This is a genomic window from Symbiopectobacterium sp. RP (assembly GCF_050472005.1).
Taxonomy (GTDB): domain Bacteria; phylum Pseudomonadota; class Gammaproteobacteria; order Enterobacterales; family Enterobacteriaceae; genus Symbiopectobacterium.
The window spans coordinates 1-110805 of the sequence record NZ_JBGOGS010000002.1; the positions used below are offsets into that span (position 1 = coordinate 1).

Genomic DNA, 110805 nt, shown 5'->3' on the forward strand with positions numbered 1-110805 from the left:
AGTACCGACAGGAAGGGCGGAAAATCCTCGCCAACATCAACACACTGAAACTGCGTTACCTCTTCCGCAACGACGATGAATCAACGTGGGATCCGGCACTGGTGGCGCTGGCAGAAGCGTTTATGGCAGCAAAGATAGCCTATGCGGTAACAGCATCCGCCAGCCTGCGCGATGCGCTTACGCAGGAAGCCGCCTATCTGCTGCGTCAGGCCAAGGCCATTGACGGACAGGAAGACCCACCAGAAGCGCTTGGCGGTTATCCGTTGCTCACGTCGAGGTTTTAACCATGCGCGCCAACCTGATAAAAACCAATTTTACCGCCGGTGAAATTTCCCCGCGCTTGATGGGGCGCGTGGATATTGTGCGTTATGCCAATGGCGCAAAACAGGTAGAGAATGCCGTGTGCGTGGTTCACGGTGGCGTTAAGCGTCGCCCCGGTACGCGTTTTATTGCGGCCACGAAATACGCCGATAAAAAATCCCGCCTGATCCCTTTCGTGTTTAACCGCGCTCAGGCGTACGAACTGGAATTTGGCGACGGCTACGTGCGCTTTTTCCAGAACGGTGCGCAGGTGGTTAATGATGATTTAACCCCTTACGAAATCAAAAGCCCGTTCACCGAAAGCATGCTGTCCGAAGTGAAATTCGTGCAGAGCGCCGACACCATGTTTTTGGTTCACCAGGACATCCCGCCGCAACGGTTACAGCGACAGGCGCAAACCGATTGGACGCTGGCTGCTGCTGAATTTGTGGTGATGCCATTTGATGAAATCCGCGACACACCGGAAAAATGGTGCAAGCCCTCGGTAAAAGAGTTTGTCGGCACGTCGATAACGCTCACGCTATACGATACCGAAAGCGCCACGTCCTTTACCGGCAGTGGCTGGGTGGCGGCTGATGTCGGGTCGTATGTGCGTATCAATCGCGGGCTGGTGCTAATCCAATCGGTAAACAGTGCGCAGGTGGCCGCCGGTGTTATCCGTGCTGACCTGTCGGCAACACAGTCCGCCTCACCGGGAGCATGGACGCGTGAAGATAGTGTGTGGTCAGAAGCGTTGGGCTATCCGGGTGCCGTGACGTTCTACCAGCAACGGCTGGTGCTGGCGGGATCTCCTGAGTACCCACAAACGGTGTGGTTCAGTGAAACCGGCGCTTACCTGTCTTTCGAGCTGGGCGATGACGACGACGATGCCATGTCGTTTACGGTTTCCTCTGACCAGCTAAACCCTATCGTGCATTTAGCGCAGATGAACACGCTTATTGCGCTGACCTACGGTGGCGAGTTTACGTTAACCGGCGGCTCGGATGCCGCCATCACACCGACCAATATATCCGTAAAAAATCCCAGCCCCTACGGTTGCAATACTATTCGCCCGGTGCGCGTTGGTACCGAAATCCTTTTTATCCAGCGCGCAGGGCGCAAACTGTTTGCGGTCGCTTATGACCCCGACAGCTACGTCGCCTATTCCGTTAATGATCTCTCTGTATTGTCTGAGCACATCACCGGATCGGGCATTGTGGATATGGCCTACCAGCAGCAGCCGGATTCTATCGTCTGGCTGATACGCGCAGACGGAACCCTGTGCTCTATGGTGCTCGATCGTTCGCAGGATGTGATCGCCTGGTCGCGGCATGTCACCGAGGGTGCCTTTGAGTCGGTATCTTCTATCCCCACCGATTCAGGCGATGCGGTATATACCATCGTCAAACGTGAAATTAACGGCGAGACGGTGCGCTACGTTGAATTGCTGGGAGATGAATTGCGCAGCGATGCGACGGTTACCGGCACCCGTGAGGCAGGGGCAAAAGCGTGGGGAGGCTTACATCACCTCGAAGGAAAAACCGTTGATATCGTGGCAGACGGCAACGTCATGCCCGCACAGGTAGTCACCGATGGCGCTGTCACGTTGACCCGTACCGCGAAAAGCGTCGCCATTGGACTGCATTTCAACACCACCATTGAAACACTGACGCAGGAAATTTCTACCAGCGAAGGCACCGTACAGAACGCCAAGAAACGCACCAGCGAAGTCACCATGCGTTTTCTCGACACCACCGGCGCCACCTGCAACGGGCAAACCCTCCCTTTTCGTCGCTTTGGCCCGAAAATTCTCAACCAGCCGGCACCGCTTTTCACGGGCGATCACTCGTGGGGAAAACTCGGTTGGGAGAAAGGCGAAGACACATTACGCATTCAGCAATTGCAGCCGCTGCCGTTCCATCTGCTGGCTGTGATGACCACTTTCACCAGTAATGGGGGTTAACCATGATCCGACCCGCAACAAAAGAGGATATTCCGGCGCTGGTGCTGCTGGGTATGCGCATGCACCAGGAATCACGCTACCGGAATTTTTCGTTCAGTGCGGAAAAATGCCGCGCGCTGGCGGAGCAACTTATCGATGCCTGTTTTGGGGTTGTGCTGGTCGCAGAGCACGACGGGCAGATTATCGGCTGGATGGGGGGCGGCATCGCTGAACAGTGGTTCTCCAGCGATCGCATGGCGTTTGAATACGGCGTGTTTATCGATGCAGAACGGCGAGGCGCCCCCGCCGGATACCGACTGGTAAAAGCGTTTATTGCCTGGGCGAAAGAAAACGGCGTGCGCGAAATCCGCATGGGTATCACCACGGGCATTCATGAAGCGCGTACCGGTGAACTGTATCAACGGTTGGGGCTGGTACGCGCTGGCCTGTTGTATTCGATGGAGGTTTAACAATGTGTGATCCGGTTACATTAGCCATTGCCGCTATAGGCTCGTCCGTTCTTGCCGCAGGTGGTGCGCTAGCGAGTGGTATGCAGCAAAAAAGCATGGCTGATTATCAGGCGGCACAAGCAGAGGCCGACGCGGAGGCCGCAAAATCAGCGGCGCGGGTTGAGGCCGAACGCATCCGAAAAGCGGGCGCGGCACAGGCATCACAGGCAAACGCTGGGTATGCGGCCTCAGGCGTTGAAACGGGATCGGGAACCGCATTGCGCATTACGTCGGGGATTGTGGGTGATGCGGAAGAAGACGCCACGATGACCATCCTCAACGGGCAAAATGCCGCTTCACGCTATCGGGCACAAGGACAGGCTGACAGGATTAGCGGCCGCAATGCTGCCACGTCTGGTTATATCAGTGCGGGAAGTTCATTACTGTCATCTGGCGCGAAAGCGTATTCTGGCTGGAAGACCGCGCAAGATAAGCCAGCCACCAAAACCGGCGCATCAACAAACAACCTGTTCGGCAACATGGGGATTCATTAATGCGTATCCCAACGGGTAATTTTGGTAACGCGGCTCCCCCCCCCCAGCCAACGCGCGTCAATGTGAGCGGTACGGGGGCTATCGGGCAAGCGGTGGCGGGGTTGGCGGATGATGTAAAGCAAGAGATTAACGCGGTCGTGCGCGCGCGGGCTGGCGAGTCGATGCTCGATTATCAAATCGGTATAAAGGACTCTCTCGAATCAATCCGACGGCGAGTGGAAGAGGGCACACTGCGTGCTGATGAAGTAGAGAATGCATATCACGACGCGGTAGGAAAGCTGGAAAAGCCGCAATTCTCAGGGCTGGGTATTGCAGAAACACAGGTTGCCGAGGGTGGGCTAAAGCACTACGAATCTGATGGACTCACCACGGCGCAGGGCTACGCGCGTGCCGCACTGAAAATCGAAGCGCGTGATCAGGTTGATAGCGGGCTGGATAAGCTGGGTAAACTGACCAACTACCCCGGTGCAGATATCGAAAAAATCAACGCCATGTCTGCTGCGTATGAGGAACAGGGGCGGCTTGCTTATGGTGCGCAGTGGGCCAAAGTACGCCAAAGCTGGGTTGATCAGAATTGGTTTAATCAGGCGCGACAAAAATTGATGGAGGCCAGAAACAACGGCACCGCGCTATCAGATTTGAGTAATCAGCTTACCTCTGAAAAAGGTTTTTATATTGATAAGCTTGATCCAGACAAGCGCACTGCGTTGCTGAATCAGGCTATGGGCTATCAGTCGCGGTTAGAAGCAAAGGCAACAGCGGCAGAGGCAAAGCGGGAAGCATTAGCGTTACGCGCAGTAAATTCAGTTGCCCCATTGATCTACGCGGGAAAGACAGTCAGTGCTGACTTGCAAGATAAAGTCATGACCGCAACGATAGGCACCAGTGCGGAGGGAGAGGCCAGGGAATTATTAAGTCTTGGCCCACAAATTCAGGAGGTGATCAGCAAAGGCCCGTTGGAATCGACTAACTATGTTAGCCAGCTATCCGCCGAACTGAATAAAAAAGGCGGCACGATTGCTGACTATCGCAGGCTTGAAATGTTGGATAGAGCAGTGCAAGCCAACAATAAGCAGTTAATGGAAACCCCATTGCTGTTCAACCAAAACCGCACGGGGGATGCTATTACGCCCCTTGATATGACTGCCCTAAATCCGACAACTGCCGCAGCGATGAGTGCTATGGAGGGCGCTGATATTACTCAACGGGTTGGCGCGACCATTACCGATCGGTCTGCGACCATTGATGCTGTGCGGAACAATACAGGCGTTAATGTTCCACGCCGATTACTTCTTCCGCAGGAGGCGTCTTATCTGTCAGGGGAGTTGAAGAAGCAATCCGTTGAAGGCCAGGCATCGTTGTTATCCCGCCTCAGGAACGCCGTTAATAGCGATACCGATTATCAGTCAATCATGCAGCAAATCGCCCCTGATAGTCCGGTAACAGCTTATGCTGGCAGCCTTGCTGTTACTGATACCCCGCTTACAGTGGAAAGCGATTACTTTGCCGATGACGTAACCGTTACAGGCCAGCAGGTTGCACAACGTCTGCTGATTGGTAATCAAATTCTTAACCCATCAAAAGAGCAACGAAACGAAGACGGAACGCCTAAAAACTTCCCCATCCCGTCTCAAAAGGAATTCACCACTGCAATTGCCAATACGCTTGATAAGGTATTTGCAAATATGCCCCAAGCGTATCAGCAGGGCGAACAAGCCATTCGTTCTTATTATGTTGCTCGTGCGGCTGAGAAGGGGGTGATAACCGGCGTAATTGACCCAGATATTATTAAGGAGTCGATCAAGGCTGTTATAGGGATCGTGGTTGACATTAACGGGCAAAAAACCATAACCCCGTGGGGAATGTCAGAACTGTCATTCAAAACCGCATCAAAGAAAGCGTTTTCGGATGCTGTAACCAATCAGGGTCTTCCTCCTACCGCGCTTGATAAATTCGAAAGCATGGGCATGCAGTACGTTGGTAAAGATCAGTACCTGATGATTTACGGGAAATCCCCGCTGCTAGACCCATCGGGTAAAAAAGTGATCATTACTCTTAGCGGGGCGGGCCAATGAATATTTTAGATTTTGACGCTCGAGGCATTGAAACAATAAAAAACCAACCTGGAGGGATCCAGATTAAGGATATTGGCCCCGCCTTTGCTGATTGGAACGCTCCGCTTGATTTAATTAACGGTGCCTTTCGTGGGTTAAATAACGTCGATTACACGGTAGAAAAAAACCTCGCTGATGCGTTTAGGCCATTAACAGCAGCGGCAGGTTTGGATAAATCGTGGGATGAACGAATTAAAAACATAGCCAGAATTGGTGAAACCAGTAAACCAGATCCGTTAACGACCAGCACGGTAGGGCAATTATTAGATGGCTTTGGCGAAGTTATAGCGCCCGCAGCGGTGGGATCCGCATTGGGGGGGCCGATTGGGGCTGCTGGCTTAACGGGCGTAGCAACCACGCAAGTTAGATATGATGAGGCGTTAAAGAAGGGGGTCGATGATAACACCGCATTTGGAAAGGCCATATTAGAAGGTGGCGTAAATGCTGTTGGCGTAGTAATCCCCTCCGCCCCTTTTGCAAAAAGCCTCAGTACCCGATTGTTGGCTGGAGCTGCAAGTAATGCCGGTTTGGGTGTCGCTCATCGCGCCGCAACACATGAATTACTGGAGCGGAACGGATATAAAGAAATGGCCCAGCAATATAGAGCCTTTGATAAAACCGCGCTGGCGACCGATGTGATCCTTGGGGCTGCGTTCGGCGGGCTGGCCCACCTTTACGCTCGCCCATCGCCTGAGATTGTAGATGCTGCAATGACCGCTCGTGGCGCTGAGCATTTCAGTGAGTCTACCGCCCCCGGTTTACCTGTTGATATTGCGTCCAGCGTGGTGCATCAAAACGCACTGGATCTCGCCATGCGGCAACTGGACGCAGGAGATAGGGTGGATGTGTCGTCACTTGATGGCGTAAACGACGCAGCATTCCTTCTTCACAACGAATCTACGGTTTCAGCAGAAACAATCCGTTTGCGCGGCCTGGCCGATCAATTACTTCCGCGAGGTGAACGTAAGTCGTTAACGGAAGAGTCTCGCAACCTTGAGTATCAATTGCAGAAAGCAAAGTCTGACCTTAATCAACTAGCTGATACACCACTCACTGGTTCAAGAAGGAACTTAGCAAAAGCCCGCGCTGAACGTGCAGCTACGATCGAAACTCTCAACGCTAAAATTTCTGATTTGGCATCTCGATTGAGAGAAACAAAGGAGCAACTAGCACCACATCAGGATGGTGGGCTTTATTATGAAGCACGCTCCAACCTTTCCAGGCTGGAGCAAGGGATCGTTCCCGCCTATTTGCGTTTGATGCTGCGTGATGAGGCCGGAATAACCGATCGCACACGGGGATCATCCCCAGCAGCAGATATTTCATCGCCACAAGACAGCCGCGCCCCACGCGCTCAAGAGAATACCTCTGGCGCTGGTAGTGGTAAGTATCCCCCATCCGTTGAACGACTAAGAGCACTGGTGCTGGCTAACCCTGAGGCTAACGTTATTTCCGCATTTGATAATGAGGGAACGCCGATTCAGCAAAATGTCACGGAGGTTATGGCTGATATCGACGCCAACCTGCAAACTGCACGCCGTGAATCCACCATGTTTGGTACCGCTGTCTCTTGTTTTTTACGTAGGGGATAACCATGCATCCGAATTGTATTCAGGAAGTAGAGAGCGCCATCGGAAGAAAGCTGACGAAAGCGGAAACCGACGGGATAGATACAACGATAAGCTATCACCTGCGTGAACTTGCAAGAGAAGATCGCCAGCGTTTCAGTTCACTATCCCAGCAAGACAGACTGATGGAGGCGGCACAGCGTGCAATGGTTGCCCATATTCAGCGTGCTGAAAAAATCGCAGAGCGCCGGGCGCTTAATATGGTGGCTCAGGTTAAAAATGTTGAGGCACTAACTGAACGTGCTGCCGTGCTGGGCGGTAAAGCGCCATTTCATAAAGCGCTGTTTGAACGGCTGCGGCAATTGGATGTCCGCGTTCGAGGTGAGCGCGCGGCGGCATTCAGTGAAATAGTTGACACGATCAATGCTGTCGAGCCCAGATTTCTTGGTCTGTTCGATAACCCCGTAGCGACGAAAGCGTTTATCTATGAGGTTTACGGTATCAATACCGGGAATCCGGTAGCAGCAAAAGCCTCAAAAGCATGGAACCAGCAGATTGAAGGGTTGCGCCAGCGGGCTAATTCTGCGGGCATGGATATGGGTAAACTTGATTATGGCTACGTCCCGCAGCCGCATGATCTAGCACGCATGGTTAAGGCGGGCAAAGAAAAGTGGACTGACTTTATTCTGCCTGTTCTTGATCGCTCCCGATATCTGAATGAAGACGGTACCGCGATGGATACCGGGCAGATGCGGGACTTTCTCGGCAAAGCCTATGACACAATCACGACTCAGGGAAATAATAAGCTTGAACCTGGTCAGGTTGCTATGGGCAGCCGGGCATCCAAGGGTGATGAGTCACACCGCCAGATTCATTTTAATGGCGCTGACGGCTATCTAAAATACATGGATACCTATGGGCAGGGTACTGTTTTCGAGGGAATGCAAAGCCATATTTTCGGCATAACAAAAGATATTGCGCTAATTGAGGAAATGGGGCCCAACCCCAGCAGGACGTTTGATCTACTCAGGGATACCGCCACAAATAAGGATGCAATCAATCTACGAAAACACCCTGCGTCATCCCGTGAATTTGGTGCAACGCCAGAAATGGTGTGGGATACGCTAAACGGTTCGTTGAATATGCCTGTCGAGGCTAGATTGGCTGACAGACATCAGGGGGTGAGAAACCTACTGACATCTACCAAGCTGGTGAGGACTTTTTTATCGTCAATTACTGATGTTCCTACGCTAATGCTGGCCTCCGCGTACCATAATCTTCCGATGGGGAAAACACTGGTGAATACGCTAAGGAGTTTCAGCTCTGACTACCGTCAAGATGCTGCGCGTCTTGGTTTGGCGACGGACTCCATTATTAGTGATATGAGCCGCTTTCATGGTGAAAAACTCACGCAGGGGTGGACGGGGAAGTTAGCCTCGGCGACGATGCGCGCTACGTTGCTTGAGGGGTGGACTAACGCAATCCGGCGCGGTTTTTCAGTCACCATGATGTCGAAAATCGCATCAATGAGCCGGAATAACTGGAGTGTGCTGGATCAGGCTGATCGGACATTAATGATGCGTCGTGGTATTACTGAAAGCGATTGGGCTGTATGGCAGCAAGCAACACCTGAAACCTTTAAAGGTCAGCCCATGCTAACACCACGCAGCATTCGCGCCATTAGCGGCGCTGATGATATCGCCAAGAACTCTGCGATTGGTAAGTTGCTAGGGTTTATTAACGATGAATCAGAGTATGCCTCTCTTGGCTCCGATATTATGGCTCGTGCTGCAATGATGCAGGGAACGCAGCGCGGCACTTGGGGCGGAGAAATGTTGCGACATTTCATGCTGTTTAAATCATTTTCTTTCGGAATGATGTCGCGTCATTTGCGTCGAATCAGTGAAATCGAGAATGGAACCGGCAAACTCGCATATTCCGCGTCTTTATTAGTGGGTACCACTCTATTTGGCGCACTAGCCATTCAATTAAAGGATATTGCAGACGGCAAAGATCCGCGCGATATGTTTACGGCTAAATTTGGGGCGGCGGCATTTCTACAGGGGGGTGGGATGGGTATCGTTGGCGATATGATCTATACAGGAATGGGCGGCGACAGCCGAGGTGGACAACCCAACTGGATGAACTTGCTTGGCCCCGTGTTTGGCACTAGCATTGATGCTGTTAATGTGACGCTGGGTAATGCAACCAAAGCGGCGTTAGGAAAAGATACGCACGCCGCCGCCGATCTGTTACGCTTTATCAAGCAGAATGCCCCCGGCGTTAACTTTATGAACCTCTGGTATACCAAAGCTGCGTTTGATCATGCATTCTATAACCAGATGATGGAAGAGGCGTCACCGGGTTACTTGCGGCGCATGAAAGACCGAGCACGCAAAGACTGGAATCAGCGTTCCTGGTGGGAGCCGGGTGATAGCACACCGAACAGAGCGCCCGATCTTAGTCGGGCGTTGGGGGATTGATGGGAAAAATATTTTTAGAAAACATTAGCAACTCTTTGAATACCCCTGTCAATCGGCATTGGCTTTTATCTTGCCATTGCGGGTCTTTTTCTTTCTTATATGATTGGACTATTGGCCCGATTGTCCGATGGATTAAAAGCGGTTCTTAGCCTCCACTGATAGATATAGTCAGAAAACCGAACGCCCCCCCATAGCATCATAGCCTCATGTTTATCATGGGGCTTTTTCTTATGCACAACGATCACAAAACCCGCCTTTCCGTACTGAGCGACAAACTCACCGATGCCGTGCTGATCGAAGCCGATCCTGACAACTGGCCCGGCGCAGGTAAAGCCATCGACAAGCACACCAAACAGGAGCGTGGCGATCGCTACTGGTTCAAGAAGAACGCGGCGGCCACACTGACGCTGTTAACCAAGGTGCATACCCTTATCGGTATCCATACGCGCGGCGGAACCCCGACAGCCGAGGGTGACGATGATGATTTTGCTTTAGGTCAGAAGGTTGCAGCCGCTGAACGGGAAGCGGCGGCCATCATTGAGCGGTTACAGAAAGGGAAAAAATGATTTCCTTTGTCGCCTTCTTCATCATGTGGGCGGAGCGCATGAAGTGGGCGGTGCCGGAATGTCATTACCGCGCCGTTAACTGGCTGGAGCATCGCGGCGATTTGGCGGTGCTCCGCTGCTTTCGTGGCTTTGGTAAATCCACTATTCTCGCCGTGTATAACGCCTGGCGGTATTACTGCGACCACACCTACCGTATTTTGCACCAGTCTGAATCCGATGGTACCGCGTATAAAACCAGCCGCGACACACAGAACGTCATCCGAAACCATCCTTTGACGCGCGGCATGCTGCCAGACAGACAGGGAAAAGTAGAACAATGGTGGGTAAATGGCGCGTTAGATAGGCGAAACGCCAGCATGCACGCCAAGGGCATTCTTTCTAACGTCACCTCTGCCCGCGCCGACGAGTGCCAAAACGATGACGTGGAAGTCCCGCGAAATATCCAGACGCCGGAAGCGCGCGAAAAATTGCGGTACCGGCTCGGCGAGCAAACGCACATTCTGGTACCGGGTGGGCGCAAGCTGTATGTCGGTACCCCGCACACTCATGACAGCCTTTATGACGAGGTGGAAAAATTGGGCGCTGACTGTCTTACCATCAAGCTGTTTCACCATGAATACCGTATCGAGGAAAAGGACGCCAGGCACAAGGAATACGCCTTACCGTTCCGGCCGGAATTTGTTTTTGCCGGGATTTACCACGGGGCGCGGCTGTTGGTGGAGGGTACCGATTATCGGTTGATCGCTGACGGTATCGTTTTTGCCGCAGCGCCTGACATGCTGATCGACTGTTACGCCGGGTGCGAGTGGCCGGAACGGTTTACCCGTGACGAAATGCTACGCCGCCGCCGCGAAACGCGCACCATCAACGAATGGGACAGCCAGTATCAGCTACACAGCAAGCCGGTGGGTGATGTGCGACTCAATCCCGATCGCATTCGTGAATACGCTGTGCACCCTGAAATCCGCTATGCCAATGGCGGTTGCTCTATGTGGCTGGGCGGCATGCAAATCGTCGGCGCGATCGCCTGGTGGGATCCGGCCATCGGGAAAATTAAGGCAGATGCCAGCGCCTTTTCGTTGATGCTGACCGATGCGCGTGGGCATTTGTATTGGCAGGTGTGTCAGGCACTCACCGGAGATCAGGCCCAGTTCGATGATAACGACAAAATTATTGGCGGCCAGGTGGTGCAGATACGCGACCTGGTGATCAAGTATCAGATCCCCCGCGTGGTGGTGGAGGTGAACGGCCCCGGCAGTTTTGCCGGAAAACTGCTGCGTCAGGCATTGAAGGGTACCGGGTGCGGCGTTCAGGAAGCGTTTAGCGTTACCAACAAGCAAAAGCGCATTCTCGATGCGTTCGAGGCTCCGCTTTCCTCTCGTTTCCTGTGGGCTCCCAGCGACGTGCTGGACGGCCCCATGTATGACCAGATGCGCGATTTCAATCCAGCGGTTGCCAATCAGCCTGATGACTATATCGACTCAGGCGCGGGGGCAATTAGTCAAACGCCGGTGCGTATCGGTAAATTGGTCGGGAAACCGAACGCCACCAGTCGGGAGAATTGGCAACCCTACGATGGTGAAATCATGGTCGATACTGACCATTAAGGCGAATGTATGGCAGTCCCCGATCAGACCCCCTTCAACGTCTACACCGCAAACGGCGTAACAACCGTTTTCCCCTATGAGTTTTATCTGATCAATGCTGGAGATTTAACCGTGTCGCTGGATGGTGAGGCGGTTTCTACAGGGTTTACCGTGACAGGGATTGGCAACGTTAACGGCGGTGAGGTGACGTTTTTAACGCCCCCGGCAAATGACGTTATCGTCATGCTTGAGCGTGTGGTTGCGCCGGTGCGCCTGACGGAATACCAGGATAATGGCGATTTATTGGCGGATACCGTTAACCTCGATTTTGATCGCCTGTGGATGGCGATAAAGCAAAGCTTTGTTTCACTCGGCTTTGCATTGTTACGGCCTGTTTCTGGTGGCCCATTCAGTGCCAAAGGGTACCGCATTGCCAGTCTTGCCGACCCAGTAAATGATCAGGATGCTGCCACAAAAGGCTATGCAAATACGCTGGATAGAAAAACCAATCAGCACATTGAAACGTTAAACAACGCGACAAACAATCGCGCCCTGCGAGTGCCTGAAGCGGTCATTTCCCCTATACCTAATGCGGCAACGCGGGCCGGTAAGCTGCTTTCCTTTGATGCATCTGGGGCACCCATTGCGGCACTACCACCTACGGGAACTGCCGCCGATGTGTTGACCGAACTGGCACAATCAAACGGTGCTACAAAGATTGGCAGTCAACAACCTGACGGTAAAAGCGAAACGGTGCAGCAGGCATTGAGCGCCATACGTAAAGCGGTAGGCAGCGTCAATACGCTGGTATCCCGTGGCCGGGTTCCGGCATTAAGTGGCAATAATCAGGGTACGCCCGGTATCCAGCTGTATGAAGCCTACCGCAATGGTTATCCGACCCCTTACGGTAATGTCATTCATCTCAAAGGCGCATCGTCTGGCGGGGAGGGTGAATTGCTGATGGGCTGGAGCGGTGCCAGTGGTGCTCATGCCCCGCTTTATATTCGCAGTCGTCGGGATTGGAGGCATGCGCCCTGGTCTGCATGGGCGCAGGTTCTCACCGCCAATGAACTGGCAGGTATTCCGTTGCCGTTCCCGGGCGAAGTTCCCCCTTCAGGGTGGTTGAAATGCAACGGGCAAGCATTTAACAAAACAACCTATCCGGTTTTAGCCTCCCTCTACCCCACCGGCAAGCTGCCCGACCTGCGCGGCGAATTTATTCGTGGCTGGGATGATGGGCGTAAAGTCGATACCGGCCGCAAATTACTGTCAGCGCAAGGTGATGCGATTAGAAACATCACCGGGAAGTTTGCAAATAATGGTTTGGCTTGGGCAGAGGGCACTTCATCGTCGGTGGGGGAAGGCGCATTTACCCGATTAGAGGGCGGTTTCCCCTCTAATAATGATCTTGGATCCGGTGGGTGTCAGTATGAACTCGATATATCGAAGGTCGTACCCACCGCAAATGAAAACCGTCCGCGCAACATTGCCTTTAACTACATTGTGAGAGCCGTATAATGAGCCACTATTCTACTGATATTGAAACCGCCGAATTAGGCGAAAACAGCCTGAGTAAAAATGCGGGATGGATCACGGTTTATCGCGTGCATCCGGACACACGGGAATACCAAAGCGCGAGCATGGAATACCTCATGCCCGGTGTAGGCCTTCCCGCACACAGTTACCCCAATAAACCGGTGTTGCCGGCCGCGGGTCAGGCATTACGGCGCAGCCTTGACGGGTTGTACTGGGAGCATGTACCTGATTATCGCGGTAAAACCGTTTACAACACCGGAACACGCGAAACCTCGACTGTCGCGGCGATGGGTGAGCTACCCGAAAAGGTAACGCTACTGGCTCCGGCAACGGAATTTGATACCTGGAACGGAAAGGAATGGGTAACAGACAAAGCGGCCCAGCACAAAGCAGAAGTCCAGGCGGCGCAGCAGGCGGCAAAGCAGGAATTAGCGTCACGGATGACCGTTGCGAATGCGCGAATTCAGCCGCTACAGGATGCAGCAGACCTCGATATGGCCACGGAGGCAGAAAGGGCGCAGCTTGTCGCGTGGAAAAAATACCGCGTGCTGCTTAACCGTATCGACGTTAGCACAGCGCCTGATATTGCGTGGCCGGAAGCGCCAGACTCAGGCCGCCAGTGATGCTGAGGTCGCAAACGGCATCATAGACAATCAACCTTTAGTCAGGAAACCGAACGCATAACAGTCGAGCATACGCATTACCAACAGACACGGGATGCGTATGCAAATGAATGACAAAGGGTCATACTTTTGGGGCTGGTTGACGGGCGTACTGGCGGCGCTGTCACTACAGGATATTATCTTTGCCGCGGGTGCAGTTTTTACGGCAATCTTCACGGTCTACACCTATCGCTCAAACGACAGAAAAAACAAGGCGCTCGCATCGGAAGCCCGGCGACAAACTGACATTCTGGAACAAATAGCCGATGGTAAGTACAACGTAGAGCCTGACGTGCTTGTCGAAATAATTTCCCACCTGAAAAAAACATTAAGAGAGCAGAAATGAGTGCCTTAAAGACGCGGCTAAGTGCCGTCATTCTCGGGCTCATACTGGCCGGCGCTCCCGCATCGGTTATTCTTGACCGATTTCTTGATGAAAAAGAGGGCAACCATTTAATTGCATACCCAGATGGTGGTGGTGTATGGACGATTTGCGGTGGTGTAACGCGGGTAGATGGCAAGCCGGTAGTGAAGGGCATGAAGCTGACCGCTGAGCAGTGCGCAAAAGTTGATGCCATAGAGCAGAAAAAGGCGCTCGATTGGGTGGAGCGCAACGTTAGCGTGCCGCTCAACGAACCTCAGAAAGTCGGCATTGCCTCATTTTGTCCGTGGAATATCGGCCCGGCTAATTGCTTCACATCAACGTTCTACCGCAAATTAAATGCAGGCGATCTGATTGGTGCCTGTAAAGAAATTAAGCGCTGGATTTGGGACGGTGGGAAAGATTGCCGTATCCGCTCAAACAACTGTTACGGGCAGATTGAACGGCGCGAGCAGGAATCTGCATTAACCTGCTGGGGGCTGGATAAATGAACACGGCTACGCGACTTGTTGTTTTCCTGTTAGCGCTGGCGTCCATCGTCGGCGCGGGTGCCTGGCTGGCGGCGCGCCACTACCAACCCACCATTGATAACCTCAATGGGCTGCTGACAACCTGCAAAACGGAGAAGCGCCAGCAGGATGCGGCGATATCAGCCCAAAACAACGGCGTGGCGGCATTAAAACTTTTAGCCGACCTGCGAGAAGCCAGTGCAAAAGCAAAACAAGAGGAAGCCCGCAAATCGGCACAAACGGAGTATGCCGCTGCGAATGCCGTTCTGTCTGAACAAACCATGGGTGAAGCATGCGCGGCGGCGTCAGCGGCATTTGATGATGAGCTACGGCGGGAGCGTTCGAAATGAATCGCGTAATTCTGGTGGGTGTTTTGGTGCTGGCGGGTTGTGGTGAAACGCCGCGCCCTTATCCTGTTTATGTCGAGGTTAAAGTTCCTGTGCCGGTACCGTGTAAAACTGCCGAGGTATCAAAACCGGCTTTCGCTGTAGAGCAGTTAAAAATCGGTGCACCTATCGATCAGCAGATGCGGGCGCTACGTGCAGAACGTCACCAGCGTATAGGCTACGAGAAGGAATTAGAAGCGGCGGTTTATGCTTGCGAGTGATTAGCAGGTTTCAATCCCCGAAAAAGAACCGTACATGAGGTGTAAATCAATGCGGGTACTTAATCGGGTATATTAAATATTAATTAATATTATTTTATTTAATATCAATATCTTGATATTTTAATTTACCTGATAGCTGATCAGGTGACTACGGCGCACGGTACCACGCAGGAAGCGCACGGTTCCCGAGTTATAGCCAAGCGACTTAATTTTGATTACACCATATGGACTGAGAACAAAATCTCTGTATCGCAACCACTCTCTCTTTTTTTGCTTTTTGCTTGTGCCCATTTATGCTCAATGGGGTTAAGATCTGGCGAATATGTAGGCAAATACTCCAGCATATACCCTGCATCGATGATGACTTGTTGAATATTATGTTTTTTGTGAAAAGTTGCATTGTCCATCACGATTACACTGTTTTTAGGGAGTACTGGGATAAGGACTTGTGTGACCCAGGAATAGAAAACAGCGTTGTGCCTAATAAAGGAGCCTGTTTAAGATTTTGTGTAAATGCCTTTCCTCAGAAGTGACCGTCAAGGCGGTCACCGAACTCGATAATAAAGCGACTCATTGCCATACGCCAGTCCTGTAAGGGCATCGTCCATTTCTGTGATGCCGCCTGGATTGCCAGCCATACGACCTTCTTCACCGAGTCATCAGTCGGGAACACCTTGCGTTTCTTGATTGCATGCCGGAGCACGCTGTTCAGTGATTCTATAGCGTTCGTCGTGTAGATTACCTTGCGAAGTTCCTGCGGGTACGAGAAGAATGTCGACAGGTTGGCCCAGTTTAACTGCCAGCTCCGGCTTATCTGCGGATAGCGGTGATCCCATGTCCCACCGAATGTCTCCAGCGCCTGAAGCGCGGCCTCTTCGGTTGGAGCCTGATACACTGCTTTGAGGTCGCGTGTTACCGCCTTATAGTCCTTCCAGGCAACGAAGCGCAGACTGTTGCGCACCATATGCACGATGCACAACTGGATGCGGGCTTCCGGGTAGACCGTGTTGATGGCATCCGGGAACCCTTTCAGGCCGTCCACACAGGCAATGAGGATGTCGGTCAGGCCACGGTTTTTCAGTTCTGTCAGCACGTTCAGCCAGAACTTTGCACCTTCATTTTCGGCCAGCCACATCCCCAGTAGCTCTTTCTGGCCTTCGATATTGATACCCAGCGCCAAGAACACAGACTTATTGATAACGCGGCTGTCCTGCCGGACTTTCAGAACGATACAGTCAAGGTAAACAATGGGATAAACCGCATCCAGGGGGCGATTTTGCCATTCAACAACCTGCTCCATAACGGCATCGGTGACCTTCGATACCAGGGCGGGTGAGACATCCGCGTCATACAGCTCTTTGAACGCAGCGGCAATTTCGCGGGTGGTCATCCCTTTGGCATACAACGATAAAATCTGGTTATCCATCCGGGTGAGCCGGGTCTGGTTCTTCTTCACCAGTTGCGGTTCAAAGGAACCATCACGATCACGTGGTGTACGCAGTTCCAGCGGATCATCGCCGGTGGTAACAGTCTTTGTGGAGTAGCCATTGCGCGTGTTAGTTCCTGATTTGGACTGGTGCTTCTCATGCCCGAGGTGATGGGTCATTTCAGCATTAAGGGCAGCTTCAACGCAGATCTTTTTCAGCAGGCGATCAAACTGGTTGAGAGCGTCAGGGGTTTTGAGATTTTTGGCCAGCTCGTTAGCCAGAGCCTGTAACTGTTTTTCGTCCATAAAGTAACCTGCTTTTGATGTTGGATTGAACATATCAAAACCAGGCAATTACACAATCTCGTGTACAGGCTCTAATAAAGCGCCGATAACATTTGTTCTTCCCTTGGCTCCCCAGTTCTTCAGGCCAAAACACCGTTGACCTTTTAGGGAATAGCCGTGAGTCCGTGGGGTATCGTGTAGAAAACCACTTTCATCAATAAAAACAATAGGTTTACCTTCTTTTTCATACTGTTGTATTTTTTGTCGAAATGCTTGCCGGGCGCTTTCGTCGGCTTTCGGATGACGTAGAGTTTTTTTATAGGTCAATCCCAGCTTTTTAAGAGCTTGCCAAATGGCCTTCTGACAAACGCCAAAACGCTCTGCACGTTCTTTTTGGTAAGCATCTGGATATGGTTCAACACCTTTTATAGCCAACCGACTTAAAAATGATTACAGCCAATGCCCTGATATGTGGCAAAAAATACAGCTAATTGTTATCAAAATAATGTCGCTTGGCTATATAGAGCACGGCGTGGGTTGGATCGTGCAGATGCTGCAAGCGGCGGGCCTGCTAGGCTTTATCGCTTATGGCGTGTACATTGGTGAAGTGGTTGCGCCGATCCTGATTATTTTAGGTGTATTTACCCGCATTTCCGGCCTGATTACCGCTTTTACGTTAGTGGTTGCCACACTGATGGTTGGTATCGGTAATTTCTTTACTCTGAGCAAAGTCGGTGCCTAGGAAGTGGAAGCTCTCTACTTCTTCGGAGGCCTTATCATCACGCTGGTAGGCAGTGGACGTTATAACCAACCGACTTAAAAATGATTACAGTCAATGCCCTGATATGTGGCAAAAAAATACAGATAATTGTTATCAAAATAATGTCGCTTGGCTATACTCTGTGGTGTCCAACCCAGATTACCGTTAATTTTACTGTCAAACGATTTGAATGAAAAACCCACCTAAAAGAGTCATTCCCGCGATGACGGGCATTTTTTTATGAACCTTGTAGTATTTTTTGAAACCGTAGCCGTCGTTTAGATTTTTCAATCGTGGTTATACACTTTGGGTTTGAACTGGATAACATCACCACGCTTCAAGCCGTTAAGGTTGATGTCGTCTTGTGCGACTTCGGCTTCAATCAGTTCGGGCTCACCTTCGACTTTCAACGACAGGCGAGTCAATGCCCCCAATGGATGGATATCCCACACCACCACCGGCAGAAATCCGTCTTGCACCTCCGCAGAAATCGCCACTTCATGGGGACGGAACAGGATCGGTTTGCAGGTGAGCCGATCTGCTCAATAACACCTTTATTCATCAGCACAATGCGGTCGGCAACTTCCATCGCTTCTTCCTGATCGTGTGTCACAAACACCGATGTCAGATTGATGTTCTCGTGTAAACGTGAGAGCCAGCGGCGCAGCTCTTTACGCACTTTAGCATCCAGCGCACCAAAGGGCTCATCCAGCAGCAAAATACGCGGTTCAACAATCAGCGCGCGTGTCAGCGCAATACGCTGGAGTTGTCCGCCAGAGAGCTGTTCTGGATAACGATCTGCCAGCCAGTCTAACTGCACCATGTTTAGCAACTCGTGCACTTTCGCTTCAATATCGCGCTTGGAAGAGCGGATACTGCGCGGTTTTATACGCAGCCCAAACGCCACGTTGTCAAACACGGTTATATGGCGAAACAGCGCATAGTGCTGGAACACAAAGCCAACATTGCGATCGCGCACATCGTGCACCGACACATCTTCACCGTGAAAAACAATCTGCCCGCTATCCGGCTTTTCCAAACCAGCAATAATACGCAACAAGGTCGTTTTGCCACAGCCCGATGGCCCCAGCAGAGCCACCAGCTCACCGCTGTTGATTGCCAGATTAATTTCATTCAAGGCCCGGAACTGGCCAAACTGTTTGTTTATATTACGAATATCAATGCTCATTTTGAGCCAGCTTCTGTTGGTGTTTCTCAACCTGTTTTGCCAAACGCCCTTCGCTCCATTGGCGCAGCAGCAATACCACTAACGACATCAGCAGCAACAAAATCGCCACGCTAAAGGCCGCTACAATGTTGTATTCGTTGTAAAGGATCTCAATGTGCAACGGTAAGGTGTTGGTCAAACCACGAATATGGCCAGAGACCACGGACACCGCACCAAACTCACCCATGGCACGCGCCGTACAGAGCAGCACACCGTAAATCAACGCCCATTTCACATTGGGCAGCGTGATATACCAGAACATCTGCCAGCCGTTGGCACCTAGCAAACGGGCAACCTCCTCCTCCTGAGTGCCCTGCTGTTCCATCAAAGGAATCAGCTCGCGCGCCACATAGGGCAAGGTGACAAAAATGGTTGCCAGAACGATCCCCGGCACGGCATAAATAATTTCAAGATGGTGCGCGGTCAGGAAAGGGTAAAAATAGCTTTGTGCGCCAAACAGCAGCACATACACCAACCCCACTACCACCGGCGATACAGAGAAGGGCAAGTCAATCAGTGCTAACAGCAAGCTTTTGCCGCGAAATTCAAATTTAGTCACGCTCCAAGCGGTCGCCAATCCGAACACCACATTAAGCGGTACAGAGATAGCCGTCGCCAGTAGCGTCAGTTTCAGCGCTGAAATCGCATCCGGTTCCGAAATCGCCTGCCAAAACGCCCCTACGCCTTTCGCCAATCCCTGCGTCAGTACCATCAATAGCGGCAATACCAGAACCAGAAAAAACACCAGCCAAGCCAGCGTCACCAGCACGTAATAAGTCGTTGCGCGTTTTTTTCTCTTGGGAGCACGCGCTGCGGTAGCAATTATTTGTTCCATTGTCACCGCCTTACAGTTTGGTCTGAATACGACGCTGCAATAGGTTAATCAGCAGCAACATAATGAAAGAGACCAACAGCATAAATACGCCGATACCGGTGGCACCTTTGTAGTCATACTGATCGAGCTTGGAGACGATCAGCAGAGGCAGTATTTCAGTTTTAAAGGGAATATTGCCTGCAATGAACACCACCGAGCCGTACTCCCCAGCTCCGCGTGCAAACGCCAGTGCAAAACCCGTCAGCCAGGCGGGCAGCAGAGTGGGCAGCAATACATGCCAAAACACCTGAACCGGTTTTGCCCCCAGACAGGCGGCCGCTTCTTCCACTTCCCGAGGAATATCAGCCAGCACCGGTTGCAGCGTTCTTACCACAAAGGGCAGGGTGACAAAGATCAACGCCAGCGTGATACCCAGGCTGGTGTAGGCAATCTTGAAAGGAAACAGTCCTCCAATCAGCCCATTTGGCGCATACAGCGCCGTAAGTGCAATCCCTGCCACCGCCGCAGGCAGCGCAAAAGGCATGTCGATCATGGCATCGATCACTTTGCGCCCCGAAAACTGATAGCGCACCAACACCCAAGCCAGTAAGGTTCCCAGAATGCCATTGACAAAAGCCGCCGCCAGCGCCGTACCAAAAGAGAGTTGCAGCGAAAACAACACCTGACGACTGGTGATCAACGTCCAGAATTGCGTAAGTGTAAGCTGACTGGCGTAGACAAACATGCCCGCCAACGGGAGCAACACAATCAAACTCAAGTTGCTGAGGCTAAACCTTAAGGTAAGGCCAAAACCAGGAATGACGGGAGAAATGCGTCGTGACATACCAAGCCTTTCTTAATGCAATAGTTCAGTGAACCAGCCCATCCACATGGCAAAGCCGCTATCAACGTAGAGGCCAGCCAGTAGGCGTTTTAAAAAATTATTTATTGATTTCATTGAAAATCTTGTCAAAAACGCCACCATCGTTAAAGTATTGATCCTGCACTTTGGTCCAGCCGCCAAACTCTTCATCGATGGTCACCAGTTTCACCGGTGCGAATTGACCTTTGAATTCTTCAGCAATCTTGGCATTGCGCGGGCGGTAGAAGTTCTTACCGATAATGCGCTGCGCATCGTCGCTGTAAAGATACTTCAGGTAGGCTTCAGCCTGTTTTTGTGTGCCTTTGCGCTCAACCACTTTGTCCACAACGGCAACCGGCGGCTCTGCCAGAATAGACAGTGACGGCGTGACGATTTCCAACTGATCGCCGCCTTGCTCTTTCAGTGACAGATAGGCTTCGTTTTCCCACGCCAGCAATATATCGCCCAGTTTGCGTTGTACGAAACTGATAGTGGCGCCGCGCGCACCGGTATCTAATACCGGCGCATGGCGATAAAGTTCAGTCACAAATTTCAGTGCGCTTTCATCACTTCCACCCAGCAGATTCTTGGCATAAGCCCAGGCCGCTAGGAAGTTCCAACGCGCACCGCCGGAGGTTTTCGGGTTAGGCGTGATCACTTCTACGCCCGGTTTCACCAGATCGCCCCAGTCCTTGATGTTTTTCGGGTTACCTTTGCGCACCAAGAACACGATGGTAGAAGTGTAAGGCGTACTGTTATCCGGCAGGCGTGCCTGCCACTTGGGATCGATCAGCGGCTGATTGAGATTCAGGGCATCAATATCGCCCGCCAGCGCCAGCGTCACCACGTCCGCCTGCAAACCATCGATGACCGAACGCACCTGTTTGCCGGAGCCACCGTGGGAGTTTTTAATGGAAAGTGTTTCACCCGTGGTTTCTTTCCAGTGCTTAATGAAGGCAGCGTTATACTCCTGATACAGCTCGCGCGTTGGGTCGTAAGACACGTTCAACAATTCCGGTGCCGCAGACGCAGCGCCCGCAAATAATACCGTTGCTGCTGCAAGAGATACACCCAGACGACGTATTGACATCATTATCACTCCCTCAACATTTTTCGTAATTTGTGTAGTGTGTTTGGCGTGGTGCTGGCAATGGGCTCACAACATGGAGTGACAATAGAGGATAGGGGGTGGGGGCAAAAATATTGTTTCGCGATAATTTATGCTCTCGCGTTATATTCTTTGAGCCTATTCAGTTTTTTAAATCTAAGCAGATTGCCGACTCGCAGACAGCAAAAAGGGGCCATCGGCCCCTTGGATCAATCAGAGAGCAAATTATTCTTCTTCATCGAGTTGCAGTGCCACATAGAGCAGCAAACGATCGTCAAAGTTGCCCAAATCCAGCCCGGTCAGTTTGGAAATACGGTTCAGGCGATATTCAAGCGTATTGCGATGGATATAGCCAAGCGACTTAATTTTGATTACATTATTTAAATGAGCTATTCAATTGATTTTAGACGTAAAGTGATATCTACACGGGAAGAAGAAGGGTTGAGTATCCGAGAAACAGCGAAGCAATTTCGGATTGGCCCTGCCTCTGTATCGCGTTGGATTAATCAAATAGCGTCAAAAGCATCGACCACGCGTCAGCGAAAGAGCGATAAATCCGAGTTGATAAAAGATGTTGAACCATATCCAGATGCTTACCAAAAAGAACGTGCAGAGCGTTTTGGCGTTTGTCAGAAGGCCATTTGGCAAGCTCTTAAAAAGCTGGGATTGGCCTATAAAAAAAACTCTATGTCATCCGAAAGCCGACGAAAGCGCCCGGCAAGCATTTCAACAAAAAATACAACAGTATGAAAAAAGGAAAACCTATTGTTTTTATTGATGAAAGTGGTTTTCCACACGATACCCCACGGACTCACGGCTATTCCCCAAAAGGTCAACGGTGTTTTGGCCTGAAGAACGGGGGAGCCAAGGGAAGAACAAATGTTATCGGCGCGTTATTAGGCACAACGCTGTTTGCTATCGGATTATTTGATATCAATATTAACAGCGATGTTTTCTATTCTTGGGTCACACAAGTCCTTATCCCAGTACTCCCTAAAAACAGGGTAAGCGTGATGGACAATGCAACTTTTCACAAAAAACATAATATTTAACAAGTCATCATCGATGCAGGGTATATGGTGGAGTATTCGCCAGATCTTAACCCAATTGAGCATAAATGGGCACAAGCAAAAAGCAAAAAGCAAAAAAAGAGAGTGGTTGCGATACAGAGATTTTGTTCTCAGTCTATATAGTGTAATCAAAATTAAGTCGCTTTGCTATAGAAGAGAGCCCCGCAGCCAGCAGGCTTAAACCGAAAATAGTCGCCGCTGCCTTCCCTAACAGTGGATCGAGGGTGAGATAGGCACGCTCCAGATCGCCGATATCCTGATTGCCGCAAAAATGGAACGCTGCCGCAGCGGTAGCCATCATTGCCAGATTGACGAATCCGGCAATGGTCATCGCCACTGCCACGTCGTTTTGGTCGCAGCATAGCGTTCGGCACGGGTGTGGTCTTCTCCCTGCTGGGTCAATGAAGAATACAGGTAAATCACATGGGGCATAATGGTGGCCCCCAACACCCCAGCGGCCAGCAGCACCGTGTCGGAGGTGGGCAACTGCGGCACCGCCATGCCACGCACCAGCGAAGACATTTCAGGACGCGAGAAGATCAGTTCGACAATATATGCGGCAGCGACAAACAGCAGCAACCCGCCGATAATCATCTCCAGCGGCTTTTGACCACGCTGTTACAGTGCCAAAATCAGGAAGGTCGCAATACCGGTAAGAATCGCGCCCTCAAGCAACGCCCCCCCAACAGCAGCTTAAAGCCGATAGCAGCACCGATAAACTCGGCCAAATCGATTGCCATGGCGATTCTCCGCCTGCACCCAATAGGCCCACACCGCAGGGCATAGGTATCTACACATCTTTTGCAATATCTGCTATTACGTTGCTGCATGATCTCAACTTATCCATCGGCGGGATTGATGCCCGCCTTAACCGGCGTTATCAGCGTCTGGTTAAGCAACACATGACTCCCCCAGCACCATTGGCGTCAGCCGTTAAAGACCTTGCCTGCGCGCAGAAAACAACGTTCGCCACTACTCAGGCCGTTTGGCGTTTTTTTAATAATGAACGTATTAGCTTCAGTCAGCTCAATGAACCGATTATTTCGCTGGCTCTCCGGCAGGTTGCACTTAGCCCGCATCCATACGCTCCCGTTGTTCACGACTGGTCTCATTTACAGTTTCGTACCCACAATGGGAAAGAAGAACGTTTGAAAATGACGCATGGTGGCGACGTCGGTTATGAACTACAAACCCGCCTACTGGTTGATGCTGCAAATGGTTTACCAATAGCGCCCCTGTCTCAAACTCTAACCGATAGGGCGGGTTGTCGTTCAACGCTAACCGAGGGCTTGTCTGAGAGTCTGACTCATATGGATGCTTTGACGGCTGATATCGCCCGCGTTGAGTCTCTTTTGATACCGGGAAGAAGTTAGTTCATCTCATTGACCGTGAAGGTGACTCTATCGGGCATATGCGCACATTAAGCTCCCAGGGAATATGTTGGCTTATCCGGGGAAAGGAAGGGCATCGGGCCGAGTGGGGCGGTGACACCCGTAAAATTGGTGAAATTGCAGACGATCTGCCATTTATCGCAAACGGACAGGTTGGCTGGAAAGGGAAAAAAGCCAATATGGAGATCGGGGAAACATCCGTGATCATATAGCCAACCGACTTAAAAATGATTACAGCCAATGCCCTGATATGTGGCAAAAAATACAGATAATTGTTATCAAAATAATGTCGCTTGGCTATAACGCGAACAGCAAAAGCGAAGCGGAAAGACAAGAGCACCGGACGGCGAGTGAAAGTTCAGCCAGGCGTAGCTCTGACACTCAGATTAGTTGTGGTTCGCCTTACCGATACTCACGGTAAATTTATCGGACGCTGGACGCTGCTCACAAACGTTAGCAACGAGCTCACCAGCGCGGAAGTCGCTCGCTGGTATTACTGGCGCTGGGGTATTGAATCCTTTTTTAAGCTGCTGAAAGGTGCCGGTCATGATGTAGAAAAATGGCTTCAGCGCAGTGCTGGTGCCCTGCTACGCAGGTTATTGATAGCTAGCATGGCATGTGTGCTGGTATGGCGGCTGCAACGCTCTGAAGGAGACGACAATGCGGTAGCCCGTCAGTTAATTTGCCGATTATCCGGACGACAACAAAAACGAGGGCGTAAAGAAAGCGCCCCAGCGCTGCTTGCCGGACTATCCATCCTGCTAAATACCTTGACGTTATTAGCAGACTATACCCCGGAAGAACTTGCCCACTTCGCTATGGTGGTTTTTAACCCTTTATGATGTGTAGATACCTATGCCCTGAAGCCAAAGCCTTGGCACCGCGTCTGCTGCTGCACGCACAGGAACTGGCTATCACGCCCCCCGTGTTTGGTACGCCGATGCACTTTCGTTGTGAGCCTGATTTCTGATTTTTAAGGTAATCGTCAAGAAAAACGCGGGAAAACTGGAGAGGGGTTACTTGGCTGCGTGACTGCTTTTCAAAAACTCATAGGCGGCCTGAATGTCTTGCGCCTTGCGTTTTTCCATGTCCATCATGCGCGGAGAGAGCCCCTTACCCGCCAGTTTATCAGGATGGTGCTCGTTCATTAGTTTACGATAAGCGCGTTTTACCGTCGCCGCATCATCGCTGGTGCGCACGCCCAGCGTGCGGCAGGCACTCTCAAGCGTTGGCCCCCGCGTATAAGGCGGCTGCTGACGCTGCCCGCCCTGCGATTGGCCACCATACGACTGCCCACCATAAGATTGATTGCGACGCTGGTATGATTTGCCATTCTGCCTTGATTGGTGTTGCTTCGATTGACCCTGTTGCTGAGACTGGCGCTGCTGCCCCTCCATATTGCGCATGAAAAATTCGAACTGTTCACGCGTCACGCCCAACTCATCCGCAAACACGTACAATAACCGCCGTTCGTTCGGATGCAGCGCACCGTCGTTAAACGCGACCTGAAGCTGGATATCGAGAAACATTCTGATCATATCGAAACGGCCCAGGCAGGCATCGCGCAGCTTACGCAATTTGGTGCGTACCGGGAACGCATTTGATTTCCCTTCACGAAAGGCCTGCTGCGCTGCCAGACGCGCCTCACCGAACAGCTCCAACCGGTCCATCATCAAGGTGGCAGCCTGAATATCCGCTTCAGTGACGCGCCCTTTGGATTTGGTCAGGTGCCCCATGGCCTGAAACGTGGTGAGAAAAAATAGCGACTGTCGGGTAGACTGTGCGGAAAAATAATCACGGCGACGCGCAGCCCTAGCTCTATCAACCATATGGCCCACCAGCACGCCCGTAATCACACCCCACACGCCGCCGCCGGACATAATACCCAGTATCAAGCACAGCAACTTGCCCCAATAGCGCATATACTTCCTCAAATCCTTATGCCGTCGGCCAAAAATTGCTTTATCATACCCGTCATTTAGCGTTGCACCTAACGGCAGAGCAGAGAAACAGTGGGGAATTTACACTGGCGCAACGTAAGCCAGTGATATAGTCTCTGACCGTTTGCCGGCATGATGCCCTTGATGACGGAACACCGATACCGCGTATGAAAAAATGTTTTCCAACTCTGCTGGCCACCTTGATTGGGTCGGCGCTCTACAGCCAACATGCGTTGGCAGATCTTGCCGCTCAGTGCCGGCTTGGCGTTCCTACGTTTACACGGCCGCTGGTCACTGGCGAGACCAATACGCTCCCGGTACATATTCAGGCGGACAAAAGTGAAGCCAACTATCCGGATAACGCCCGTTTCCTGGGTAACGTCAACGTTGAGCAAGGCAACAGTCTCTTGCAGGCCGATCAGGTGGAACTGCGCCAGAGCGGTACTGGCGCCCCGGTACGCACCATCACCGCCACTGGCAATGTCAATTATGATGACAACTTGGTCATCCTGAAAGGCCCCAAAGCCTGGTCTAACCTGAATACGCGAGATACCGACGTGTTTCAGGGCTATTACCAAATGGTTGACCGTCAGGGCCGTGGTGATGCCGATAAAATGCAAATGCGCGGTGACAATCGCTACACCATTCTGGAAAACGGTTCCTTCACTACTTGCTTGCCGGGAGATGATAGCTGGAGTGTCGTCGGTTCGGAAGTGATCCATGACAGGGATGAGCAAGTTGCTGAAATTTGGAATGCGCGCGTCAAAATTGGCGACGTCCCGGTCTTCTATAGCCCTTATCTGCAAGTGCCCGTGGGTGACAAACGCCGCTCCGGCTTTTTGATTCCCAACGCCCGCTACAGTGGCAGCAGCGGCTTTGAACTGATCACGCCCTACTACTGGAATATCACACCCAACATGGATGCGACCATTACGCCGCACGTCCTGACCAAGCGCGGCGTACAGCTGCAAAACGAATTCCGTTATCTTGCCGCGCTAGGCACCGGTACGGTGCAGTTGGACTGGCTGCCGAATGACAGAGCCTATCGTCGTGACAATGAAGACGACAAAGATACGCGCTGGCTTCTTCACTGGCAGCACGACGGTATCATGGATCAGGTGTGGCGCTTTAACAGCGATTACACCAAGGTCAGCGATATCAACTATTTCAAAGACCTCGATTCTTCTTACGGCTCCACGACCAGCGGCTACGTGAACCAAAAATTCAGCGTCGGCTATGCTAACCAGGATTGGGACGCTACGTTATCCAATAAACAGTTCCAATTGCTGGCGGCTAACACCAATAATGATGTTTACCGCGCCGAGCCCCAACTCGACCTCAACTACTACCGAGAGGATATCGGCCCGTTCGATATGCATCTTTATGGGCAGGCGGTAAAATTTACCAACATGAACAACAACCGCCCCGAAGCGACGCGTTTTCATGCTGAACCAACGGTCAGTCTGCCATTGATCAACCGGTGGGGTAGCTTGAACACCGAAGCGAAGCTGATGGCAACTCATTATCAACAAACCAATCTGGAACGCTTCCGTGCCGATCCCAATGCGCAAATCAGCAACATCAAGCGCGATGCTCTGAAGGATTCGGTCAATCGCGTTTTGCCGCAGTACAAAGTTGACGGCAAACTGGTGTTTGAACGCGAAATGGATTGGTCCAACGCCTTTACCCAAACGCTGGAACCGCGCGTACAGTACCTGTATGTGCCTTACCGCGATCAAAGCAGTATTTACACCTATGACTCTACGCTGCTGCAAAACGACTACACCGGCCTGTTTCGCGACCGCAGTTACAGCGGGCTGGATCGCATCGCGTCGGCCAATCAGGTTGCAACCGGTTTGACTACCCGCGTTTATGATCAAAATCTGGTGGAACGTTTTAATGCTTCCGTCGGTCAAATCTATTACTTTGATCGCCCCAGAACCGGGGATAGCACTACGGTAATGGATAAAAACGACGATAACGGCAGTCTGGTGTGGGCCGGTGACAGCTATTGGAAGATTAACGATCTGTGGGGCATGCGCGGCAGTTTGCAATATGACACGCGCCTCGAGAGCATTTCTCAGGGCAACGCGGTGCTGGAATATCGCCAGGATAGCGAGAAACTGGTGCAATTGAACTACCGCTATGCCAGCAGGGAATATATTCAAAACTCCGTACAGAATCTGTTGGCAAGCCGTGCCTATCAGCAAGGCATTTCGCAAGTGGGGTTCACCGCAGCATGGCCGATTGCCGACCGTTGGTCCGTGGTCGGTGCGTATTACTACGACACCAAAGCGAATCAAACCGCCAACCAGCGTATCGGCTTTCAATACAACACCTGCTGCTGGGCCGTCAATATGGGCTACGGGCGGAAAATTACCGACTGGAATACCAATCGGCAGTCCAGTGAGTATGACAACAAGTTCTCGATCAACATCGAGCTGCGGGGTTTAAGCAGCAATGAAACGCTGGGTGCGCAAAAAATGCTGCGCTCAGGTATTCTGCCTTATCAGCGCGCATTCTGATGCGATCATGCGCGCGTGGAATGAACGGTAACACATCAACTTTTAATCCGCCTTGCGGGTGAAACTAACGGGAAAGGTATGAAGAACTGGAAAACGCTTATCCTCGTGCTGGCCCTCAGCGCCAATGCAGCTTTTGCTGCGCCACTGGTTGTTGATAAAGTCGCCGCCGTCGTGGACAACAGCGTCGTGCTTGAAAGTGATGTCAGCACGCTTTTACAGTCCGTGAAGATGAATGCGCAGCAAGCGGGACAACAGTTACCGGATGAGAGTACGTTGCGCCACCAGATCCTCGATCGTCTGATTATGGATAACATCATTTTGCAAATGGCAAAAAAAATGAATATCCAAATTAGTGATGCGCAGTTGGATCAGGCCATCAACAACATCACGGCACAAAACCGCATGACGCTCGACCAGCTAAAAAGTCAGTTGGCTTATGAGAATCTGACCTATAGCGCCTATCGCAACCAGATTCGCAAAGAGATGACCATTGCCGAAGTCCGTAATAACGAAGTGCGTCGCCGCATCACCGTCCTGCCGCAGGAAGTTGACGCGCTGGCGAAGCAGATCGCTAACCAGACCGGTGAAGACGCTGAACTGAACCTGAGCCACATTCTGATCCCTCTGGGAGAAAACCCGTCTCAGCAGCAGGTGGACGATGCAGAAAACCTGGCTAACTCATTGGTACAACAGCTGAAAGGTGGAGCCGACTTCGCCAAGCTGGCGATCGCACACTCGGCGGATTCACAGACGCTGAAAGGCGGCGAAATGGGCTGGGGCAAACTTCAGGAGATACCGTCCCTGTTCGCTGAACGCCTGACGCAAGCCCAAAAAGGCCAGGTAGTCGGCCCGATTCGTTCCGGCGTGGGTTTCCATATTTTGCGCGTTAACGATATTCGTGGCGGCGATAAATCCGTTTCCGTTACCGAAGTGCATGCACGCCACATCCTGTTGAAACCGTCTGTCGTGATGAACGACAGTCAGGCACAGGCAAAACTGGAGGAAGTAGCACAGCAGATCAAACAGGGAACGACCGATTTTGCGGCTCAGGCAAAACAGCTTTCGCAAGATCCTGGTTCAGCCAATCAGGGCGGCGATCTGGGATGGGCTGCGCCGGATATGTACGATCCGTCATTCTGCGATGCGCTGATGAAACTGCGCAAAGGGAAAATCAGCGCCCCGGTCCACTCCTCCTTCGGCTGGCACTTGATTCAACTGTTAGACACACGTCAGGTCGACAAAACCGACGCAGCGCAGAAAGATCGTGCTTACCGCATGCTGTTTAACCGTAAATTCTCTGAAGAGGCACAAACTTGGATGCAGGAACAACGTGCAGCCGCTTATGTGAAGATCGTCAACGGCAGCGACAGCAGCTCAGCACAATGACCATAACTACGTCTCGTATCGTCATCACGCCCGGCGAACCCGCCGGGATTGGTCCGGATCTCATCATTCAACTGGCCCAGCGTGACTGGCCGGTAGAACTGGTGGTGTGCGCCGACACGGCGTTGCTTAGCAGTCGAGCAACGCTGCTGAGTCTGCCGCTAACGCTGCGAGACTACCAACCCGGTACTCCTGCAAGCGCGCAACGTGCAGGTTCGCTGACGATATTACCGGTTGCATTATCCGCAGAGGCTTCCCCCGGTGAACTTAACGTCGATAACGGCCTGTACGTAGTCAACACGCTGGCGCGCGCCTGTGATGGTTGCCTGAGTGGAGAATTTGCCGCGCTCGTGACCGGCCCCGTGCATAAAGGCATCATCAACGATGCCGGTGTGCCTTTTAGCGGACACACCGAATTTTTCGCCAATCGCAGCAGCTGCGAAAAAGTGGTGATGATGCTGGTGACCGAGGAACTGCGCGTGGCTCTGGCGACCATGCACCTGCCGCTGGCCGACGTTTCCCGTACCATTACCCGCGACTGTCTGCATGAGGTGATTGCGCTTTTGCATCGCGACCTCCAGCAGAAGTTTGGGCTGGCCCGGCCGTGCATTTACGTGTGCGGACTCAATCCCCATGCGGGCGAAGGCGGCCATATGGGACGAGAGGAGTTGGATATCATCATTCCTGCACTGGATGAACTGCGCGCGCAGGGGATGAATCTGGTGGGCCCGTTGCCCGCAGATACGCTATTCCAACCCAAATACCTGAAAGAAGCAGACGCCGTACTGGCGATGTATCACGATCAAGGGCTGCCGGTATTGAAATACCAGGGATTTGGCCAAGCGGTTAACATTACGCTGGGCTTACCTTTTATCCGCACCTCTGTCGATCACGGCACCGCGCTCTCCCTCGCGGGAACGGGTGACGCAGAACCGGGCAGCTTTATCACGGCATTGCAGCTTGCCATCAACATGACTCAACACCATAACGAAACACCGTAATGAATAATCGCGTCCATCAAGGCCACTTTGCCCGTAAGCGTTTCGGGCAGAACTTTTTAAACGATCAGTTCGTGATCGAGAGTATTGTTTCCGCCATTCATCCCCAAGCCGATCACGCCATGGTGGAGATTGGTCCCGGCCTCGGCGCATTAACGCTGCCCGTTGCCGAGCACCTTACCCGGTTTACGGTTGTCGAACTGGACCGCGACTTGGCGGCTCGATTAACGGTGCATCCGCAACTCAAAGATAAGCTTACCGTTATTCAGCAAGATGCCATGACGGTGAATTTCGCCGAGCTGTCGCAACAGATTGGCCAGCCGCTACGCGTTTTTGGCAACTTACCTTACAACATATCAACGCCGTTGATGTTCCATCTGTTTAGCTATACTCACGCTATTCGAGATATGCACTTTATGTTGCAAAAGGAAGTGGTGAACCGCCTTGTCGCTGGCCCGAACAGCAAAGCCTATGGCCGGTTAAGCGTGATGGCACAATACTACTGTCAGGTGATCCCGGTGCTTGAAGTGCCACCTACCGCTTTTACGCCACCGCCCAAAGTGGATTCTGCTGTCGTACGTCTTGTTCCTCATGCCGTACAGCCTTATCCTGTTGCTGATGTCCGCGTGCTGAGCCGTATTACTACAGCCGCCTTTAACCAGCGCCGCAAAACATTGCGCAACAGCCTGGGTAATGTGTTCAGCGTCGAGCAGCTTGTCGCGTTAGAAATTGATCCCGCTGCCCGTGCGGAGAATGTCTCTGTAGAGCAATACTGCCGGCTGGCCAACTGGCTGTCTGAGCATCCGCCAACGCAGGAATAACTGGAAGTGTCGCGATGATTAATACGCCCCGTGTTTGTGTTCAGGTCCAGAGTTTTTATGTTGAAGCGCAGTCCGAGCCCGATGAGAGCCGCTTTGTCTTTGCTTACACCATCACAATCCGCAATCTGGGGCGTAATCCTGTCCAACTTATTGGGCGCTACTGGATGATCACCAACGCCAATGGGCGTCAAACTGAAGTTCAGGGTGAAGGCGTGATCGGGGAACAGCCAGTGATCGAGCCTGGCAGCGAATTTCAGTACACCAGCGGTACGGTGCTCGAAACGCCGCTGGGCACGATGGAAGGCCATTACCACATGGTCGATCATCAGGGCGATGCGTTTCAGGTTCCTATTTCTGTTTTTCGTTTAGCGATCCCCTCACTGATACATTGATGATGTCTACCTACTTAATTGGCGATGTGCACGGCTGCTTTGACGAGCTAATGGCGCTGTTGGCACAGGTTTCTTTCAATCCGGCGCACGACAGGCTGTGGTTTACCGGCGATCTGGTGGCACGCGGTCCGGCCTCATTGGAGGTGTTGCGTTATGTGCGTTCGTTAGGCCCCGCCGCACAGATGGTGCTGGGCAACCACGATCTTTATTTGCTGGCAGTTTATGCAGGTATCAGCAGGAATAAGCCGAAAGATCGTCTTAACGATCTGCTGAATGCACGGGATGTTGATACCCTGATCAATTGGCTGCGCAGCCAACCGGTGATGCTGGTCGACAACGACCTTAAACTGGTGATGGCCCATGCCGGTGTAACGCCGCAGTGGGATCTGGAGACTGCGCAGCTGTGCGCACGTGAAGTGGAAGCAATACTCAGCAGTGACAGCTATCCGCTGTTCCTGGACGCCATGTACGGTGATATGCCCAATCACTGGAGCCCGGAGCTGAGTGGTTTACCGCGTCTGCGCTTTAGCACCAACGTATTTACCCGCATGCGTTACTGCTTCTCCGGCGGGCAGCTAGACATGATATGCAAAGAAGCCCCTTCACAGGCGCCTTCGCTGCTCAAGCCGTGGTTTTACTTGCCGAGCCCTGTCGTAGAAGGGAATGCCGAAACGCCGGGCTATGCCATCGCATTCGGCCACTGGGCCTCTCTGGAGGGAAAAGGGACGCCAGATAACATTTATGCGTTGGATACGGGGTGCTGCTGGGGAGGCGAACTGACGATGTTGCGCTGGGAGGATAAGCAGGTCTTTACTCAGCCGTCATTGGCGCAAGGCATGGCAGCCGTCGGCACAGAATAAGTAAAACACGCGCGGCCTAATTGTGCCGCGCGTACACCTATGCGGTTAACGCCGTTCGAGAATCTCAAAGCAATAACTGTGCGAATTCTTTTCATCCGGATCATGAAACTCGCTGAACACCGATGACCACGCATCCGGCTCGTACTCCGGGAAATGGGTATCCCCCTCCACTTCGGCATCAATATGCGTCAGATACAGACGGGAAGCTTGGGGCAGCATTTGCTGATAAATACTGCCACCACCGATGACCATCACCTCTTCCGCTCCTGAAGCAGCCTCTAGCGCCGCCTCTAAGGTCGACACCCAGGTCACACGCTCATCGTCACCAGTGCGGCTGCTGACAACAATATTTTTTCTCCCCGGCAATGGCTGGCCGATAGAGCGAAAAGTGTTATGCCCCATAATAATGGGCTTATTTAACGTCTGGCGCTTAAACCACGCCAGATCCGCTGGCAAATGCCACGGCATGGCGTTTTCCATGCCGATAACACGATCCACCGCCAGTGCTGCAATCAAACTAATCACCATGGTAAAGCCCTATAGCTCAAAAATTGCAGACACTATACGGAAAGGTGATGGGTACGTCGATACGGCGATTTTCTGATGGACAAAATAAGTAAAATCTTAATGCTGCTACACGCCAGGACGTTTGCGATACAACCAAATCCCCGGCAGAGACAGCCCTATTGACAGCGCACCAACAATAAAAAAGGCCTTGAGGAAATGCGTGATCAGAACGCGCATCAACGCTTCGCTGTAACCCTGATGGGAAAGCTCCACCAACGAGATCATCGCAGTATACGCCGAAATACCGGGGAACATCGGAATCACCGCCGCCACGGTAAAGACTTTCGGGTGCGCCAACAGCCAGCGCGACCAGCGAATCCCGATCACACCGATCAATATAGCCGCCAGAAACGATCCCCATTCGATGGGCATGCCCATCTGCACGCACAGGAAACGCACGCCGTGCCCCACGCCCCCCAGCAGTGCGCAATAAGGCAACGCCTTGACCGGTACATTGAACACCATAGCAAAACCCAGCGCAGGCACTGCCGCCAGCAAAATATCCTGCAAGAGCCCCCACAGTAGCGTTAAGCCCATGTGCGTAACCCCAATATTGCCATTGCAGCCACGACGCCAATACAGGTTGCCAACGTCAATAGGCTGGCAACCGCCCAGCGCGCCAGTCCGGTATTCACATGCCCTTTAAACATATCCGCTACCGCATTAATCAGCGGAAAACCGGGCACCAGCAGCAGTACACTGGCCGCCATCGCCACCGTCGAGGTTTGATGAAATGTAGGAACGCGCAGCAACAGCCCGGATACCGACGTGGCGACAAAGGCGGTAATACAGAAGTTGATCAGGGGATTGAGATGGCGCGAGGTCAATACCTGACGCACATACATTGCTACACCGCTGGCAAGCATGGTGACCACAAAGGCATCCCAACCGCCGCCATTAAGCTTACTGAAGCAGCCGCACGAAAGCGCTACAATGGTCACCACCAGCCAGCGCGGATAGCGCAGCGGCTTGATGCCTGTCAGGCGTTTTTCTACGCCAGCCACATCCAGCAGTTTGTGCTCGGCCATGATCACGACATGCTGCACTTCGGTCACCACATGCATATTGATACCGCGATCGACGTTCTTGCGCGTCGAGGTCAGGCAGTGTCCATTCATGATGGTGGTAAGGACGATGGCGTTGGCAGAAATGGAGCTTTCTACACTATCCACCCCAAGCGCCAGCCCGAGGCGCGAAGAGAGTTGCTCAACTACCGTGCTCTCCGCACCGTGCTGCAACAGCATCAGTGCGCATTGGATACACAGCCGGGTGATTTCCCGCTGCTGTGGTGTTTCGCTGATCATACGAAGACCCTGACTGGTAAAATTAAGACACGCAAATAATTCGAAATGATGACGGATATAACCATAAATAAAGCAAGGAGACTTGTTAACACAACGCGCTCTGATTGCCAATATTGCTGACAAGAATAAAATCTTATGAGTGCATCACACTCGTTACCGCGTTAAGATCGACCGCACACCGTTTTTCCGCTTCGTCACCCACTTGGACGCTGTTGATGCTTGAAACTTCACTGTTTGTCGCCACCATCGCGACGCTGGGTATGCTCTCGCTTGGCCCCAACTTCTTTCTGGTGATCAAAAACGCTGCCCGCTATGCGCGTCTGCCTGCCATGATGACCGCCTTGTGCGTCATCACCGGTGTCGCAACGCATATGGCCTATTGCGTCGCCGGGTTAGCGGTGGTGATCACCACCACCACACCATGGCTGTTTAACATTTTAAAATATGCTGGGGCGCTTTACTTGATCGTGATCGGTATTCAGGCATTACTTTCTCGAGGCGGCAGCAAGCTGAATGTCGCTTCGCTACCGCGCTAGGACGTCAGCTTGAAAAAGGCTTTCCTGCAAGGTTACCTGTGCAATCTGCTTAACCCGAAAGCCACGCTGTTCTTTCTTGCCATGTTCACTCAGGTACTGAGCACCCACTCCAGCATGGGAGAAAAATTGTGGTATAGCCAACCGACTTAAAAATGATTACAGCCAATGCCCTGATATGTGGCAAAAAAATACAGCTAATTGTTATCAAAATAATGTCGCTTGGCTATATGCCTTTATTATCTGGGGACTGGCTGCGGTATGGTGGCCCCTGCTAGGCTGTGTCCCTTAATTGCTTGAGCTATAGTATCCATCTGTTTCTACGACACTTTTGATTATAGCTCGCTACGATCTTTCTGATGAAGCATGGGCAATCATTGAGCCCTTGTTGCCAACCGTTTTGACATCTCCGCGGGCCGGCCAGCCTTGGGCAGAACATCGAAAAATCTTCAACGGCATGTTATGGATACTGTGTTCAGGCGCACCATGGCGTGATTTACCTGAACGTTACGGCCCATGGAAAACCGTTTATAACCGTTTCAATAGATGGTCAAAATCTGGAATCATTAACATTATTTTCAATAAGTTACTTTCATTTATTGATGCTCATGGACTTGTTGACTGGTCAGCCACTGCGCTGGATGGCAGTAATATCCGTGCGCTCAAATGTGCGGCTGGCGCTCAAAAAAACATCTCGATATTACCAACGATAATAGCCTAGGTCGCTCACGAGGTGGTTATGGCACCAAAATCCGAGTTATGCTCATTTCTGGTGTACGGTGTTTCGGGGAGGGTGGCGTATCCTGCTGATTGATTTCGTGGATGATTTCAACAACAGAGAGATGATACCCCATGAAAAAGTCTACCCTACAGGTCTCCGCAGAACCAGATATTGCCGGTGATCCCTTGCATGAATTCATTCGTAATGGTGCCAGGCAACTGATAGCTGCCGCCGTTGAGGTTGAGCTCGAAGCCATGCTGCAACAACATGCTGAACGCCGCCTTGACGACGGGCGTCATGCTGTCGTTTGTAACGGCTATTTGCCACCGCGAACCATACAGACGGGTATTGGGGATGTTGAAATTAAAGTGCCTAAGGTCAGGGAGCGCAGCGGCAACGGAATATGCTTCAACAGCGCGTTGTTGCCGCCTTATCTGAAACGTGCAAAAAGCGTCGAAGAGTTGCTACCATGGCTGTACCTGCGAGGCATATCCACCGGTGATTTTCACGAAGCCCTGAGGGCGCTTCTCGGTGAAAAAGCGAATGCCCTCTCTGCCAGTACCATCAGCAGACTGAAACAGCAATGGCTTGAAGAGCACAGGCAATGGTGCCTGCGTGATTTAAGCGATACGCGCTACGTTTATTTCTGGGCCGATGGCATATACAGCCATGTCAGGCAAGATGATCGCCTTTGCCTGCTGGTCATTATCGGCGTCACTGAGCATGGACGTAAGGAGCTGGTTGCGGTCGAAGATGCTTATCGAGAGTCAGAAGCAAACTGGGCCGAACTTCTTAATGGCCTGCGAGCACGCGGCCTAACCGTATCTCCCAAGCTGGCTACGGGAGACGGTGCCCTTGGTTTTTGGAATGCAATGGCAAAGATATTCCCGGACACGCAGCACCAACGCTGTTGGGTGCACAAAACCGCTAATGTGTTGGCTTCACACCCCAAAGCCATGCAACCGAAAGTTAAGGCTGAGCTGCGGGAGGTTTGGCTAGCAGAGAGCCGCGATGCCGCTAATGAAGCCTTTGATGTTTTGTTGGCAAGGTTTTCAGCGAAGTATCCTTCAGCGATGAAGAAGCTGGAGAAAGCTCGAGAAGAACTGTTGGCATTCTACGACTTCCCGTCAGAGCACTGGGCGTCAATAAGAACGACAAATCCGATTGAATCGGCTTTTGCGACTGTGAGGCTACGAAGCAGACGCGCGAAGAACGGTGGTTCGAGAGAAACAACCCTGTCAATGGTATTTAAGCTGCTCCAGTCTGCTCAGAAAAGCTGGAACCGACTAAGAGGATTTGACCTGCTGACCCTGGTTGTAAGCAACGTCCAATTTAAGGATGAAGAACAGATTCACGAAGCATCAGAGCGGAACGTAGCCTGAGCGCCATACACCAGATTTGCTAATAACTCGGCATCTATTGAGGGCGCTGGTCATCGGGTGAATGAAGGCACGGTTATTCAAATCTTCAACAACACTGGCGGCAGCGCGATTGTATCCTCCGCTCAGATAGGGGTTCCCGGATAATGTCATTTACTCGAGAGATCTACACGCTAGGGTTTGAAATATCGCCGGTCATCCTTTGCGGAGGCGTGGCCGAAGGTATTCCGGGGGGCATGCTTTCCAATTGTCGCAATCACGCAAAGTGCCAGCTTTGTAACTGAGTTGCTCAATTAACGGCTTTGTTGAATAATAGTGAGTCATGCTGTTTTGCCAAGCCAGTTTTGGTAGAAAATGATTGTCACCTCAGGTTTACAGTTTTCTTATGAGGCCTAACCGCATGATTTTGCGTTGCGAGGATCTGTCGTTTCAGCGGGGGGGCAGCATAAAATATGTTTATTCAACAAAGCCTCAATTAACCTTATCGATCTGGATAAGTATAGCTAAACGACTTAATTTTGATTGCATTATTTAAATGAGCTATGCAATTGATTTTAGACGTAAAGTGATATCTACACGGGAAGAAGAAGGGTTGAGTATCCGAGAAACAGCGAAGCAATTTCGGATTGGCCCTGCCTCTGTATCGCGTTGGATTAATCAAATAGCGTCAAAAGCATCGACCACGCGTCAGCGAAAGATCGATAAATCCGAGTTGATGAAAGATGTTGAACCATATCCAGATGCTTACCAAAAAGAACGTGCAGAGCGTTTTGGCGTTTGTCAGAAGGCCATTTGGCAAGCTCTTAAAAAGCTGGGATTGACCTATAAAAAAACGCTACGTCACCCGAAAGCCGACGAAAGCGCCCGGCAAGCATTTCAACAAAAAATACAACAGTATGAAAAAGAAGGTAAGCCTATTGTTTTTATTGATGAAAGTGGTTTTCCACACGATACCCCACGGACTCACGCCTATTCCCCAAAAGGTCAACGGTGTTTTGGCCTGAAGAACGGGGGAGCCAAGGGAAGAACAAATGTTATCGGCGCGTTATTAGGCACAACGCTGTTTGCTATCGGATTATTTGATATCAATATTAACAGCGATGTTTTCTATTCCTGGGTCACACAAGTCCTTATCCCAGTACTCCCTAAAAACAGGGTAATCGTGATGGACAATGCAACTTTTCACAAAAAACATAATATTCAACAAGTCATCATCGATGCAGGGTATATGGTGGAGTATTTGCCTACATATTCGCCAGATCTTAACCCCATTGAGCATAAATGGGCACAAGCAAAAAGCAAAAAAAGAGAGAGTGGTTGCGATACAGAGATTTTGTTCTCAGTCCATATGGTGTAATCAAAATTAAGTCGCTTGGCTATAGCGGCGCGCGTGAAGCGCAGCATCTCGTCACGTTTGCCGTCACGATCGCCAAACATGCTCAGTAATTGCTGTTCAATATTATGCAAGCGCGCAATAGGCAATAAAGTAAAGACCATGTTTGCCGCTGGCCGTGCCATAGGGCATGCTCTGACGCAAAATTTTTCAGCCCGTTGCCCTCTTCCTTAAGATCAACCCGGTTCAGGTGCGAGGTGATCGGGCGCTGTTCTGCCGGAATCTCTTCGTTGTCCTGCTTGGTGCGACTGATCGTCGGCGATAATCGCCACGTCACGTCGCGCATCGCCTTGCGGGTTTTCGGTGTCATCGACAAACCCACTCAGATCGCGATCTTCAACCCAGCGAAAACCGTGTGTCTCTTCTTCAACGTGGATCGTGGAACCAAACGCTGTCAATGCCGCCTGAGCCAAGCTGAAATTGACATCGTGACGCAAAGATTGAATATGCAGCAGTAGATCGCGCTGCGTTGCCGGCGCTAACCCCTTACCCAGCAGCGCAAAAGGTTTCAGTTCAGCTGCTCCTTGTTCGCAATCAAGATCGCACCACACATCATGACCAAACGCCAGCGTCGCCCCCAGCCCCGCATCGGGAAAACGCGCCTGCAACTCCTGCAACGACTGGCAAAACTTTTTGCAGCCTTCGCAGATAGCGTCGAACTCGCCCTGAATCATGGCTTCAATAAAAATGGCAAAACGACGGTGCTCAAGCAAAATTCCGCTCTGTATCTGCGTCATTTCAAGCTTTCTCATGTTTTAATTATCTGCTTTTATCGTTTTTTGGCATTACATAGCCTAAGGCACTCATCATACCGCATTCGCGACAATGTGCTTTGTTCAAAAACAAAGGATAAAAATAAACGATGAGAGAATTGAAACGCTACGACGTTGGCGCGTTACCGCGCCAAGCATGATAGGTGTGGCTTAAGAAAGGTCGAGACGATAAAAATCTGGCACGCGCTTGCGCGTGCCAGATGATTTTGCTGACGTGCCAAGTTTGCAGAATATCATCAGAGGGCATTAAGCCTTCCGGGCCATTCCAGTCACCGAAATAGAGATAACTGACGTGCTTGCTTTGCGATTCAACGCACTCTACGCTGCGGGCATCATCCCCTTGAGCAAGCTGGCAGACCTCAAAGGCTTTACTGTAATGGGCGCTGAATGCATCCCCGATTTTCACGCCCCATACGCTGGCAATTTTCGCATCCATAACCTCAACGCGATTGACCTGCGCTTTGGGCTTACCGCTGATCAACAACTTGATCTCATTACCATCCAGCGCCTGATAGAACGCCGTGATTTGGCCGTTAGTGGTGCCCATACCGCTTCGCAAACGATAATTACCGTTCAGCGCCTGGTTTATCGGCTCTTGTGCCAGCGGCGTGCCGCCATTAAGCCCGCCAACACCGGCATCCGACACCTCGATTTTGCTGCCAAACCAGTTGAACGGCGACAGGCTAGACCAAGAGAAGTTGGAGAGCGCGCTACATCCCGTTAACAAAAAGGCGGCCAGCACACAGGGAACAACCAGCTGAACGGAGCGAAACCTCATAACATAAATTCCTTTAACAGTGAGCGGCACCTGTGCCACCCCACGATCGCATGCGTGAGGGTTTGAGTCTCAGGCCTGAGAAAAGTGCCGTAAAAAACGGTCAAGCGGGCAAGATTATCGTCGATTATCACAGTAAGGGGAAACGAGCGACCTAAGACATTGGCGGTACGAACAAACTTCCCATCAGTAAGCCTGCTGCCAAATTATAGCGACGAGGCGGACTCAACCTCATGTTGAAAAACATAAGGATCGGACAACAGGCCAAACTGTTCATCGTCAGGGTAGGTGACGGCAACATGGTAATCTTCGCCCGCAAACGCTTTTACCGCTTCAATATAGCCAAGCGACTTAATTTTGATTACACCATATGAACTGAGAACAAAATCTCTGTATCGCAACCACTCTCTCTTTTTTTGCTTGTGCCCATTTATGCTCAATGGGGTTAAGATCTGGAGAGTATGTAGGCAAATACTTCACCATATACCCTGCATCGATGATGACTTGTTGAATATTATGTTTTTTGTGAAAAGTTGCATTGTCCATCACGATTACACTGTTTTTAGGGAGTACTGGGATAAGGACTTGTGTGACCCAGGAATAGAAAACATCGCTGTTAATATTGATATCAAATAATCCGATAGCAAACAGCGTTGTGCCTAATAAAAGCGCCTGTTTAAGATGTACTAGCTCAGACCTGAGCTGACAGTTACCGATTATTTATACAGGTGTCTGTCAGATTACATCTGGTTCAGATTCTTTTCTGCCCAGCTCCGTTTTCCATCGAGTAAAGTGGCCATCGGCGTACGCCCGCAGCACATTTTTCCCTGATGAGTTCGCTCATTATTGTAATGCCACAACCAGTTGTCCAGATCTACCTGCAGGCTTTCCAGGTCTCCATATAACTTCTTGCCGAACGTAACCTGATAAAAATCCTGCAAAATGGTTTTATGGAAGCGCTCGCAGATGCCGTTCGTCTGCGGAGACATCGCCTTCGTTTTCGTATGCTCGATATCGTTGATAGCCAGATAAAGCTGATAATCATGCTGCTCCACTTTACCACAGTACTCCGTACCCCTGTCGGTCAGTATTCTCAGCACCGGCAGTCCCTGAGCCTCGTAGAACGGGAGTACGCGATCATTGAGCAGGTCGGCGGCGGTGAGCGGTGTTTTATTCGTATACAGCTTGCAGTGTGCCACTTTCGAGTACGTATCCACGAACGTCTGCTGGTAGATACGGCCCACCCCCTTCAGATTGCCCACGTAGAAGGTGTCCTGTGAGCCCAAATACCCGGGATGTGCCGTCTCGATTTCACCGCAGGCCTCATCATCGTGCGCCTTCTTCTCCAAGGCTGCGATTTGAGCGTCGGTAAGGACAATGCCTTCTCTGGCGACCTTTTCCTCAAGCGCCTTCAGGCGTTTACGGAAGTTCTCCAGGTCGTGTCGTTGCCAGATGGAGCGCACGCCGCTGCCGGAGATAAACACGCCTTTTTTACGCAGCTCATTACTGGTCCGGTGCTGCCCATGGGGCGGGAACTCAATAGCATAATCAATAACCGTGCGTTCAGTGGCTTCGTCGGCGCGGTTCTTCAGGTTCGGAACCCGGCGGTTCTGGTTAACCAGCGCATCAATGGCGCCTTCAGCAGCCAGTTCCTGATAACGGTAAAATGTATCGCGTGACACGCCCATGCTCTTGCAGGCTTTTGATACGTTACCGAGTTCTTCGGCGAGATTGAGCAGGCCGGCTTTGTGTTTGATAATGGGATTGTTAGTATGAAGCATGAGAGTTACCTCACGTTTTGTTTAAGGATTAGACACCCATATCAAAACCGGTAACTCTCAACCTTTCAAGGTCCAGTGTCAGATCTAGTCGCGACTAATACAATTTATCGGACGCTGGACGCTGCTCACAAACGTTAGCAACGAGATCACCAGCGCGGAAGTCGCTCGCTGGTATTACTGGTGCTGGGGTATTGAATCCTTTTTTAAGCTGCTGAAAGGTGCCGGTCATGATGTAGAAAAATGCCTTCAGCGCAGTGCTGGTGCCCTGCTACGCAGGTTATTGATATAGACAACCGACTTAAAAATGATTACAACAGATACCCTGATATGTGGCAAAAAAATACAGCTAATTGTTATCAAAATAATGTCGCTTAGCTATAGCTAGCATGGCATGTGTGCTGATATGGCGGCTGCAACGCGCTGAAGGAGACGACAATGCGGCAGCCCGTCAGTTAATTTGCCGATTATCCGGACGACAACAAAAACGAGGGCGTAAAGAAAGCGCCCCAGCGCTGCTTGCCGGACTATCCATCCTGCTAAATACCTTGACGTTATTAGCAGACTATACCCCGGAAGAACTTGCCCACTTCGCTATGGTGGTTTTTAACCCTTTATGATGTGTAGATACCTATGCCAGATGGGTCAGGCAACGGGTATCATCATCGTTGAACAGTTCGTCGGCTTGGGGTTTGTATTGTGGGATCTTGGTTTCTTTGTCGAGGATATCCAGCACCCATTTACGGAACTCTTTGGCGATCTGTGTGTTGGCTAACATCGTAATCAGGTGCGCGCCGTGCAGGGAGAAAATGCGAAGCCCAATCTTGCGTAAGCTATTGTTTATTCCATTGGTCACTGAATCAATGAGCAATGACATACCATCTGTGAACTCATCTCGATTCTGGTTGTAAAGGTTAGTAACTGATTTGACGCTGGAGTAGTCGAGCGCTTTAGCAAGCTCGGTAGAAGTGAACCAGATCTGCCCGTTGTGGGAGATGGTTTCAATAACGGTATTGCGGAACATTAAGGTTGTCATAGTAATGATTTCCTTATACGCTCCCGTCGTTCATGACTGGTCTCATTTACAGTTTCGTACCCACAATGGGAAAGAAGAACGTTTGAAAATGACGCATGGTGGCGACGTCGGTTATGAACTACAAACCCGCCTACTGGTTGATGCTGCAAATGGTTTACCAATAGCGCCCCTGTCTCAAACTCTAACCGATAGGGTGGGTTGTCGTTCAACGCTAACCGAGGGCTTGTCTGAGAGTCTGACTCATATGGATGCTTTGACAGCTGATATCGCCCGCGTTGAGTCTCTTGATACCGGGAAGAAGTTAGTTCATATCATTGACCGTGAAGGTGACTCTATCGGGCATATGCGCACATTAAGCTCCCAGGGAATATGTTGGCTTATCCGGGGAAAGGAAGGGCATCGGGCCGAGTGGGGCGGTGACACCCGTAAAATTGGTGAAATTGCAGACGATCTGCCATTTATCGCAAACGGACTGGTTGGCTGGAAAGGGAAAAAAGCCAATATGGAGATCGGGGAAACATCCGTGATCATAACGCGAACAGCAAAAGCGAAGCGGAAAGACAAGAACACCGGACGGCGAGTGAAAGTTCAGCCAGGCGTAGCTCTGACACTCAGATTAGTTGTGGTTCGCCTTACCGATACTCACGGTAAATTTATCGGACGCTGGACGCTGCTCACAAACGTTAGCAACGAGATCACCAGCGCGGAAGTCGCTCGCTGGTATTACTGGCGCTGGGGTATTGAATCCTTTTTTAAGCTGCTGAAAGGTGCCGGTCATGATGTAGAAAAATGGCTTCAGCGCAGTGCTGGTGCACTGCTACGCAGGTTATTGATAGCTAGCATGGCATGTGTGCTGGTATGGCGGCTGCAACGCGCTGAAGGAGACGACAATGTGGCAGCCCGTCAGTTAATTTGCCGATTATCCGGACGACAACAAAAACGAGGGCGTAAAGAAAGCGCCCCAGCGCTGCTTGCCGGACTATCCATCCAGCTAAATACCTTGACGTTATTAGCAGACTATACCCCGGAAGAACTTGCCCACTTCGCTATGGTGGTTTTTAACCCTTTATGATGTGTAGATACCTATGTCTAAGAGTAGGGGAGTCGGTCTTGGCGGTGCTGCGGCCTGAGCATATTCATATTGGCCTGCCGGGGGATACATCAGCCCATTTGCCGCTTAGCGCCACCATTGCTGAAATGCTCTATCTGGGGCATACGCTTAAATTAACGCTGGTGCTGAGTGATGGCGCGACGCTATTAGCACAGTTACAGAACTCGGCGTTGGAGGGGACGCTGCGGCCGGGTGCCAGCGTGCATATCGGGTGGGCAACGGAAAGTCTCTGGTTTATTCCCGCCGAGGCTCAGCGATGAGCGGGCGTGATGACAGGCGTCTGAGTCGCTGGAAACCCTGGCTATTGCTGGCTCCAACGCTGCTGGCCCTGACGATTTTTTTGCTGATTCCGTTGGCGAAAATGCTCGGTTACAGCCTGTTCGATCCCGGTTTTACCAGCAAACACTTTGCGCGCATTGTACAGGAGCCGGTCTGGCTGCAAGTGCTGTGGATTACGCTGCGCACCTCGCTGCTCGTCACGCTGGTGACGTTGCTGTTGGGGTATCCGGTGGCCTGGGTGTTGTGCAAACTCCCTGCGCGATTAGCCAGTATGGCGATTGTCATCATCGTTATCCCCCATTTTACCAGTGTGTTGGTGCGCACTTATGCCTGGATGATGCTGTTGGGCAGTGATGGGTTTGTCAATCAGGTGCTGCGCGCGTTGGGGCTTATCGATACGCCGCTCAAACTGATGTATACCCCGCTCGGCGTGTTAATCGGTATGACCTACATCTTGCTGCCCTATATGGTACTGGCGCTTTACAGCGTGATGCGCGGCATCGATCCGCAATTGCTGCGGGTCGCGTATAGCCTTGGTGCTTCGCGCTTTCGAGCCTTTGGGCGCATCTTTTTGCCGCTGTCGCTGCCTGGCGTTGCCGCAGGTAGCCTGCTGGTGTTTATTTTGTCTATTGGCTTCTTCGTGACACCGGCGCTGATGGGCAGCCCGCGCGACAGCATGATCGCCATGGTTATCGAAAATCAGTTGGAAGTCTATTTCAACTGGGGCTTCGCGTCGGCGCTGTCTGCGTTGCTGCTGCTGTGCACCTTATTGCTGTTTTGGGTCTATGTTCGGGTTGTGGGATTGGAACGACTTTTTGAGGCGAAAGGATGAACGGAAACCGCCCCGGCTGGCTGCCGCTACTGATCACGCTGTTGACCCTCGCTTTTTTGTTGGTCCCGATTGCGATGATCTTTCCTCTGGCATTCAGTACCAATAGCTATTTGTCGTTTCCACCGCAAGGATTCTCTTTGAAGTGGATGCGCGCGATTTTGCAGGACTCGCAGTGGCTACAGGCTATCGGCCTGTCGTTTACCATTGCGCTAATGTCCACCTTGTTAGCCATGGTACTGGCGCTGTTTGCCGCTCTGGCTCTGGTGCGCTGTCGTTTTGTCGGCAAAACGCTGGTGTATGCGCTGATCGTGTTGCCGATGATTGTGCCTAACGTGATTGCGGCGTTGACGCTGTTCTTCTTCTTTTCCGAGTTGGCACTGTTTAACAGCTTCACCCGTATTGTTATCGGGCATGCCCTGATTGCGCTGCCGATTGCCACCATTATTTTGTCTTCGACGCTGCAAGGCATGGATTATCGTTTGGAGCAGGCGGCAATGAGCCTAGGGGCCAGCCACTTCAACGTATTACGACGCATCACGCTGCCGCTTGCCGCACCGGGTATGTTCTCGGCAGCGATTTTCTCGTTTCTCAGTTCATTTGATGAACTGCTTATTGCGCTGTTTCTTTCCGATCACGGCAGCCAAACGCTGTCGGTGCGGATTTGGAACACAGTACAGTTTCAGCTCGATCCTTCTATTGCAGCCGTCAGCGTGCTGTCGATCGGCGTGACAATAGTGACACTGGGGATTACGAGTGTGGTGAATAGAAAAAAAACGACATCAGGTAACCGTTATGAATGAAAGTTGGCTTTTCCCGCTCCACGAGTATCAGCAGCGCGCCGCAAAGATCCGCGCTTATATGCAAGAAAGGGATATATCCCTGTTGCTGATTGACCAGACAGAATTCCTGTTTTATCTCACGGGATTTGGTATTTCTGAAAACATGTACCGTGCCTGCTTGCTGCCGTTAACGGGCGACCCGGTGATGGTATTCCGCGCCATGGACGAGCGTGCGTTCAGCGAAAATAGCTGGATCACTGACACCGTCACTTTCCATGACTGGCAGGATCCGTTAGCGGTACTGGCCGATACGGTGTGCGCTCGTGGCTGGGAAAGCGCGACGCTCGGCATCGATTTCGATTCTTACTGCATGACCATCAACCGCTTCCAGCGCTTGAAGGCGATGTTGCCACAGATTCAGGTAAAAGATTTTTCCGATGTGCTTAAACAATTGCGCACCCGAAAAATTCCGCAGGAAATCGAGTGCATCAAACAATCAGCGGCGGCGAACGATCAGGCGATCCGTGAAGTGGTTGCCGAAATGGGGGTTGGGAAAACGGAGCGTCAGGCGGCAGAAATTATCCACCGTGTCCTGATCCACCACGGGATGGATTCCAACCGCTGTGGCATCGTCACGACCGGCGGTGGCAACAGCTTTCTGCATGCCAACATGCAGGAACGGCCGTTGGAACAGGGTGATATCCTGCATCTTGAAGTGGTTTCCTTTAAACGCGGCTACAGCTCCAAGATCATGCGTTCGGTGATTATCGGTACGGCGTCAGCTGCACAGCAAGAGATTGCTCAGCAGCTGATCGCAATCCAGGATAAGCAGCTCGCGGCCATGAAGCCCGGTGCAGTGGCGAAAGACATCGATGCACTTGCACGTAATGCTGTACTAAAAGCAGGGCTGCGTCAGGATTACGCCAGCATTACCGGCTATACGCTCGGTTATTATCCGAAGACGACGCCGCGCACCAGCGATTTTAGCCACGTGTTTTTGCCCACGTCTGAGTGGCTGCTGGAAGCGGGCATGGTGTTTCACATGTACTTGTATGCGGCGGGCCTTGCCATCAGCGAAACGGTGCTGGTGACGGAAAACGGCTGTGAGCGTTTGACGAAGATCCCGCGCCAGCTGTTCGCAACGGCATAACGCGGAGCTGGTTGTATAGCAAAGCGACTTAATTTTGATTACACCATATGGACTGAGAACAAAATCTCTGTATCGCAACCACTCTCTCTTTTTTTGCTTTTTGCTTTTTGCTTTTTGCTTGTGCCCATTTATGCTCAATGGGGTTAAGATCTGGCGAGTATGTAGGCAAATACTCCACCATAATACCCTGTATCGATGATGACTTGTTGAATATTATGTTTTTTGTGAAAAGTTGCATTGTTCATCACGATTACCCTGTTTTTAGGGAGTACTGGGATAAGGACTTGTGTGACCCAGGAATAGAAAACATCGCTGTTAATATTGATATCAAATAATCCGTTAGCAAACAGCGTTGTGCCTAATAAAGCGCCGATAACATTTGTTCTTCCCTTGGCTCCCCCGTTCTTCAGGCCAAAACACCGTTGACCTTTTTGGGAATAGCCGTGAGTCCGTGGGGTATCGTATAGATTTGCCTTCTTTTTCATACTGTTGTATTTTTTGTTGAAATGCTTGCCGGGCGCTTTCGTCGGCTTTCGGATGACGTAGAGTTTTTTTATAGGCCAATCCCAGCTTTTTAAGAGCTTGCCAAATGGCCTTCTGACAAACGCCAAAACGCTCTGCACGTTCTTTTTGGTAAGCATCTGGATATGGTTCAACATCTTTTATCAACTCGGATTTATCGCTCTTTCGCTGACGCGTGGTCGATGCTTTTGACGCTATTTGATTAATCCAACGCGATACAGAGGCAGGGCCAATCCGAGAATTGCTTCGCTGTTTCTCGGATACTCAACCCTTCTTCTTCCCGTGTAGATATCACTTTACGTCTAAAATCAATTGAATAGCTCATTTAAATAATATAATCAAAATTAAGTCGTTTAGCTATAGTTCGTCAAGAATCGCGTCCAGTTCCACGGCTGAATAACTCCTTAATGCGGGAGCGTCGTTTGTCGCGGTCTCCCTTATCAGGCGTCACGTCTTCGACTTGCGATTGCTCTTTGAGGCCCAAGTCACGGGGGATGATGTTTGCATTGAGAAGGTCAGCGGCAGCGCCAGAGAATTTCTGGTCGTAGATGACTTTCTCCGCTCGCGTAGTGACCACCATAAAATTTTCACGAGCGCGATATAGTTGCCATGTGCTTTCGGCAATATAGCCAAGCGACATTATTTTGATAACAATTAGCTGTATTTTTTTGCCACATATCAGGGCATTGGCTGTAATCATTTTTAAGTCGGTTGGCTATAACGCGAACAGCAAAAGCGAAGCGGAAAGACAAGAACACCGGACGGCGAGTGAAAGTTCAGCCAAGCGTAGCTCTGACACTCAGATTAGTTGTGGTTCGCCTTACCGATACTCACGGTAAATTTATCGGACGCTGGACGCTGCTCACAAACGTTAGCAACGAGATCACCAGCGCGGAAGTCGCTCGCTGGTATTACTGGCGCTGGGGTATTGAATCCTTTTTTAAGCTGCTGAAAGGTGCCGGTCATGATGTAGAAAAATGGCTTCAGCGCAGTGCTGGTGCACTGCTACGCAGGTTATTGATAGCTAGCATGGCATGTGTGCTGGTATGGCGGCTGCAACGCGCTGAAGGAGACGACAATGTGGCAGCCCGTCAGTTAATTTGCCGATTATCCGGACGACAACAAAAACGAGGGCGTAAAGAAAGCGCCCCAGCGCTGCTTGCCGGACTATCCATCCAGCTAAATACCTTGACGTTATTAGCAGACTATACCCCGGAAGAACTTGCCCACTTCGCTATGGTGGTTTTTAACCCTTTATGATGTGTAGATACCTATGGCCTGAAGCGCGGCCTCTTCGGTTGGAGCCTGATACACTGCTTTGAGGTCGCGTGTTACCGCCTTATAGTCCTTCCAAGCAACGAAGCGCAGACTGTTGCGCACCATGTGCACGATGCACAACTTTAAGTCGCTTGGCTATGGAATGAACAGGGTAACAGGCTGATGTTATTGCGATCATGCTCGCAAAAGCGGTGAAATTCAATTGTTGCTCGTCACGTTGTTAAGTGAGGGAAAGATGCTTTACGTCCGTAACTTTCATAGGTAACCCAAGGATATTCAGTTCTCTCAAGAGTACTCATAACGAGGGTTGTAGTCAACAGATTGTTTTATTTGTATTATTTTTTTCTCAAGTGCTATCAGTGTGAGTTTTAACCTTGGTTTAGTCACTTTTAGGCTTCGTAATTACACTACCAGCATTGATATTTAGAATCTAAAATTGATCTTTGTTTGAGTACGATGTATGTTGTCATACGACACTATGCTGTGTCCCTTAATTGCTTGAGCTATAGTATCCATCTGTTTCTACGACACTTTTGATTATGGCTCGCTACGATCTTTCTGATGAAGCATGGGCAGTCATTGAGCCCCTGTTGCCAACCGTTTTGACATCTCCGCGGGCCGGCCGGTCGTGGGCAGAACATCGAAAAATCTTCAACGGCATGTTCTGGATACTGTGTTCAGGCGCACCATGGCGTGATTTACCTGAACGTTACGGCCCATGGAAAATCGTTTATAACTGTTTCAATAGATGGTCAAAGTTTGGAATCATTAACTTTATTTTCAATAAGTTACTTTCATTTCTTGATGCTCATGGACTTGTTGACTGGTCAGCCACTGCGCTGGATGGCAGTAATATCCGTGCGCTCAAATGTGCAGCTGGCGCTCAAAAAAACATCTCGATATTACAAACGATAATAGCCTGGGTCGCTCACGAGGTGGTTATGGCACCAAAATCCACATGGCGACTGACGGAAGCGGCATCCCGCTAAACATCGTACTGAGTGCTGGGCAGGGTCACGAAAGCCTGTTTGCGTTACGACTCCTGGACGGAATTGGCGTGCAACGCCAGAACGGCAGCATGAAGCGTCGTGGCCATGCAGTACTGACTGACAAAGCCTACTCTGGGAATGCACTACGTAACGAGTTGAAAAAAGAGGGATAAAAACGGTTATTTCCCGAAAATCAAATGAAAAACTGGCTTCAGATGGACGCTCGCAACTTGATCGTGATGCTTATCGCCGCCGCAACGTTGTGGAAAGGTGTTTTGGCCGTTTAAAGGAATATCGACGGATCGCCACACGTTATGAAAAAATGGCAAGAAATTACTAGCAATGGTGAAACTGGGCTGCATCCTCTTGTTTTACCGTCGGTTACGCAATTAAGGGACACAGCCTAGCAGGGCATCCGTTCAAATCCGTGCTGTTTCCGTGGGTGAACTATCTGACTATGGCCTTCCTGGTGTGCGTATTGGTGGGAATGTACATCAATGAAGACACGCGGATGTCCTTATTGGTAGGGATGGCGTTTCTTGCCGTGGTTAGCGTGATTTATGCCATGCTGGAAGGGCGCAAAAAGCAGGCATTAACTTGTATTAGTCGCGACTAGATCTGACACTGGACCTTGAAAGGTTGAGAGTTACCGGTTTTGATATGGGTGTCTAATCCTTAAACAAAACGCGAGGTAACTCTCATGCTTCATACTAACAATCCCATTATCAAACACAAAGCCGGCCTGCTCAATCTCGCCGAAGAACTCGGTAACGTATCAAAAGCCTGCAAGAGCATGGGCGTGTCACGCGATACATTTTACCGTTATCAGGAACTGGCTGCTGAAGGCGCCATTGATGCGCTGGTTAACCAGAACCGCCGGGTTCCGAACCTGAAGAACCGCGCCGACGAAGCCACTGAACGCGCGCTTGTTGATTATGCTATTGAGTTTCCGCCCCATGGGCAGCACCGGACCTGTAATGAGCTGCGTAAAAAAGGCGTGTTTATCTCCGGCAGCGGCGTGCGCTCCATCTGGCAACGACACGACCTGGAGAACTTCCGTAAACGCCTGAAGGCGCTTGAGGAAAAGCTCGCCAGAGAAGGCATTGTCCTTACCGATGCTCAAATCGCAGCCCTGGAGAAGAAGGCGCACGATGATGAGGCCTGCGGTGAAATCGAGACGGCACATCCCGGGTATCTGGGCTCGCAGGACACCTTCTACGTGGGCAATCTGAAGGGGGTGGGCCGTATCTACCAGCAGACGTTCGTGGATACGTACTCGAAAGTGGCGCACTGCAAGCTGTATACGAATAAAACACCGCTCACCGCCCCCGACCTGCTCAATGATCGCGTACTCCCGTTCTACGAGGCTCAGGGACTGCCGGTGCTGAGAATACTGACCGACAGGGGTACGGAGTACTGTGGTAAAGTGGAGCAGCATGATTATCAGCTTTATCTGGCTATCAACGATATCGAGCATACGAAAACGAAGGCGATGTCTCCGCAGACGAACGGCATCTGCAAGCGCTTCCATAAAACCATTTTGCAGGATTTTTATCAGGTTACGTTCGGCAAGAAGTTATATGGAGACCTGGAAAGCCTGCAGGTAGATCTGGACAACTGGTTGTGGCATTACAATAATGAGCGAACTCATCAGGGAAAAATGTGCTGCGGGCGTACGCCGATGGCCACTTTACTCGATGGAAAACGGATCTGGGCAGAAAAGAATCTGAACCAGATGTAATCTGACAGACACCTGTATAAATAATCGGTAACTGTCAGATCAGGTCTGAGCTAGTACAACTGCACCCGAAGCCTGATTGAGGGGTGGGGATCGTCGCTGACTGTGTGTTTTCGGTACGAAATGCGCAAAGCATAAGCAAACGCATCATTTCGATAAAAAAAGCACTAGACAGGCAGAGATTAAATCCGTACTATCCCCACCCGCAACGGCGCTATGCGCCCGTAGCTCAGCTGGATAGAGCGCTGTCCTCCGGAGGCAGAGGTCTCAGGTTCGAATCCTGTCGGGCGCACCAATAACTTTTTACAAGAATTGTGTGCAAGAGCTGCGGTGGTACAATTCACCGTAAGGGACGTACTGGTTTTATCGTTAGTTGTAAGCAGTACATTGGTGGCTATAGCTCAGCTGGTAGAGCCCTGGATTGTGATTCCAGTTGTCGTGGGTTCGAGTCCCATTAGCCACCCCAGATTCAGATGTTCGTGAATGTATGCGAAGGTGGCGGAATTGGTAGACGCGCTAGCTTCAGGTGTTAGTGTCCTTCGGACGTGAGGGTTCAAATCCCTCTCTTCGCACCAACGAACATTATCAACAGTCAGTGTGATACACTGATGGCGTTGAAAAAAAGCATTTCGGCGAGTAGCGCAGCTTGGTAGCGCAACTGGTTTGGGACCAGTGGGTCGGAGGTTCGAATCCTCTCTCGCCGACCACTTTCCGTGAAAAGCGGCTATTCCTGAGGAATAGCCGCTTTTTGCTTTCTCCACCCGTCTTTCTGGTATCTGCATAGCCTGTTATAGCCAACCGACATTATTTTGATAACAGCCAGATATGCTTTTTTGCCACATATCAGGGCATTGGCTGTAATCATTTTTAAGTCGGTTGGCTATACCTGAAATACCCGGAACCTCCGGCCAGAAAAACACGCCACAAAATGGCCAAACTCAGGCCGTTCATGGACTATATCGACATGCGTCTGGCAGAGAACGTCTGGAACAGCGAGGTCATCCTCGCGGAAATTAAAGCTAAACGACTTAATTTTGATTACATTATTTAAATGAGCTATTCAATTGATTTTAGACGTAAAGTGATATCTACACGGGAAGAAGAAGGGTTGAGTATCCGAGAAACAGCGAAGCAATTTCGGATTGGCCCTGCCTCTGTATCGCGTTGGATTAATCAAATAGCGTCAAAAGCATCGACCACGCGTCAGCGAAAGAGCGATAAATCCGAGTTGATAAAAGATGTTGAACCATATCCAGATGCTTACCAAAAAGAACGTGCAGAGCGTTTTGGCGTTTGTCAGAAGGCCATTTGGCAAGCTCTTAAAAAGCTGGGATTGACCTATAAAAAAAACTCTATGTCATCCGAAAGCCGACGAAAGCGCCCAGCAAGCATTTCAACAAAAAATACAACAGTATGAAAAAGAAGGCAAACCTATTGTTTTTATTGATGAAAGTGGTTTTCCACACGATACCCCACGGACTCACGGCTATTCCCAAAAAGGTCAACGGTGTTTTGGCCTGAAGAACGGGAGAGCCAAGGGAAGAACAAATGTTATCGGCGCTTTATAGCTAAGCGACATTATTTTGATAACAGCCAACTATGCTTTTTTGCCGCATATCAGGGTATCTGTTGTAATCATTTTTAAGTCGGTTGGCTATATTAGGCACAACGCTGTTTGCTATCGAGCCTGTACACGAGATTGGCTTTGTTGAATAAATAGAACTTTTGGGTAATCATCGGAGCAGATCAACACAGTTGTTTCAAAATCAGGTCTCCATGGCAAAACAAAATTTTAAAATCACCAACTGGCCCTCTTATAACAAGGCCCTCAAGCAGCGCGCTTCTCTAACCGTATGGCTAGATAAATCAGCTATTGCTGCATGGACGGAAAAAAACACTACTGAACGGTGTGGACGACCGCTCCACTACTCAGATATGGCCATCACCACAGTCCTGATGATGAAACGCGTGTTTGGCCTTTCATTGAGGGCTTTACAGGGCTTTGGTGACTCGATTTTTAAACTGATTAAATTGTCGCTCCATTGTCCAGACTATTCGCTGCTCAGCAAGCGAGCAAAGACAGTGAACATCAGCATAAAAACGCCAACCCGTGGTGAAATCTCACATCTGGTCATTGATGGAACCGGCCTGAAGGTCTTTGGCGAAGGCGAATGGAAAGTCCGGCAGCATGGTGCCGACAGACGCAGGGTATGGCGTAAGCTGCACCTGGCAGTAGACAGTGTGACGCATGAGATTATCTGTGCGGATTTGTCGCTCAGTGGTACGACTGATGCCCAAGCTCTACCGGCGCTGATAAACCAGACCCACCGGAAAATCAGAGAGGCATCGGCTGACGGCGCTTACGATACAGTTTACTGCTATGATGCTCTGCTGAGGAAGAAAATAAGGCCGCTTATCCCGCCACGAAGGGGGGCGCAATATTGGCAAGATCGCTACCACGAGCGTAACCCCGCTGTTGCAAATCAGCGCATTAGCGGTAGTAACGATATCTGGAAAAAGAAAGTGGGCTATCACCGGCGCTCAGTGGCTGAAACGGCCATGTTCCGGTTCAAAAGGCTTCTGGGTGGTCACCTAAATCTGAGAGACTACGATGGTCAGGTGGGTGAAGCCATGGTCAAAGCGCTTAACCTGATCACGCTATTAGGAATGCCGAACAGTATTCGCATCACGTAACAATCGACCCGTATGGGGCGCAGTCGTTACAAGTTCTGATTTATTCAACAAAGCCAACAATTAGCTGTATTTTTTGCCACATATCAGGGCATTGGCTGTAATCATTTTTAAGTCGGTTGGCTATAGAGTCACCTTCACGGTCAATGAGATGAACTAACTTCTTCCCGGTATCAAGAGACTCAACGCGGGCGATATCAGCCGTCAAAGCATCCATATGAGTCAGACTCTCAGACAAGCCCTCGGTTAGCGTTGAACGACAACTCGTCCTATAGGTTAGAGTTTGAGACAGGGGTGCTATTGGTAAACCATTTGCAGCATCAACCAGTAGGCTGGTTTGTAGTTCATAACCGACGTCGCCACCATGCGTCATTTTCAAACGTTCTTCTTTCCCATTGTGGGTACGAAACTGTAAATGAGACCAGTCGTGAACGACGGGAGCGTATGGATGCGGGCTAAGTGCAACCTGCCGGAGAGCCAGCGAAATAATCGGTTCATTGAGCTGACTGAAGCTAATACGTTCATTATTAAAAAAACGCCAAACGGCCTGAGTAGTGGCGAATGTTGTTTTCTGCGCGCAGGTAAGGTCTTTAACGGCTGACGCCAATGGTGCTGCGGGAGTCATGTGTTGCTTAACCAGACGCTGATAACGCCGGTTAAGGCGGGCATCAATCCCGCCGATGGATAAGTTGAGATCATGCAGCAACGTAATAGCAGATATTGCAAAAGATGTGTAGATACCTATGCTTTCATAGGTCGGCAACATTCCCATGGCGAGCGTAGGCACCGCCATCAGAAAGATGCTCAGGCTGAACATTTTTTTACGTCCAACTAGATCGCCAAAGTGGGCCATGATGATGCCCCCCGACGGGCGGGCCAGATAGCCTGCAGCAAAGATGCCAAAGGTTTGCAACTGGCGCAGCCACTCAGGAATATCAGCCGGGAAGAACAGCTCGCCAATCACCGCAGCGAAAAATACGAAAATGATGAAATCGTAAAACTCCAACGCGCCACCCAACGCGGCCAAGGAGAGCGTTTTGTAATCCTGTCCGTTCAGCTGGCGCTGTTTGTGTGGCAAGGGCTGTGCTGACGATTGTTGTGATGAAAATGATTGTGATGGAGCGTTACCACCATTCATAAGTTACCGAATAATGCCAGAGTGAGAGAAAAATAATTTACCGTCTTTGTGTAAAACTAAGATTACTATAATGGCTAAATTTTTACACTCCAGAGAAGGTGTAGCTTATGTTTAAAATGGCCCAATTTTAGCTTTTTGTGTCGCTGATCGAACTCTTGGGGCGAAATGCTGCTACCACTTGCGGATCGGTTTCGACATAAGGTCCTTCTAACAACTGTATACAATACGGTACACTGGCAAAAATCCCTGGCACCACCACATTTCCCGCATCGTCTTTTAGCCCTTCCAGCGTCTCTTTGATGGATTTGGGTTGACCCGGCAGGTTCAGGATTAATGCCTGTTTACGAATAACCCCCACCTGACGCGATAAAATCGCCGTAGGCACAAAGCGCAAGCTGATCTGGCGCATCTGTTCGCCGAAACCCGGCATTTCTCGATCGGCCACCGCCAGCGTGGCATCCGGCGTGACATCCCGCCGTGCCGGTCCCGTACCTCCAGCTGTCAGCACCAGATGACACTGACGCTCATCGACTAACTCACACAAAGCCTGTTCAATTAACGGCTGCTCATCGGGAATCAAACGGGATTCCACGTCAAAGGGCGTCGTCAGCGCAGCAGCAAGCCACTCCTGTAATGCAGGGATGCCTTTATCCTGATATATGCCGCTTGAAGCGCGGTCGGAGATGGATAACAGGCCAATTCGCAATTCATTCATAACAACATCTCTGTCAGTTAAAATCTAATTTTAACAATCTTTTTCATGCATGAGAGCAGCACATCGTTTAAGGCACTAGGTTATCAGCAATAATGTGAAATAAGCGGGTTTTTATGCCGCCAAAGGGCTTTGTTGAATAATAGTGAGTCATGCTGTTTTGCCAGCCAGTTTTGGTAGAAAATGCTTGTCACCTCAGGTTTACAGTTTTCTTATGAGGCCTAACTGCATGATTTTGCGTTACGAGGATCTGTCGTTTCACCGGGGGTGCAGCATAAAATATGTTTATTCAACAAAGCCCCGCCAAAGGGAAAAGTTTGCGTTTATATTAAAGTCACGGCCACTTAGCGCCGACACTGAGTATGTTAGCGCATTGCTGGCGGCAGCTGTACGCGCGAGTACCAAGGAAACGTTCATGGCCGGTCTGAAATATCAATTACTCAAACTCATCTCTCATCCGGTATCTGCGTTTTTCTTCTTTGGTTCCGTGGTTTTTTCTGCCGCCCTGTTCGTCATCTATAGCTAAACGACTTAATTTTGATTACATTATTTAAATGAACTATTCAATTGATTTTGAGTTATGCTCATTTCTGGTGTACGGGGTTTCGGGGAGGGTGGCGTATCCTGCTGATTGATTTCGTGGATGATTTCAACAACAGAGAGATGATACCCCATGAAAAAGTCTACCCTATAGCTCTCCGCAGAACCAGATATTGCCGGTGATCCCTTGCATGAACTCATTCGTAATGCTGCCAGGCAACTGATAGCTGCCGCCGTTGAGGTTGAGCTCGAAGCCATGCTGCAACAACATGCTGAACGCCGCCTTGACGACGGGCGTCATCCTGTCGTTCGTAACGGCTATTTGCCACCGTGAACCATACAGACGGGTATTGGGGATGTTGAAATTAAAGTGCCTAAGGTCAGGGAGCGCAGCGGCAACGGAATATGCTTCAACAGCGCGTTGTTGCCGCCTTATCTGAAACGTGCAAAAAGCGTCGAAGAGTTGCTACCATGGCTGTACCTGCGAGGCATATCCACCGGTGATTTTCACGAAGCTCTGAGGGCGCTTCTCGGTGAAAAAGCTAATGCCCTCTCTGCCAGTACCATCAGCAGACTGAAACAGCAATGGCTTGAAGAGCACAGGCAATGGTGCCTGCGTGATTTAAGCGATACGCGCTACGTTTATTTCTGGGCTGATGGCATATATAGCCAAGCGACTTAATTTTGATTACACTATATGGACTGAGAACAAAATCTCTGTATCGCAACCACCCTCTCTTTTTTTGCTTGTGCCCATTTATGCTCAATGGGGTTAAGATCTGGCGAATATGTAGGCAAATACTCCACCATATACCCTGCATCGATGATGACTTGTTGAATATTATGTTTTTTGTGAAAAGTTGCATTGTCCATCACGATTACCCTGTTTTTAGGGAGTACTGGGATAAAGACTTGTGTGACCCAGGAATAGAAAACATCGCTGTTAATATTGATATCAAATAATCCGATAGCAAACAGCGTTGTGCCTAATAAAGCGCCGATAATATTTGTTCTTCCCTTGGCTCCCCCCTTCTTCAGGCCAAAACACCGTTGACCTTATTGGGGAATAGCCGTGAGTCCGTGGGGTATCGTGTGGAAAACCACTTTCATCAATAAAAACAATAGGTTTACCTTCTTTTTCATACTGTTGTATTTTTTGTTGAAATGCTTGCCGGGCACTTTCGTCGGCTTTCGGATGACGTAGCGTTTTTTTATAGGTCAATCTCAGCTTTTTAAGAGCTTGCCAAATGGCCTTCTGACAAACGCCAAAACGCTCTGCACGTTCTTTTTGGTAAGCATCTGGATATGGTTCAACATCTTTTATAGCCAACCGACTTAAAAATGATTACAGCCAATGCCCTGATATGTGGCAAAAAAATACAGCTAATTGTTATCAAAATAATGTCGCTTGGCTATATCAACTCGGATTTATCGATCTTTCGCTGACGCGTGGTCGATGCTTTTGACGCTATTTGATTAATCCAACGCGATACAGAGGCAGGGCCAATCCGAAATTGCTTCGCTGTTTCTCGGATACTCAACCCTTCTTCTTCCCATGTAGATATCACTTTACCTCTAAAATCAATTGAATAGCTCATTTAAATAATGTAATCAAAATTAAGTCGTTTAGCTATAACGCCACAGAATCTGAAAAATACCATGCGGGTCACGACATGCCGCAACACCGCCTCAGTAACACCTTGCGGCAGCACAAAATGGTGTACTGTCTGTAGTGCAACAAAATGTTATGATAGCAGTCATAAATAGTGTGGAGCGTGGTGCTTCACCCACGAGATTTACAAGGGTTACTCCCATGATCATCGTCACAGGCGGAGCCGGCTTTATCGGCAGCAATATTGTTAAATCATTGAATGACATCGGTTATCGAGACATTTTGGTGGTGGATAACCTGAAAGACGGCACCAAGTTTGTCAATCTAGTCGATCTGGACATTACCGATTACATGGACAAGGAAGACTTCATCGCCAGTATCGTTGCAGGCGACGATCTGGGCAATATCGATGCCATCTTCCATGAAGGTGCATGCTCTTCCACCACGGAGTGGGACGGCAAGTACATGATGGACAATAACTATCAGTACTCGAAAGAGGTGCTGCACTACTGTCTGGAACGTAGCATCCCGTTCCTGTACGCCTCTTCCGCAGCCACGTACGGCGGGCGCACCAGCGACTTTATTGAAGAGCGTCAATACGAACAGCCGCTGAACGTTTACGGCTATTCCAAATTCCTGTTCGACCAATACGTGCGCGATATTCTGCCGCAGGCAGATTCCCAGATTTGCGGCTTCCGCTACTTCAACGTCTACGGCCCGCACGAAGAGCACAAAGGCAGCATGGCGAGCGTCGCGTTTCATCTGAATAACCAGATCAATCAGGGTGAAAATCCAAAACTGTTCTCCGGCAGCGAAAATTTCCAGCGCGATTTCATTTATGTTTGTGATGTGGCTGCGGTTAACCTGTGGTTCTGGCAGCACGGCGTTTCCGGTATTTTCAACTGCGGAACGGGTCGTGCCGACTCATTCCAGGCCGTGGCCGATGCCGTGTTGGATTTCCACCAGAAAGGCCAAGTGGAATACATTCCTTTCCCTGAAAAACTGAAAGGCCGTTACCAAGCCTTCACGCAAGCCGATTTGACCAAACTGCGCGCGGCAGGCTACGACAAGCCCTTCAAAACGGTGGCTGAAGGTGTCGGCGACTATCTGACTTGGCTGAACCGCTCCGCGTAAACGCCACAACAATGTGCGGCCGCACGTTCCCGGTAAGCAGCAGGCACAGGATTGCACCCTTCGATGGCATTTTTCTGGCCGCCAAGCAACAGAACATATAAAGATAAACGCTATGAAAATCCTGGTAATTGGTCCATCGTGGGTGGGTGACATGATGATGTCCCACAGTCTGTATCGTTCGCTCAAAGCACGGTACCCAGATGCACAGATTGATGTCATGGCGCCGGCTTGGTGCCGCCCGCTGTTGGACCGCATGCCGGGAGTGCGTCAGGCGCTGGCGATGCCGCTCGGGCACGGGGCGCTGGCGCTGGGTCAACGTCGGCGTTTAGGGGTGTCGTTGCGCGAGCAAGGTTACGATCGCGCCTATGTGCTACCGAACTCGTTTAAATCCGCGCTGGTGCCCTTCTTTGCCAAGGTGCCAGAGCGCACCGGTTGGCGCGGAGAGATGCGTTATGGCTTGCTTAACGATGTGCGGGTATTGGACAAAGCCGCGTTTCCCCTGATGGTGCAGCGCTATGTCGCCCTAGCCTATCCACGCGACCAGATTCACCGAGCTGAAGATCTTCCACAGCCGCTGTTATGGCCGCAGCTACAGGTCGCACAGGCAGAAATCGACTCCGTGCTCCCCACCTTTGATTTAGTTAGCGAGCGCTCACTTATTGGTTTCTGCCCCGGCGCTGAATTTGGCCCCGCCAAGCGCTGGCCACACTATCACTATGCCAGTCTGGCACAAACGCTGATCGAACGCGGCCATCAGGTTGTACTGTTCGGCTCAGACAAGGATAACGATGCGGGAGAAGCAATATGCGATACGTTACCCGAATCTCTGCGTGCCTTTTGCGCCAATCTGGCAGGCAAAACGTCGCTGGATCAAGCCGTGGTGCTGATTGCCGCCTGTCACGCCGTGGTCAGCAATGACTCCGGATTAATGCACGTGGCAGCCGCGTTAAACCGTCCTCTGGTGGCACTCTATGGCCCCAGCAGTCAGGATTTCACACCGCCGCTGTCACATCAGGCCAACGTTATCCGCTTGATTACTGGCTATCATCGCGTGCGCAAAGGCGATGGCGAGCAGGGATATCACCAAAGCCTGATTGATATTCAGCCTGAGCGCGTGTTGGAAGCCTTGACGCCTTACATCCAGACAAAGGAACATCGCTAATGCGGGTGCTGATCGTTAAAACCTCTTCCATGGGCGATGTCTTGCACACGCTGCCTGCTTTGACGGATGCCATGCGCGTCATCCCCAATTTACGATTTGACTGGGTGGTGGAAGAAGGGTTTGCACAAATCCCCACTTGGCATTCCGCCGTTGATCGCGTAATCCCCGTTGCCATCCGCCGCTGGCGTAAAAGCTGGTTCAGCGCAGAAACACGGCGTGAACGCGCGCAATTTAAGCAACAGCTGCGAGAGCGCCAGTACGATGCGGTAATTGACGCCCAGGGGCTGCTGAAAAGTGCGCTGTTGGTCACGCGTCTCGCGCGCGGGAAAAAACACGGTTTAGACAGCAGCAGCGCGCGTGAGCCGCTGGCCAGCATTTTCTATAACTACCGGCACCGTATTGTACGGCAGCAGCACGCCGTCAAGCGCATTCGCGAGCTTTTCGCGGCCAGCCTGAGCTATCGTAAGCCCAGTGAGCGGGGGGACTACGGTATTGCCCAGCATTTTCTGGCAGCACCGTCGGAAGATGCCGGGCGCTATTTGGTATTCCTACACGCCACCACCCGTGATGAAAAACATTGGCCCGAATCTCACTGGCTCGCACTGATCGCCAGCCTGCAACCGTCAGGATTGCGCATCAAACTCCCCTGGGGCACAGGGCATGAACATCAGCGAGCGCAGCGCCTTGCAGCCGACTTTCCAAACGTCGACGTGTTACCGCGCCTGAGTTTGCAGCAGGTGGCCGCCGTACTGGCGGGGGCACAAGCGGTTGTTTCCGTCGATACTGGTCTGAGTCACCTGACAGCGGCATTGGATCGCCCGAATATCACACTCTATGGCCCTACCGATCCTAGGCTTATTGGTGGATATGGGCTCAATCAGGTGGTGGAACAATCTGAAAATCATCACATGAGCGCTATCTCTGCCGATGCGGTCCGGCAAAAGCTGTCAGAGTTGGTAGACTTACAGCCTCTCGACGCTACTTCCCTGCACACATCGGTGCAAAGCGCGCTTCCGTAAAGGCTTGCGCCGGGGCTACACTCATACCATCCCGGATGGACGGGACAACGGGGATAGCCCTTGCTACGTGACCCAATGATATGTTGAATGCTTTAAGATACAGCTGGGCAAAATACCCCGTAGTAAGCGCCTCGTTAACCACAAATACGCTGTTTCCAGGGTGCATGTTGACCCTAGCCGTCATGCCGTTTAGTACCATCATCGCCGGATGGCTGTTTTATTTGACCGGCGTGTCTGCCGCTCTGTATGTGGTTACGCATGTGAAACAGGTTCTCGTCGCCAAATGCCTGTTAATATTGCCCACCCTGCTGTTGCTGACGGGTTGTCTCAACATTGTCTGGTTTTCACTTTACTACCACCCCGACACACGTTTTACCGATGTCTACTCCGCCTATCGCACCGCCGGGCATGCCGCGATTCTCGGTGCATTTATTCTGTTAGCCGCATGCCACTTACCACATAAAAACCAACCTATCCTGCAAGTTGGCTCCTTGGCCGTTTGCATCATGACGCTGGCTTATGTGCTGTTTCAGTTCATTTTTCACGACATGCACCGTGTGAGCCTGATCTTTGGTCCGGCAACCAGCGCAGCCTATTTTATGACGTTTATCGGTGCCTTGAGTGCACAGGCATTACTCACGCTCACTGTGCGCTACAAATATTATCTCTATTTACTCCATTTCTTGCTGGTAACCAGTGCCATCATCCTGACCCAGACACGGGCGGCCATTTTTGTTTATCCCCTGATTGGGGCGATGATCCTGTTATCAGAAGTACGTCACAATAAACGTAAATTGCTTAAGGGCGTGCTGGGCTCCCTCGTAACGCTAACGCTCTGCATTGCGCTGTTCCACGACACGATCCATAAACGCGCCAACGATTTGATCAATGACATGCGCAACTACAGCCAGAATAACAGTCAAACCTCGGTAGGCGCACGGTTTGCCATGGTGCAATCCGGTATGGACGCAGGGCTTGTTGCGCCGTTCGGACAATCCGCCGAACAGCGCGCGGCACATATCACCGTCTTCGCACAGCAGACACCAGCCATGAAGGGGGCGCTGGGTTACCTGAACGTGCATCTTCATAACGATGTCATTGAAGCTTTTTCACTGAAAGGCTGGCCCGGTGCGCTACTGATTATTTTGTTTTATGTCGCGCTCTCTTATTTTTCGATTTTTGTGCTGCGCAGCCACTTCTCCATTGCGCTGTTATTTGCCTTACTTATGTTTGGCTTGAGTGATGTCATTCTCTTTGCGCGGGATATGTTGATGGCGTGGCTGGTCACGTTCTGCCTTGGCATGACGCTAACGGGAAAATGGCCCCGTCCCCCCCACACAGATGCCCTCTCAACCTAGGCATAGGTATCTACACATCTTTTGCAATATCTGCTATTACGTTGCTGCATGATCTCAACTTATCCATCGGCGGGATTGATGCCCGCCTTAACCGGCGTTATCAGCGTCTGGTTAAGCAACACATGACTCCCCCACCACCATTGGCGTCAGCCGTTAAAGATCTTGCCTGCGCGCAGAAAACAACATTCGCCACTACTCAGGCCGTTTGGCGTTTTTTTAATAATGAACGTATTAGCTTCAGTCAGCTCAATGAACCGATTATTTCGCTGGCTCTCCGGCAAGTTGCACTTAGCCCGCATCCATACGCTCCCGTCGTTCACGACTGGTCTCATTTACAGTTTCGTACCCACAATGGGAAAGAAGAACGTTTGAAAATGACGCATGGTGGCGACGTCGGTTATGAACTACAAACCAGCCTACTGGTTGATGCTGCAAATGGTTTACCAATAGCGCCCCTGTCTCAAACTCTAACCGATAGGGCGGGTTGTCGTTCAACGCTAACCGAAGGCTTGTCTGAGAGTAGGACTCATATGGATGCTTTGACGGCTGATATCGCCCGTGTTGAGTCTCTTGATACCGGGAAGAAGTTAGTTCATCTCATTGACCGTGAAGGTGACTCTATCGGGCATATGCGCACATTAAGCTCCCAGGGAATATGTTGGCTTATCCGGGGAAAGGAAGGGCATCGGGCCGAGTGGGGCGGTGACACCCGTAAAATTGGTGAAATTGCAGACGATCTGCCATTTATCGCAAACGGACAGGTTGGCTGGAAAGGGAAAAAAGCCAATATGGAGATCGGGGAAACATCCGTGATCATAACGCGAACAGCAAAAGCGAAGCGGAAAGACAAGAACACCGGACGGCGAGTGAAAGTTCAGCCAGGCGTAGCTCTGACACTCAGATTAGTTGTGGTTCGCCTTACCGATACTCACGGTAAATTTATCGGACGCTGGACGCTGCTCACAAATGTTAGCAACGAGATCACCAGCGCGGAAGTCGCTCGCTGGTATTACTGGCGCTGGGGTATTGAATCCTTTTTTAAGCTGCTGAAAGGTGCCGGTCATGATGTAGAAAAATGGCTTCAGCGCAGTGCTGGTGCCCTGCTACGCAGGTTATTGATAGCTAGCATGGCATGTGTGCTGGTATGGCGGCTGCAACGCGCTGAAGGAGACGACAATGCGGCAGCCCGTCAGTTAATTTGCCGATTATCCGGACGACAACAAAAACGAGGGCATAAAGAAAGCGCCCCAGCGCTGCTTGCCGGACTATCCATCCAGCTAAATACCTTGACGTTATTAGCAGACTATACCCCGGAAGAACTTGCCCACTTAGTTATGGTGGTTTTTAACCCTTTATGATGTGTAGATACCTATGCTCACAGGGTGGGGGTGACCATCTCATTAAGCCCCTTCAACGAGGGGCTTTTTAAACGATCGGTGATTGCCGGAAAAGAGGCGGCACGCTGACGAAAAAAGGGGTCAGCAGCGTGATATAGCCAACCGACTTAAAAATGATTACAACAGATACCCTGATATGCGGCAAAAAAGCATAGCTTGCTGTTATCAAAATAATGTCGGTTTGCTATATTAGCAAATCTGGTGTATGGCGATCAGGCTACGTTCCGCTCTGATGCTTCGTGAATCTGTTCTCCATCCTTAAATTGGACGTTGCTTACAACCAGGGTCAGCAGGTCAAATCCTCTTAGTCGGTTCCAGCTTTTCTGAGCTGACTGGAGCAGCTTAAATACCATTGACAGGGTTGTTTCTCTCGAACCACCGTTCTTCGCGCCTCTGCTTCGTAGCCTCACAGTCGCAAAAGCCGATTCAATCGGATTTGTCGTTCTTATTGACGCCCAGTGCTCTGACGGGAAGTCGTAGAATGCCAACAGTTCTTCTCGAGCTTTCTCCAGCTTCTTCATCGCTGAAGGATATTTCGCTGAAAACCTTGCCAACAAAACATCAAAGGCTTCATTAGCGGCATCGCGGCTCTCTGCTAGCCAAACCTCCCGCAGCTCAGCCTTAACTTTCGGTTGCATGGCTTTGGGGAGTGAAGCCAACACATTAGCGGTTTTGTGCACCCAACAGCGTTGGTGCTGCGTGTCCGGGAATATCTTTGCCATTGCATTCCAAAAACCAAGGGCACCGTCTCCCGTAGCCAGCTTGGGAGATACGGTTAGGCCACGTGCTCGCAGGCCATTAAGAAGTTCGGCCCAGTTTGCTTCTGACTCTCGATAACCATCTTCGACCGCAACCAGCTCCTTACGTCCATGCTCAGTGACGCCGATATAGCCAAGCGACATTATTTTGATGACAATTAGCTGTATTTTTTTGCCACATATCAGGGCATTGGCTGTAATCATTTTTAAGTCGGTTGTCTATAATGAGCAGCAGGCAAAGGCGATCATCTTGCCTGACATGGCTGTATAGCTAAAAGACTTAATTTTGATTACATTATTTAAATGAGCTATTCAATTGATTTTAGACGTAAAGTGATATCTACACGGGAAGAAGAAGGGTTGAGTATCCGAGAAACAGCGAAGCAATTTCGGATTGGCCCTGCCTCTGTATCGCGTTGGATTAATCAAATAGCGTCAAAAGCATCGACCACGCGTCAGCGAAAGAGCGATAAATCCGAGTTGATAAAAGATGTTGAACCATATCCAGATGCTTACCAAAAAGAACGTGCAGAGCGTTTTGGCGTTTGTCAGAAGGCCATTTGGCAAGCTCTTAAAAAGCTGGGATTGACCTATAAAAAAACGCTACGTCATCCGAAAGCCGACGAAAGCGCCCGGCAAGCATTTCAACAAAAAATACAACAGTATGAAAAAGAAGGTAACCCTATTGTTTTTATTGATGAAAGTGGTTTTCCACACGATACCCCACGGACTCACGGCTATTCCCCAAAAGGTCAACGGTGTTTTGGGCTGAAGAGCTGGGGAGCCAAGGGAAGAACAAATGTTATCGGCGCTTTATTAGGCACAACGCTGTTTGCTATCGGATTATTTGATATCAATATTAACAGCGATGTTTTCTATTCCTGGGTCACACAAGTCCTTATCCCAGTACTCCCTAAAAACAGGGTAATCGTGATGGACAATGCAACTTTTCACAAAAAACATAATATTCAACAAGTCATCATCGATGCAGGGTATATGGTGGAGTATTTGCCTACATATTCGCCAGATCTTAACCCCATTGAGCATAAATGGGCACAAGCAAAAAGCAAAAAAAGAGAGAGTGGTTGCGATACAGAGATTTTGTTCTCAGTCCATATGGTGTAATCAAAATTAAGTCGCTTTGCTATATATGCCATCGGTCCAGAAATAAACGTAGCGCGTATCGCTTAAATCACGCAGGCACCATTGCCTGTGCTCTTCAAGCCATTGCTGTTTCAGTCTGCTGATGGTACTGGCAGAGAGGCCATTCGCTTTTTCACCGAGCAGCGCCCTCAGGGCTTCGTGAAAATCACCGGTGGATATGCCTCGCAGGTACAGCCATGGTAGCAACTCTTCGACGCTTTTTGCACGTTTCAGATAAGGCGGCAACAACGCGCTGTTGAAGCATATTCCGTTGCCGCTACGCTCCCTGACCTTAGGCACTTTAATTTCAACATCCCCAATACCCGTCTGTATGGTTCGCGGTGGCAAATAGCCGTTACAAACGACAGCATGACGCCCGTCGTCAAGGCGGCGTTCAGCATGTTGTTGCAGCATGGCTTCGAGCTCAACCTCAACGGCGGCAGCTATCAGTTGCCTGGCACCATTACGAATGAATTCATGCAAGGGATCACCGGCAATATCTGGTTCTGCGGAGACCTGTAGGGTAGACTTTTTCATGGGGTATCATCTCTCTGTTGTTGAAATCATCCACGAAATCAATCAGCAGGATACGCCACCCTCCCCGAAACCCCATACACCAGAAATGAGTATAACTCCAGCTTCAACGCTGATCTTTTTCAGCAGGCGATCAAACTGGTTGAGATCGTCAGGGGTTTTGAGATTTTTGGCCAGCTCGTTAGCCAGAGCCTGTAACTGTTTTTCGTCCATAAAGTAACCTGCTTTTGATGTTGGATTGAACATATCAAAATCAGGCAATTACACAATCTCGTGTACAGGCTCTCAAATAACGGCTAAGATCAGTACAACACATAGCGGACAATGGCTAAAAATTATTGTCTAGCAGCTTACCGACATCATCCATGCTCACCACGTTACGTGGTTCAATCCGCTGCATGATATTGATGTATAAAACAGCACATCGTATTCCATACAGCGGCCTTCATCCAACGGCCATCCTGCCCGAAAAGGGACCTTTGTTGATCTATGCCTACCAGTGGCCTTGCTATATTCATTTCAACATCGCGGTCACATAGCCACTCGCCCATACCACAGCAATTTTTTTGATTAGCTATGTCAAATAAATTTGTTTTCTCTGCGTCACTAAAATGGCGACACTACGCCCTGTTGTCCTTCCCACAATTTTTGTGAACATACATAGGGTTAATTATTATGATTGCTCAGCTCAATCGGTCATTCAATCGCCTCGCAGACCATCAGGATGCCGGTATAGCTAAGCGACTTAATTTTGATTACACCATATGGACTGAGAACAAAATCTCTGTATCGCAACCACTCTCTCTTTTTTTGCTTTTTGCTTGTGCCCATTTATGCTCAATTGGGGCTTTGTTGAATAATAGGTAATCATGCTGTTTTTCCATGCCAGTTTTGGTTGAAAATGCTTGTCATCTCAGGTGTACACTTTTCTCATGAGGCCTAACTGCATGATTTTACGTTGCGAGGATCCGTCGTTTCGCTGGGCTGCCAGCATAAAATCTATTTATTCAACAAAGCCCTCAATTGGGTTAAGATCTGGCGAATATGTAGGCAAATACTCCACCATATACCCTGCATCGATGATGACTTGTTGAATATTATGTTTTTTGTGAAAAGTTGCATTGTCCATCACGATTACCCTGTTTTTAGGGAGTACTGGGATAAGGACTTGTGTGACTCAGGAATAGAAAACATCGCTGTTAATATTGATATCAAATAATCCGATAGCAAACAGCGTTGTGCCTAGGCTTTGTTGACTCGATTTTTAAACTGATTAAATTGTCGCTCCATTGTCCAGACTATTCGCTGCTCAGCAAGCGAGCAAAGACAGTGAACATCAGCATAAAAACGCCAACCCGTGGTGAAATCTCACATCTGGTCATTGATGGAACCGGCCTGAAGGTCTTTGGCGAAGGCGAATGGAAAGTCCGGCAGCATGGTGCCGACAGACGCAGGGTATGGCGTAAGCTGCACCTGGCAGTAGACAGTGTGACGCATGAGATTATCTGTGCGGATTTGTCGCTCAGTGGTATGACTGATGCCCAAGCTCTACCGGCGTTGATAAACCAGACCCACCGGAAAATCAGAGAGGCATCGGCTAACGGCGCTTAGGATACAGTTTACTGCTATGATGCTCTGCTGAGGAAGAAAATAAGGCCGCTTATCCCGCCACGAAGGGGGGCGCAATATTGGCAAGATCGCTACCACAAGCGTAACCACGCTGTTGCAAATCAGCGCATTAGCGGTAGTAACGCTATCTGGAAAAAGAAAGTGGGCTATCACCGGCGCTCAGTGGCTGAAACGGCCATGTTCCGCTTCAAAAGGCTTCTGGGTGGTCATCTAAGTCTGAGAGACTACGATGGTCAGGTGGGTGAAGCCATGGCCATGGTCAAAGCGCTTAACCTGATCACGCTATTAGGAATGCCGAACAGTATTCGCATCACGTAACAATCGACCCGTATGGGGCACAGTCGTTACAAGTTCTGATTTATTCAACAAAGCCTTCTTCAGGCCAAAACACCGTTGACCTTTTGGGGAATAGCCGTGAGTCCGTGGGGTATCGTGTGGAAAACCACTTTCATCAATAAAAACAATAGGTTTACCTTCTTTTTCATACTGTTGTATTTTTTGTTGAAATGCTTGCCGGGCGCTTTCGTCGGCTTTCGGATGACGTAGAGTTTTTTTATAGGTCAATCCCAGCTTTTTAAGAGCTTGCCAAATGGCCTTCTGACAAACGCCAAAACGCTCTGCACATTCTTTTTGGTAAGCATCTGGATATGGTTCAACATCTTTTATCAACTCGGATTTATCGATCTTTCGCTGACGTGTGGTCGATGCTTTTGACGCTATTTGATTAATCCAACACGATACAGAGGCAGGGCCAATCCGAAATTGCTTCGCTGTTTCTCGGATACTCAACCCTTCTTCTTCCCGTGTAGATATCACTTTACGTCTAAAATCAATTGAATAGCTCATTTAAATAATGCAATCAAAATTAAGTCTTTTAGCTATACCATGTTGCGTGTTGGGGATTTACAACGCTCAATCGATTTTTACACCAAGGTACTGGGGATGCGTTTGCTGCGAACCAGTGAAAATACCGAATACAAATACACGCTCGCTTTCGTGGGTTATACCGAAGAGAGCGAAGGGGCCGTCATTGAACTGACGTACAACTGGGGCGTCGATAAATACGATTTGGGTAATGCTTTCGGACACATTGCGCTGGCGGTTGAAGACGTTGCCGCAACCTGCGAGCGAATTCCTCAGGCTGGCGAAAAAGTGACGCGCGAAGCTGGCCCGGTTAAGGGCGGCACCACAATTATTGCCTTTATCGAAGATCCCGATGGTTATAGCCAACCGACTTAAAAATGATTACAGCCAATGCCCTGATATGTGGCAAAAAATACAGCTAATTGTTATCAAAATAATGTCGCTTGGCTATACAAGATTGAGCTAATTGAAAAAGCGCAATCCGGAAACGGGCTCGGCAACTGATTGTCAGGCAATGCTCTGCGGCGGCTTCTGTCCGCCGCTTTTTTGGCTTTTTCCTTTCCCTTCTCTCTTACGCTGTGCTCATTCCATTGCGCACTTCTCCCCTTCGAGGTGCTCAAGGCATCAGGTTTACTGCATTGATGGTGGGAATTTGCCATAATGCGCGCTGCATTTAGTAAATGATTAAAGAGAACATGGCTGATAAAAATAACCTGAACGCACTGAGTGGCCGTTTCCGCGGGTTTTACCCGGTTGTTATTGATGTTGAAACTGCAGGGTTCAACGCGAAAACTGACGCACTGCTGGAAATTGCCGCCATCACGATGAAAATGGATGAAGACGGTTGGTTACAGCCCGATGAGACGTTGCATTTTCACGTCGAGCCATTCGAAGGCGCGCTGCTTGATCCCGCTGCGCTGGCATTTACCGGCATTGATCCCCACAATCCGTTGCGCGGTGCCGTCTCTGAATACGAAGCCCTGCATGAAATATTCAAAATGGTGCGTAAAGGTATTAAAGACAGGGGCTGCAATCGCGGGATTATTGTCGCCCACAACGCCAATTTTGATCACGGCTTTCTGATGGCGGCAGCGGAACGCTGCGGGCTGAAGCGCAACCCGTTCCACCCCTTTGCCACCTTTGACACTGCCGCGCTGAGCGGATTGGTGCTGGGACAAACCGTATTGGCAAAGGCCTGCATGATCGCTGGCATCGCCTTCGACTCCGCGCAGGCACACTCAGCGCTTTATGATACGCAGCAAACCACAGCGCTATTTTGCGAACTGGTTAATCGTTGGAAGCGGCTGGGCGGTTGGCCATTGCCCGTGGAAGACCAAACGGACTGAGTTCTCCGAATACGACCATAAACAGGTTTCATTCCCAAATAAGAGGGGACCCAGGTGCTGGGTCCCCTCTTTTACCTCAGATACCAGCGGTATGCCCGCCAACAGGCACAATTTACTGTACGCTGTCTCCGTTCTGCGGTTCACGGTATTTGTCTGCGGTTTCTTTGAGCAGTTGCTGCAATTCGCCACGTTGATACATTTCAATGACAATATCGCATCCACCAACCAGTTCACCGTCAACCCACAGTTGGGGAAAGGTCGGCCAATTAGCGTATTTTGGCAGCTCAGCACGAATATCCGGGTTTTGTAAAATGTCCACATAGGCGAAGCGTTCACCGCACGCCGACAGCGCTTGCACAGCTTGGGCAGAGAAACCGCAGCTCGGCAACTTCGGGGAACCTTTCATGTATAACAGAATCGGGTTTTCTGTAATCTGGCGCTGAATTTTTTCAATCGTTGTCGTCGTCATGCTTTTTGCTTCCTCAAACGGTGTTTCTGCAAGCCATCACGATGCCATCTTCCTGTAGGAGTGATCGCACGGCATCATTATGTAACGGGGTATTATCGCACCATTGTCGCGTATGTGCTTTGTTATCCAAGCGATTGCAAAGCACATATACCGTTGCTTCATTGTAGCGAGAGCCGTCATGACAAAAAAACGCCATTTTTTGTAGGGCCTTTCCTGTCGGCGTTCCCTCTAAGCCATCCTCGGTGAAATATGCCGCAATAAATGATGATATTTACAGCAGGAAAACAATTATTAACGTTTTCTCATGATTCTGTTAAGCGAAAAGGTGATTTCCTGCTTTTTTCTCATGCCGTTTTCGTGAATACTGTTCGAATTGAGCGAGTTAAGGATTGTATTCGGTCTCTTTTATCATGCGCGTATTTATTACTCTGATCTTTGTTTTCTTCAGCCATCTGTTTGTTAATGTTGCCCAGGCAGCTCCGCACACCAATGCGGAGAAGAAAGCCAGCGCCAGCACGGATGGAGTTATTAGCTGTATTAGTCGCAACTAGATCTGACACTGGACCTTGAAAGGTTGAGAGTTACCGGTTTTGATATGGGTGTCTAATCCTTAAACAAAACGCGAGGTAACTCTCATGCTTCATACTAACAATCCCATTATCAAACACAAAGCCGGCCTGCTCAATCTCGCCGAAGAACTCGGTAACGTATCAAAAGCCTGCAAGAGCATGGGCGTGTCACGCGATACATTTTACCGTTATCAGGAACTGGCTGCTGAAGACGCCATTGATGCGCTGGTTAACCAGAACCGCCGGGTTCCGAACCTGAAGAACCGCGCCGACGAAGCCACTGAACGCGCGCTTGTTGATTATGCTATTGAGTTCCCGCCCCATGGGCAGCACCGGACCAGTAATGAGCTGCGTAAAAAAAGCGTGTTTATCTCCGGCAGCGGCGTGCGCTCCATCTGGCAACGACACGACCTGGAGAACTTCCGTAAACGCCTGAAGGCGCTTGAGGAAAAGATCGCCAGAGAAGGCATTGTCCTTACCGACGCTCAAATCGCAGCCCTGGAGAAGAAGGCGCACGATGATGAGGCCTGCGGTGAAATCGAGACGGCACATCCCGGGTATCTGGGCTCGCAGGACACCTTCTACGTGGGCAATCTGAAGGGGGTGGGCCGTATCTACCAGCAGATGTTCGTGGATACGTACTCGAAAGTGGCACACTGCAAGCTGTATACGAATAAAACACCGCTCACCGCCGCCGACCTGCTCAATGATCGCGTACTCCCGTTCTACGAGGCTCAGGGACTGCCGGTGCTGAGAATACTGACCGACAGGGGTACGGAGTACTGTGGTAAAGTGGAGCAGCATGATTATCAGCTTTATCTGGCTATCAACGATATCGAGCATACGAAAACGAAGGCGATGTCTCCGCAGACGAACGGCGTCTGCGAGCGCTTCCATAAAACCATTTTGCAGGATTTTTATCAGGTTACGTTCGGCAAGAAGTTATATGGAGACTTGGAAAGTCTGCAGGTAGATCTGGACAACTGGTTGTGGCATTACAATAATGAGCGAACTCATCAGGGAAAAATGTGCTGCGGGCGTACGCCGATAGCCACTTTACTCGATGGAAAACGGATCTGGGCAGAAAAGAATCTGAACCAGATGTAATCTGACAGACACCTGTATAAATAATCGTTAACTGTCAGCTCAGGTCTGAGCTAGTACAATTAAACTTATCACCTCCGTGCCGCCGCAACGATTGCGGTCAGGCTATGGGTCAAAACAGGGAGCGTACACCCTTTCCGCAACGCTTTACGGCGCACTGCGACCGCTCGCCGTTTATACCGATATGTGGGGGGAAAAGCAAAATGAAAATCACTTTTCGATGGTCTAAACGGAAAAAAAAACGGCAATACAAAATTTCGATGATAGCCGCCCTGAAACAAAAAACCGCTGGTAATCCGTCCGCTAAGTGACCTAGAATAGCCATCCAGATGTTAATCCATCTATACAGTTTTACTGACACACCGCGACTACTACAGCATTTGCTTTGAAGGTATAACAACGCATGGCTAAACACCTTTTTACATCGGAATCCGTTTCTGAAGGGCATCCGGACAAGATTGCAGACCAGATCTCTGATGCGGTTCTTGACGCCATTTTGGAACAAGATCCCAAGGCGCGCGTCGCCTGTGAGACTTACGTGAAAACCGGTATGGTGTTAGTGGGCGGTGAGATCACCACCAGCGCTTGGGTAGATATTGAAGAGATAACGCGTCGTACGGTACGTGAGATTGGCTACGTCAACTCCGAGATGGGGTTTGATGCCAATTCCTGCGCCGTGTTAAGCGCCATCGGTAAACAATCGCCGGATATCAATCAGGGCGTCGATCGCAGCGATCCACTGGAACAAGGCGCGGGCGACCAAGGCCTGATGTTCGGTTATGCCACCAATGAAACCGATGTGCTGATGCCGGCGCCCATCACCTACGCTCACCGTTTGGTACAGCGTCAAGCTGAAGTACGCAAGAACGGCACGCTGCCGTGGCTGCGCCCGGATGCAAAAAGCCAGGTTACCTTCCAATATGATGACGGCAAGATCGTCAGTATTGACGCGATTGTTCTATCAACACAGCACGCAGAAGACATTGCGCAAAGCGATTTGCATGAAGCGGTGATGGAAGAGATCATCAAGCAGGTTTTGCCATCTGAATGGCTCTCTGCCAGCACCAAATTCTTTATCAACCCGACAGGCCGTTTTGTTATTGGTGGCCCGATGGGTGACTGCGGTTTGACCGGTCGCAAGATTATCGTGGATACCTACGGCGGTGCCGCGCGTCACGGCGGCGGTGCGTTTTCCGGCAAAGACCCGTCCAAGGTTGACCGCTCTGCGGCCTATGCCGCGCGCTACGTGGCGAAGAACATCGTTGCTGCGGGGTTGGCTGATCGCTGTGAGATTCAGGTTTCCTACGCCATCGGTGTGGCCGAACCGACCTCAATCATGATCGAAACCTTTGGCACAGAAAAAATTTCAACCGAGCGTCTCACTCAGCTGGTACGCGAGTTCTTCGATCTGCGTCCTTACGGGCTGATCCAGATGCTCGATCTGCTGCACCCGATTTATCAGGAAACCGCCGCTTACGGTCACTTTGGCCGCGAGCACTTCCCGTGGGAAAAAACCGACAAGGCCGCACAACTGCGCGCGTCTGCCGGTCTGTAAACACCACAAGGCATTCCTCTCCAGCCAAAGCATAGGTATCTACACATCTTTTGCAATATCTGCTATTACGTTGCTGCATGATCTCAACTTATCCATCGGCGGGATTGATGCCCGCCTTAACCGGCGTTATCAGCGTCTGGTTAAGCAACACATGACTCCCGCAGCACCATTGGCGTCAGCCGTTAAAGACCTTGCCTGCGCGCAGAAAACAACATTCGCCACTACTCAGGCCGTTTGGCATTTTTTTAATAATGAACGTATTAGCTTCAGTCAGCTCAATGAACCGATTATTTCGCTGGCTCTCCGGCAGGTTGCACTTAACCCGCATCCATACGCTCCCGTCGTTCACGACTGGTCTCATTTACAGTTTCGTACCCACAATGGGAAAGAAGAACGTTTGAAAATGACGCATGGTGGCGACGTCGGTTATGAACTACAAACCCGCTTACTGCTTGATGCTGCAAATGGTTTACCAATAGCGCCCCTGTCTCAAACTCTAACCGATAGGGCGGGTTGTCGTTCAACGCTAACCGAGGGCTTGTCTGAGAGTCTGACTCATATGGATGCTTTGACGGCTGATATCGCCCGCGTTGAGTCTCTTGATACTGGGAAGAAGTTAGTTCATCTCATTGACCGTGAAGGTGACTCTATCGGGCATATGCGCACATTAAGCTCCCAGGGAATATGTTGGCTTATCCGGGGAAAGGAAGGGCATCGGGCCGAGTGGGGCGGTGACACCCGTAAAATTGGTGAAATTGCAGACGATCTGCCATTTATCGCAAACGGACAGGTTGGCTGGAAAGGGAAAAAAGCCAATATGGAGATCGGGGAAACATCCGTGATCATAACGCGAACAGCAAAACCGAAGCGGAAAGATATAGCCAACCGACTTAAAAATGATCACAGCCAATGCCATGATATGTGGAAAAAAATATAGCTAATTGTTATCAAAATAATGTCGCTTGGCTATACCTATGCCAGCCAAAGGCGGGAGAGGAATGAGCCTTCCAGTTGCATCGGCTTTTTCCACGATCTATCTTCAAAGCCATGAACTCGCCTCGCATTCCTATCGTGCTCCACCACGCTGTCATGCACTGTCTGTGTGAACGCCTGCAATTCGCCAATCAAGCCTTAGGCAGCCAGTATTTGGAGCCCAGCGTAAGCTATAAGCAGCGCGGCGCAACCGCAGGGACCGCCTGGCTACAGCAATGGGAAATCCGTCTGAACCCGCTGCTGCTGCTGGAAAACCAGCAGGCCTTCATCGATGAGGTCGTTCCCCACGAACTGGCTCATCTGCTGGTGTATGCCCGCTTCGGTCGCGTAGCGCCCCATGGCAAAGAATGGCGCTGGATGATGGAACAAATTCTGCAAACCCCGGCGAAACGCACACACCGTTTCGCCACCGCCTCCGTGCAGGGTAAAACCTACCCTTACTGTTGCGCCTGCCAGCAGCACCAGTTAAGCGTGCGTCGACATTACCGTGCCCAACGCGGCGATGCCACCTATCGTTGCCTGAAGTGCGGCAAACAACTCCAATTTGATGCCGTGCCACAAACCTGAGCCTTCATTCTCACTGCGCGATAAAACGCACAGTATCCATTTGCGCGACAGGTCGACGTTCGCTACCCTGCGCGTTTTACGCCAAGGGGTAGATTTGGAACATGCTTCGCAACATTCTTGTTATAGCCAAGCGACATTATTTTGATAACAATTAGCTGTATTTTTTTCCACATATCATGGCATTGGCTGTGATCATTTTTAAGTCGGTTGGCTATACGTTCCACTCTGATGCTTCGTGAATCTGTTCTCCATCCTTAAATTGGACGTTGCTTACAACCAGGGTCAGCAGGTCAAATCCTCTTAGTCGGTTCCAGCTTTTCTGAGCTGACTGGAATAGCTCATTTAAATAGTGTAATCAAAATTAAGTCGTTTAGATATATATGCTGGAGTATTTGCCTACATATTCGCCAGATTTTAACCAAATTGAGCATAAATGGGCACAAGCAAAAAAAGAGAGAGTGGTTGCGATACAGAGATTTTGTTCTCAGTCCATATGGTGTAATCAAAATTAAGTCGCTTGTCTATATTATCGGGTTCGTGTTGGCTACGTCTTGGGCGACAGCATTTTCAGCGTAGCAGGGCATTACAGCTGGAACAGCGGCTACGGCAACGCAGAGTTGGGGTGGAGCTATCCGATAACCAAGCATGTACGCTTTTATATAGCCAACCGACATTATTTTGATAACAGCCAGCTATGCTTTTTTGCCGCATATCAGGGCATTTGTTGTAATCATTTTTAAGTCGGTTGGCTATACCAAGGTGTTTAGCGGCTACGGCGAATCGATGATCGACTACAACCATCGGCAGACGCGTTACGGTGTTGGTGTGATGTTGAACGATCTTTTGAGGCGCCTTTTCAGAAAAAATAATTCTCGTGCTCAAAAGATTGCAGTTTTTATCACAGGCGCTGAAAATAGCGCCTGTTTGATTTTATCGGCCACGGGCTGATGTGATGCAAAGAGGATCGGGGAACGCGTGTCTACGGCGGAAGTGTTAAATAAGGAAGCGTTAGCGGCTCAGGTTCTACGCGATACGTTCGGTTATCAGCAATTCCGTCCCGGTCAGGATGTGGTCATTCGGGCTGCGGTCAACGGTCAGGATTGTCTGGTGCTGATGCCGACCGGGGGCGGAAAATCGCTATGCTACCAGATCCCCGCATTGGTGCTGGATGGCCTGACATTGGTGGTGTCTCCACTGATCTCTTTGATGAAAGACCAGGTGGATCAGCTTCTTGCCTACGGCGTGACGGCCGCCTGCCTGAACTCGACCCAAACCCGTGAACAGCAGTGGGACGTGATGACCCGCTGTCGCAGCGGTGAAATCAAGCTGCTGTATATCGCGCCGGAGCGTTTAACCACGGACAGCTTCTTTGACCAGCTTGCTCAGTGGAATCCGGCACTGATTGCCATCGACGAAGCGCACTGTATCTCCCAGTGGGGGCATGATTTCCGCCCGGAATACCGCGCCCTTGGGCAAATCAAGCAGCGTTTCCCCACGCTGCCAGTGGTTGCCTTGACGGCCACCGCCGACGACGCGACGCGCAGTGATATTGTGCGCCTGCTCGATCTGCACGAACCGCATATTCATCTGAGCAGCTTCGACAGGCCCAATATCCGCTATACGCTGGTGGAGAAATTTAAACCGCTCGATCAGCTGTGGATGTTTGTGCAGGGTCAGCGCGGTAAAAGCGGCATCATTTATTGCAACAGCCGGGCGAAGGTAGAGGATATCAGTGCGCGTCTGCAAAATCGTGGCCTCAGCGTGGCGGCCTATCATGCTGGGTTGGACAACGAACGGCGTGCGCAGGTACAGGAAGCGTTTCTACGTGACGATTTGCAAGTGGTGGTAGCCACCGTCGCCTTTGGCATGGGTATTAACAAACCCAACGTGCGCTTTGTGGTGCACTTTGATATCCCACGCACGATCGAATCCTACTATCAGGAGACCGGGCGTGCCGGGCGAGATGGCCTGCCTGCGGAAGCCGCGCTGTTTTACGATCCGGCTGACATGGCGTGGTTGCGCCGCTGCCTTGAGGAAAAACCGCCGGGCCCGCAGCAAGAAATTGAACGGCACAAGTTGAACGCGATGGGGGCGTTCGCGGAGGCGCAAACCTGCCGCCGTCTGGTGTTGCTTAACTATTTTGGTGAAGGGCGGCATGCCCCTTGCGGTAACTGTGATATCTGCCTCGATCCACCTAAGTGCTATGATGGCCTGGTGGATGCGCAAAAGGCGCTCTCCTGCGTATATCGGGTGAGGCAGCGCTTTGGCCTGGGCTATGTGGTAGAAGTGCTGCGTGGGGCTAATAACCAGCGTATTCGCGAATGGGGACACGACAAGCTGCCAGTGTACGGCATTGGCCGTGAGCAATCGCATGAGCATTGGGTCAGCGTGCTACGCCAACTGATTCACATGGGGTTCCTCACGCAAAATATTGCATTACACTCAGCGGTACAGCTGACCGAATCGGCCCGTCCGGTGCTGCGCGGTGAGATACCTTTGCAGTTGGCGGTGCCTCGCGTGGTTAACCTGAAGCTGAAAGCGAACCAAAAATCGTACACCGGGCTTTACGATCGCAAGCTGTTTGCCAAGCTGCGCAAACTACGCAAAGCCATTGCTGATGAGGGCGATATCCCGCCTTATGTGGTGTTCAGTGATGCCACGCTGCTGGAAATGGCCGATCGCTTGCCGGTAACGACAAGCGAATTGCTGACGATTAACGGCGTCGGGCAGCGTAAACTGGAGCGATTCGGTACGCAATTTATGTCGCTGATCCGTGAACATCTGGACGATGGCGACGATGTGCGCTGATCGGACTTGAATTTCTAGACTCTGTGGTAAAAAAGGAAAATATCATGATGTCGTTTTTGACCGTGGCGATGGTGCACTTCGTGGCATTGATGAGCCCGGGACCGGATTTCTTTTTTGTTTCCCAGACGGCGGCGAGTCGCTCGCGCAAAGAAGCCATGATGGGCGTTCTGGGGATTTCTCTGGGGGTAATGGTGTGGGCGGCCATTGCGTTGGTGGGGTTGCACCTGTTACTGCAAAAAATGGCGTGGTTGCACGATGCTATTACTATCGGCGGTGGATTGTATCTGTGCTGGATGGGATGGCAGATGTTGCGCGCAGCGCGTCGCAAAGGGGAGCTGCAAACGGTTGAAACGGTAGAACTGCCTTCGAAAGGGAAAACCTTTATACACGGTTTGCTGACCAACCTCGTTAACCCGAAAGCGCTTATCTATTTCGGCAGCGTATTCTCTCTGTTTGTGGGCGACAGCGTTGGCACCAGTGCGCGCTGGGGGCTGTTTGCATTAATCTCTCTTGAAACGCTGCTGTGGTTTAACTTGGTGGCAATGGTGTTTGCCTTGCCTACAATGCGCCGTGGCTATCAGCGTTTGGCTAAATGGATTGATGGTCTGGCGGGGGGCTGTTTACCGGCTTTGGGCTACATCTGATTATTTCGCGTTAAGCGAGCATGACGTAGCACTCCAGCTGTTTTATCCTCGCCGCCGGTTGGCGGCGAGTGACGGATTACACCTTACGCGCCGTTGCCAGTAGCGCGCCGACCAGCATAAACAACGAGCCAAACAGCCGGTTGAGCAGGCGGACTTGGCGCGGCCCTTTCAGCCATACAGCAATGCGAGTGGCGAGCGTGGCGTAACCGATCATCACCCCAAAAATCAGATACTGAGCAACCTGCGGCTGATGCGGCACGATAAACTGTGGGAACAGCGCCGCCAGAAAAACGATGCTTTTCGGGTTGGTGAGGTTGACCAGAACGGCACGACGAAACAGCTGGCGGCGTGGCAGGGTGCCCGCCAGCGCATGCAGATCGAGTGAACCAGCCGCGCGCCACTGCTGGATACCGAGCCAGATCAGATAAGCTGCACCGAGCCATTTCAGAATGTCAAAAGCCAGCAGCGATTGCGATAGCAGCGCGCCAAGACCGATACCGACCAATACGATATGGATAGCCAGCCCGACTTGCAGCCCAGCGATGGATGCCGCCGCACCGCGATAGCCGTGACTGATGGCAGTGCTCATGGTATTGATAGCCCCGGACCCCGGAGAAAGGCTGAGAATAAGCGTTGTGAGAAGATAGGTTAACCACCAGTCGAGGGTCATAGCTGCTTCCTGATTGCATGTTGTTGCATTGGCATTGTTTGCGATCGCCGCAACGGAAACTGAAGGGTTTACCGATGCGTTACGTGGTTAAACATTACGACCGAATGTGCCACAATACGCCATTGCTGATTGTTGTGCCAGCGATCACAAAACTCTCTGGTAGTCCCCGCGTGGCAGGGGGCTAGCGCGGTGTCGTGCAGCAAGGAGAAACGTGATGTCACTCGAAATTTCCGGCCTATTATTAAGAGAAAAACAGTTTTCTGCCTTCGTCACCGGGACGCTGTTGGATTTCTGGCGTCAGCGTGAAGAGGGGGAATTTCCCGGCGTTGATGATGTGCCGATCCGCTTTGTACGCTTTACCGCTCCAGAGCACACGCGTTTGGTGGTGGTGTTTCCCGGCCGCATAGAAAGCTATGTAACGTATGGTGAAGTCGCCTACGATTTGTTCCAGGCGGGTTATGATGTGCTGATCATGGATCACCGCGGCCAAGGGCGCTCCGGGCGGATGCTGGAAGACGGTAATCGTGGCCATGTGGTATGCTTTGGTGACTACGTAGACGACGTCGAGCAATTCTGGTTGCACCATGTGGATGCGGTGAAAACGGCCGAGCCCTTGCGCTACCAGCGCTGCTTTGCGCTCGCCCACTCAATGGGCGGTGCGATCTTGGGGCATTTTTTGGCACGTCGGCCGGATGCATTCGATGCCGTGGCGCTGTGTGCGCCCATGTGTGGCATTAAATTGCCGATGCCGGGCTGGCTGGCTTCACGCATTGTTGCTTGGGCGGAACTGCACCCGCGCATTCGCGATTATTATGCTATCGGCACTGGGCAATGGCGTCCGCTGCCCTATTTGATCAACGTGCTAACGCACAGCCGTGAGCGTTACCGTCGCAGCGCGCGTGCCTATGCCGATGAACCCGGCCTGCGCGTTGGCGGCCCGACCTATCACTGGATGCGGGAATCGATGGCTGCCGGGCGTGAACTGATGGCATTGGCTGCGCACATTACCCCCCCCTTGCTGCTGCTTCAGGCACAGGAGGATATAGTGGTGGATAATCACAGTCAGGATGCGTTTTGTCAGGCGTTGGCTGAAGCCGGACACCCCTGTGTTGGTGGTACTCCGGTGGTGATTGCGGGTGCCCGCCATGAACTGTTATTCGAAGAAGATGGGATTCGGTCACAGGTGTTTACCCATATTCTCAACCATTTTGCACAATATCCGTAAATGTTGCGGCCAACGCCGCGCCATTCCCCTTAGAGGTGAGAGTTCACTGTTATGTATCACATCGTTGCTTCCGATTTAGATGGCACGCTGCTGTCGCCAGACCACACGCTGTCTCCATTCGCCAAAGAGACCCTGAAACTGCTGACCGCACAGGGCATTCACTTTGTGTTTGCCACCGGGCGGCATCATCTGGATGTAGCGCAGATTCGTGACGGGCTGGGCATCAGCGCCTTTATGATCACCTCTAACGGCGCGCGCGTGCACAATACCCAGGGGGAACTGATCTTCAGTCACAATCTGGATCAGGATATTGCACACGACCTCTACGGTATGGTGTACCGGAACCCGGAGATGCTGACGCACGTCTACCGTGACGATGAATGGTTTATGAGCCGCTCTCGTCCAGAAGAGGAACGCTTTTTTCAGGAGTCAGTATTCAAATACAAACTGTTTGAACTGGGCCTGCTCGGCACTGATGGTGTGAGTAAAGTGTTCTTCACCTGTGACAGCCATGAGAAGCTGCTGCCGTTGGAAGAGGCGATCAATGCCCGCTGGGGCGATCGGGTTAACGTGAGCTTTTCCACGCTGAGCTGTCTGGAAGTAATGGCGGGCGGCGTATCCAAGGGCCATGCGTTGGAGCAAGTCGCCAAACTGATGGGGCATACCCTGACGTCGTGCATTGCGTTTGGCGATGGCATGAACGATTTTGAAATGCTGTCGATGGCCGGTAAAGGATGCATTATGCGCAACGCGCATCAGCGCCTGAAAGATTTACTGCCGCAACTGGAAGTCATTGGCAGCAATGCGGACGATGCGGTAGCGCACGCGTTGCGTCGTCAGTTTCTCTCTGCGGTGTGAGGATGTTGCTGGCGGCCAAGGCCGCCAGCAGACAGAAGGAGCTTGCGATTAGGCGCGTTTCTCCATTTCCGCCTTATGTTTCTTCTCATTGATCATGGTGATAAACAGCAGTACTACCGCCATGACACTGCCGCCGATCATCACCATAAAGCCGCCATCCCAACCGAAGAAGTCAACGGTGTAGCCGACGATGGCGCTGGCTGCAACGGAGCCGCCGAGGTAACCGAACAGTCCTGTAAGGGCATCGTCCATTTCTGTGATGCCGCCTGGATTGCCAGCCATACGACCTTCTTCACCGAGTCATCAGTCGGGAACACCTTGCGTTTCTTGATTGCATGCCGGAGCACGCTGTTCAGTGATTCTATAGCGTTCGTCGTGTAGATTACCTTGCAAAGTTCCTGAGGGTACGAAAAGAATGTCGACAGGTTGGCCCAGTTTGACTGCCAGCTCCGGCTTATCTGCGGATAGCGGTGATCCCATGTCCAACCGAACGTCTCCAGTGCCTGAAGCGCGGCCTCTTCGATTGGAGCCTGATACACTGCTTTTAGGTCGCGTGTTACCACCTTATAGTCCTTCCAGGCAACGAAGCGCAGACTGTTGCGCACCATGTGCACGATGCACAACTGGATGCGGGCTTCCGGGTAGACCGTGTTGATGGCATCCGGGAACCCTTTCAGGCCGTCCACACAGGCAATGAGGACGTCGGTCAGGCCACGGTTTTTCAGTTCTGTCAGCACGTTCAGCCAGAACTTTGCGCCTTCATTTTCGGCCAGCCACATCCCCAGTAGCTCTTTCTGGCCTTCGATATTGATACCCAGCGCTAGGAACACAGACTTATTGATAACGCGGCTGTCCTGCCGGACTTTCAGAACGATACAGTCAAGGTAAACAATGGGATAAACCGCATCCAGGGGGCGATTTTGCCATTCAACAACCTGCTCCATAACGGCATCGGTGACCTTCGATACCAGGGTGGGTGAGACATCCGCGTCATACAGCTCTTTGAACGCAGCGGCAATTTCGCGGGTGGTCATCCCTTTGGCATACAACGATAAAATCTGGTTATCCATCCCGGTGAGCTGGGTCTGGTCCTTCTTCACCAGTTGCGGTTCAAAGGAACCATCACGATCACGTGGTGTACGCAGTTCCAGCGGACCATCGCCGGTGCTAACAGTCTTTGTGGAGTAGCCATTGCGCGTGTTAGTTCCAGATTTGGACTGGTGCTTCTCATGCCCGAGGTGATGGGTCATTTCAGCATTAAGGGCAGCTTCAACGCAGATCTTTTTCAGCAGGCGATCAAACGGGTTGAGAGCGTCAGGGGTTTTGAGATTTTTGGCCAGCTCGTTAGCCAGAGCCTGTAACTGTTTTTCGTCCATAAAGTAACCTGCTTTTGATGTTGGATTGAACATATAAAAACCAGGCAATTACACAATCTCGTGTACAGGCTCCTTTATTAGGCACAACGCTGTTTGCTATCGGATTATTTGATATCAATATTAACAGCGATGTTTTCTATTCCTGAGTCACACAAGTCCTTATCCCAGTACTCCCTAAAAATAGTGTAATCGTGATGGACAATGCAACTTTTCACAAAAAACATAATATTCAACAAGTCATCATCGATGCAGGGTATATGGTGGAGTATTTGCCTACATATTCGCCAGATCTTAACCCAATTGAGCATAAATGGGCACAAGCAAAAAGCAAAAAAAGAGAGTGGTTGCGATACAGAGATTTTGTTCTCAATCCATATGGTGTAATCAAAATTAAGTCGCTTGGCTATATTGCAAAAGATGTGTAGATACCTATGCCTTTAGGCGCAGTCGTCTCAACGCTGTACGATGTCAGGTAGGTTTTAAGCACAGATAAACGTGTAAACCGGGATTGGCCGATGCCATGCAGAGTTGACCACCGTGCAGTTCGGCAATGGCTTTCACCAGCGACAGGCCAAGCCCGAAACCGGGCTGCTGCTGTGCCCCTTCAAGGCGTTGAAAACGTTCCAACGCCGTGGCGTGCAGGTTTTCGGGAATACTAGGGCCACGATCGGAAACACGCAGTGCTGTCCAGCCGCGATAAAGGGTGACGCTCAGGGTAATCGCTTTACCTTGAGCAGCATACTTCAGCGCGTTTTCGATCAGATTCGCCAGCGCCTGAAACAGCAACGCCCGATCGCCAAAAAGTTGTGTCCCAGCAGGTGCATCAATCAGCAATTGGCACTGGTGTGCATCTGCTAACGGTTGATAATATTCAGATACCTCTTCCAATAACGGGCGCACCTCAAAGCGGGCAAATTGATGCACACAGCGCCCGCTTTCAATCTCTCCGATACGCATGACAGTGCGAAACAGCTCCAAAATCTTGTGCACCTCTTCCACCGCCTGATGCAACTCCTCACGCATCTCATGCTCAAGACCTTGTCGCTCGGTCAGGTTGTACAACCGGTTTTGCAGGTGCGTCAGCGGCGTACGTAATTCATGGGCAATGTGACTTGAGGTGCTGCGCACCTGCTCCATCAGGCGTTCAATGCGCTCCAGATTCTGGTTAATGTCGTTGCTCAGGCTATGGAAATCGTCATCACGCGTTGAGAGCGGCATACGAACGTACTGTTCACCGGCGCTGTAGCGGTGCAGCGCGGTACGGATCCGCTCGACGCTGCGCAGGCTGCGTAAACTGAAATGTCTGCTGACAACCAGAGAAAACAACAGCACAACAAACAGCCCTGCCCCCGCCACCAGTGGAATAGTGCGAATACGTTCCAGCATCGGACGCAGATTATAGGCGGTGAACAACACGCCACCATCATCCAGCGCCACCGACATACCGACCAGGTTGCTCTCGGGTGCGCTGCGGTGCTGGTCGCTGGCCTTCAGCGCCCCCTTTTCAAGCAGTAGCGCCTTCAGGCAAGGGACATCCATTTTGCACGCGGTATGATTTGGCCCAGGCAGCATCCAACCCGCATTGCGGTAGAGAATCTCGCCCTGCTTGCTCATCACCAGAAACAGAGGCAACTCGTCGGTTTTTGCCTGATTATCGCGTTTGAGCTGGGCGATCAGCGTAGACGTGTCGGTCAGCCGTGATTGGGTTGCATGGTTATGGATATTGCCCAGTATGACGTCGCGCACGTGTGTGCGGATCAGCGTTTCACTCAACACGCTGAAACCGACAATGCAGCACAGCACCATCAGCAAAAACAGGAAAACCAACGTAATAAATTGGCGAAACTGCGAGGTGCGCAGAAACACCGGATAACGGTTTGCACCGTGCACGCACAAATGGCGAATTTTCTCACGCCATCCGTTACCCGGCCATCTCAGCGCAGGTTCATTGTGTACGCTACGCGACATCCGTTTTTTCCACTGCACCTAGGGCATAGCCCATCGATCTTAACGTTTTGATCAGCGGCCGGGGAAAGCCTTTGTCGATCTTGGCCCGCAGTTTGGACATATGAACATCGATCAGGTTGGTCTGAGGATCGAAGTGATACCCCCAGACGCGCTCCAACAATAGCGTACGTGTGATCACCTGCCCTGGGTTTTCCATCAAAATGATCAGCAGCTTGATCTCTTTATCGGTAAGATCGATGCGTTGCCCGCTCCGCCAGGCAACCCGTTGCAGACGATCAAGTTGCAGATCTTCAAACGTCAACAGCGATGACGGTGCCTCCTGCGGTTTTCCTCTGCGCACCATAATCTCTAAGCGCAAAAGCAACTCATTGAAATTAAAAGGCTTACCCAGATAATCTTCGGCACCCAGTTCCAGCCCCATCACGCGATCCACATCGCGATCCAACGCTGAAAGCAGCATGATAGGCGGATGACGCGACCCTTGCAGCTCACGCAGTACGCTAAAACCGTCTAACGTTGGTAGCATCCGATCCAACAGCACCACGTCATAAATTTCATCTTTAATGGCTTTGAGCGCATGTTCGCCATCATGAACAATATTGCAGGCATAACCATGTGAGTGCAGCTTTACACCAAGCCAATGGCACAACACCGAGTCGTCATCAACCACTAAAACGCGCATAGTTCTCCCTCTGTCAAAGTGATGGTTGCTTACACCACAACACGCGTAGTGACGTGCTACCGATCCACAACAATAGGATCTGAGCCACTCTGACACAGGCAATAACCTGTCTGGCGGCTTCTTATGCGTCAACGCGTTATAGGATAATAGCAATCATTATCATTTAATGACAAGTGGTTTACAATGCTGACAATTAGCCAGAATTTGTAGGGTTTTTCTGCGATCGTGGGGTTTTCGTGCATTCCTCATGCTAGGCAGTGTCCCTTAATTGCGTAACCGGCGGTAAAACAAGCGGATGCAGCCCAGTTTCACCATTGCTAGATATAGCAAAACGACTTGAAAATGATTACAGCCAATGCCCTGATATGTGGCAAAAAAATACAGCTAATTGTTATCAAAATAATGTCGCTTGGCTATAGAATCACTGAACAGCGTGCTCCAGCATGCAATCAAGAAACGCAAGGTGTTCCCGACTGATGACTCGGTTAAGAAGGTCGTATGCCTGGCAATCCAAGCGGCATCACAGAAATGGACGATGCCCTTACAGGACTTGTGTATGGCAATGAGTCGCTTTATTATCGAGTTCGGTGACCGTCTTGACGGTCACTTCTGAGGAAAGGCATTTACACAAAATCTTAAACAGGCTCATAGCAAACAGCGTTGTGCCTAATAAAGCGCCGATATAGCCAAGCGATATTATTTTGATAACAATTAGCTGTATTTTTTTGCCACATATCAGGGCATTGGCTGTAATCATTTTTAAGTCGGTTGACTATACCTAGCGTTCTGGCGATTACGCTATCCGTCATCTTTGGCTTTGTTCTCGGGAATCTGGTGCTGTAACGTCCCTTCGGTATTCACCCCGGGCGGCATCCATTCCCCTCGGCCCCCAAAGCAGGGTATAGTACCCCCAGTTCCTCTTTCACTGGGGTGACCATGGAAAATTCTGCGAGCTGCACCGCCATCGTTGTCCTGTGTACTGCACCTGACGAACCCATAGCACAACAGCTGGCGACGGATGTGCTCAATGCCGGGCTGGCAGCCTGTGTCACAGTACTGCCGGGCGCGCACTCTTTCTATGTCTGGGAAGGTAAGCTGGAGCTGCAACAGGAAGTGCAACTAGTGATCAAGAGCGATACCTTGCACCAACTTGCGCTGCTGCAACGCCTGAAACAGCAACACCCTTATCAAACGCCGGAACTGCTGGTGGTTCCGATCACGGATGGCGACAAAGATTACCTGACATGGCTAACCACATCCTTACGCTGATCCTGCTGTTAAGCACGCTGATCTGCCCTCAACTGGCAGGCGCATCCCTGTTTGCGCCGTCATCTCCGGTACAAAACAGCCGCTTTTTGACGGTAGATCGCGCATTTGCTTTCGATTTTCAGCAACAGCAAGAGACGCTGACGCTACGCTGGCAAATCCAACCAGGCTATTACCTCTATCGCGACAAAATCAGTCTTACTCCCAGCCAAGCCTTGCTCGGCGACATATCCGTACCCGCTGGCCTGCCGCACAAAGACGATTTTTTTGGAGAAGTGGCAATCTTTCGCGATAGTCTCACAGTAACCGTCCCTATTACGCAGAGCACGGCGGGCGCAACGGTGCGTGTTACCTATCAGGGCTGCGCCGATGCGGGTTTTTGCTACCCACATGAAACGCGGGAAATTCCATTAAGTACAGTGACCGCAGGCCTCCAGCCAATGCCCAGCAATACAGCGCCAACCGTCACAGCACCTGTAGCACCAGCACAACTTCCATTTTCTCCACTTTGGTCGTTGTTAATCGGTATCGGTGTTGCCTTCACCCCCTGCATACTCCCAATGTACCCACTGATTTCCGGGCTGATTCTTGGCCGGAAACAGCAATTATCCGCCCGCCGTACCCTGCTGCTGGCGTTCACCTATGTGCAAGGCATGGCTCTGACCTACACGCTGCTGGGCATTATCATCGCGGCAGCAGGACTGCGTTTTCAGGCGGCGCTACAGCATCCGGCCGTGTTGATCGGCTTGTCACTGCTGTTTATCGCACTCGCGCTGTCGATGTTTGGTCTCTATAACCTACAGATGCCCTCCGCCATACAAACGCGTCTGGCACAGTGGAGCAATCGGCAACAAAGCGGCTCTCTTGGCGGAGTCTTTTGCATGGGGGCATTGGCTGGGCTGATTTGCTCGCCCTGCACCACCGCCCCTCTCAGCGCCATCCTGCTCTATATTGCGCAAAGCGGTAATAGCGTCGCCAGTGGCGGCATTCTTTATCTCTACGCGCTTGGCATGGGCTTGCCGCTTATTGCAGTAACCCTGTTTGGCAATCGCTTTTTACCCCGTAGCGGCCCCTGGATGCAGCACATCAAAACCGCTTTTGGGTTTGTCATTCTGGCCTTGCCTATTTTTCTGCTGGAACGCGTTGTAGGCGATACTTGGGGAGCGCGTCTGTGGAGCCTGGTGGTGATTTTCTTCCTGGCTTGGCTGAGCATGCTGGGTTTGCGCAGCCATTGGCGCGGTATGCGTTTGATACAACTGCTGCTTTTGATTGGTGCCGTGACCGCCGCTCGTCCACTGCAAGAGTGGCTAATGCCGTCATCAAGCCAGGCCAGCACCGCTCATACCATTTCTCTGCCATTTACACCGGTGCATAATCTGGAGCAAGTAAACCAATCTCTGGCGAGCAGCCAGCAGCCTGCCATGCTGGATTTGTATGCCGACTGGTGTGTAGCCTGCAAAGAGTTTGAGAAATACACTTTCAGCGATACGGACGTCAAACGGGATCTGGCCAGGTTTCAACTTCTTCAGGCGGATGTGACCGCCAACAACGCGCAGCAAAATGCATTGCTGAAAAAATTTCAGGTTATGGGGTTACCAACCATACTCTTTTTTGACAGTAATGGCCGGGAGATTCCCGACTCACGCATTACGGGTTTTATGAATGCCGAGGCGTTCAGGGCACATTTGCAAAAACTGGGGCAATAGGCCACTGCAACGGTGGTGGCCCCAGTCTGAATCCATAGGTATCTACACATCATAAAGGGTTAAAAACCACCATAGCTAAGTGGGCAAGTTCTTCCGGGGTATAGTCTGCTAATAACGTCAAGGTATTTAGCAGGATGGATAGTCCGGCAAGCAGCGCTGGGGCGCTTTCTTTACGCCCTCGTTTTTGTTGTCGTCCGGATAATCGGCAAATTAACTGACGGGCTGCCGCATTGTCGTCTCCTTCAGCGCGTTGCAGCCGCCATACCAGCACACATGCCATGCTAGTGCGTAGCAGGGCACCAGCACTGCGCTGAAGCCATTTTTCTACATCATGACCGGCACCTTTCAGCAGCTTAAAAAAGGATTCAATACCCCAGCGCCAGTAATACCAGCGAGCGACTTCCGCGCTGGTGATCTCGTTGCTAACTTTTGTGAGCAGCCTCCAGCGTCCGATAAATTTACCGTGAGTATCGGTAAGGCGAACCACAACTAATCTGAGTGTCAGAGCTACGCCTGGCTGAACTTTCACTCGCCGTCCGGTGTTCTTGTCTTTCCACTTCGCTTTTGCTGTTCGCGTTATGATCACGGATGTTTCCCCGATCTCCATATTGGCTTTTTTCCCTTTCCAGCCAACCTGTCCGTTTGCGATAAATGGCAGATCGTCTGCAATTTCACCAATTTTACGGGTGTCACCGCCCCACTCGGCCCGATGCCCTTCCTTTCCCCGGATAAGCCAACATATTCCCTGGGAGCTTAATGTGCGCATATGCCCGATAGAGTCACCTTCACGGTCAATGAGATGAACTAACTTCTTCCCGGTATCAAGAGACTCAACACGGGCGATATCAGCCGTCAAAGCATCCATATGAGTCCTACTCTCAGACAAGCCTTCGGTTAGCGTTGAACGACAACCCGCCCTATCGGTTAGAGTTTGAGACAGGGGCGCTATTGGTAAACCATTTGCAGCATCAACCAGTAGGCTGGTTTGTAGTTCATAACCGACGTCGCCACCATGCGTCATTTTCAAACGTTCTTCTTTCCCATTGTGGGTACGAAACTGTAAATGAGACCAGTCGTGAACGACGGGAGCGTATGGATGCGGGCTAAGTGCAACTTGCCGGAGAGCCAGCGAAATAATCGGTTCATTGAGCTGACTGAAGCTAATACGTTCATTATTAAAAAAACGCCAACCGGCCTGAGTAGTGGCGAATGTTGTTTTCTGCGCGCAGGCAAGGTCTTTAACGGCTGACGCCAATGGTGCTGGGGGAGTCATGTGTTGCTTAACCAGACGCTGATAACGCTGGTTAAGGCGGGCATCAATCCCACCGATGGATAAGTTGAGATCATGCAGCAACGTAATAGCAGATATTGCAAAAGATGTGTAGATACCTATGGCTTCAGGCGCTGGAGACGTTCAGTGGGACATGGGATCACCGCTATCCACAGATAAGCCGGAGCTGGCAATCAAACTGGGCCAACCTGTCGACATTCTTCTCGTACCCCCAGGAACTTCGCAAGGTAATCTACATGACGAACGCTATAGAATCACTGAACAGCGTGCTCCGGCATGCAATCAAGAAACGCAAGGTGTTCCCGACTGATGACTCGGTGAAGAAGGTCGTATGGCTGGCAATCCAGGCGGCATCACAGAAATGGACGATGCCCTTACAGGACTGGCGTATGGCAATGAGTCGCTTTATTATCGAGTTCGGTGACCGCCTTGACGGTCACTTCTGAGGAAAGGCATTTACACAAAATCTTAAACAGGCTCGGCCATTCCCATACACTCTCTGTCATTCCCGCGTAGGTGGGAATCTCCCACAGGCGAAACACATTCTTCCTGACAAAGGTCCCCGGCCTACGCCGAGGACGACGAGCTTTGACATCAGTTTAAGGCCCAAGTGGGCCTGTGAGTGAATAACAACGTGACGCTATCCAGTTACTTGGCCGCCTCAGCGGCGGTTTTTATCCAACCATCAAACTGTACCTGATGTGCCTTGATCCAGCCATCCACATGGCGTTCGATATCTTTCTGGCTGCTCTCTCCGCTGCGCATCTGCATGTTTTGCGCGTTGATGTCGGCCAATGGCAGCTTCATGATGGCAAACAGTTTGACAGCTGCCGGATTTTTCTCTGCCCACGCTTTGTTCGCTGCGATGCGAATATTATTCACGGGGAAGCCGTAGTCGTTGCCGTTAGCCAGCTTGGTGCTGGAGCCTTTCATTTCTCCCGGTTGAGAAGAGAAAGGCACCTGTAACCAGACAACGTCGCGCCCCGGTACCAGCACATCGCTGACCCAGTACGGTGTCCAAGTGTAATAGAAGATAGGTTTGCCTTCTTTATAGCGGGTAATGGCATCTGCGATCATCGCGGCGTAGTTACCCTGATTGTGCTCGACCGTGTTGCTCAATCCGTAAGCCTGAAGGTGATGGTTGATGGCGGCTTCACAACCCCAACCCGGTGCACAACCGATCAGGTCCGCTTTGCCATCAGCGTTGGTATCAAACAGCTTGGCGATCTCAGGATCTTTAAATTGCTCAACGTTGGTGATCTGGTACTTTTCCGCTGTCTTTTTGTCGATCAGATAGCCCTGCGCTGCACCAGCAACGTAAACCCCGTCGCGGTAAAATTTGGTATCACCGCCAGCCGCTTTGTACATGTCTGCCTGAAGCGGATCCCAGTTGACGGCGGTGAAGGTGGCATCGCCGGATGCGATGGACATATAGGCAACATTGTAATCCACTTCGCGAATGGGTTGCACGTCGTAGCCCAGTTTCTCCAGTGCACGGCTGACCAGCAACGTCTGGAAGGTTTCTTCCGAAATTGTGCTCTGCACGGGCTGAACACTGACTCCTTTGCCTGGCTGATCGGCGGCATAGAGCGGCGAGCCTGTCAGCGCGGCAATCAGGGCAACAGCCCAGAATCCGATTTTCTGCATCATGGTTTTATCCCTCTTTTATGTTGTCGTGTGATTAACGCGTGAACGGGCGTAAAATTTGCCCCAACGGACCGGTGCGATACCAGGATTGATTACCACGGCTACGGCGGTCACGCCCCAGAGACTGGGTCAATCGGTCCAAAATGATGGCAAGAATAACGATCCCGACGCCGCCTACGGCAGCCAGTCCCATATCCAGACGCCCGATACCGCGCAGCACCATCTGCCCCAATCCTCCCACTGCGATCATCGAAGCAATAACCACCATGGAGAGTGCGAGCATCAGCGTTTGGTTAACACCCGCCATGATGGTGGGCATTGCCAACGGCAACTGTACTTTGAACAGCATCTGGCGCGGACTGGCTCCAAAGGACTCAGCGGCTTCTACCAGATCGGCGGGCACCTGCCGGATACCGAGGATGGTCAAACGTACAATCGGTGGCAGCGCAAAGATAATCGTGACCACCACGCCGGGCACATTCCCGATGCCAAACAGCATGACAATCGGCACCAGATACACAAACGCCGGTGTGGTTTGCATGGCGTCGAGCAGCGGGCGCACCACTTTTGCCGCACACTCACTGCGCGCCAGCCAGATGCCGAGCGGCAAACCAAGCAGCATGCAAAAGAACAGGGCGGTTAATACCAGTGCCAGCGTGACCATAGCCTGTGACCACGCACCGATAGCACCGATGGCGACCAGCGATATCAGCGTTGCCGCACACATACCCAGTGATGACATCTGCCAGGCGATAAGGGAGAACACCAAGATGGCGACCGGGGCTGGCATGCCTAGCAGCGCCTGCTGGAAAGCGTTGAGAATGATGTCAACCGGCACGCGAATGCCTTGAAACAGCGGACGGAAATGCAGTACCAGCCAGTCGATCCCTCCGGTGACCCAATGATCCAACGGAATCAACGTGTCTTTGAACGGATCTAACAGCGAAAAGTGTTCCTGAGCCGGTGCTGGGGCGCTGTTCAGCCAATCAGCTCCAGACTGGGCGGCATCCTGAGCGGGTGCGCCCCACGCATCTGCACTGTTAGTTGCAGCGTCACCCGAAGCCAATGCACTTTGTGCTGCCGATGACCAAGGATCGCCATTGCTGCTGGTGGCTGCCTGTTCGGCAGCATTGACCGGTGTTTTCGTGGTTTCCCACGGATTGGTTGCGTTAGTCATTGTTGCTGCCCTCCTTGTCTAATGCCTGTAACAGCATGCCCTTGGAAATAATGCCGATATATTCACTGTTCTCACCGATGACCGGTACGGCGCAGGGGGCCTGTGCAACCTGTAAAATCAGTTCGTTGAGTGACATATCTGCGGGCACGGGGGCAGGGTCTGGCAGCAAAGCCTGTTCCAGCGGTTCTTGCGCGTGCAGTGCTTTTTTCAGCGAATCGATAGACACGACGCCGATAAATTTTTTCCCTTTTTCCAGCACGTAGCCATATTCACGATTATCATCCTGTAGGATCTTGAGCGCCGAGCGCGGCCCAACGCCGGGCGCTTTGCGGATCAAGGTAACGGGGCGACGACGCGCAATGTCTTTCGCACTGAACACGTGGCTGATATCCACACCACGGAAGAAGGTACGCACATAGTCATTAGCCGGGTTATTGAGAATTTCATCCGGTGTGCCGACCTGGATCACTTCACCACCTTGCATGATGGCGATGCGATCGCCGATGCGCATGGCTTCGTCCAGATCGTGTGAAATAAACACGATGGTACGCTGGTGGCGCGATTGCAGTTTCACCAACTCATCTTGCATTTCAGTACGGATAAGCGGATCGAGCGCTGAAAACGCTTCATCCATCAGCAGAATATCGGGATCGTTTGCCAGTGCACGCGCCAGACCGACGCGTTGGCGCATCCCGCCAGAAAGCTCATCCGGATAGGTATTGGCATAAGCTTCGAGGCCTACCTGTTGCAGTGCTTCGAGCGCTTTCTGTTCACGCTGTGCTTTATCGACACCTGCCAACTCCATGCCAAACGCGGTGTTAGCCAACACGCTCAGGTGCGGCATCAAGGCGAATGACTGGAACACCATGCTGATTTTTTTGCGGCGCAGGGCGCGCAGTTCTGTGTCTGATACCTCGGCGACGTTTTCGCCGTCGATCAGTACCTGACCGCGAGTCGGTTCAATCAGACGATTGAGAAGGCGTACCAGTGTGGATTTACCCGAGCCGGATAATCCCATGATGACGAATATCTCGCCTTCTTCAATGGCCAGATTGGCGTCTTTCACGCCGACAGTGAGCCCGGTTTTTTCAAAGATCTGATCTTTGTTTAGCCCTTTGTCTATCAGTTTGAATGCCCTGTCAGGGTGCTCGCCAAATATTTTATAGAGATGCTTTACTTCGAGTTTTATTGCCATGAAATGATAAAATTCCTCTGTAATTTATCGTTCTATATTTCTGTCCTGATGAAGGTGAAAACACGCCATACCCTATCATACTCAGATTTTGAGGCAACCCTTTGTGCCACGAGTAGTGCTATGAGGATATTCATTTTCATGTCGCTGGATAGACCCTTTTTCTTTATTTTTTACTGTTTGATTTTTATATTATTTATTGATGTTTTGTATTAATTTTTATTTAAATATCAATTACATATTTTTTTTGAAATTCGATATTTTAAATGGTTTTTACGTTTCTGTATGTTGTGGTTAATAATGAGCTTGAATGACGTTGTGATTTTTTTTGAAATTACTTATGCCATTGCAGTGATAAAGGTGATTTATACCCGTGATCATTGAAGATGCTTGATTTTACGCGGTAATAAGAAGATCATGCTCACCCACTATGAAGATATTTATTATCGACAAGGCTTTGTTGAATAATAGTGAGTCATGCTGTTTTGCCAAGCCAGTTTTGGTGGAAAATGCTTGTCACCTCAGGTTTACAGTTTTCTTATGAGGCCTAACTGCATGATTTTGCGTTGCGAGGATCTGTCGTTTCACCGGGGGTGCAGCATAAAATATGTTTATTCAACAAAGCCTATCGACAAGCAAAAAGCCGAACTCGAACACCTTCATGACACCAGTCGTGATAAGCGTGTTTGTGATCGCATCAAAGCCGTCCTGCTGGCCTCCGAAGCATAGGTATCTACACATCTTTTGCAATATCTTCTATTACGTTGCTGCATGATCTCAACTTATCCATCGGTGGGATTGATGCCCGCCTTAACCGGCGTTATCAGCGTCTGGTTAACCAACACATGACTCCCCCAGCACCATTGGCGTCAGCCGTTAAAGACCTTGCCTGCGCGCAGAAAACAACATTCGCCACTACTCAGGCCGTTTGGCGTTTTTTTAATAATGAACGTATTAGCTTCAGTCAGCTCAATGAACCGATTATTTCGCTGGCTCTCCGGCAAGTTGCACTTAGCCCGCATCCATACGCTCCCGTCGTTCACGACTGGTCTCATTTACAGTTTCGTACCCACAATGGGAAAGAAGAACGTTTGAAAATGACGCATGGTGGCGACGTCGGTTATGAACTACAAACCAGCCTACTGGTTGATGCTGCAAATGGTTTACCAATAGCGCCCCTGTCTCAAACTCTAACCGATAGGGCGGGTTGTCGTTCAACGCTAACCGAGGGCTTGTCTGAGAGTCTGACTCATATGGATGCTTTGACGGCTGATATCACCCGCGTTGAGTCTCTTGATACCGGGAAGAAGTTAGTTCATCTCATTGACCGTGAAGGTGACTCTATCGGGCATATGCGCACATTAAGCTCCCAGGGAATATGTTGGCTTATCCGGGGAAAGGAAGGGCATCGGGCCGAGTGGGGCGGTGACACCCGTAAAATTGGTGAAATTGCAGACGATCTGCCATTTATCGCAAACGGACAGGTTGGCTGGAAAGGGAAAAAAGCCAATATGGAGATCGGGGAAACATCCGTGATCATAACGCGAACAGCAAAACCGAAGCGGAAAGACAAGAGCACCGGACGGCGAGTGAAAGTTCAGCCAGGCGTAGCTCTGACACTCAGATTAGTTGTGGTTCGCCTTACCAATACTCACGGTAAATTTATCGGACGCTGGACGCTGCTCACAAACGTTAGCAACGAGCTCACCAGCGCGGAAGTCGCTCGCTGGTATTACTGGCGCTGGGGTATTGAATCCTTTTTTAAGCTGCTGAAAGGTGCCGGTCATGATGTAGAAAAATGGCTTCAGTGCAGTGCTGGTGCCCTGCTACGCACTAGCATGGCATGTGTGCTGGTATGGCGGCTGCAACGCGCTGAAGGAGACGACAATGCGGCAGCCCGTCAGTTAATTTGCCGATTATCCGGACGACAACAAAAACGAGGGCGTAAAGAAAGCGCCCCAGCGCTGCTTGCCGGACTATCCATCCTGCTAAATACCTTGACATTATTAGCAGACTATACCCCGGAAGAACTTGCCCACTTTGCTATGGTGGTTTTTAACCCTTTATGATGTGTATAGCCAAGCGACATTATTTTGATAACAGCCAACTATGCTTTTTTTCCGCATATCAGGGCATTGGCTGTAATCATTTTTAAGTCGGTTGGCTATAACAGTCTTTGTGGAGTAGCTATTGCGCGTGTTAGTTCCAGATTTGGACTGGTGCTTCTCATGCCCGAGGTGATGGGTCATTTCAGCATTAAGGGCAGCTTCAACGCAGATCTTTTTCAGCAGGCGATCAAACGGGTTGAGAGCGTCAGGGGTTTTGAGATTTTTGGCCAGCTTGTTAGCCAGAGCCTGTAACTGTTTTTCGTCCATAAAGTAACCTGCTTTTGATGTTGGATTGAACATATCAAAATCAGGCAATTATACAATCTCGTGTACAGCCTCCCTGATGGTGGCGAAGGACTAGCGAAGTGCAATGGCGTCATCGCGAGGTGGGGTCTGAAGGAAGCGTGGAGCAAAGCCATGACCTGACGAACAGAAACCTGATACAAGGCTCATCCGATCGGCAGAGCGAGCATATGATCGCGAAGGCCATAACCATCAACGGTCGAGTGAGTAAATCAGGCAGGTGTGTGGTGAAGGGGGTCGTGCTTACCCCGGGAGGTCTGCATAGCGTCCTGCATTCAGGACTGAGCTCATCGTGAGGTGCGCTGATCGCTATGCAGAAGTCAGCAGAGGGCATAGTAGGGGAAACCTGAAGGCCCGAACAGTGATGAGTGGCGAGTATCGCCGGAGGTTCTGAACGGTCATGCAGCAAAAAACGCAATGCGACCCCGATGAGAGCAGAAGGGGTGAAGCCCCGACTCCTGCCCCATCAGGGGCTGAAACCGTCCAGACACAACCGGAGCGGGAAAGCCCGTCGTCCGGGGATAGTCTCATGGAGGTTATCCTCAACCAAGAAAATCTGAAGCAGGCGCTGAAAAGAGTAAAAGCCAACAAAGGCGCGCCGGGTGTGGACGGAATAAGCGTGAGCGAACTCCCCGACCATCTGAAACACCAGTGGCCGGAACTGCGGAGTAACCTGCTGGCTGGCAGATACAAACCTCAGCCCGTCCGCAGGGTGGACATACCGAAACCCGAGGGAGGAACCCGACAACTGGGAATCCCGACGGTAATGGACAGGTTCATCCAGCAGGCAGTGATGCAGGTGCTGCAAAGCCAGTGGGATCCGACCTTCAGTGAAAGCAGCTATAGCTAAACGACTTAATTTTGATCACATTATTTAAATGAGCTATTCAATTGATTTTAGAAGTAAAGTAATATCTACACGGGAAGAAGAAGGGTTGAGTATCCGAGAAACAGCGAAGCAATTTCGGATTGGCCCTGCCTCTGTATCGCGTTGGATTAATCAAATAGCGTCAAAAGCATCGACCACGCGTCAGCGAAAGAGCGATAAATCCGAGTTGATAAAAGATGTTGAACCATATCCAGATGCTTACCAAAAAGAACGTGCAGAGCGTTTTGGCGTTTGTCAGAAGGCCATTTGGCAAGCTCTTAAAAAGCTGGGATTGACCTATAAAAAAAACTCTACGCCATCCGAAAGGCGACGAAAGCGCCCGGCAAGCATTTCAACAAAAAATACAACAGTATGAAAAAGAAGGCAAACCTATTGTTTTTATTGATGAAAGTGGTTTTCCACACGATACCCCACGGGCTCACTGCTATTCCCCAAAAGGTCAACGGTGTTTTGGCCTGAAGAACGGGGGAGGCAAGGGAAGAACAAATGTTATCGGCGCGTTATTAGGCACAACGCTGTTTGCTATCGGATTATTTGATATCAATATTAACAGCGATGTTTTCTATTCCTGGGTCACACAAGTCCTTATCCCAGTACTCCCTAAAAACAGGGTAATCGTGATGGACAATGCAACTTTTCACAAAAAACATAATATTCAACAAGTCATCATCGATGCAGGGTATATGGTGAAGTATTTGCCTACATATTCGCCAGATCTTAACCCCATTGAGCATAAATGGGCACAAGCAAAAAAAGAGAGAGTGGTTGCGATACAGAGATTTTGTTCTCAGTCCATATGGTGTAATCAAAATTAAGTCGCTTGGCTATATGGGTTCCGCGTTGGCAGGTCAGCGCATCATGCGGTGAAGCGAGCAAAGAGATACGTGGAAGAAGGCCACCACTGGGTGGTGGACATCGACCTCGAAAAATTCTTTGACCGGGTAAACCACGATGTACTGATGAGCCGGGTGGCAAAGCGGATAACGGATAAGCGGGTGTTAAAGCTTATCCGGGCCTTCCTGAATGCTGTAATCATGCAGGCAGGGCTGGTCAGCCCACAGATGGAAGGCACACCGCAGGGTGGTCCGTTGTCGCCCCTGTTGTCGAATGTGTTGCTGGATGAACTGGATCGCGAGCTTGAAAAGTGCGCCCTGAAGCACGTCCGCTACGCAGACGACAGCAATATCTACGTCAGAAGCGAAAGAGTCGGTAAACGTGTGAAGGAAAGCATCACCCACTGGCTGGAGAAGAGACTGAAACTGAAGGTTAATGAGCGGAAAAGCGCGGTGTCGCCACCGTGCGAACGTAAGTTCCTGGGTTATAGCCAACCGACATTATTTTGATAACAGCCAGCTATGCTTTTTTGCCGCATATCAGGGCATCTGTTGTAATCATTTTTAAGTCGGTTGGCTATACTACAGTCTGAACGAGTTACCGTCACTGACACGCAACCTGCTGGGGTGGGTAAGAAGGAGGTTGCGCAGTCTGCTGTGGAAACAGTGGAAGAAAGGGCGGACTCGTTATAGCGAGCTCAGGGTGAGAGGGGTCGGTAAGGACCTTGCAGCCCAGACAGTGGGCAGTTGTCACAAGCAATGGCGGATCAGTCTGTCACCAGCGCTGTGCATAGCCCTACCAAATAGACTGTTCAGAGAAATGGGCCTGCCGGATATATAAGGTGGGCGACAATTAACATAACTGAACTGCCGTATACGGATCCGTATGTACGGTGGTGTGGGAGGAAGCTGATCGTGAGATCGGCTCCTATCCCTATTATTGGTACCGAGTACGGGACTTGAACCCGTAAGCCCAATCGGGCACTACCACCTCAAGGTAGCGTGTCTACCAATTCCACCACCTCGGCATCCGAAATCCGTCAATTATTTGGGAATGTCACTAGAAGGTGCAGCCGGTGCTGCTGGCGTAGCAGGCTGTTCAACCTGAGCTGGCTGGCCCAGATTATCCCACTCACTGCCGCCCTTGCTCTGATGTGAACTCATGTTCCCTAAGACCGGGCTGAGGACGAAAAACAACGTCGCCAATGCAGCGGTCATACGTGTCATAAAGTTACCGGAACCGCTCGAACCGAACAGCGTCGCAGACGCCCCAGCTCCGAACGAGGCACCCATATCAGCACCTTTACCTTGTTGCAGCATGATCAGACCTACTAGGCCTAGTGCAACCAACAGGAAAATGACTAAAAGAGCTTCGTACATGATAGTACCCGTAACTGTTTCCCCATCATCCGATGAGGAGGCTAAATTCTCGCGGCAAACCGCACACATCTCGCTCAGCGGACAGCATTTGTCCCTAGTAGAGCGAGTCTGAATACTAACTAAACCCACTGGGTGACGCAAGTGTATTTTAGAAAGATCAATGCGGTTGCGGAAAAAACGGCTAAACTCCTCAATGGGTAAAGAGGCTGTCTTCGTTATAGACCACAAAGACAGCCCAATACCAGAGAAATTAATGCGCAGCCTTCACAATATCCGCAATCTGATTGGCAAGGCTGACAACCAGAGCTTCATCTTCCCCTTCGACCATCACGCGAATCAAAGGCTCCGTACCAGACTTACGCAACAGTACGCGACCGCGTCCCGCCAGCGTTTTCTCCACCTCTGACACTACGTTTTTCACCGCGTCGCTTTCCAGCGGATCGCTGCTGCCGTTGAAGCGCACGTTGACCAACACCTGCGGGAACAATTTCATGCCGCTACAGAGATCGTGCAGCGACATATGGTTGCGCACCATCGCCGTCAGCACCTGAAGGCCAGCAATGATGCCGTCACCCGTGGTGGTTTTATCCAGCAGAATGACATGACCGGAATTCTCTGCGCCGATGCGCCAGCCCTTCTCCTGCATTTTTTCCAGCACATAGCGGTCGCCCACTTTGGCACGAGCAAACGGAATACCCAGTTGCTTCAATGCCAGTTCCAGGCCCATGTTGCTCATCAGTGTACCCACAGCACCGCCGCGCATTTGCCCTTGGCGCAGCCCTTCACGCGCAATGATGTAGAGGATCTGATCGCCATCGACCTTATTGCCTTCGTGATCCACTATGATCAACCGATCGCCGTCGCCATCAAACGCCAGACCAACGTCCGCCTTTTCCGCCAATACGCGAGATTGAAGCTGACGCACATCTGTTGCACCGCAGGATTCGTTGATATTCATGCCGTCTGGCTCACAGCCAATGGCAATCACTTTTGCTCCCAGCTCACGCAACACGCTCGGAGCGATGTGGTAAGTAGCACCATTGGCGCAATCCACCACAATTTTTAACCCACTCAGGCTCAGTTCATTCGGGAACGTACTCTTACAAAACTCAATGTAGCGCCCGGCAGCATCCACGATTCGATTCGCTTTTCCCAATTCAGCGGATTCCACGCAGGTCAGCGGTTTATCCAGCTCCGCTTCGATGGCCTCTTCGACTTCATCCGGCAGTTTGGTGCCATCAATAGAGAAAAATTTGATGCCATTGTCGTAGTAGGGGTTGTGTGATGCAGAGATAACAATGCCCGCTTCAGCACGGAAGGTGCGCGTCAGATACGCCACAGCGGGTGTCGGCATCGGGCCGGTAAATGAAGCCGATAACCCAGCGGCGGCAAGCCCGGCTTCCAGCGCGGATTCCAGCATATAGCCAGAAATACGCGTGTCTTTTCCGATAATGATTTTGCGCGATCCGTGGCTCGCCAGCACCTTACCGGCTGCCCAACCAAGTTTTAACACGAAATCCGGGGTGATGGGCGTCTCGCCCACTTTGCCACGCACACCATCCGTACCAAAATATTTGCGGTTACTCATTCGTTATTATTCCTTCTCTGCCAACGTGGCTTCGACAACTCGCATCGCGTCAACCGTCGCTTTTACATCGTGTACGCGAATAATATGCGCACCCTGCATGGCAGCAATGACCGCACAGGCGACGCTACCATGTACGCGCTGGAGCGGAGGAACATTAAGTAGCTGTCCCACCATGGATTTTCTCGACATCCCAACCAGCAGCGGTAAACCAAAATGATGCAACTCCTGCAAATGTGCCAGGAGGCGGTAATTATGCGACAAATTCTTACCGAACCCGAACCCGGGATCCAGCGTCAGGCGATCTTTTTCAATGCCAACCTCGGCGCAGCGGGCGATCTGCTGTTGGAAATAGGCGTTTACCTCAGCCACCACATCGTCATAGTGCGGGTTATGTTGCATGGTTTTCGGCTGGCCTTGCATATGCATCAGGCAAATAGGTAGCCCGGTTGCCGCTGCGGCTTCCAGTGCGCTCGGTTCCTGCAATGAACGAATATCGTTAATCAGATGCGCACCAGCCTGCGCCGCTGCGCTAATCACCTCGGGCTTGGACGTGTCAACCGAGAGCCAGGCATCAAAGTGCGCCGCCAAGGCTTCAACCACTGGGATAACGCGATCCAGTTCTTCCTGTACGCTGACATCCGCTGCACCGGGACGGGTAGATTCGCCACCGATATCAATCAGCGTGGCCCCCGCGTTGACCATCTCTTGCGCATGGCGGATGGCCTCATCGAGAGCGGTGTATTTTCCGCCATCGGAAAATGAATCCGGCGTAACGTTGAGAATCCCCATCACTTGAGGATGAGTGAGATCCAAAGTGGCATCACGGGCAATTAGTTTCATCACCTTCTTCCTTTAACAGCCGGTTTATCAATAAAGAAAAACCCCGGCAAGCTAGGGTGTTTTAAAAGAGGGGGTCAACAGCGCTATGACCGGACAACACTATCACATAACGCTGCTATAACTGTGCACGCTGTGGGCTGCACTTATCGCTTATCAGCTTGGCTGTGCTGCGGTCGGCGTAGCGCCACCGTTGCCCGGTTCATTGTTGCTGGCCGGTGCGCTTTCCCATCCCGCAGGCGGGCGCACGTCACGGCGTGACATCAAATCATCAATTTGCGGCGCATCGATAGTTTCGTACTTCATCAGCGCATCCTTCATCGAATGCAGCACGTCCATATTCGCCATCAACAGTTCACGTGCCCGCACATAGTTCCGCTCAATCAGCGATTTGACTTCCTGATCGATAATGCGCGCCGTTTCGTCAGACATGTGTTTGGCCTTGGCAACAGAACGGCCCAGAAACACTTCGCCATCTTCTTCTGCATACAGCAACGGCCCCAGTTTTTCCGAGAAGCCCCACTGCGTTACCATGTTACGCGCAATAGACGTTGCCACTTTGATGTCATTCGAGGCACCGGTGGATACCTTTTCTGCACCATAGATAATCTCTTCCGCCAGACGACCGCCGTACAACGTAGAAATTTGGCTCTCCAGCTTCTGACGGCTGGCGCTGATCGCGTCGCCTTCTGGCAAGAAGAAAGTCACACCCAGCGCACGACCACGCGGAATAATGGTGACTTTGTGCACCGGATCGTGCTCCGGCACCAGACGACCAATAATCGCATGGCCCGCTTCGTGATAAGCGGTAGATTCTTTCTGCGCTTCCGTCATGACCATAGAGCGGCGTTCTGCACCCATCATGATCTTGTCTTTGGCTTTCTCGAACTCCACCATGGAAACCACGCGTTTGTTACCGCGAGCAGCGAACAGTGCCGCTTCGTTCACTAGGTTTGCCAGATCGGCACCGGAAAAGCCTGGCGTACCGCGCGCAATCAGTGAGGCATCCATATCCGTCGCCAAGGGAACGCGACGCATATGCACTTTCAGGATCTGCTCACGACCACGAACATCCGGCAGACCAACCACTACCTGACGGTCAAAACGGCCCGGACGCAGCAATGCAGGGTCAAGCACGTCAGGACGGTTGGTGGCGGCAATCACGATAATGCCTTCATTGCCTTCAAAACCATCCATCTCAACCAGCATCTGGTTCAGGGTTTGTTCACGTTCATCATGACCACCGCCCAGACCCGCACCACGTTGGCGACCGACGGCATCGATTTCATCAATGAAGATGATACAAGGCGCGGCTTTTTTCGCCTGCTCGAACATGTCACGCACACGAGATGCACCGACACCCACGAACATCTCAACAAAGTCAGAACCGGAAATGGTGAAAAATGGCACCTTCGCTTCACCGGCAATCGCCTTGGCAAGCAGGGTCTTACCTGTTCCCGGCGGCCCTACCATCAGGATGCCTTTCGGAATTTTACCGCCCAGTTTCTGGAAGCGGCTAGGCTCACGCAGGTATTCCACCAGTTCGCTCACTTCTTCTTTGGCTTCATCACAGCCAGCGACGTCAGCAAACGTGGTTTTAATTTGATCTTCGGTCAGCATGCGCGCTTTGCTTTTGCCAAAGGACATGGCGCCTTTACCGCCACCGCCTTGCATCTGACGCATGAAGAAAATCCAGACGCCAATCAGCAACAGCATCGGGAACCAAGAGATAAAGATCGATGCCAGCAGGCTCGGCTCTTCCGGCGGTTCACCAACCACTTTCACATTCTTGGTCAGCAGGTTATCCAGTAGCTTGGGATCGTTAACAGGAATGAAGGTGGTGTAGCGGTTGCCATCTTTTCTTGTAACGTTAATCTCACGCCCGTTAATACGTGTTTCACGGACCTGCTCCTGATTCACCTCTGTCAAGAAGGTAGAATAGTCCACCCGGCGGCCATTTGACTCGCTGGGCCCAAAGCTCTGAAATACGGACATCAGCACCACTGCGATGACGAGCCAGAGAATCAGGTTTTTAGCCATGTCACTCAATGGATTAACCTCATATTACAACTGTGTTAAAAAACAGCGTTAGGGTACTACAGTTTACGCCCTGTCGCTACAATGTACACTTCACGAGAACGAGCACGCGAAGCATCAGGCTTACGAATCTTCACTGTTGTGAACAGAGAGCGAATTTGTCGCAGGTATTCATCAAAGCCATCTCCCTGAAAGACCTTCACCAGAAAACTTCCGCCCGGTGCCAGAACATCCCGACACATTTCCAACGCCAACTCAACCAGATACATGGCTCTTGGAATATCCACGGCGGGGGTCCCGCTCATGTTGGGTGCCATGTCTGACATCACAACCTGAACTTTATTATCCCCTACCCGCTCCATCAAGGCGCTAAGCACTAATTCATCACGAAAATCGCCTTGAAGGAAATCGACACCAACGATGGGATCCATTGGTAAAATATCGCACGCGATGATCCTGCCTGCATTGCCGATCTGCGTCACCACGTATTGAGACCATCCACCAGGCGCAGCGCCCAGATCCACCACAGTCATGCCCGGTTTAAATAGTTTGTCAGTGCGCTGTATTTCATCCAGTTTAAACCAAGCACGGGAGCGTAGCCCTTTTTTCTGCGCCTGCTGTACATATTTATCGCTAAAGTGTTCCTGCAACCAGCGACTGGAGCTTGCAGAACGCTTTTTATTTGCCATCGGCTTTCCAACTTTTTGTTATGTACAACCAATTTGTCATGTACAACCTACTTGCTATAAAACATCAACGTGCCATTTACAACCGGTATTGCTCAACGACGCCGCCAAAGATCGGCCCATCAACGTCACCAAATTGGTTATAATGGTGAGATGGCGGTAGAATGACCCGTTTTCAATCCCAACCTAAGTAAAAAAGACACATGAATCTAAGCAACAAACAAAAACAGCACCTGAAAGGCTTGGCTCACCCGCTAAAACCAGTGGTTATGCTGGGTAACAATGGCCTTACCGAAGGTGTTCTGGCCGAAATTGAACAATCGCTAGAACATCATGAGCTGATCAAAGTTAAAATTGCAGCTGAAGATCGGGATACTAAGGCATTGATTGTTGAAGCCATTATCCGCGAAACCAGTGCCTGCAACGTTCAGGTTATCGGCCATACGCTGGTTCTGTATCGCCCGTCGAAAGAACGTAAAATTGTGTTACCCAAGTAACCAATTATATCACCGTGTTTCACATTTAACGAAAAGGTGCCATGCCCGTTCGTTAGAGAAAAGGCCGCATGCGGCCTTTTGCTTTTCTTTACACAATTTGCCGATTTAATCGGCGAAATTACAGATATTGGACCTTCAGGATCTCATACTCAACCAGACCACCAGGCGTTCTGATGGTCACGATATCATCCTGCTCTTTGCCAATCAGCCCACGGGCAATCGGCGAATTCACAGAAATCAGGTTTTGTTTGAAATCCGCTTCATCATCACCCACGATGCGATAGGTCTGTTCTTCTTCTGTATCCAAGTTCATCACAGACACCGTTGCACCAAAAATGACGCGCCCACTGGCGGGCATCTTTGTCACATCAATCACTTGCGCATTGGACAACTTGGCTTCGATTTCCTGAATCCGGCCTTCGCAAAAACCCTGCTGTTCGCGCGCCGCATGGTACTCAGCGTTCTCTTTCAAATCACCGTGTTCACGAGCCTCAGCAATCGCCGCAATGATTTCCGGACGGCGAGTGCCTTTCAAGAATTCTAGCTCTTCACATAGTTTTTCTGCACCACGCAATGTCATCGGAAATTGTTTCATATCTTCAAACCTCTAAGAAACTTGTAAGATGTTCATTATCATCATCCTGACGCTTCAACGAACGATGCGACAGACGGTCGGTATGCCAGCGCTCCCTGGCGATAAACGAAAGTAACCTGACCCGGAACAAGGTTTCAGGTCAGGAGCGATTTTGCATTTTGATACGTATTTTAACCCAGAGTTCCATAAGGGTCATCGTTTACTTTAGACCGCATTGCGCCGTAGTATGACCCCACCTTACCCTGTTGTAATCTGAGATTATGCGTTTTTTATCGACTTTTTCCGGACTTGCCTACTCGGTTGTGCTACAGAGCGCTGTGTTACCCGCTCACGCAGCAAGCATTAACGATCACATTCAATACCTGCCGGATGGCGCTAATTTGGCGTTCTTGGCATAGAAAATAGGTGCCAGTAGTCCCGCAGTGACTTACAACAGTGAACAAATGGCATTACCCGCCAGTACCCAGAAAGTGTTGACGGCGTTAGCCGCTTTGCTACAGCTAGGCCCAGATTACCGTTTCGTGACCACACTGGAAAGTCATGGTGCAGTAAGTGGCGGAAAATTGAACGGTAATTTGGTAGTGTGTTTCAGTGGTGATCCTACACTGAAGCGCCAACAGATCCGTAATATGATCGCCGAATTGAAAAAATGCGGCGTACAGAGTATCGCCGGTGATGTGATCATCGATACCTCAGTGTTCGCCAGTCATGACAAAGCGCCGGACTGGCCGTGGAACGATATGACACAGTGCGTTAGCGCACCGCCGGGCGCAGCCATTGTCGATCGCAGCTGCTTTTCCGTCTCCCTCTACAGAGCGCCTAAAGCGGGCGACAATGCATTTATTCGCGTTGCTTCTTACTACCCGGTCAGATGTTCAGTGAAGTGCGTACGCTAGCAAAAGGCTCATCTGATGGACAATATTGCGAGCTGGACGTGGTGCCGGGCGAATTAAACCGTTTCACACTGACCGGCTGTCTGATGCAACGCGCCGAACCGTTACCATTGGCTTTCGCTATTCAGGATGGTGCCAGCTATGCTGGTGCCATCGTTAAATATGAGCTTTTACAATCAGATATCCGTATCACAGGCAGCTTACGCCATCAGACACTATCAAGCCCCGCGGGTACCGTACTGGCTCAGACACAATCCGCACCGCTGCATGACCTTCTCACTATCATGCTGAAAAAATCCGACAACATGATTGCAGATACCGTTTTTCGCACCATCGGACATGAGCGTTTCAGCGTGCCAGGCACCTGGCGCACCGGAGCCGATGCGGTGCGTCAGGTACTGCGATAAAAAGCGGGCGTTAATCTGGATAACAGCATTGTCGTTGACGGCTCTGGACTGTCGCGCCATAACCTGATTTCACCCGCCACCATGATGCAGGCGCTGCAATACATTTCCCAGCACGATAACGAATTGAAGTTCATCGAGATGCTGCCTTTGGCAGGTTACAAATGCCGAACAGTATTCGCATCACGTAACAATCGACCCGTATGGGGCGCAGTCGTTACAAGTTCTGATTTATTCAACAAAGCCGTTCACTCATCGAAAACAACAACTCTATAGCCAAGCGACTTAATTTTGATTACACCATATGGACTGAGAACAAAATCTCTGTATCGCAACCACTCTCTCTTTTTTTGCTTTTTGCTTGTGCCCATTTATGCTCAATGGGGTTAAGATCTGGCGAATATGTAGGCAAATACTCCACCATATACCCTGCATCGATGATGACTTGTTGAATATTATGTTTTTTGTGAAAAGTTGCATTGTCCATCACGATTACCCTGTTTTTAGGGAGTACTGGGATAAGGACTTGTGTGACCCAGGAATAGAAAACATCGCTGTTAATATTGGTATCAAATAATCCGATAGCAAACAGCGTTGTCCTAATAAAGCGCCGATAACATTTGTTCTTCCCTTGGCTCCCCCGTTCTTCAGGCCAAAACACCGTTGACCTTTTGGGGAATAGCCGTGAGTCCTTGGGGTATCGTGTGGAAAACCACTTTCATCAATAAAAACAATGGGTTTACCTTCTTTTTCATACTGTTGTATTTTTTGTTGAAATGCTTGCCGGGCGCTTTCGTCGGCTTTCGGATGACGTAGCGTTTTTTTATAGGTCAATCCCAGCTTTTTAAGAGCTTGCCAAATGGCCTTCTGACAAACGCCAAAACGCTCTGCACGTTCTTTTTGGTAAGCATCTGGATATGGTTCAACATCTTTTATCAACTCGGATTTATCGCTCTTTCGCTGACGCGTGGTCGATGCTTTTGACGCTATTTGATTAATCCAACGCGATACAGAGGCAGGGCCAATCCGAAATTGCTTCGCTGTTTCTCGGATACTCAACCCTTCTTCTTCCCGTGTAGATATCACTTTACGTCTAAAATCAATTGAATAGCTCATTTAAATAATGTGATCAAAATTAAGTCGTTTAGCTATAATATTTAGCTAACCCAGTCATCCCGCCCCGGGATCGCGCCGGGGTTCCATTATCGTTTTAACCAACGAGGTATATTTGTATGCAAAATTTAACCATTGCACAAACAGTAACCATGTCCAGCCGTGAGATTGCGGAGCTGACCGATAAGAAACATTTCCACGTATTGAGAGATATCGAGTCAATGCTCGTTGACCTAGGTGAAGACCCGGAGGGGTATGCCCATTTTTGGATACACCCCCAAAACGGCCAACAATACCGGGAATTCTTATGATAGGTGCATCCTTTGCTGTCTTTGTAATCGGCGGAAAAGTCCGCCGATTGAATATTGAGCGCCTCGAACATCTTGCGGCAATCAGCAAGAACGTCTTTATGTTGTTTTCCGGTTAGCTCCACAATTTCGCGGCTGGACATGGTTACTGTTTGTGCAATGGTTAAATTTTGCATACAAATATACCTCGTTGGTTAAAACGATAATGGAACCCCGGCGCGATCCCGTGGCGGGATTAGTGGTTAGTGGCGCTGCAGGAAGAAGAGCGCCAGATTATCGGCAATGCAGAGAAGGAGCGCATCAAAAAAAGCATTCCCGTCGATGCAGAATATAGCGAGGTGGATCATGCAACAGCGCAGTGATGAATGGTTTTCCGCCCGTTGTGGCAACGTGACCGCCAGTCGCCTGTCTGACGTAATGGCAAAAACCAAATCGGGCTATTCCGCCAGCCGCCAGAACTACATGGCAGAGCTTATCTGCCAGCGCCTAACAGGAAAGGTGGAAGAAAGTTACGCAAACTCGGCCATGCAGCACGGCACTGAACTTGAACCGGTGGCGCGGGAGATGTACCTGCTTAACCAGTTTGACGCAGAAGTTACAGAAGTGGGATTTATTCCCCATCCAGAGATCGTAGGATTTGGGGCGTCGCCTGATGGCCTGGTCGGAAATGATGGCCTGATAGAAATAAAATGCCCCAACACATGGACGCATTTAGAGACCATCAAGACCGGTAAGCCGAAAAACCAATACCTCCTACAGATGCACGCCCAAATGATGTGTACGGGCAGGAAATGGTGTGATTTTGTCAGCTATGACGACAGGCTACCGCCAGACCTTGCCTATTACCAGTTGAGAATTCATCAGGACGATAAACGGGTTGCTGAAATAGAGGAGGCGTTAAGGCAGTTTCTGGCTGAACTTGAAAACGAACTTGAGGCTATCAGGAAATTATCCAGGGTGGCAGCATGAGTGCATGCACGTCGTCAGGCGGCCGTGCAATCAGGTTCCGCTTGACAAAAGGGGTAGCATGGTGGGTTGTGCAGGATTCGAACCTGCGACCGATGGATTAAGAGTCCACTGCTCTACCAACTGAGCTAACAACCCGTAGTGGTATAATTAATTAGAGGGCGGTGACGAGAAAAGCTTTCACAACCAGAGAGAGAATACCCAAAACTCCAGCACTCAGCATCCAGCGAATTAACTTCTGCTCAGAGCGGATACCCGCCATCTCAAGCTGTAAATCCTTGCGGACTAATTGCATATCCTTACGCACATCGGCTATCTCTGCGGACAGGTCCTTACGGACATCGGCTATCTGCGCGTCGGTCTTCTCGAAGCGGAACTCCATATCTTTACGAACGTCAGCTATATCGCGCTTTACCTCAGCAATATCAGCCTTATCAGCCTTAGTAGCGACATCTGCCACCTCATGAGACTTGCGTACGACGAGCGAGATCGCCTTGGCCTGCTCA

The 110805-nt window shown here is 50.8% G+C and carries 120 protein-coding genes, 6 tRNA genes and 29 pseudogenes (1 of these 155 only partly in view); 92 read left to right on the forward strand and 63 right to left on the reverse strand.

What is annotated here, in order from left to right:
• The 15 genes and pseudogenes from ACD630_RS17680 to ACD630_RS17750 form a co-directional block, all read left to right on the forward strand.
• Positions 1–284 (forward strand): annotated as a pseudogene (locus ACD630_RS17680) (hypothetical protein); the annotation flags it as partial.
• Positions 285–286: 2 nt separating this feature from the next.
• Positions 287–2263, forward strand: coding sequence for a hypothetical protein (locus ACD630_RS17685; protein WP_430358472.1), 1977 nt, complete (start codon positions 287–289; stop codon positions 2261–2263).
• A gap of 2 nt (positions 2264–2265) precedes the next feature.
• Complete coding sequence (locus ACD630_RS17690) at positions 2266–2712, forward strand: N-acetyltransferase family protein (RefSeq protein ID WP_430358471.1); 447 nt, start codon at positions 2266–2268, stop codon at positions 2710–2712.
• Between the two features lie 2 nt (positions 2713–2714).
• The gene (locus tag ACD630_RS17695) at positions 2715–3245 is read left to right on the forward strand and encodes a hypothetical protein (RefSeq protein WP_430358470.1); all 531 of its coding nucleotides are present in this window, start codon (positions 2715–2717) and stop codon (positions 3243–3245) included.
• A 101-nt stretch (positions 3246–3346) separates the two neighbouring features.
• Positions 3347–5320: a hypothetical protein gene (locus tag ACD630_RS17700; RefSeq protein WP_430358469.1), complete on the forward strand. Its 1974-nt coding sequence runs from the start codon at positions 3347–3349 to the stop codon at positions 5318–5320.
• On the forward strand, positions 5317–6951 hold the full coding sequence (locus ACD630_RS17705; RefSeq protein ID WP_430358468.1) for a hypothetical protein: 1635 nt from the start codon (positions 5317–5319) through the stop codon (positions 6949–6951). Before ACD630_RS17700 ends, ACD630_RS17705 begins: the two co-directional genes overlap by 4 nt.
• A 2-nt stretch (positions 6952–6953) precedes the next feature.
• Positions 6954–9410 (forward strand): hypothetical protein, encoded by a 2457-nt coding sequence (locus ACD630_RS17710; RefSeq protein ID WP_430358467.1) that lies wholly within the window; start codon positions 6954–6956, stop codon positions 9408–9410.
• 230 nt (positions 9411–9640) lie between these two features.
• Entirely contained in the window at positions 9641–9976 is a 336-nt protein-coding gene (locus ACD630_RS17715) for a hypothetical protein (RefSeq protein ID WP_430358466.1), read from the forward strand.
• Positions 9973–11583, forward strand: coding sequence for a phage terminase large subunit (gene terL / locus ACD630_RS17720; RefSeq protein ID WP_430358465.1), 1611 nt, complete (start codon positions 9973–9975; stop codon positions 11581–11583). Before ACD630_RS17715 ends, terL begins: the two co-directional genes overlap by 4 nt.
• Before the next feature lie 9 nt (positions 11584–11592).
• Positions 11593–13080, forward strand: coding sequence for a phage tail fiber protein (locus ACD630_RS17725; protein ID WP_430358464.1), 1488 nt, complete (start codon positions 11593–11595; stop codon positions 13078–13080).
• Positions 13080–13721, forward strand: coding sequence for a tail fiber assembly protein (locus tag ACD630_RS17730; RefSeq protein ID WP_430358463.1), 642 nt, complete (start codon positions 13080–13082; stop codon positions 13719–13721). Before ACD630_RS17725 ends, ACD630_RS17730 begins: the two co-directional genes overlap by 1 nt.
• Before the next feature lie 106 nt (positions 13722–13827).
• Complete coding sequence (locus tag ACD630_RS17735) at positions 13828–14106, forward strand: hypothetical protein (protein ID WP_430358462.1); 279 nt, start codon at positions 13828–13830, stop codon at positions 14104–14106.
• The gene (locus tag ACD630_RS17740; protein ID WP_430358461.1) at positions 14103–14633 is read left to right on the forward strand and encodes a lysozyme; all 531 of its coding nucleotides are present in this window, start codon (positions 14103–14105) and stop codon (positions 14631–14633) included. Before ACD630_RS17735 ends, ACD630_RS17740 begins: the two co-directional genes overlap by 4 nt.
• Positions 14630–15001, forward strand: a complete 372-nt coding sequence (locus tag ACD630_RS17745; RefSeq protein WP_430358460.1) for a hypothetical protein — start codon at positions 14630–14632, stop codon at positions 14999–15001. The genes ACD630_RS17740 and ACD630_RS17745 overlap by 4 nt, the downstream gene beginning before the upstream one ends.
• Positions 14998–15258, forward strand: a complete 261-nt coding sequence (locus ACD630_RS17750) for a hypothetical protein (RefSeq protein WP_430360145.1) — start codon at positions 14998–15000, stop codon at positions 15256–15258. Before ACD630_RS17745 ends, ACD630_RS17750 begins: the two co-directional genes overlap by 4 nt.
• Positions 15259–15387: 129 nt before the next feature.
• On the opposite strand, the pseudogene ACD630_RS17755 reads toward ACD630_RS17750, so the two are convergent.
• From ACD630_RS17755 to ACD630_RS17770, 4 genes and pseudogenes are all read right to left on the reverse strand, one after another.
• Positions 15388–15453, reverse strand: a pseudogene (locus ACD630_RS17755) (hypothetical protein); the annotation flags it as partial.
• A gap of 20 nt (positions 15454–15473) precedes the next feature.
• Positions 15474–15743: a transposase gene (locus tag ACD630_RS17760; RefSeq protein WP_430361158.1), complete on the reverse strand. Its 270-nt coding sequence runs from the start codon at positions 15741–15743 to the stop codon at positions 15474–15476.
• A 38-nt stretch (positions 15744–15781) separates the two neighbouring features.
• On the reverse strand, positions 15782–16990 hold the full coding sequence (locus ACD630_RS17765; RefSeq protein WP_430361159.1) for an IS256 family transposase: 1209 nt from the start codon (positions 16988–16990) through the stop codon (positions 15782–15784).
• 48 nt (positions 16991–17038) lie between these two features.
• Positions 17039–17404, reverse strand: a complete 366-nt coding sequence (locus ACD630_RS17770; protein ID WP_430360146.1) for a transposase — start codon at positions 17402–17404, stop codon at positions 17039–17041.
• A gap of 34 nt (positions 17405–17438) precedes the next feature.
• On the opposite strand from ACD630_RS17770, the pseudogene ACD630_RS17775 reads away from it, so the two are divergent.
• Positions 17439–17789: pseudogene (locus tag ACD630_RS17775) on the forward strand (DoxX family protein).
• A gap of 2 nt (positions 17790–17791) precedes the next feature.
• Positions 17792–17923 carry a hypothetical protein gene (locus ACD630_RS17780; protein WP_430360147.1) on the forward strand — a complete coding sequence of 44 codons (132 nt, stop codon included), beginning with the start codon at positions 17792–17794 and terminating at the stop codon, positions 17921–17923.
• Between the two features lie 93 nt (positions 17924–18016).
• Here ACD630_RS17780 and ACD630_RS17785 read toward each other — a convergent pair.
• The 5 genes and pseudogenes from ACD630_RS17785 to ACD630_RS17805 all read right to left on the reverse strand — a co-directional run.
• Positions 18017–18918, reverse strand: a pseudogene (locus ACD630_RS17785) (sulfate/molybdate ABC transporter ATP-binding protein).
• Positions 18908–19792, reverse strand: a complete 885-nt coding sequence (gene cysW / locus ACD630_RS17790) for a sulfate ABC transporter permease subunit CysW (RefSeq protein ID WP_430360149.1) — start codon at positions 19790–19792, stop codon at positions 18908–18910. Before cysW ends, ACD630_RS17785 begins: the two are co-directional and overlap by 11 nt.
• A gap of 10 nt (positions 19793–19802) precedes the next feature.
• Positions 19803–20615 (reverse strand): sulfate ABC transporter permease subunit CysT, encoded by an 813-nt coding sequence (cysT, locus tag ACD630_RS17795; RefSeq protein WP_430360150.1) that lies wholly within the window; start codon positions 20613–20615, stop codon positions 19803–19805.
• Positions 20616–20712: 97 nt separating this feature from the next.
• Positions 20713–21723, reverse strand: a complete 1011-nt coding sequence (locus ACD630_RS17800; RefSeq protein ID WP_430361160.1) for a sulfate ABC transporter substrate-binding protein — start codon at positions 21721–21723, stop codon at positions 20713–20715.
• Between the two features lie 243 nt (positions 21724–21966).
• Positions 21967–22092, reverse strand: a pseudogene (locus tag ACD630_RS17805) (helix-turn-helix domain-containing protein); the annotation flags it as partial.
• A 33-nt stretch (positions 22093–22125) separates the two neighbouring features.
• On the opposite strand from ACD630_RS17805, the gene ACD630_RS17810 reads away from it, so the two are divergent.
• Both ACD630_RS17810 and ACD630_RS17815 read left to right on the forward strand, forming a co-directional pair.
• Complete coding sequence (locus ACD630_RS17810) at positions 22126–22491, forward strand: IS630 transposase-related protein (protein WP_430360152.1); 366 nt, start codon at positions 22126–22128, stop codon at positions 22489–22491.
• A complete protein-coding gene (locus tag ACD630_RS17815; RefSeq protein WP_430360153.1) occupies positions 22488–22793 on the forward strand; it encodes a transposase in 306 nt (101 codons plus the stop codon). The genes ACD630_RS17810 and ACD630_RS17815 overlap by 4 nt, the downstream gene beginning before the upstream one ends.
• Before the next feature lie 133 nt (positions 22794–22926).
• Here ACD630_RS17815 and ACD630_RS17820 read toward each other — a convergent pair.
• Positions 22927–23405: pseudogene (locus tag ACD630_RS17820) on the reverse strand (Nramp family divalent metal transporter).
• Positions 23406–23632: 227 nt separating this feature from the next.
• On the opposite strand from ACD630_RS17820, the gene ACD630_RS17825 reads away from it, so the two are divergent.
• The 4 genes and pseudogenes from ACD630_RS17825 to ACD630_RS17840 all read left to right on the forward strand — a co-directional run.
• Positions 23633–24184 (forward strand): hypothetical protein, encoded by a 552-nt coding sequence (locus ACD630_RS17825; protein ID WP_430360154.1) that lies wholly within the window; start codon positions 23633–23635, stop codon positions 24182–24184.
• Positions 24185–24222: 38 nt separating this feature from the next.
• Positions 24223–24414, forward strand: a complete 192-nt coding sequence (locus tag ACD630_RS17830) for a hypothetical protein (protein ID WP_430360155.1) — start codon at positions 24223–24225, stop codon at positions 24412–24414.
• Positions 24415–24495: 81 nt separating this feature from the next.
• Positions 24496–25044, forward strand: a complete 549-nt coding sequence (locus tag ACD630_RS17835; protein WP_430360156.1) for a hypothetical protein — start codon at positions 24496–24498, stop codon at positions 25042–25044.
• An 8-nt stretch (positions 25045–25052) separates the two neighbouring features.
• A pseudogene (locus tag ACD630_RS17840) lies at positions 25053–25172 on the forward strand (bifunctional tRNA pseudouridine(32) synthase/ribosomal large subunit pseudouridine synthase RluA); the annotation flags it as partial.
• Between the two features lie 46 nt (positions 25173–25218).
• Here ACD630_RS17840 and djlA read toward each other — a convergent pair.
• Positions 25219–26124, reverse strand: a complete 906-nt coding sequence (gene djlA / locus ACD630_RS17845) for a co-chaperone DjlA (RefSeq protein WP_430360157.1) — start codon at positions 26122–26124, stop codon at positions 25219–25221.
• A gap of 185 nt (positions 26125–26309) precedes the next feature.
• Between djlA and lptD the strand changes: the two genes are divergently transcribed.
• The 6 genes from lptD (at position 26310) to apaH (ending at position 33121) form a co-directional block, all read left to right on the forward strand.
• A complete protein-coding gene (gene lptD / locus ACD630_RS17850) occupies positions 26310–28667 on the forward strand; it encodes an LPS assembly protein LptD (protein WP_430360158.1) in 2358 nt (785 codons plus the stop codon).
• 78 nt (positions 28668–28745) lie between these two features.
• Positions 28746–30053, forward strand: coding sequence for a peptidylprolyl isomerase SurA (surA, locus tag ACD630_RS17855; protein WP_430360159.1), 1308 nt, complete (start codon positions 28746–28748; stop codon positions 30051–30053).
• Positions 30050–31051, forward strand: a complete 1002-nt coding sequence (gene pdxA / locus ACD630_RS17860; RefSeq protein ID WP_430360160.1) for a 4-hydroxythreonine-4-phosphate dehydrogenase PdxA — start codon at positions 30050–30052, stop codon at positions 31049–31051. Before surA ends, pdxA begins: the two co-directional genes overlap by 4 nt.
• Complete coding sequence (gene rsmA / locus ACD630_RS17865) at positions 31051–31869, forward strand: 16S rRNA (adenine(1518)-N(6)/adenine(1519)-N(6))-dimethyltransferase RsmA (RefSeq protein ID WP_430360161.1); 819 nt, start codon at positions 31051–31053, stop codon at positions 31867–31869. Before pdxA ends, rsmA begins: the two co-directional genes overlap by 1 nt.
• Positions 31870–31883: 14 nt before the next feature.
• Positions 31884–32261, forward strand: coding sequence for a Co2+/Mg2+ efflux protein ApaG (gene apaG / locus ACD630_RS17870; RefSeq protein WP_222158235.1), 378 nt, complete (start codon positions 31884–31886; stop codon positions 32259–32261).
• Positions 32262–32263: 2 nt separating this feature from the next.
• On the forward strand, positions 32264–33121 hold the full coding sequence (gene apaH / locus ACD630_RS17875) for a bis(5'-nucleosyl)-tetraphosphatase (symmetrical) ApaH (RefSeq protein WP_430361161.1): 858 nt from the start codon (positions 32264–32266) through the stop codon (positions 33119–33121).
• 45 nt (positions 33122–33166) lie between these two features.
• On the opposite strand, the gene folA is transcribed toward apaH, so the two are convergent.
• The 3 genes from folA to ACD630_RS17890 form a co-directional block, all read right to left on the reverse strand.
• Positions 33167–33646 (reverse strand): type 3 dihydrofolate reductase, encoded by a 480-nt coding sequence (gene folA, locus ACD630_RS17880; protein WP_430361162.1) that lies wholly within the window; start codon positions 33644–33646, stop codon positions 33167–33169.
• 108 nt (positions 33647–33754) lie between these two features.
• Complete coding sequence (locus ACD630_RS17885) at positions 33755–34225, reverse strand: threonine/serine exporter (protein WP_430360162.1); 471 nt, start codon at positions 34223–34225, stop codon at positions 33755–33757.
• Positions 34216–34992 carry a threonine/serine exporter family protein gene (locus ACD630_RS17890; RefSeq protein WP_430360163.1) on the reverse strand — a complete coding sequence of 259 codons (777 nt, stop codon included), beginning with the start codon at positions 34990–34992 and terminating at the stop codon, positions 34216–34218. Before ACD630_RS17890 ends, ACD630_RS17885 begins: the two co-directional genes overlap by 10 nt.
• A 215-nt stretch (positions 34993–35207) precedes the next feature.
• Here ACD630_RS17890 and ACD630_RS17895 point away from each other — a divergent pair.
• From ACD630_RS17895 to ACD630_RS17920, 6 genes and pseudogenes are all read left to right on the forward strand, one after another.
• Positions 35208–35666 (forward strand): annotated as a pseudogene (locus ACD630_RS17895) (LysE family translocator); the annotation flags it as partial.
• A gap of 14 nt (positions 35667–35680) precedes the next feature.
• Positions 35681–35803, forward strand: a complete 123-nt coding sequence (locus ACD630_RS17900; RefSeq protein WP_430360164.1) for a hypothetical protein — start codon at positions 35681–35683, stop codon at positions 35801–35803.
• Between the two features lie 59 nt (positions 35804–35862).
• Positions 35863–36284, forward strand: a pseudogene (locus ACD630_RS17905) (IS5 family transposase); the annotation flags it as partial.
• A 93-nt stretch (positions 36285–36377) separates the two neighbouring features.
• Positions 36378–37628, forward strand: a complete 1251-nt coding sequence (locus tag ACD630_RS17910; RefSeq protein WP_430360165.1) for an IS256 family transposase — start codon at positions 36378–36380, stop codon at positions 37626–37628.
• A gap of 532 nt (positions 37629–38160) precedes the next feature.
• Positions 38161–38982, forward strand: a complete 822-nt coding sequence (locus tag ACD630_RS17915; RefSeq protein WP_430360166.1) for an IS630 family transposase — start codon at positions 38161–38163, stop codon at positions 38980–38982.
• Positions 38907–39071 (forward strand): hypothetical protein, encoded by a 165-nt coding sequence (locus ACD630_RS17920; protein ID WP_430361309.1) that lies wholly within the window; start codon positions 38907–38909, stop codon positions 39069–39071. Before ACD630_RS17915 ends, ACD630_RS17920 begins: the two co-directional genes overlap by 76 nt.
• Here ACD630_RS17920 and ACD630_RS17925 read toward each other — a convergent pair.
• The 5 genes and pseudogenes from ACD630_RS17925 to ACD630_RS17945 all read right to left on the reverse strand — a co-directional run.
• A pseudogene (locus tag ACD630_RS17925) lies at positions 39012–39755 on the reverse strand (Dyp-type peroxidase); the annotation flags it as partial. The gene ACD630_RS17920 and the pseudogene ACD630_RS17925 sit on opposite strands and share 60 nt — an antisense overlap.
• A gap of 142 nt (positions 39756–39897) precedes the next feature.
• A complete protein-coding gene (locus tag ACD630_RS17930) occupies positions 39898–40569 on the reverse strand; it encodes an RpoE-regulated lipoprotein (protein WP_430361163.1) in 672 nt (223 codons plus the stop codon).
• Positions 40570–40772: 203 nt separating this feature from the next.
• Positions 40773–40904, reverse strand: a pseudogene (locus ACD630_RS17935) (hypothetical protein); the annotation flags it as partial.
• Positions 40905–40917: 13 nt separating this feature from the next.
• Positions 40918–41286, reverse strand: coding sequence for a transposase (locus ACD630_RS17940; RefSeq protein ID WP_430361164.1), 369 nt, complete (start codon positions 41284–41286; stop codon positions 40918–40920).
• Positions 41287–41306: 20 nt separating this feature from the next.
• Positions 41307–42347, reverse strand: coding sequence for an IS481 family transposase (locus ACD630_RS17945; protein WP_430360167.1), 1041 nt, complete (start codon positions 42345–42347; stop codon positions 41307–41309).
• A gap of 386 nt (positions 42348–42733) precedes the next feature.
• Between ACD630_RS17945 and ACD630_RS17950 the strand changes: the two genes are divergently transcribed.
• Positions 42734–42964 carry a hypothetical protein gene (locus ACD630_RS17950; protein ID WP_430360168.1) on the forward strand — a complete coding sequence of 77 codons (231 nt, stop codon included), beginning with the start codon at positions 42734–42736 and terminating at the stop codon, positions 42962–42964.
• 11 nt (positions 42965–42975) lie between these two features.
• Here the strand turns inward: ACD630_RS17950 and ACD630_RS17955 are convergent, their stop codons facing one another.
• Positions 42976–43380: a BRO-N domain-containing protein gene (locus ACD630_RS17955; RefSeq protein WP_430360169.1), complete on the reverse strand. Its 405-nt coding sequence runs from the start codon at positions 43378–43380 to the stop codon at positions 42976–42978.
• Between the two features lie 4 nt (positions 43381–43384).
• Between ACD630_RS17955 and ACD630_RS17960 the strand changes: the two genes are divergently transcribed.
• Genes ACD630_RS17960 through ACD630_RS17980 form a run of 5 tightly spaced genes read left to right on the forward strand, consistent with a single transcriptional unit; the run spans position 43385 to position 47531 of the window.
• Positions 43385–44452, forward strand: a complete 1068-nt coding sequence (locus ACD630_RS17960) for a transposase (RefSeq protein ID WP_430360170.1) — start codon at positions 43385–43387, stop codon at positions 44450–44452.
• A 44-nt stretch (positions 44453–44496) separates the two neighbouring features.
• Positions 44497–44751 (forward strand): TOBE domain-containing protein, encoded by a 255-nt coding sequence (locus ACD630_RS17965; RefSeq protein ID WP_430361165.1) that lies wholly within the window; start codon positions 44497–44499, stop codon positions 44749–44751.
• Positions 44748–45602, forward strand: a complete 855-nt coding sequence (locus tag ACD630_RS17970) for an ABC transporter permease (protein ID WP_430357928.1) — start codon at positions 44748–44750, stop codon at positions 45600–45602. Before ACD630_RS17965 ends, ACD630_RS17970 begins: the two co-directional genes overlap by 4 nt.
• Complete coding sequence (locus ACD630_RS17975; RefSeq protein ID WP_430360171.1) at positions 45599–46402, forward strand: ABC transporter permease; 804 nt, start codon at positions 45599–45601, stop codon at positions 46400–46402. Before ACD630_RS17970 ends, ACD630_RS17975 begins: the two co-directional genes overlap by 4 nt.
• On the forward strand, positions 46395–47531 hold the full coding sequence (locus ACD630_RS17980) for a M24 family metallopeptidase (RefSeq protein ID WP_430360172.1): 1137 nt from the start codon (positions 46395–46397) through the stop codon (positions 47529–47531). Before ACD630_RS17975 ends, ACD630_RS17980 begins: the two co-directional genes overlap by 8 nt.
• Before the next feature lie 28 nt (positions 47532–47559).
• Here the strand turns inward: ACD630_RS17980 and ACD630_RS17985 are convergent, their stop codons facing one another.
• The 5 genes and pseudogenes from ACD630_RS17985 to ACD630_RS18005 form a co-directional block, all read right to left on the reverse strand.
• Positions 47560–47769, reverse strand: a complete 210-nt coding sequence (locus ACD630_RS17985; protein WP_430360173.1) for a transposase — start codon at positions 47767–47769, stop codon at positions 47560–47562.
• Positions 47675–48016 (reverse strand): transposase, encoded by a 342-nt coding sequence (locus ACD630_RS17990; RefSeq protein WP_430360174.1) that lies wholly within the window; start codon positions 48014–48016, stop codon positions 47675–47677. Before ACD630_RS17990 ends, ACD630_RS17985 begins: the two co-directional genes overlap by 95 nt.
• Before the next feature lie 100 nt (positions 48017–48116).
• Positions 48117–48287: pseudogene (locus ACD630_RS17995) on the reverse strand (IS630 transposase-related protein); the annotation flags it as partial.
• Positions 48256–48378: a hypothetical protein gene (locus tag ACD630_RS18000; RefSeq protein ID WP_430360175.1), complete on the reverse strand. Its 123-nt coding sequence runs from the start codon at positions 48376–48378 to the stop codon at positions 48256–48258. The pseudogene ACD630_RS17995 and the gene ACD630_RS18000, both read right to left, overlap by 32 nt.
• Before the next feature lie 42 nt (positions 48379–48420).
• Positions 48421–48666: pseudogene (locus ACD630_RS18005) on the reverse strand (terminase small subunit); the annotation flags it as partial.
• A gap of 98 nt (positions 48667–48764) precedes the next feature.
• Here ACD630_RS18005 and ACD630_RS18010 point away from each other — a divergent pair.
• Entirely contained in the window at positions 48765–49313 is a 549-nt protein-coding gene (locus tag ACD630_RS18010; protein WP_430360176.1) for a hypothetical protein, read from the forward strand.
• A 3-nt stretch (positions 49314–49316) separates the two neighbouring features.
• Here ACD630_RS18010 and ACD630_RS18015 read toward each other — a convergent pair.
• Positions 49317–49457: pseudogene (locus ACD630_RS18015) on the reverse strand (transposase); the annotation flags it as partial.
• Positions 49458–49870: 413 nt separating this feature from the next.
• Between ACD630_RS18015 and ACD630_RS18020 the strand changes: the two are divergent.
• The 7 genes and pseudogenes from ACD630_RS18020 to ACD630_RS18050 all read left to right on the forward strand — a co-directional run bounded on the left by ACD630_RS18020 (position 49871) and on the right by ACD630_RS18050 (position 52765).
• Positions 49871–50713: pseudogene (locus tag ACD630_RS18020) on the forward strand (IS5 family transposase).
• A 7-nt stretch (positions 50714–50720) separates the two neighbouring features.
• Positions 50721–50936, forward strand: a pseudogene (locus ACD630_RS18025) (amino acid permease); the annotation flags it as partial.
• A gap of 84 nt (positions 50937–51020) precedes the next feature.
• On the forward strand, positions 51021–52061 hold the full coding sequence (locus ACD630_RS18030; RefSeq protein ID WP_430360177.1) for an IS481 family transposase: 1041 nt from the start codon (positions 51021–51023) through the stop codon (positions 52059–52061).
• 215 nt (positions 52062–52276) lie between these two features.
• Positions 52277–52353 (forward strand) — tRNA-Arg (locus tag ACD630_RS18035).
• A gap of 95 nt (positions 52354–52448) precedes the next feature.
• Positions 52449–52524 (forward strand) — tRNA-His (locus ACD630_RS18040).
• A 23-nt stretch (positions 52525–52547) separates the two neighbouring features.
• Positions 52548–52633, forward strand: a tRNA-Leu gene (locus ACD630_RS18045).
• A 55-nt stretch (positions 52634–52688) separates the two neighbouring features.
• A tRNA-Pro gene (locus ACD630_RS18050) sits at positions 52689–52765 on the forward strand.
• A 17-nt stretch (positions 52766–52782) separates the two neighbouring features.
• On the opposite strand, the gene ACD630_RS18055 is transcribed toward ACD630_RS18050, so the two are convergent.
• Positions 52783–52923, reverse strand: coding sequence for a hypothetical protein (locus ACD630_RS18055; protein WP_430360178.1), 141 nt, complete (start codon positions 52921–52923; stop codon positions 52783–52785).
• Between the two features lie 18 nt (positions 52924–52941).
• Here ACD630_RS18055 and ACD630_RS18060 point away from each other — a divergent pair.
• The 5 genes and pseudogenes from ACD630_RS18060 to ACD630_RS18080 form a co-directional block, all read left to right on the forward strand.
• Positions 52942–53079 (forward strand): annotated as a pseudogene (locus ACD630_RS18060) (IS21 family transposase); the annotation flags it as partial.
• 30 nt (positions 53080–53109) lie between these two features.
• The gene (locus tag ACD630_RS18065; protein WP_430357993.1) at positions 53110–53475 is read left to right on the forward strand and encodes an IS630 transposase-related protein; all 366 of its coding nucleotides are present in this window, start codon (positions 53110–53112) and stop codon (positions 53473–53475) included.
• Between the two features lie 25 nt (positions 53476–53500).
• Entirely contained in the window at positions 53501–53626 is a 126-nt protein-coding gene (locus ACD630_RS18070; RefSeq protein WP_430361166.1) for a hypothetical protein, read from the forward strand.
• Between the two features lie 15 nt (positions 53627–53641).
• Positions 53642–53770, forward strand: a complete 129-nt coding sequence (locus ACD630_RS18075; RefSeq protein ID WP_430360179.1) for a hypothetical protein — start codon at positions 53642–53644, stop codon at positions 53768–53770.
• Between the two features lie 64 nt (positions 53771–53834).
• Positions 53835–54752, forward strand: coding sequence for an IS5 family transposase (locus tag ACD630_RS18080; protein ID WP_430360180.1), 918 nt, complete (start codon positions 53835–53837; stop codon positions 54750–54752).
• Between the two features lie 670 nt (positions 54753–55422).
• Here the strand turns inward: ACD630_RS18080 and ACD630_RS18085 are convergent.
• Both ACD630_RS18085 and mog read right to left on the reverse strand, forming a co-directional pair.
• A pseudogene (locus ACD630_RS18085) lies at positions 55423–55887 on the reverse strand (MFS transporter); the annotation flags it as partial.
• Between the two features lie 127 nt (positions 55888–56014).
• Positions 56015–56602: a molybdopterin adenylyltransferase gene (mog, locus tag ACD630_RS18090; RefSeq protein ID WP_430360181.1), complete on the reverse strand. Its 588-nt coding sequence runs from the start codon at positions 56600–56602 to the stop codon at positions 56015–56017.
• A 226-nt stretch (positions 56603–56828) separates the two neighbouring features.
• Here mog and ACD630_RS18095 point away from each other — a divergent pair, with 226 nt between their 5' ends.
• Entirely contained in the window at positions 56829–57125 is a 297-nt protein-coding gene (locus tag ACD630_RS18095; RefSeq protein ID WP_430360182.1) for a hypothetical protein, read from the forward strand.
• A gap of 186 nt (positions 57126–57311) precedes the next feature.
• A pseudogene (locus ACD630_RS18100) lies at positions 57312–57809 on the forward strand (transposase); the annotation flags it as partial.
• Between the two features lie 23 nt (positions 57810–57832).
• On the opposite strand, the gene ACD630_RS18105 reads toward ACD630_RS18100, so the two are convergent.
• The 3 genes from ACD630_RS18105 to ACD630_RS18115 all read right to left on the reverse strand — a co-directional run bounded on the left by ACD630_RS18105 (position 57833) and on the right by ACD630_RS18115 (position 58737).
• The gene (locus ACD630_RS18105) at positions 57833–58177 is read right to left on the reverse strand and encodes a transposase (protein ID WP_430361167.1); all 345 of its coding nucleotides are present in this window, start codon (positions 58175–58177) and stop codon (positions 57833–57835) included.
• On the reverse strand, positions 58095–58469 hold the full coding sequence (locus tag ACD630_RS18110) for an IS630 transposase-related protein (RefSeq protein WP_430360183.1): 375 nt from the start codon (positions 58467–58469) through the stop codon (positions 58095–58097). Before ACD630_RS18110 ends, ACD630_RS18105 begins: the two co-directional genes overlap by 83 nt.
• A gap of 82 nt (positions 58470–58551) precedes the next feature.
• Complete coding sequence (locus ACD630_RS18115; RefSeq protein WP_430360184.1) at positions 58552–58737, reverse strand: IS630 transposase-related protein; 186 nt, start codon at positions 58735–58737, stop codon at positions 58552–58554.
• Between the two features lie 215 nt (positions 58738–58952).
• On the opposite strand from ACD630_RS18115, the gene rfaD reads away from it, so the two are divergent.
• From rfaD to ACD630_RS18140, 5 genes are all read left to right on the forward strand, one after another.
• Positions 58953–59885 carry an ADP-glyceromanno-heptose 6-epimerase gene (gene rfaD, locus ACD630_RS18120; protein WP_430360185.1) on the forward strand — a complete coding sequence of 311 codons (933 nt, stop codon included), beginning with the start codon at positions 58953–58955 and terminating at the stop codon, positions 59883–59885.
• A 112-nt stretch (positions 59886–59997) separates the two neighbouring features.
• On the forward strand, positions 59998–61047 hold the full coding sequence (gene rfaF / locus ACD630_RS18125; protein ID WP_430360186.1) for an ADP-heptose--LPS heptosyltransferase RfaF: 1050 nt from the start codon (positions 59998–60000) through the stop codon (positions 61045–61047).
• Positions 61047–62066 carry a lipopolysaccharide heptosyltransferase RfaC gene (rfaC, locus tag ACD630_RS18130; RefSeq protein WP_430360187.1) on the forward strand — a complete coding sequence of 340 codons (1020 nt, stop codon included), beginning with the start codon at positions 61047–61049 and terminating at the stop codon, positions 62064–62066. Before rfaF ends, rfaC begins: the two co-directional genes overlap by 1 nt.
• A gap of 164 nt (positions 62067–62230) precedes the next feature.
• Entirely contained in the window at positions 62231–63424 is a 1194-nt protein-coding gene (locus ACD630_RS18135; RefSeq protein ID WP_430360188.1) for an O-antigen ligase family protein, read from the forward strand.
• Positions 63425–63465: 41 nt separating this feature from the next.
• A complete protein-coding gene (locus tag ACD630_RS18140; protein WP_430360189.1) occupies positions 63466–64782 on the forward strand; it encodes a transposase in 1317 nt (438 codons plus the stop codon).
• Positions 64783–64849: 67 nt separating this feature from the next.
• On the opposite strand, the gene ACD630_RS18145 is transcribed toward ACD630_RS18140, so the two are convergent.
• Complete coding sequence (locus tag ACD630_RS18145) at positions 64850–64990, reverse strand: hypothetical protein (protein WP_430360190.1); 141 nt, start codon at positions 64988–64990, stop codon at positions 64850–64852.
• A gap of 43 nt (positions 64991–65033) precedes the next feature.
• Positions 65034–65729 (reverse strand): annotated as a pseudogene (locus ACD630_RS18150) (IS256 family transposase); the annotation flags it as partial.
• A 153-nt stretch (positions 65730–65882) separates the two neighbouring features.
• Between ACD630_RS18150 and ACD630_RS18155 the strand changes: the two are divergent.
• Complete coding sequence (locus tag ACD630_RS18155) at positions 65883–66704, forward strand: IS630 family transposase (RefSeq protein ID WP_430360191.1); 822 nt, start codon at positions 65883–65885, stop codon at positions 66702–66704.
• A gap of 18 nt (positions 66705–66722) precedes the next feature.
• On the opposite strand, the pseudogene ACD630_RS18160 reads toward ACD630_RS18155, so the two are convergent.
• From ACD630_RS18160 to ACD630_RS18175, 4 genes and pseudogenes are all read right to left on the reverse strand, one after another.
• Positions 66723–67259, reverse strand: a pseudogene (locus ACD630_RS18160) (transposase); the annotation flags it as partial.
• Between the two features lie 42 nt (positions 67260–67301).
• Positions 67302–67517 (reverse strand): hypothetical protein, encoded by a 216-nt coding sequence (locus tag ACD630_RS18165; RefSeq protein ID WP_430361310.1) that lies wholly within the window; start codon positions 67515–67517, stop codon positions 67302–67304.
• 435 nt (positions 67518–67952) lie between these two features.
• Positions 67953–68087: a hypothetical protein gene (locus ACD630_RS18170; protein ID WP_430360192.1), complete on the reverse strand. Its 135-nt coding sequence runs from the start codon at positions 68085–68087 to the stop codon at positions 67953–67955.
• A gap of 172 nt (positions 68088–68259) precedes the next feature.
• On the reverse strand, positions 68260–68418 hold the full coding sequence (locus tag ACD630_RS18175) for a transposase (protein ID WP_430361168.1): 159 nt from the start codon (positions 68416–68418) through the stop codon (positions 68260–68262).
• Between the two features lie 83 nt (positions 68419–68501).
• Between ACD630_RS18175 and ACD630_RS18180 the strand changes: the two are divergent.
• Positions 68502–69203 (forward strand): annotated as a pseudogene (locus ACD630_RS18180) (IS5 family transposase); the annotation flags it as partial.
• On the opposite strand, the gene ACD630_RS18185 reads toward ACD630_RS18180, so the two are convergent.
• Entirely contained in the window at positions 69171–69731 is a 561-nt protein-coding gene (locus ACD630_RS18185; protein ID WP_430360193.1) for an IS630 transposase-related protein, read from the reverse strand. The pseudogene ACD630_RS18180 and the gene ACD630_RS18185 overlap by 33 nt on opposite strands.
• Before the next feature lie 39 nt (positions 69732–69770).
• Between ACD630_RS18185 and gloA the strand changes: the two genes are divergently transcribed.
• Positions 69771–70124, forward strand: a complete 354-nt coding sequence (gene gloA / locus ACD630_RS18190; RefSeq protein WP_430360194.1) for a lactoylglutathione lyase — start codon at positions 69771–69773, stop codon at positions 70122–70124.
• Positions 70125–70444: 320 nt separating this feature from the next.
• Entirely contained in the window at positions 70445–71095 is a 651-nt protein-coding gene (rnt, locus tag ACD630_RS18195) for a ribonuclease T (RefSeq protein WP_430361169.1), read from the forward strand.
• 112 nt (positions 71096–71207) lie between these two features.
• On the opposite strand, the gene ACD630_RS18200 is transcribed toward rnt, so the two are convergent.
• Positions 71208–71564 (reverse strand): Grx4 family monothiol glutaredoxin, encoded by a 357-nt coding sequence (locus ACD630_RS18200; protein WP_430360195.1) that lies wholly within the window; start codon positions 71562–71564, stop codon positions 71208–71210.
• Between the two features lie 635 nt (positions 71565–72199).
• Here ACD630_RS18200 and ACD630_RS18205 point away from each other — a divergent pair.
• The 4 genes from ACD630_RS18205 (at position 72200) to ACD630_RS18220 (ending at position 76352) form a co-directional block, all read left to right on the forward strand.
• On the forward strand, positions 72200–73240 hold the full coding sequence (locus ACD630_RS18205) for an IS481 family transposase (RefSeq protein ID WP_430360196.1): 1041 nt from the start codon (positions 72200–72202) through the stop codon (positions 73238–73240).
• A gap of 400 nt (positions 73241–73640) precedes the next feature.
• Positions 73641–74792, forward strand: coding sequence for a methionine adenosyltransferase (gene metK, locus ACD630_RS18210; RefSeq protein WP_430360197.1), 1152 nt, complete (start codon positions 73641–73643; stop codon positions 74790–74792).
• Between the two features lie 70 nt (positions 74793–74862).
• A complete protein-coding gene (locus tag ACD630_RS18215; RefSeq protein ID WP_430360198.1) occupies positions 74863–75729 on the forward strand; it encodes a hypothetical protein in 867 nt (288 codons plus the stop codon).
• Positions 75730–75839: 110 nt separating this feature from the next.
• Positions 75840–76352, forward strand: a complete 513-nt coding sequence (locus tag ACD630_RS18220; protein ID WP_430361170.1) for a SprT family zinc-dependent metalloprotease — start codon at positions 75840–75842, stop codon at positions 76350–76352.
• Positions 76353–76414: 62 nt separating this feature from the next.
• Here ACD630_RS18220 and ACD630_RS18225 read toward each other — a convergent pair whose 3' ends face one another.
• Positions 76415–76576: a hypothetical protein gene (locus ACD630_RS18225; protein ID WP_430360199.1), complete on the reverse strand. Its 162-nt coding sequence runs from the start codon at positions 76574–76576 to the stop codon at positions 76415–76417.
• Between the two features lie 156 nt (positions 76577–76732).
• Between ACD630_RS18225 and ACD630_RS18230 the strand changes: the two genes are divergently transcribed.
• From ACD630_RS18230 to rhtC, 4 genes and pseudogenes are all read left to right on the forward strand, one after another.
• Entirely contained in the window at positions 76733–76864 is a 132-nt protein-coding gene (locus ACD630_RS18230) for a transposase (protein WP_430360200.1), read from the forward strand.
• Positions 76865–76876: 12 nt separating this feature from the next.
• A pseudogene (locus tag ACD630_RS18235) lies at positions 76877–77198 on the forward strand (phospholipase A); the annotation flags it as partial.
• A 129-nt stretch (positions 77199–77327) separates the two neighbouring features.
• Positions 77328–79160 carry an ATP-dependent DNA helicase RecQ gene (gene recQ, locus ACD630_RS18240; RefSeq protein ID WP_430360201.1) on the forward strand — a complete coding sequence of 611 codons (1833 nt, stop codon included), beginning with the start codon at positions 77328–77330 and terminating at the stop codon, positions 79158–79160.
• Between the two features lie 41 nt (positions 79161–79201).
• Positions 79202–79818, forward strand: a pseudogene (gene rhtC, locus ACD630_RS18245) (threonine export protein RhtC).
• A gap of 62 nt (positions 79819–79880) precedes the next feature.
• Here rhtC and rhtB read toward each other — a convergent pair.
• Positions 79881–80474 (reverse strand): homoserine/homoserine lactone efflux protein, encoded by a 594-nt coding sequence (gene rhtB / locus ACD630_RS18250; RefSeq protein WP_430360202.1) that lies wholly within the window; start codon positions 80472–80474, stop codon positions 79881–79883.
• A gap of 214 nt (positions 80475–80688) precedes the next feature.
• Here rhtB and pldB point away from each other — a divergent pair, with 214 nt between their 5' ends.
• The gene (gene pldB, locus ACD630_RS18255) at positions 80689–81699 is read left to right on the forward strand and encodes a lysophospholipase L2 (protein WP_430360203.1); all 1011 of its coding nucleotides are present in this window, start codon (positions 80689–80691) and stop codon (positions 81697–81699) included.
• Positions 81700–81750: 51 nt separating this feature from the next.
• Entirely contained in the window at positions 81751–82557 is an 807-nt protein-coding gene (gene yigL / locus ACD630_RS18260; protein ID WP_430360204.1) for a sugar/pyridoxal phosphate phosphatase YigL, read from the forward strand.
• A gap of 140 nt (positions 82558–82697) precedes the next feature.
• On the opposite strand, the gene ACD630_RS18265 is transcribed toward yigL, so the two are convergent.
• Positions 82698–83933, reverse strand: a complete 1236-nt coding sequence (locus ACD630_RS18265) for an IS256 family transposase (RefSeq protein ID WP_430361171.1) — start codon at positions 83931–83933, stop codon at positions 82698–82700.
• A gap of 161 nt (positions 83934–84094) precedes the next feature.
• Here ACD630_RS18265 and ACD630_RS18270 point away from each other — a divergent pair, with 161 nt between their 5' ends.
• A complete protein-coding gene (locus ACD630_RS18270; protein WP_430361172.1) occupies positions 84095–84358 on the forward strand; it encodes a transposase in 264 nt (87 codons plus the stop codon).
• A gap of 43 nt (positions 84359–84401) precedes the next feature.
• On the opposite strand, the gene ACD630_RS18275 is transcribed toward ACD630_RS18270, so the two are convergent.
• On the reverse strand, positions 84402–85901 hold the full coding sequence (locus ACD630_RS18275; RefSeq protein WP_430361173.1) for a sensor histidine kinase: 1500 nt from the start codon (positions 85899–85901) through the stop codon (positions 84402–84404).
• Positions 85891–86583 (reverse strand): response regulator transcription factor, encoded by a 693-nt coding sequence (locus tag ACD630_RS18280; protein WP_430360205.1) that lies wholly within the window; start codon positions 86581–86583, stop codon positions 85891–85893. The genes ACD630_RS18275 and ACD630_RS18280 overlap by 11 nt, the downstream gene beginning before the upstream one ends.
• Positions 86584–86925: 342 nt before the next feature.
• Between ACD630_RS18280 and ACD630_RS18285 the strand changes: the two genes are divergently transcribed.
• Positions 86926–87060 carry a hypothetical protein gene (locus ACD630_RS18285; RefSeq protein ID WP_430360206.1) on the forward strand — a complete coding sequence of 45 codons (135 nt, stop codon included), beginning with the start codon at positions 86926–86928 and terminating at the stop codon, positions 87058–87060.
• Positions 86996–87196, forward strand: a pseudogene (locus ACD630_RS18290) (IS256 family transposase); the annotation flags it as partial. The gene ACD630_RS18285 and the pseudogene ACD630_RS18290, both read left to right, overlap by 65 nt.
• On the opposite strand, the gene ACD630_RS18295 reads toward ACD630_RS18290, so the two are convergent.
• The gene (locus ACD630_RS18295; RefSeq protein WP_430360207.1) at positions 87125–87340 is read right to left on the reverse strand and encodes a hypothetical protein; all 216 of its coding nucleotides are present in this window, start codon (positions 87338–87340) and stop codon (positions 87125–87127) included. The pseudogene ACD630_RS18290 and the gene ACD630_RS18295 overlap by 72 nt on opposite strands.
• A gap of 179 nt (positions 87341–87519) precedes the next feature.
• Between ACD630_RS18295 and cutA the strand changes: the two genes are divergently transcribed.
• Together cutA and ACD630_RS18305 are read left to right on the forward strand one after the other, a co-directional pair.
• Positions 87520–87852 (forward strand): divalent cation tolerance protein CutA, encoded by a 333-nt coding sequence (gene cutA / locus ACD630_RS18300; RefSeq protein ID WP_430360208.1) that lies wholly within the window; start codon positions 87520–87522, stop codon positions 87850–87852.
• The gene (locus ACD630_RS18305) at positions 87828–89555 is read left to right on the forward strand and encodes a protein-disulfide reductase DsbD (RefSeq protein ID WP_430360209.1); all 1728 of its coding nucleotides are present in this window, start codon (positions 87828–87830) and stop codon (positions 89553–89555) included. Before cutA ends, ACD630_RS18305 begins: the two co-directional genes overlap by 25 nt.
• A 49-nt stretch (positions 89556–89604) precedes the next feature.
• On the opposite strand, the gene ACD630_RS18310 is transcribed toward ACD630_RS18305, so the two are convergent.
• Entirely contained in the window at positions 89605–90909 is a 1305-nt protein-coding gene (locus ACD630_RS18310) for a transposase (protein WP_430360210.1), read from the reverse strand.
• A gap of 41 nt (positions 90910–90950) precedes the next feature.
• Between ACD630_RS18310 and ACD630_RS18315 the strand changes: the two are divergent.
• Positions 90951–91292, forward strand: a pseudogene (locus ACD630_RS18315) (transposase); the annotation flags it as partial.
• Between the two features lie 202 nt (positions 91293–91494).
• Here the strand turns inward: ACD630_RS18315 and proX are convergent.
• From proX to proV, 3 genes are read right to left on the reverse strand one after another with little or no spacing between them, the layout of a single operon-like run.
• On the reverse strand, positions 91495–92493 hold the full coding sequence (proX, locus tag ACD630_RS18320) for a glycine betaine/L-proline ABC transporter substrate-binding protein ProX (RefSeq protein WP_430361174.1): 999 nt from the start codon (positions 92491–92493) through the stop codon (positions 91495–91497).
• Positions 92494–92527: 34 nt separating this feature from the next.
• Positions 92528–93670, reverse strand: a complete 1143-nt coding sequence (gene proW, locus ACD630_RS18325) for a glycine betaine/L-proline ABC transporter permease ProW (protein WP_430360211.1) — start codon at positions 93668–93670, stop codon at positions 92528–92530.
• The gene (gene proV, locus ACD630_RS18330; RefSeq protein ID WP_430360212.1) at positions 93663–94865 is read right to left on the reverse strand and encodes a glycine betaine/L-proline ABC transporter ATP-binding protein ProV; all 1203 of its coding nucleotides are present in this window, start codon (positions 94863–94865) and stop codon (positions 93663–93665) included. The genes proW and proV overlap by 8 nt, the downstream gene beginning before the upstream one ends.
• Before the next feature lie 552 nt (positions 94866–95417).
• On the opposite strand from proV, the gene ACD630_RS18335 reads away from it, so the two are divergent.
• Both ACD630_RS18335 and ACD630_RS18340 read left to right on the forward strand, forming a co-directional pair.
• The gene (locus ACD630_RS18335) at positions 95418–95591 is read left to right on the forward strand and encodes a hypothetical protein (protein WP_430361311.1); all 174 of its coding nucleotides are present in this window, start codon (positions 95418–95420) and stop codon (positions 95589–95591) included.
• 35 nt (positions 95592–95626) lie between these two features.
• A complete protein-coding gene (locus ACD630_RS18340; RefSeq protein ID WP_430360213.1) occupies positions 95627–96931 on the forward strand; it encodes a transposase in 1305 nt (434 codons plus the stop codon).
• Between the two features lie 96 nt (positions 96932–97027).
• Here ACD630_RS18340 and ACD630_RS18345 read toward each other — a convergent pair.
• Positions 97028–97237, reverse strand: a pseudogene (locus ACD630_RS18345) (IS256 family transposase); the annotation flags it as partial.
• 565 nt (positions 97238–97802) lie between these two features.
• Here ACD630_RS18345 and ACD630_RS18350 point away from each other — a divergent pair.
• The 5 genes from ACD630_RS18350 to ACD630_RS18370 all read left to right on the forward strand — a co-directional run bounded on the left by ACD630_RS18350 (position 97803) and on the right by ACD630_RS18370 (position 99836).
• Positions 97803–98123, forward strand: coding sequence for a reverse transcriptase domain-containing protein (locus ACD630_RS18350; RefSeq protein ID WP_430360214.1), 321 nt, complete (start codon positions 97803–97805; stop codon positions 98121–98123).
• Between the two features lie 28 nt (positions 98124–98151).
• Positions 98152–98517 carry an IS630 transposase-related protein gene (locus ACD630_RS18355; RefSeq protein WP_430360215.1) on the forward strand — a complete coding sequence of 122 codons (366 nt, stop codon included), beginning with the start codon at positions 98152–98154 and terminating at the stop codon, positions 98515–98517.
• A complete protein-coding gene (locus tag ACD630_RS18360) occupies positions 98441–98977 on the forward strand; it encodes an IS630 family transposase (protein ID WP_430361175.1) in 537 nt (178 codons plus the stop codon). Before ACD630_RS18355 ends, ACD630_RS18360 begins: the two co-directional genes overlap by 77 nt.
• A 48-nt stretch (positions 98978–99025) precedes the next feature.
• The gene (locus tag ACD630_RS18365) at positions 99026–99505 is read left to right on the forward strand and encodes a reverse transcriptase domain-containing protein (RefSeq protein ID WP_430360216.1); all 480 of its coding nucleotides are present in this window, start codon (positions 99026–99028) and stop codon (positions 99503–99505) included.
• Positions 99506–99617: 112 nt separating this feature from the next.
• On the forward strand, positions 99618–99836 hold the full coding sequence (locus ACD630_RS18370; protein WP_430361176.1) for a hypothetical protein: 219 nt from the start codon (positions 99618–99620) through the stop codon (positions 99834–99836).
• A gap of 100 nt (positions 99837–99936) precedes the next feature.
• Here ACD630_RS18370 and ACD630_RS18375 read toward each other — a convergent pair.
• The 6 genes from ACD630_RS18375 to rlmE form a co-directional block, all read right to left on the reverse strand.
• Positions 99937–100023: transfer RNA gene (locus tag ACD630_RS18375), tRNA-Leu, on the reverse strand.
• A 16-nt stretch (positions 100024–100039) separates the two neighbouring features.
• Positions 100040–100375 (reverse strand): preprotein translocase subunit SecG, encoded by a 336-nt coding sequence (secG, locus tag ACD630_RS18380; protein ID WP_430360217.1) that lies wholly within the window; start codon positions 100373–100375, stop codon positions 100040–100042.
• A 250-nt stretch (positions 100376–100625) separates the two neighbouring features.
• Complete coding sequence (glmM, locus tag ACD630_RS18385) at positions 100626–101963, reverse strand: phosphoglucosamine mutase (RefSeq protein WP_430360218.1); 1338 nt, start codon at positions 101961–101963, stop codon at positions 100626–100628.
• Positions 101964–101969: 6 nt separating this feature from the next.
• Complete coding sequence (folP, locus tag ACD630_RS18390) at positions 101970–102803, reverse strand: dihydropteroate synthase (protein ID WP_430360219.1); 834 nt, start codon at positions 102801–102803, stop codon at positions 101970–101972.
• Between the two features lie 153 nt (positions 102804–102956).
• Positions 102957–104840, reverse strand: a complete 1884-nt coding sequence (ftsH, locus tag ACD630_RS18395) for an ATP-dependent zinc metalloprotease FtsH (protein ID WP_430361177.1) — start codon at positions 104838–104840, stop codon at positions 102957–102959.
• Between the two features lie 56 nt (positions 104841–104896).
• Entirely contained in the window at positions 104897–105526 is a 630-nt protein-coding gene (gene rlmE, locus ACD630_RS18400; RefSeq protein ID WP_264625620.1) for a 23S rRNA (uridine(2552)-2'-O)-methyltransferase RlmE, read from the reverse strand.
• A gap of 200 nt (positions 105527–105726) precedes the next feature.
• Between rlmE and yhbY the strand changes: the two genes are divergently transcribed.
• Positions 105727–106020, forward strand: a complete 294-nt coding sequence (yhbY, locus tag ACD630_RS18405) for a ribosome assembly RNA-binding protein YhbY (protein ID WP_430360220.1) — start codon at positions 105727–105729, stop codon at positions 106018–106020.
• A 118-nt stretch (positions 106021–106138) separates the two neighbouring features.
• Here the strand turns inward: yhbY and greA are convergent, their stop codons facing one another.
• A complete protein-coding gene (gene greA / locus ACD630_RS18410; protein ID WP_430360221.1) occupies positions 106139–106615 on the reverse strand; it encodes a transcription elongation factor GreA in 477 nt (158 codons plus the stop codon).
• Positions 106616–106875: 260 nt separating this feature from the next.
• Between greA and dacB the strand changes: the two are divergent.
• Positions 106876–108074 (forward strand): annotated as a pseudogene (gene dacB / locus ACD630_RS18415) (serine-type D-Ala-D-Ala carboxypeptidase); the annotation flags it as partial.
• A gap of 86 nt (positions 108075–108160) precedes the next feature.
• Here the strand turns inward: dacB and ACD630_RS18420 are convergent.
• From ACD630_RS18420 to ACD630_RS18430, 3 genes and pseudogenes are all read right to left on the reverse strand, one after another.
• Entirely contained in the window at positions 108161–108283 is a 123-nt protein-coding gene (locus tag ACD630_RS18420) for a hypothetical protein (RefSeq protein WP_430360222.1), read from the reverse strand.
• Between the two features lie 32 nt (positions 108284–108315).
• Positions 108316–108474, reverse strand: a pseudogene (locus tag ACD630_RS18425) (transposase); the annotation flags it as partial.
• On the reverse strand, positions 108405–109028 hold the full coding sequence (locus tag ACD630_RS18430; protein WP_430360223.1) for an IS630 transposase-related protein: 624 nt from the start codon (positions 109026–109028) through the stop codon (positions 108405–108407). The pseudogene ACD630_RS18425 and the gene ACD630_RS18430, both read right to left, overlap by 70 nt.
• Positions 109029–109144: 116 nt before the next feature.
• Here ACD630_RS18430 and ACD630_RS18435 point away from each other — a divergent pair, with 116 nt between their 5' ends.
• Both ACD630_RS18435 and ACD630_RS18440 read left to right on the forward strand, forming a co-directional pair.
• Positions 109145–109336: a Rha family transcriptional regulator gene (locus ACD630_RS18435; protein ID WP_430360224.1), complete on the forward strand. Its 192-nt coding sequence runs from the start codon at positions 109145–109147 to the stop codon at positions 109334–109336.
• A gap of 342 nt (positions 109337–109678) precedes the next feature.
• A complete protein-coding gene (locus ACD630_RS18440) occupies positions 109679–110302 on the forward strand; it encodes a lambda exonuclease family protein (RefSeq protein ID WP_430357727.1) in 624 nt (207 codons plus the stop codon).
• Positions 110303–110361: 59 nt separating this feature from the next.
• Here ACD630_RS18440 and ACD630_RS18445 read toward each other — a convergent pair.
• Together ACD630_RS18445 and ACD630_RS18450 are read right to left on the reverse strand one after the other, a co-directional pair.
• Positions 110362–110437, reverse strand: a tRNA-Lys gene (locus ACD630_RS18445).
• Positions 110438–110453: 16 nt separating this feature from the next.
• Positions 110454–110805: the 3' portion of a hypothetical protein gene (locus ACD630_RS18450; protein WP_430360225.1), read on the reverse strand. Its footprint extends 41 nt past the window's final position; 352 of the gene's 393 nt are visible here — the last part of the coding sequence; the start codon falls outside the window, past its right edge; it ends in the stop codon at positions 110454–110456.

Bases quoted from the DNA above. Each gene is read 5' to 3' on its own strand.
- rfaC (WP_430360187.1), top strand. From the start codon at position 61,047: ATGCGGGTGCTGATCGTTAAAACCTCTTCCATGGGCGATGTCTTGCAC.
- rfaF (WP_430360186.1), top strand. From the start codon at position 59,998: ATGAAAATCCTGGTAATTGGTCCATCGTGGGTGGGTGACATGATGATG.
- ACD630_RS18055 (WP_430360178.1), bottom strand. From the start codon at position 52,923: ATGATTACAGCCAATGCCCTGATATGTGGCAAAAAAGCATATCTGGCT.
- ACD630_RS18335 (WP_430361311.1), top strand. From the start codon at position 95,418: ATGATTTTGCGTTGCGAGGATCTGTCGTTTCACCGGGGGTGCAGCATA.
- pldB (WP_430360203.1), top strand. From the start codon at position 80,689: ATGTCACTCGAAATTTCCGGCCTATTATTAAGAGAAAAACAGTTTTCT.
- ACD630_RS17730 (WP_430358463.1), top strand. From the start codon at position 13,080: ATGAGCCACTATTCTACTGATATTGAAACCGCCGAATTAGGCGAAAAC.
- djlA (WP_430360157.1), bottom strand. From the start codon at position 26,124: ATGCGCTATTGGGGCAAGTTGCTGTGCTTGATACTGGGTATTATGTCC.
- proV (WP_430360212.1), bottom strand. From the start codon at position 94,865: ATGGCAATAAAACTCGAAGTAAAGCATCTCTATAAAATATTTGGCGAG.
- ACD630_RS18030 (WP_430360177.1), top strand. From the start codon at position 51,021: ATGCTTCATACTAACAATCCCATTATCAAACACAAAGCCGGCCTGCTC.
- ACD630_RS18200 (WP_430360195.1), bottom strand. From the start codon at position 71,564: ATGACGACGACAACGATTGAAAAAATTCAGCGCCAGATTACAGAAAAC.
- ACD630_RS18065 (WP_430357993.1), top strand. From the start codon at position 53,110: ATGAGCTATTCAATTGATTTTAGACGTAAAGTGATATCTACACGGGAA.
- ACD630_RS17715 (WP_430358466.1), top strand. From the start codon at position 9,641: ATGCACAACGATCACAAAACCCGCCTTTCCGTACTGAGCGACAAACTC.
- metK (WP_430360197.1), top strand. From the start codon at position 73,641: ATGGCTAAACACCTTTTTACATCGGAATCCGTTTCTGAAGGGCATCCG.
- apaH (WP_430361161.1), top strand. From the start codon at position 32,264: ATGTCTACCTACTTAATTGGCGATGTGCACGGCTGCTTTGACGAGCTA.
- proX (WP_430361174.1), bottom strand. From the start codon at position 92,493: ATGCAGAAAATCGGATTCTGGGCTGTTGCCCTGATTGCCGCGCTGACA.
- ACD630_RS17885 (WP_430360162.1), bottom strand. From the start codon at position 34,225: ATGGGCTTAACGCTACTGTGGGGGCTCTTGCAGGATATTTTGCTGGCG.
- cutA (WP_430360208.1), top strand. From the start codon at position 87,520: ATGGAAAATTCTGCGAGCTGCACCGCCATCGTTGTCCTGTGTACTGCA.
- ACD630_RS18115 (WP_430360184.1), bottom strand. From the start codon at position 58,737: ATGAGCTATTCAATTGATTTTAGAGGTAAAGTGATATCTACATGGGAA.
- ACD630_RS18230 (WP_430360200.1), top strand. From the start codon at position 76,733: ATGCTGGAGTATTTGCCTACATATTCGCCAGATTTTAACCAAATTGAG.
- gloA (WP_430360194.1), top strand. From the start codon at position 69,771: ATGTTGCGTGTTGGGGATTTACAACGCTCAATCGATTTTTACACCAAG.
- ACD630_RS17810 (WP_430360152.1), top strand. From the start codon at position 22,126: ATGAGCTATTCAATTGATTTTAGACGTAAAGTGATATCTACACGGGAA.
- ACD630_RS18000 (WP_430360175.1), bottom strand. From the start codon at position 48,378: ATGAGCTATTCAATTGATTTTAGACGTAAAGTGATATCTACACGGGAA.
- ACD630_RS18205 (WP_430360196.1), top strand. From the start codon at position 72,200: ATGCTTCATACTAACAATCCCATTATCAAACACAAAGCCGGCCTGCTC.
- rfaD (WP_430360185.1), top strand. From the start codon at position 58,953: ATGATCATCGTCACAGGCGGAGCCGGCTTTATCGGCAGCAATATTGTT.
- ACD630_RS18170 (WP_430360192.1), bottom strand. From the start codon at position 68,087: ATGGGCACAAGCAAAAAGCAAAAAAAGAGAGAGTGGTTGCGATACAGA.
- ACD630_RS17800 (WP_430361160.1), bottom strand. From the start codon at position 21,723: ATGTCAATACGTCGTCTGGGTGTATCTCTTGCAGCAGCAACGGTATTA.
- ACD630_RS18440 (WP_430357727.1), top strand. From the start codon at position 109,679: ATGCAACAGCGCAGTGATGAATGGTTTTCCGCCCGTTGTGGCAACGTG.
- ACD630_RS18080 (WP_430360180.1), top strand. From the start codon at position 53,835: ATGGCAAAACAAAATTTTAAAATCACCAACTGGCCCTCTTATAACAAG.
- ACD630_RS17975 (WP_430360171.1), top strand. From the start codon at position 45,599: ATGAACGGAAACCGCCCCGGCTGGCTGCCGCTACTGATCACGCTGTTG.
- ACD630_RS17690 (WP_430358471.1), top strand. From the start codon at position 2,266: ATGATCCGACCCGCAACAAAAGAGGATATTCCGGCGCTGGTGCTGCTG.
- ACD630_RS18285 (WP_430360206.1), top strand. From the start codon at position 86,926: ATGATTACAGCCAATGCCCTGATATGTGGCAAAAAAATACAGCTAATT.
- cysT (WP_430360150.1), bottom strand. From the start codon at position 20,615: ATGTCACGACGCATTTCTCCCGTCATTCCTGGTTTTGGCCTTACCTTA.
- yhbY (WP_430360220.1), top strand. From the start codon at position 105,727: ATGAATCTAAGCAACAAACAAAAACAGCACCTGAAAGGCTTGGCTCAC.
- ACD630_RS17900 (WP_430360164.1), top strand. From the start codon at position 35,681: ATGATTACAGCCAATGCCCTGATATGTGGCAAAAAAATACAGCTAATT.
- surA (WP_430360159.1), top strand. From the start codon at position 28,746: ATGAAGAACTGGAAAACGCTTATCCTCGTGCTGGCCCTCAGCGCCAAT.
- ACD630_RS17740 (WP_430358461.1), top strand. From the start codon at position 14,103: ATGAGTGCCTTAAAGACGCGGCTAAGTGCCGTCATTCTCGGGCTCATA.
- ACD630_RS17990 (WP_430360174.1), bottom strand. From the start codon at position 48,016: ATGAAAAAGAAGGCAAATCTATACGATACCCCACGGACTCACGGCTAT.
- ACD630_RS17780 (WP_430360147.1), top strand. From the start codon at position 17,792: ATGATTACAGTCAATGCCCTGATATGTGGCAAAAAAATACAGATAATT.
- ACD630_RS17815 (WP_430360153.1), top strand. From the start codon at position 22,488: ATGAAAAAAGGAAAACCTATTGTTTTTATTGATGAAAGTGGTTTTCCA.
- ACD630_RS17695 (WP_430358470.1), top strand. From the start codon at position 2,715: ATGTGTGATCCGGTTACATTAGCCATTGCCGCTATAGGCTCGTCCGTT.
- ACD630_RS18355 (WP_430360215.1), top strand. From the start codon at position 98,152: ATGAGCTATTCAATTGATTTTAGAAGTAAAGTAATATCTACACGGGAA.
- ACD630_RS17765 (WP_430361159.1), bottom strand. From the start codon at position 16,990: ATGGACGAAAAACAGTTACAGGCTCTGGCTAACGAGCTGGCCAAAAAT.
- ACD630_RS17985 (WP_430360173.1), bottom strand. From the start codon at position 47,769: ATGCAACTTTTCACAAAAAACATAATATTCAACAAGTCATCATCGATA.
- ACD630_RS18435 (WP_430360224.1), top strand. From the start codon at position 109,145: ATGCAAAATTTAACCATTGCACAAACAGTAACCATGTCCAGCCGTGAG.
- cysW (WP_430360149.1), bottom strand. From the start codon at position 19,792: ATGGAACAAATAATTGCTACCGCAGCGCGTGCTCCCAAGAGAAAAAAA.
- ACD630_RS17910 (WP_430360165.1), top strand. From the start codon at position 36,378: ATGAAAAAGTCTACCCTACAGGTCTCCGCAGAACCAGATATTGCCGGT.
- mog (WP_430360181.1), bottom strand. From the start codon at position 56,602: ATGAATGAATTGCGAATTGGCCTGTTATCCATCTCCGACCGCGCTTCA.
- ACD630_RS18155 (WP_430360191.1), top strand. From the start codon at position 65,883: ATGAGCTATTCAATTGATTTTAGACGTAAAGTGATATCTACACGGGAA.
- ftsH (WP_430361177.1), bottom strand. From the start codon at position 104,840: ATGGCTAAAAACCTGATTCTCTGGCTCGTCATCGCAGTGGTGCTGATG.
- rnt (WP_430361169.1), top strand. From the start codon at position 70,445: ATGGCTGATAAAAATAACCTGAACGCACTGAGTGGCCGTTTCCGCGGG.
- ACD630_RS17945 (WP_430360167.1), bottom strand. From the start codon at position 42,347: ATGCTTCATACTAACAATCCCATTATCAAACACAAAGCCGGCCTGCTC.
- ACD630_RS18430 (WP_430360223.1), bottom strand. From the start codon at position 109,028: ATGAGCTATTCAATTGATTTTAGACGTAAAGTGATATCTACACGGGAA.
- folP (WP_430360219.1), bottom strand. From the start codon at position 102,803: ATGAAACTAATTGCCCGTGATGCCACTTTGGATCTCACTCATCCTCAA.
- ACD630_RS18295 (WP_430360207.1), bottom strand. From the start codon at position 87,340: ATGATTACAGCCAATGCCCTGATATGTGGCAAAAAAATACAGCTAATT.
- ACD630_RS18350 (WP_430360214.1), top strand. From the start codon at position 97,803: ATGGAGGTTATCCTCAACCAAGAAAATCTGAAGCAGGCGCTGAAAAGA.
- ACD630_RS18280 (WP_430360205.1), bottom strand. From the start codon at position 86,583: ATGCGCGTTTTAGTGGTTGATGACGACTCGGTGTTGTGCCATTGGCTT.
- greA (WP_430360221.1), bottom strand. From the start codon at position 106,615: ATGAAACAATTTCCGATGACATTGCGTGGTGCAGAAAAACTATGTGAA.
- rhtB (WP_430360202.1), bottom strand. From the start codon at position 80,474: ATGACCCTCGACTGGTGGTTAACCTATCTTCTCACAACGCTTATTCTC.
- ACD630_RS17950 (WP_430360168.1), top strand. From the start codon at position 42,734: ATGGCATGTGTGCTGATATGGCGGCTGCAACGCGCTGAAGGAGACGAC.
- ACD630_RS18220 (WP_430361170.1), top strand. From the start codon at position 75,840: ATGAACTCGCCTCGCATTCCTATCGTGCTCCACCACGCTGTCATGCAC.
- glmM (WP_430360218.1), bottom strand. From the start codon at position 101,963: ATGAGTAACCGCAAATATTTTGGTACGGATGGTGTGCGTGGCAAAGTG.
- ACD630_RS17980 (WP_430360172.1), top strand. From the start codon at position 46,395: ATGAATGAAAGTTGGCTTTTCCCGCTCCACGAGTATCAGCAGCGCGCC.
- ACD630_RS17930 (WP_430361163.1), bottom strand. From the start codon at position 40,569: ATGAGGTTTCGCTCCGTTCAGCTGGTTGTTCCCTGTGTGCTGGCCGCC.
- ACD630_RS17955 (WP_430360169.1), bottom strand. From the start codon at position 43,380: ATGACAACCTTAATGTTCCGCAATACCGTTATTGAAACCATCTCCCAC.
- ACD630_RS17685 (WP_430358472.1), top strand. From the start codon at position 287: ATGCGCGCCAACCTGATAAAAACCAATTTTACCGCCGGTGAAATTTCC.
- lptD (WP_430360158.1), top strand. From the start codon at position 26,310: ATGAAAAAATGTTTTCCAACTCTGCTGGCCACCTTGATTGGGTCGGCG.
- ACD630_RS18420 (WP_430360222.1), bottom strand. From the start codon at position 108,283: ATGGGCACAAGCAAAAAGCAAAAAAAGAGAGAGTGGTTGCGATACAGA.
- ACD630_RS18185 (WP_430360193.1), bottom strand. From the start codon at position 69,731: ATGAGCTATTCAATTGATTTTAGACGTAAAGTGATATCTACACGGGAA.
- rsmA (WP_430360161.1), top strand. From the start codon at position 31,051: ATGAATAATCGCGTCCATCAAGGCCACTTTGCCCGTAAGCGTTTCGGG.
- ACD630_RS18135 (WP_430360188.1), top strand. From the start codon at position 62,231: ATGTTGACCCTAGCCGTCATGCCGTTTAGTACCATCATCGCCGGATGG.
- ACD630_RS18275 (WP_430361173.1), bottom strand. From the start codon at position 85,901: ATGTCGCGTAGCGTACACAATGAACCTGCGCTGAGATGGCCGGGTAAC.
- yigL (WP_430360204.1), top strand. From the start codon at position 81,751: ATGTATCACATCGTTGCTTCCGATTTAGATGGCACGCTGCTGTCGCCA.
- apaG (WP_222158235.1), top strand. From the start codon at position 31,884: ATGATTAATACGCCCCGTGTTTGTGTTCAGGTCCAGAGTTTTTATGTT.
- ACD630_RS17970 (WP_430357928.1), top strand. From the start codon at position 44,748: ATGAGCGGGCGTGATGACAGGCGTCTGAGTCGCTGGAAACCCTGGCTA.
- rlmE (WP_264625620.1), bottom strand. From the start codon at position 105,526: ATGGCAAATAAAAAGCGTTCTGCAAGCTCCAGTCGCTGGTTGCAGGAA.
- ACD630_RS17890 (WP_430360163.1), bottom strand. From the start codon at position 34,992: ATGATCAGCGAAACACCACAGCAGCGGGAAATCACCCGGCTGTGTATC.
- secG (WP_430360217.1), bottom strand. From the start codon at position 100,375: ATGTACGAAGCTCTTTTAGTCATTTTCCTGTTGGTTGCACTAGGCCTA.
- ACD630_RS17750 (WP_430360145.1), top strand. From the start codon at position 14,998: ATGAATCGCGTAATTCTGGTGGGTGTTTTGGTGCTGGCGGGTTGTGGT.
- ACD630_RS17745 (WP_430358460.1), top strand. From the start codon at position 14,630: ATGAACACGGCTACGCGACTTGTTGTTTTCCTGTTAGCGCTGGCGTCC.
- ACD630_RS17705 (WP_430358468.1), top strand. From the start codon at position 5,317: ATGAATATTTTAGATTTTGACGCTCGAGGCATTGAAACAATAAAAAAC.
- ACD630_RS17960 (WP_430360170.1), top strand. From the start codon at position 43,385: ATGATTTCCTTATACGCTCCCGTCGTTCATGACTGGTCTCATTTACAG.
- ACD630_RS17710 (WP_430358467.1), top strand. From the start codon at position 6,954: ATGCATCCGAATTGTATTCAGGAAGTAGAGAGCGCCATCGGAAGAAAG.
- ACD630_RS17725 (WP_430358464.1), top strand. From the start codon at position 11,593: ATGGCAGTCCCCGATCAGACCCCCTTCAACGTCTACACCGCAAACGGC.
- ACD630_RS17920 (WP_430361309.1), top strand. From the start codon at position 38,907: ATGGGCACAAGCAAAAAGCAAAAAAAGAGAGAGTGGTTGCGATACAGA.
- ACD630_RS17830 (WP_430360155.1), top strand. From the start codon at position 24,223: ATGCGCACATTAAGCTCCCAGGGAATATGTTGGCTTATCCGGGGAAAG.
- ACD630_RS18095 (WP_430360182.1), top strand. From the start codon at position 56,829: ATGATTTTGCGTTACGAGGATCTGTCGTTTCACCGGGGGTGCAGCATA.
- pdxA (WP_430360160.1), top strand. From the start codon at position 30,050: ATGACCATAACTACGTCTCGTATCGTCATCACGCCCGGCGAACCCGCC.
- proW (WP_430360211.1), bottom strand. From the start codon at position 93,670: ATGACTAACGCAACCAATCCGTGGGAAACCACGAAAACACCGGTCAAT.
- ACD630_RS18305 (WP_430360209.1), top strand. From the start codon at position 87,828: ATGGCTAACCACATCCTTACGCTGATCCTGCTGTTAAGCACGCTGATC.
- ACD630_RS17735 (WP_430358462.1), top strand. From the start codon at position 13,828: ATGAATGACAAAGGGTCATACTTTTGGGGCTGGTTGACGGGCGTACTG.
- ACD630_RS18265 (WP_430361171.1), bottom strand. From the start codon at position 83,933: ATGGACGAAAAACAGTTACAGGCTCTGGCTAACGAGCTGGCCAAAAAT.
- ACD630_RS17915 (WP_430360166.1), top strand. From the start codon at position 38,161: ATGAGCTATGCAATTGATTTTAGACGTAAAGTGATATCTACACGGGAA.
- terL (WP_430358465.1), top strand. From the start codon at position 9,973: ATGATTTCCTTTGTCGCCTTCTTCATCATGTGGGCGGAGCGCATGAAG.